The sequence below is a fragment of the Mycolicibacter sp. MU0083 genome (genome assembly GCF_963378075.1).
GTDB classification, from domain to species: domain Bacteria; phylum Actinomycetota; class Actinomycetes; order Mycobacteriales; family Mycobacteriaceae; genus Mycobacterium; species Mycobacterium kokjensenii.
Genome location: NZ_OY726394.1, coordinates 2,744,655 through 2,858,067, shown reverse-complemented (window position 1 = coordinate 2,858,067; position 113,413 = coordinate 2,744,655). Strand labels below are relative to the sequence as shown.

General features: G+C 67.8%; 112 protein-coding genes, 1 tRNA gene and 1 other RNA gene (2 of these 114 only partly in view). 59 read left to right on the top strand and 55 right to left on the bottom strand.

Annotated features, from left to right (window positions below):
• On the bottom strand, positions 1-229 hold the 5' portion of the coding sequence (locus RCP38_RS13365) for an Rv3169 family protein (RefSeq protein WP_308473424.1). Its footprint begins 887 nt before the window's first position; only the first 229 of its 1,116 coding nucleotides appear in the window; its start codon is at positions 227-229; its stop codon lies off the left edge, out of view.
• Entirely contained in the window at positions 229-1,368 is a 1,140-nt protein-coding gene (locus RCP38_RS13360) for a phosphotransferase family protein (RefSeq protein WP_308473423.1), read from the bottom strand. The genes RCP38_RS13365 and RCP38_RS13360 overlap by 1 nt, the downstream gene beginning before the upstream one ends.
• Before the next feature lie 45 nt (positions 1,369-1,413).
• On the opposite strand from RCP38_RS13360, the gene RCP38_RS13355 reads away from it, so the two are divergent.
• Genes RCP38_RS13355 through RCP38_RS13345 form a run of 3 tightly spaced genes read left to right on the top strand, consistent with a single transcriptional unit; the run spans position 1,414 to position 3,720 of the window.
• A complete protein-coding gene (locus RCP38_RS13355) occupies positions 1,414-2,016 on the top strand; it encodes a TetR/AcrR family transcriptional regulator (RefSeq protein ID WP_308473422.1) in 603 nt (200 codons plus the stop codon).
• 10 nt (positions 2,017-2,026) lie between these two features.
• Positions 2,027-2,725 carry a PIG-L deacetylase family protein gene (locus RCP38_RS13350; protein WP_373692359.1) on the top strand — a complete coding sequence of 233 codons (699 nt, stop codon included), beginning with the start codon at positions 2,027-2,029 and terminating at the stop codon, positions 2,723-2,725.
• On the top strand, positions 2,722-3,720 hold the full coding sequence (locus RCP38_RS13345; protein WP_308473420.1) for a Gfo/Idh/MocA family protein: 999 nt from the start codon (positions 2,722-2,724) through the stop codon (positions 3,718-3,720). The genes RCP38_RS13350 and RCP38_RS13345 overlap by 4 nt, the downstream gene beginning before the upstream one ends.
• 29 nt (positions 3,721-3,749) lie before the next feature.
• Here RCP38_RS13345 and RCP38_RS13340 read toward each other — a convergent pair whose 3' ends face one another.
• From RCP38_RS13340 to hisN, 27 genes are all read right to left on the bottom strand, one after another.
• On the bottom strand, positions 3,750-4,553 hold the full coding sequence (locus RCP38_RS13340) for an enoyl-CoA hydratase/isomerase family protein (protein WP_308473419.1): 804 nt from the start codon (positions 4,551-4,553) through the stop codon (positions 3,750-3,752).
• A gap of 20 nt (positions 4,554-4,573) precedes the next feature.
• Positions 4,574-6,178 carry an NADH-quinone oxidoreductase subunit NuoN gene (gene nuoN, locus RCP38_RS13335; protein ID WP_308473418.1) on the bottom strand — a complete coding sequence of 535 codons (1,605 nt, stop codon included), beginning with the start codon at positions 6,176-6,178 and terminating at the stop codon, positions 4,574-4,576.
• A 2-nt stretch (positions 6,179-6,180) separates the two neighbouring features.
• A complete protein-coding gene (locus RCP38_RS13330; RefSeq protein ID WP_308473417.1) occupies positions 6,181-7,758 on the bottom strand; it encodes an NADH-quinone oxidoreductase subunit M in 1,578 nt (525 codons plus the stop codon).
• Positions 7,755-9,695: an NADH-quinone oxidoreductase subunit L gene (gene nuoL / locus RCP38_RS13325; RefSeq protein ID WP_308473416.1), complete on the bottom strand. Its 1,941-nt coding sequence runs from the start codon at positions 9,693-9,695 to the stop codon at positions 7,755-7,757. Before nuoL ends, RCP38_RS13330 begins: the two co-directional genes overlap by 4 nt.
• A gap of 15 nt (positions 9,696-9,710) precedes the next feature.
• Positions 9,711-10,010, bottom strand: coding sequence for an NADH-quinone oxidoreductase subunit NuoK (gene nuoK / locus RCP38_RS13320; RefSeq protein WP_308473415.1), 300 nt, complete (start codon positions 10,008-10,010; stop codon positions 9,711-9,713).
• Positions 10,007-10,813, bottom strand: a complete 807-nt coding sequence (locus tag RCP38_RS13315) for an NADH-quinone oxidoreductase subunit J (RefSeq protein ID WP_308473414.1) — start codon at positions 10,811-10,813, stop codon at positions 10,007-10,009. Before RCP38_RS13315 ends, nuoK begins: the two co-directional genes overlap by 4 nt.
• Complete coding sequence (nuoI, locus tag RCP38_RS13310) at positions 10,813-11,382, bottom strand: NADH-quinone oxidoreductase subunit NuoI (RefSeq protein ID WP_308473413.1); 570 nt, start codon at positions 11,380-11,382, stop codon at positions 10,813-10,815. Before nuoI ends, RCP38_RS13315 begins: the two co-directional genes overlap by 1 nt.
• Positions 11,375-12,604 carry an NADH-quinone oxidoreductase subunit NuoH gene (gene nuoH, locus RCP38_RS13305; protein WP_308473412.1) on the bottom strand — a complete coding sequence of 410 codons (1,230 nt, stop codon included), beginning with the start codon at positions 12,602-12,604 and terminating at the stop codon, positions 11,375-11,377. The genes nuoI and nuoH overlap by 8 nt, the downstream gene beginning before the upstream one ends.
• Entirely contained in the window at positions 12,601-15,000 is a 2,400-nt protein-coding gene (locus RCP38_RS13300) for an NADH-quinone oxidoreductase subunit G (RefSeq protein ID WP_308473411.1), read from the bottom strand. The genes nuoH and RCP38_RS13300 overlap by 4 nt, the downstream gene beginning before the upstream one ends.
• Positions 14,997-16,325 carry an NADH-quinone oxidoreductase subunit NuoF gene (gene nuoF / locus RCP38_RS13295; RefSeq protein WP_308473410.1) on the bottom strand — a complete coding sequence of 443 codons (1,329 nt, stop codon included), beginning with the start codon at positions 16,323-16,325 and terminating at the stop codon, positions 14,997-14,999. Before nuoF ends, RCP38_RS13300 begins: the two co-directional genes overlap by 4 nt.
• A complete protein-coding gene (gene nuoE / locus RCP38_RS13290; protein WP_308477276.1) occupies positions 16,322-17,098 on the bottom strand; it encodes an NADH-quinone oxidoreductase subunit NuoE in 777 nt (258 codons plus the stop codon). Before nuoE ends, nuoF begins: the two co-directional genes overlap by 4 nt.
• A 59-nt stretch (positions 17,099-17,157) precedes the next feature.
• Positions 17,158-18,471: an NADH dehydrogenase (quinone) subunit D gene (gene nuoD / locus RCP38_RS13285; RefSeq protein WP_308473409.1), complete on the bottom strand. Its 1,314-nt coding sequence runs from the start codon at positions 18,469-18,471 to the stop codon at positions 17,158-17,160.
• On the bottom strand, positions 18,471-19,166 hold the full coding sequence (locus RCP38_RS13280) for an NADH-quinone oxidoreductase subunit C (protein WP_308473408.1): 696 nt from the start codon (positions 19,164-19,166) through the stop codon (positions 18,471-18,473). Before RCP38_RS13280 ends, nuoD begins: the two co-directional genes overlap by 1 nt.
• Positions 19,163-19,717 (bottom strand): NuoB/complex I 20 kDa subunit family protein, encoded by a 555-nt coding sequence (locus RCP38_RS13275; protein WP_308473407.1) that lies wholly within the window; start codon positions 19,715-19,717, stop codon positions 19,163-19,165. Before RCP38_RS13275 ends, RCP38_RS13280 begins: the two co-directional genes overlap by 4 nt.
• A gap of 22 nt (positions 19,718-19,739) precedes the next feature.
• Entirely contained in the window at positions 19,740-20,117 is a 378-nt protein-coding gene (locus RCP38_RS13270; RefSeq protein ID WP_308473406.1) for an NADH-quinone oxidoreductase subunit A, read from the bottom strand.
• A gap of 290 nt (positions 20,118-20,407) precedes the next feature.
• Positions 20,408-20,812, bottom strand: a complete 405-nt coding sequence (locus tag RCP38_RS13265; RefSeq protein ID WP_308473405.1) for an Rv3143 family two-component system response regulator — start codon at positions 20,810-20,812, stop codon at positions 20,408-20,410.
• 79 nt (positions 20,813-20,891) lie between these two features.
• A complete protein-coding gene (locus tag RCP38_RS13260) occupies positions 20,892-21,242 on the bottom strand; it encodes a DUF6285 domain-containing protein (RefSeq protein ID WP_308473404.1) in 351 nt (116 codons plus the stop codon).
• Positions 21,239-22,216 (bottom strand): phosphotransferase family protein, encoded by a 978-nt coding sequence (locus RCP38_RS13255; RefSeq protein WP_308473403.1) that lies wholly within the window; start codon positions 22,214-22,216, stop codon positions 21,239-21,241. The genes RCP38_RS13260 and RCP38_RS13255 overlap by 4 nt, the downstream gene beginning before the upstream one ends.
• Positions 22,213-23,454, bottom strand: a complete 1,242-nt coding sequence (locus RCP38_RS13250; RefSeq protein ID WP_308473402.1) for an acyl-CoA dehydrogenase family protein — start codon at positions 23,452-23,454, stop codon at positions 22,213-22,215. The genes RCP38_RS13255 and RCP38_RS13250 overlap by 4 nt, the downstream gene beginning before the upstream one ends.
• Positions 23,455-23,478: 24 nt before the next feature.
• Entirely contained in the window at positions 23,479-24,093 is a 615-nt protein-coding gene (locus RCP38_RS13245; RefSeq protein ID WP_308473401.1) for a TetR/AcrR family transcriptional regulator, read from the bottom strand.
• Positions 24,094-24,100: 7 nt separating this feature from the next.
• Positions 24,101-25,006 carry a hydroxymethylglutaryl-CoA lyase gene (locus RCP38_RS13240; RefSeq protein WP_308473400.1) on the bottom strand — a complete coding sequence of 302 codons (906 nt, stop codon included), beginning with the start codon at positions 25,004-25,006 and terminating at the stop codon, positions 24,101-24,103.
• Positions 25,003-26,205 (bottom strand): CaiB/BaiF CoA transferase family protein, encoded by a 1,203-nt coding sequence (locus RCP38_RS13235; RefSeq protein ID WP_308473399.1) that lies wholly within the window; start codon positions 26,203-26,205, stop codon positions 25,003-25,005. Before RCP38_RS13235 ends, RCP38_RS13240 begins: the two co-directional genes overlap by 4 nt.
• A complete protein-coding gene (locus RCP38_RS13230) occupies positions 26,202-27,386 on the bottom strand; it encodes an alpha/beta hydrolase family protein (RefSeq protein WP_308473398.1) in 1,185 nt (394 codons plus the stop codon). Before RCP38_RS13230 ends, RCP38_RS13235 begins: the two co-directional genes overlap by 4 nt.
• Positions 27,383-28,477: a homogentisate 1,2-dioxygenase gene (locus RCP38_RS13225; RefSeq protein ID WP_308473397.1), complete on the bottom strand. Its 1,095-nt coding sequence runs from the start codon at positions 28,475-28,477 to the stop codon at positions 27,383-27,385. The genes RCP38_RS13230 and RCP38_RS13225 overlap by 4 nt, the downstream gene beginning before the upstream one ends.
• A gap of 347 nt (positions 28,478-28,824) precedes the next feature.
• Positions 28,825-30,033 (bottom strand): acyl-CoA dehydrogenase family protein, encoded by a 1,209-nt coding sequence (locus RCP38_RS13220; RefSeq protein ID WP_308473396.1) that lies wholly within the window; start codon positions 30,031-30,033, stop codon positions 28,825-28,827.
• 50 nt (positions 30,034-30,083) lie between these two features.
• Entirely contained in the window at positions 30,084-31,493 is a 1,410-nt protein-coding gene (locus RCP38_RS13215; protein WP_308473395.1) for an acyl-CoA dehydrogenase family protein, read from the bottom strand.
• 110 nt (positions 31,494-31,603) lie between these two features.
• Positions 31,604-32,416, bottom strand: a complete 813-nt coding sequence (hisN, locus tag RCP38_RS13210; protein ID WP_308473394.1) for a histidinol-phosphatase — start codon at positions 32,414-32,416, stop codon at positions 31,604-31,606.
• Positions 32,417-32,439: 23 nt separating this feature from the next.
• Between hisN and RCP38_RS13205 the strand changes: the two genes are divergently transcribed.
• A complete protein-coding gene (locus tag RCP38_RS13205) occupies positions 32,440-32,760 on the top strand; it encodes a hypothetical protein (protein WP_308473393.1) in 321 nt (106 codons plus the stop codon).
• Between the two features lie 14 nt (positions 32,761-32,774).
• Here RCP38_RS13205 and RCP38_RS13200 read toward each other — a convergent pair whose 3' ends face one another.
• Positions 32,775-34,151: an FAD-dependent oxidoreductase gene (locus RCP38_RS13200; protein WP_308473392.1), complete on the bottom strand. Its 1,377-nt coding sequence runs from the start codon at positions 34,149-34,151 to the stop codon at positions 32,775-32,777.
• Positions 34,152-34,261: 110 nt separating this feature from the next.
• Here RCP38_RS13200 and prfB point away from each other — a divergent pair, with 110 nt between their 5' ends.
• Genes prfB through RCP38_RS13165 form a run of 7 tightly spaced genes read left to right on the top strand, consistent with a single transcriptional unit; the run spans position 34,262 to position 39,792 of the window.
• On the top strand, positions 34,262-35,377 hold the full coding sequence (gene prfB, locus RCP38_RS13195; RefSeq protein ID WP_308473391.1) for a peptide chain release factor 2: 1,116 nt from the start codon (positions 34,262-34,264) through the stop codon (positions 35,375-35,377).
• A 3-nt stretch (positions 35,378-35,380) separates the two neighbouring features.
• The gene (locus RCP38_RS13190) at positions 35,381-36,283 is read left to right on the top strand and encodes a mechanosensitive ion channel family protein (RefSeq protein ID WP_308473390.1); all 903 of its coding nucleotides are present in this window, start codon (positions 35,381-35,383) and stop codon (positions 36,281-36,283) included.
• Positions 36,280-36,849, top strand: coding sequence for a hypothetical protein (locus tag RCP38_RS13185; protein WP_308473389.1), 570 nt, complete (start codon positions 36,280-36,282; stop codon positions 36,847-36,849). The genes RCP38_RS13190 and RCP38_RS13185 overlap by 4 nt, the downstream gene beginning before the upstream one ends.
• A gap of 13 nt (positions 36,850-36,862) precedes the next feature.
• Positions 36,863-37,552, top strand: coding sequence for a cell division ATP-binding protein FtsE (gene ftsE, locus RCP38_RS13180; RefSeq protein WP_308477274.1), 690 nt, complete (start codon positions 36,863-36,865; stop codon positions 37,550-37,552).
• Between the two features lies 1 nt (position 37,553).
• Complete coding sequence (gene ftsX / locus RCP38_RS13175) at positions 37,554-38,447, top strand: permease-like cell division protein FtsX (protein WP_308473388.1); 894 nt, start codon at positions 37,554-37,556, stop codon at positions 38,445-38,447.
• A gap of 2 nt (positions 38,448-38,449) precedes the next feature.
• Positions 38,450-38,950, top strand: coding sequence for an SsrA-binding protein SmpB (gene smpB / locus RCP38_RS13170; RefSeq protein WP_308473387.1), 501 nt, complete (start codon positions 38,450-38,452; stop codon positions 38,948-38,950).
• Positions 38,947-39,792: a DMT family transporter gene (locus tag RCP38_RS13165; protein ID WP_308473386.1), complete on the top strand. Its 846-nt coding sequence runs from the start codon at positions 38,947-38,949 to the stop codon at positions 39,790-39,792. The genes smpB and RCP38_RS13165 overlap by 4 nt, the downstream gene beginning before the upstream one ends.
• Before the next feature lie 3 nt (positions 39,793-39,795).
• Here RCP38_RS13165 and RCP38_RS13160 read toward each other — a convergent pair whose 3' ends face one another.
• Both RCP38_RS13160 and RCP38_RS13155 read right to left on the bottom strand, forming a co-directional pair.
• Positions 39,796-40,545, bottom strand: coding sequence for a response regulator transcription factor (locus tag RCP38_RS13160; RefSeq protein ID WP_308473385.1), 750 nt, complete (start codon positions 40,543-40,545; stop codon positions 39,796-39,798).
• A gap of 103 nt (positions 40,546-40,648) precedes the next feature.
• On the bottom strand, positions 40,649-40,891 hold the full coding sequence (locus RCP38_RS13155; RefSeq protein WP_373692358.1) for a hypothetical protein: 243 nt from the start codon (positions 40,889-40,891) through the stop codon (positions 40,649-40,651).
• Between the two features lie 844 nt (positions 40,892-41,735).
• On the opposite strand from RCP38_RS13155, the gene RCP38_RS13150 reads away from it, so the two are divergent.
• On the top strand, positions 41,736-42,215 hold the full coding sequence (locus tag RCP38_RS13150; RefSeq protein WP_308473384.1) for a hypothetical protein: 480 nt from the start codon (positions 41,736-41,738) through the stop codon (positions 42,213-42,215).
• Between the two features lie 8 nt (positions 42,216-42,223).
• A complete protein-coding gene (locus RCP38_RS13145; RefSeq protein ID WP_308473383.1) occupies positions 42,224-42,808 on the top strand; it encodes a hypothetical protein in 585 nt (194 codons plus the stop codon).
• Between the two features lie 12 nt (positions 42,809-42,820).
• Here the strand turns inward: RCP38_RS13145 and RCP38_RS13140 are convergent, their stop codons facing one another.
• Complete coding sequence (locus RCP38_RS13140) at positions 42,821-43,528, bottom strand: LuxR C-terminal-related transcriptional regulator (RefSeq protein ID WP_308477270.1); 708 nt, start codon at positions 43,526-43,528, stop codon at positions 42,821-42,823.
• Between the two features lie 159 nt (positions 43,529-43,687).
• Between RCP38_RS13140 and RCP38_RS13135 the strand changes: the two genes are divergently transcribed.
• Positions 43,688-44,497: a TetR/AcrR family transcriptional regulator gene (locus RCP38_RS13135; protein WP_308473382.1), complete on the top strand. Its 810-nt coding sequence runs from the start codon at positions 43,688-43,690 to the stop codon at positions 44,495-44,497.
• Positions 44,498-44,607: 110 nt separating this feature from the next.
• Positions 44,608-45,000, top strand: a transfer-messenger RNA (tmRNA) gene (gene ssrA / locus RCP38_RS13130).
• A gap of 80 nt (positions 45,001-45,080) precedes the next feature.
• On the opposite strand, the gene RCP38_RS13125 is transcribed toward ssrA, so the two are convergent.
• Positions 45,081-45,626 (bottom strand): hypothetical protein, encoded by a 546-nt coding sequence (locus RCP38_RS13125; protein ID WP_308473381.1) that lies wholly within the window; start codon positions 45,624-45,626, stop codon positions 45,081-45,083.
• Between the two features lie 75 nt (positions 45,627-45,701).
• Between RCP38_RS13125 and RCP38_RS13120 the strand changes: the two genes are divergently transcribed.
• Both RCP38_RS13120 and RCP38_RS13115 read left to right on the top strand, forming a co-directional pair.
• Positions 45,702-47,225: an aldehyde dehydrogenase family protein gene (locus RCP38_RS13120; RefSeq protein ID WP_308473380.1), complete on the top strand. Its 1,524-nt coding sequence runs from the start codon at positions 45,702-45,704 to the stop codon at positions 47,223-47,225.
• 27 nt (positions 47,226-47,252) lie between these two features.
• On the top strand, positions 47,253-47,621 hold the full coding sequence (locus RCP38_RS13115) for a DUF488 domain-containing protein (protein ID WP_308473379.1): 369 nt from the start codon (positions 47,253-47,255) through the stop codon (positions 47,619-47,621).
• 15 nt (positions 47,622-47,636) lie between these two features.
• Here the strand turns inward: RCP38_RS13115 and RCP38_RS13110 are convergent, their stop codons facing one another.
• Positions 47,637-48,134 carry a hypothetical protein gene (locus tag RCP38_RS13110; protein ID WP_308473378.1) on the bottom strand — a complete coding sequence of 166 codons (498 nt, stop codon included), beginning with the start codon at positions 48,132-48,134 and terminating at the stop codon, positions 47,637-47,639.
• Between the two features lie 49 nt (positions 48,135-48,183).
• On the opposite strand from RCP38_RS13110, the gene RCP38_RS13105 reads away from it, so the two are divergent.
• From RCP38_RS13105 to RCP38_RS13080, 6 genes are all read left to right on the top strand, one after another.
• A complete protein-coding gene (locus RCP38_RS13105) occupies positions 48,184-49,536 on the top strand; it encodes an MFS transporter (RefSeq protein WP_308473377.1) in 1,353 nt (450 codons plus the stop codon).
• The gene (locus tag RCP38_RS13100) at positions 49,418-50,959 is read left to right on the top strand and encodes a PucR family transcriptional regulator (protein WP_308473376.1); all 1,542 of its coding nucleotides are present in this window, start codon (positions 49,418-49,420) and stop codon (positions 50,957-50,959) included. Before RCP38_RS13105 ends, RCP38_RS13100 begins: the two co-directional genes overlap by 119 nt.
• Before the next feature lie 59 nt (positions 50,960-51,018).
• Complete coding sequence (locus tag RCP38_RS13095; protein ID WP_308473375.1) at positions 51,019-52,275, top strand: NAD(P)/FAD-dependent oxidoreductase; 1,257 nt, start codon at positions 51,019-51,021, stop codon at positions 52,273-52,275.
• A gap of 46 nt (positions 52,276-52,321) precedes the next feature.
• The gene (locus tag RCP38_RS13090; RefSeq protein ID WP_308473374.1) at positions 52,322-52,771 is read left to right on the top strand and encodes a GreA/GreB family elongation factor; all 450 of its coding nucleotides are present in this window, start codon (positions 52,322-52,324) and stop codon (positions 52,769-52,771) included.
• A gap of 72 nt (positions 52,772-52,843) precedes the next feature.
• Positions 52,844-52,916: transfer RNA gene (locus RCP38_RS13085), tRNA-Ala, on the top strand.
• Positions 52,917-53,253: 337 nt separating this feature from the next.
• Entirely contained in the window at positions 53,254-53,601 is a 348-nt protein-coding gene (locus tag RCP38_RS13080; protein ID WP_308473373.1) for a hypothetical protein, read from the top strand.
• 159 nt (positions 53,602-53,760) lie between these two features.
• Here the strand turns inward: RCP38_RS13080 and RCP38_RS13075 are convergent, their stop codons facing one another.
• From RCP38_RS13075 to RCP38_RS13060, 4 genes are read right to left on the bottom strand one after another with little or no spacing between them, the layout of a single operon-like run.
• Positions 53,761-54,729, bottom strand: a complete 969-nt coding sequence (locus RCP38_RS13075; RefSeq protein ID WP_308473372.1) for a D-2-hydroxyacid dehydrogenase family protein — start codon at positions 54,727-54,729, stop codon at positions 53,761-53,763.
• Positions 54,730-54,731: 2 nt separating this feature from the next.
• A complete protein-coding gene (locus RCP38_RS13070; protein WP_308473371.1) occupies positions 54,732-56,000 on the bottom strand; it encodes an amidohydrolase family protein in 1,269 nt (422 codons plus the stop codon).
• 5 nt (positions 56,001-56,005) lie between these two features.
• Entirely contained in the window at positions 56,006-56,788 is a 783-nt protein-coding gene (locus tag RCP38_RS13065; protein ID WP_308473370.1) for a class II aldolase/adducin family protein, read from the bottom strand.
• Between the two features lie 52 nt (positions 56,789-56,840).
• On the bottom strand, positions 56,841-57,629 hold the full coding sequence (locus tag RCP38_RS13060; protein ID WP_308473369.1) for a FadR/GntR family transcriptional regulator: 789 nt from the start codon (positions 57,627-57,629) through the stop codon (positions 56,841-56,843).
• A gap of 103 nt (positions 57,630-57,732) precedes the next feature.
• Here RCP38_RS13060 and RCP38_RS13055 point away from each other — a divergent pair, with 103 nt between their 5' ends.
• Positions 57,733-58,572 carry an MBL fold metallo-hydrolase gene (locus RCP38_RS13055; RefSeq protein ID WP_308473368.1) on the top strand — a complete coding sequence of 280 codons (840 nt, stop codon included), beginning with the start codon at positions 57,733-57,735 and terminating at the stop codon, positions 58,570-58,572.
• Entirely contained in the window at positions 58,569-59,825 is a 1,257-nt protein-coding gene (locus RCP38_RS13050; protein ID WP_308473367.1) for a cytochrome P450, read from the top strand. The genes RCP38_RS13055 and RCP38_RS13050 overlap by 4 nt, the downstream gene beginning before the upstream one ends.
• Positions 59,826-59,832: 7 nt before the next feature.
• On the opposite strand, the gene RCP38_RS13045 is transcribed toward RCP38_RS13050, so the two are convergent.
• The 3 genes from RCP38_RS13045 to RCP38_RS13035 all read right to left on the bottom strand — a co-directional run bounded on the left by RCP38_RS13045 (position 59,833) and on the right by RCP38_RS13035 (position 63,205).
• Positions 59,833-60,630: a L,D-transpeptidase gene (locus tag RCP38_RS13045; RefSeq protein WP_308477268.1), complete on the bottom strand. Its 798-nt coding sequence runs from the start codon at positions 60,628-60,630 to the stop codon at positions 59,833-59,835.
• 137 nt (positions 60,631-60,767) lie between these two features.
• The gene (locus tag RCP38_RS13040) at positions 60,768-60,962 is read right to left on the bottom strand and encodes a YbdD/YjiX family protein (RefSeq protein WP_308473366.1); all 195 of its coding nucleotides are present in this window, start codon (positions 60,960-60,962) and stop codon (positions 60,768-60,770) included.
• Positions 60,938-63,205 carry a carbon starvation CstA family protein gene (locus tag RCP38_RS13035; protein WP_308473365.1) on the bottom strand — a complete coding sequence of 756 codons (2,268 nt, stop codon included), beginning with the start codon at positions 63,203-63,205 and terminating at the stop codon, positions 60,938-60,940. Before RCP38_RS13035 ends, RCP38_RS13040 begins: the two co-directional genes overlap by 25 nt.
• Positions 63,206-63,324: 119 nt before the next feature.
• Between RCP38_RS13035 and RCP38_RS13030 the strand changes: the two genes are divergently transcribed.
• The 4 genes from RCP38_RS13030 to RCP38_RS13015 all read left to right on the top strand — a co-directional run bounded on the left by RCP38_RS13030 (position 63,325) and on the right by RCP38_RS13015 (position 68,804).
• On the top strand, positions 63,325-64,083 hold the full coding sequence (locus RCP38_RS13030; RefSeq protein ID WP_308473364.1) for an SDR family NAD(P)-dependent oxidoreductase: 759 nt from the start codon (positions 63,325-63,327) through the stop codon (positions 64,081-64,083).
• Positions 64,084-64,126: 43 nt separating this feature from the next.
• Entirely contained in the window at positions 64,127-66,292 is a 2,166-nt protein-coding gene (locus RCP38_RS13025; RefSeq protein ID WP_308473363.1) for an acyl-CoA dehydrogenase, read from the top strand.
• Positions 66,293-66,411: 119 nt separating this feature from the next.
• Positions 66,412-68,148, top strand: a complete 1,737-nt coding sequence (gene poxB / locus RCP38_RS13020; RefSeq protein WP_308473362.1) for a ubiquinone-dependent pyruvate dehydrogenase — start codon at positions 66,412-66,414, stop codon at positions 68,146-68,148.
• Positions 68,149-68,336: 188 nt separating this feature from the next.
• The gene (locus tag RCP38_RS13015; RefSeq protein ID WP_308473361.1) at positions 68,337-68,804 is read left to right on the top strand and encodes a 2-isopropylmalate synthase; all 468 of its coding nucleotides are present in this window, start codon (positions 68,337-68,339) and stop codon (positions 68,802-68,804) included.
• 2 nt (positions 68,805-68,806) lie between these two features.
• Here RCP38_RS13015 and RCP38_RS13010 read toward each other — a convergent pair whose 3' ends face one another.
• Together RCP38_RS13010 and RCP38_RS13005 are read right to left on the bottom strand one after the other, a co-directional pair.
• A complete protein-coding gene (locus RCP38_RS13010) occupies positions 68,807-70,285 on the bottom strand; it encodes a cytochrome P450 (protein ID WP_308473360.1) in 1,479 nt (492 codons plus the stop codon).
• A 223-nt stretch (positions 70,286-70,508) separates the two neighbouring features.
• Positions 70,509-71,984: a cytochrome P450 gene (locus tag RCP38_RS13005; RefSeq protein ID WP_308473359.1), complete on the bottom strand. Its 1,476-nt coding sequence runs from the start codon at positions 71,982-71,984 to the stop codon at positions 70,509-70,511.
• Between the two features lie 166 nt (positions 71,985-72,150).
• Here RCP38_RS13005 and RCP38_RS13000 point away from each other — a divergent pair, with 166 nt between their 5' ends.
• Positions 72,151-72,753, top strand: a complete 603-nt coding sequence (locus RCP38_RS13000; protein WP_308477266.1) for a TetR/AcrR family transcriptional regulator — start codon at positions 72,151-72,153, stop codon at positions 72,751-72,753.
• A gap of 65 nt (positions 72,754-72,818) precedes the next feature.
• The gene (locus RCP38_RS12995; RefSeq protein ID WP_308473358.1) at positions 72,819-73,694 is read left to right on the top strand and encodes an SDR family oxidoreductase; all 876 of its coding nucleotides are present in this window, start codon (positions 72,819-72,821) and stop codon (positions 73,692-73,694) included.
• 9 nt (positions 73,695-73,703) lie between these two features.
• Here the strand turns inward: RCP38_RS12995 and RCP38_RS12990 are convergent, their stop codons facing one another.
• Positions 73,704-74,882, bottom strand: a complete 1,179-nt coding sequence (locus RCP38_RS12990) for an AAA family ATPase (RefSeq protein ID WP_308473357.1) — start codon at positions 74,880-74,882, stop codon at positions 73,704-73,706.
• 522 nt (positions 74,883-75,404) lie between these two features.
• Between RCP38_RS12990 and RCP38_RS12985 the strand changes: the two genes are divergently transcribed.
• The 3 genes from RCP38_RS12985 to nrdE are packed head-to-tail and all read left to right on the top strand — an operon-like array spanning position 75,405 to position 78,296.
• Positions 75,405-75,644: a redoxin NrdH gene (locus RCP38_RS12985; RefSeq protein ID WP_308473356.1), complete on the top strand. Its 240-nt coding sequence runs from the start codon at positions 75,405-75,407 to the stop codon at positions 75,642-75,644.
• Between the two features lie 55 nt (positions 75,645-75,699).
• Complete coding sequence (gene nrdI, locus RCP38_RS12980; RefSeq protein WP_308473355.1) at positions 75,700-76,158, top strand: class Ib ribonucleoside-diphosphate reductase assembly flavoprotein NrdI; 459 nt, start codon at positions 75,700-75,702, stop codon at positions 76,156-76,158.
• Complete coding sequence (gene nrdE / locus RCP38_RS12975) at positions 76,125-78,296, top strand: class 1b ribonucleoside-diphosphate reductase subunit alpha (RefSeq protein ID WP_308473354.1); 2,172 nt, start codon at positions 76,125-76,127, stop codon at positions 78,294-78,296. The genes nrdI and nrdE overlap by 34 nt, the downstream gene beginning before the upstream one ends.
• A gap of 91 nt (positions 78,297-78,387) precedes the next feature.
• On the opposite strand, the gene RCP38_RS12970 is transcribed toward nrdE, so the two are convergent.
• The 3 genes from RCP38_RS12970 to RCP38_RS12960 all read right to left on the bottom strand — a co-directional run bounded on the left by RCP38_RS12970 (position 78,388) and on the right by RCP38_RS12960 (position 79,745).
• Positions 78,388-78,831, bottom strand: coding sequence for a hypothetical protein (locus RCP38_RS12970; RefSeq protein WP_308473353.1), 444 nt, complete (start codon positions 78,829-78,831; stop codon positions 78,388-78,390).
• Positions 78,832-78,905: 74 nt separating this feature from the next.
• Positions 78,906-79,130, bottom strand: coding sequence for a hypothetical protein (locus RCP38_RS12965; RefSeq protein ID WP_308473352.1), 225 nt, complete (start codon positions 79,128-79,130; stop codon positions 78,906-78,908).
• 39 nt (positions 79,131-79,169) lie between these two features.
• A complete protein-coding gene (locus RCP38_RS12960) occupies positions 79,170-79,745 on the bottom strand; it encodes an HdeD family acid-resistance protein (protein ID WP_308473351.1) in 576 nt (191 codons plus the stop codon).
• Positions 79,746-79,932: 187 nt separating this feature from the next.
• On the opposite strand from RCP38_RS12960, the gene RCP38_RS12955 reads away from it, so the two are divergent.
• The 3 genes from RCP38_RS12955 to RCP38_RS12945 all read left to right on the top strand — a co-directional run bounded on the left by RCP38_RS12955 (position 79,933) and on the right by RCP38_RS12945 (position 83,102).
• Positions 79,933-81,153, top strand: coding sequence for a PucR family transcriptional regulator (locus tag RCP38_RS12955; protein WP_308473350.1), 1,221 nt, complete (start codon positions 79,933-79,935; stop codon positions 81,151-81,153).
• Positions 81,154-81,251: 98 nt separating this feature from the next.
• Entirely contained in the window at positions 81,252-82,298 is a 1,047-nt protein-coding gene (locus RCP38_RS12950; RefSeq protein ID WP_308473349.1) for a linear amide C-N hydrolase, read from the top strand.
• Between the two features lie 90 nt (positions 82,299-82,388).
• Positions 82,389-83,102: a LysR family substrate-binding domain-containing protein gene (locus RCP38_RS12945; RefSeq protein ID WP_308473348.1), complete on the top strand. Its 714-nt coding sequence runs from the start codon at positions 82,389-82,391 to the stop codon at positions 83,100-83,102.
• A gap of 11 nt (positions 83,103-83,113) precedes the next feature.
• On the opposite strand, the gene RCP38_RS12940 is transcribed toward RCP38_RS12945, so the two are convergent.
• Positions 83,114-84,298 carry an NAD(P)/FAD-dependent oxidoreductase gene (locus RCP38_RS12940; protein ID WP_308473347.1) on the bottom strand — a complete coding sequence of 395 codons (1,185 nt, stop codon included), beginning with the start codon at positions 84,296-84,298 and terminating at the stop codon, positions 83,114-83,116.
• Positions 84,299-84,355: 57 nt separating this feature from the next.
• Here RCP38_RS12940 and RCP38_RS12935 point away from each other — a divergent pair, with 57 nt between their 5' ends.
• The gene (locus RCP38_RS12935) at positions 84,356-85,093 is read left to right on the top strand and encodes a TetR/AcrR family transcriptional regulator (RefSeq protein WP_373692356.1); all 738 of its coding nucleotides are present in this window, start codon (positions 84,356-84,358) and stop codon (positions 85,091-85,093) included.
• Between the two features lie 107 nt (positions 85,094-85,200).
• A complete protein-coding gene (gene nrdF / locus RCP38_RS12930; protein WP_308473345.1) occupies positions 85,201-86,175 on the top strand; it encodes a class 1b ribonucleoside-diphosphate reductase subunit beta in 975 nt (324 codons plus the stop codon).
• Here the strand turns inward: nrdF and RCP38_RS12925 are convergent.
• On the bottom strand, positions 86,172-87,095 hold the full coding sequence (locus tag RCP38_RS12925) for an NADP-dependent oxidoreductase (protein WP_308473344.1): 924 nt from the start codon (positions 87,093-87,095) through the stop codon (positions 86,172-86,174). The genes nrdF and RCP38_RS12925 overlap by 4 nt on opposite strands.
• Before the next feature lie 91 nt (positions 87,096-87,186).
• On the opposite strand from RCP38_RS12925, the gene RCP38_RS12920 reads away from it, so the two are divergent.
• Positions 87,187-88,410 carry an MFS transporter gene (locus RCP38_RS12920; RefSeq protein WP_308473343.1) on the top strand — a complete coding sequence of 408 codons (1,224 nt, stop codon included), beginning with the start codon at positions 87,187-87,189 and terminating at the stop codon, positions 88,408-88,410.
• A gap of 12 nt (positions 88,411-88,422) precedes the next feature.
• The gene (locus RCP38_RS12915; protein WP_308473342.1) at positions 88,423-88,824 is read left to right on the top strand and encodes a DoxX family protein; all 402 of its coding nucleotides are present in this window, start codon (positions 88,423-88,425) and stop codon (positions 88,822-88,824) included.
• A gap of 5 nt (positions 88,825-88,829) precedes the next feature.
• Here the strand turns inward: RCP38_RS12915 and RCP38_RS12910 are convergent, their stop codons facing one another.
• Positions 88,830-89,504 carry a FadR/GntR family transcriptional regulator gene (locus RCP38_RS12910; protein WP_308473341.1) on the bottom strand — a complete coding sequence of 225 codons (675 nt, stop codon included), beginning with the start codon at positions 89,502-89,504 and terminating at the stop codon, positions 88,830-88,832.
• 48 nt (positions 89,505-89,552) lie between these two features.
• On the opposite strand from RCP38_RS12910, the gene RCP38_RS12905 reads away from it, so the two are divergent.
• Entirely contained in the window at positions 89,553-90,803 is a 1,251-nt protein-coding gene (locus tag RCP38_RS12905; protein ID WP_308473340.1) for a CynX/NimT family MFS transporter, read from the top strand.
• Between the two features lie 16 nt (positions 90,804-90,819).
• Here RCP38_RS12905 and RCP38_RS12900 read toward each other — a convergent pair whose 3' ends face one another.
• Positions 90,820-91,872: an NAD(P)-dependent alcohol dehydrogenase gene (locus RCP38_RS12900; protein ID WP_308473339.1), complete on the bottom strand. Its 1,053-nt coding sequence runs from the start codon at positions 91,870-91,872 to the stop codon at positions 90,820-90,822.
• A gap of 158 nt (positions 91,873-92,030) precedes the next feature.
• Here RCP38_RS12900 and RCP38_RS12895 point away from each other — a divergent pair, with 158 nt between their 5' ends.
• Positions 92,031-93,902 carry a hypothetical protein gene (locus RCP38_RS12895; RefSeq protein WP_308473338.1) on the top strand — a complete coding sequence of 624 codons (1,872 nt, stop codon included), beginning with the start codon at positions 92,031-92,033 and terminating at the stop codon, positions 93,900-93,902.
• Here the strand turns inward: RCP38_RS12895 and RCP38_RS12890 are convergent.
• Positions 93,895-94,980 carry an iron-siderophore ABC transporter substrate-binding protein gene (locus RCP38_RS12890; protein ID WP_373692355.1) on the bottom strand — a complete coding sequence of 362 codons (1,086 nt, stop codon included), beginning with the start codon at positions 94,978-94,980 and terminating at the stop codon, positions 93,895-93,897. The two genes, RCP38_RS12895 and RCP38_RS12890, sit on opposite strands and share 8 nt — an antisense overlap.
• A gap of 139 nt (positions 94,981-95,119) precedes the next feature.
• Here RCP38_RS12890 and ctaD point away from each other — a divergent pair, with 139 nt between their 5' ends.
• The 11 genes from ctaD (at position 95,120) to RCP38_RS12835 (ending at position 107,214) form a co-directional block, all read left to right on the top strand.
• The gene (gene ctaD, locus RCP38_RS12885) at positions 95,120-96,844 is read left to right on the top strand and encodes an aa3-type cytochrome oxidase subunit I (RefSeq protein WP_308477263.1); all 1,725 of its coding nucleotides are present in this window, start codon (positions 95,120-95,122) and stop codon (positions 96,842-96,844) included.
• A 52-nt stretch (positions 96,845-96,896) separates the two neighbouring features.
• The gene (serB, locus tag RCP38_RS12880) at positions 96,897-98,129 is read left to right on the top strand and encodes a phosphoserine phosphatase SerB (protein WP_308473337.1); all 1,233 of its coding nucleotides are present in this window, start codon (positions 96,897-96,899) and stop codon (positions 98,127-98,129) included.
• Positions 98,130-98,226: 97 nt separating this feature from the next.
• A complete protein-coding gene (locus tag RCP38_RS12875) occupies positions 98,227-99,081 on the top strand; it encodes an ABC transporter ATP-binding protein (RefSeq protein ID WP_308473336.1) in 855 nt (284 codons plus the stop codon).
• On the top strand, positions 99,078-99,896 hold the full coding sequence (locus RCP38_RS12870) for an NUDIX hydrolase (RefSeq protein WP_308473335.1): 819 nt from the start codon (positions 99,078-99,080) through the stop codon (positions 99,894-99,896). Before RCP38_RS12875 ends, RCP38_RS12870 begins: the two co-directional genes overlap by 4 nt.
• Positions 99,893-100,639, top strand: coding sequence for an enoyl-CoA hydratase (locus RCP38_RS12865; RefSeq protein ID WP_308473334.1), 747 nt, complete (start codon positions 99,893-99,895; stop codon positions 100,637-100,639). The genes RCP38_RS12870 and RCP38_RS12865 overlap by 4 nt, the downstream gene beginning before the upstream one ends.
• Positions 100,640-100,748: 109 nt before the next feature.
• The gene (locus tag RCP38_RS12860; protein WP_308473333.1) at positions 100,749-101,777 is read left to right on the top strand and encodes a histidine phosphatase family protein; all 1,029 of its coding nucleotides are present in this window, start codon (positions 100,749-100,751) and stop codon (positions 101,775-101,777) included.
• 128 nt (positions 101,778-101,905) lie between these two features.
• Positions 101,906-102,994 carry a histidine phosphatase family protein gene (locus tag RCP38_RS12855; RefSeq protein WP_308473332.1) on the top strand — a complete coding sequence of 363 codons (1,089 nt, stop codon included), beginning with the start codon at positions 101,906-101,908 and terminating at the stop codon, positions 102,992-102,994.
• A gap of 140 nt (positions 102,995-103,134) precedes the next feature.
• Positions 103,135-104,196 carry a histidine phosphatase family protein gene (locus tag RCP38_RS12850; protein ID WP_308473331.1) on the top strand — a complete coding sequence of 354 codons (1,062 nt, stop codon included), beginning with the start codon at positions 103,135-103,137 and terminating at the stop codon, positions 104,194-104,196.
• A gap of 84 nt (positions 104,197-104,280) precedes the next feature.
• The gene (locus RCP38_RS12845; protein ID WP_308473330.1) at positions 104,281-105,249 is read left to right on the top strand and encodes a class I SAM-dependent methyltransferase; all 969 of its coding nucleotides are present in this window, start codon (positions 104,281-104,283) and stop codon (positions 105,247-105,249) included.
• Entirely contained in the window at positions 105,207-106,439 is a 1,233-nt protein-coding gene (locus RCP38_RS12840; RefSeq protein ID WP_308477262.1) for a THUMP-like domain-containing protein, read from the top strand. The genes RCP38_RS12845 and RCP38_RS12840 overlap by 43 nt, the downstream gene beginning before the upstream one ends.
• 76 nt (positions 106,440-106,515) lie before the next feature.
• The gene (locus RCP38_RS12835; protein ID WP_308473329.1) at positions 106,516-107,214 is read left to right on the top strand and encodes an esterase; all 699 of its coding nucleotides are present in this window, start codon (positions 106,516-106,518) and stop codon (positions 107,212-107,214) included.
• Positions 107,215-107,228: 14 nt separating this feature from the next.
• Here RCP38_RS12835 and RCP38_RS12830 read toward each other — a convergent pair whose 3' ends face one another.
• The gene (locus tag RCP38_RS12830; protein ID WP_308473328.1) at positions 107,229-108,527 is read right to left on the bottom strand and encodes an outer membrane protein assembly factor BamB; all 1,299 of its coding nucleotides are present in this window, start codon (positions 108,525-108,527) and stop codon (positions 107,229-107,231) included.
• Positions 108,528-108,617: 90 nt separating this feature from the next.
• On the opposite strand from RCP38_RS12830, the gene RCP38_RS12825 reads away from it, so the two are divergent.
• The 5 genes from RCP38_RS12825 to RCP38_RS12805 all read left to right on the top strand — a co-directional run bounded on the left by RCP38_RS12825 (position 108,618) and on the right by RCP38_RS12805 (position 112,854).
• A complete protein-coding gene (locus RCP38_RS12825; RefSeq protein ID WP_308473327.1) occupies positions 108,618-109,358 on the top strand; it encodes an acyltransferase in 741 nt (246 codons plus the stop codon).
• Positions 109,359-109,367: 9 nt separating this feature from the next.
• Complete coding sequence (locus RCP38_RS12820; protein ID WP_308473326.1) at positions 109,368-110,510, top strand: FAD-dependent oxidoreductase; 1,143 nt, start codon at positions 109,368-109,370, stop codon at positions 110,508-110,510.
• Entirely contained in the window at positions 110,507-110,893 is a 387-nt protein-coding gene (locus tag RCP38_RS12815; RefSeq protein WP_308473325.1) for a PPOX class F420-dependent oxidoreductase, read from the top strand. Before RCP38_RS12820 ends, RCP38_RS12815 begins: the two co-directional genes overlap by 4 nt.
• A 22-nt stretch (positions 110,894-110,915) precedes the next feature.
• Positions 110,916-112,259, top strand: a complete 1,344-nt coding sequence (locus tag RCP38_RS12810) for a cryptochrome/photolyase family protein (protein WP_308473324.1) — start codon at positions 110,916-110,918, stop codon at positions 112,257-112,259.
• A 106-nt stretch (positions 112,260-112,365) separates the two neighbouring features.
• Entirely contained in the window at positions 112,366-112,854 is a 489-nt protein-coding gene (locus tag RCP38_RS12805) for a TspO/MBR family protein (RefSeq protein WP_308473323.1), read from the top strand.
• Between the two features lie 14 nt (positions 112,855-112,868).
• Here the strand turns inward: RCP38_RS12805 and RCP38_RS12800 are convergent, their stop codons facing one another.
• A protein-coding gene (locus tag RCP38_RS12800) for a glycosyltransferase family 4 protein (RefSeq protein WP_308473322.1) crosses the window boundary here: on the bottom strand, positions 112,869-113,413 show its final stretch. The gene runs 700 nt beyond the window's last position; the window shows 545 of its 1,245 coding nt (coding positions 701-1,245); the start codon falls outside the window, past its right edge; its stop codon occupies positions 112,869-112,871.

Below are 113,413 nucleotides of genomic sequence, written 5' to 3'. Positions count from 1 at the left end.
CGTCGGACAGATGCACCGCGGTCTGGGTGTCGCCGCGGCGGATCAGCACGAAGGCGTCCTTGACCCCGAGGTTGGGGTAGTAGCCGCAGCCGGTGATCAAGAAGATGTCACCGGTGCGGTCGTGGGCGTTCAGATAGCACCGGTCGTAGAAGTTGCGATCCGAGGAACCCGGCCAGGCGATCGGCTGCGGTAGTTGGTGAACCGGGTATTCGTCCATGGGGCCCAACATCAGTTCTGCTCTCCGATCAGTCTCTTCAGCAATCCGGCGTGGTAGAACAACGATTCGGGGTTCTCCGGCTTCTCCATCTCCCCGAAATGCACCCGGCGTGTCCCGGTGCGCATGAACACGATCGCCCACATCACGCCCGCGTAGGCGTAGAACCAACGCAGATCACCGAGTTCGACACCGGTGAGCCGCTGGTAGGTGGCGCGCACGTCCTCTTCGCGCAGCACCTGCGGCAGGCCCGGCAGTCCGGCCAGACCGGACAGCTCCTCGAACACCATGTGCGCGAAGATCACCCACGACACGTCCAACTCACGCGGGCCCAGCGCCACCATCTCCCAGTCCAGCACGGCGACCGGGCGGAAATCGCGGTAGAGGACATTGCCCACCCGCGAGTCGCCCCAGACCAGCACGGTTTCGCCGGCCGCCACGTCGGCAGGCCAGTTCGCCTCCAGCCACGCCCAGGCGCGGTCCAGCAGCGGCGAGCGGCCCATGTCGGGAACCGCGAACTCGTACCACTCCCGGATCCGGTTGAAGTGGCGCCGCAGCGCGGTGTCCCCGTCGTAGCCCTCGTCGAGGAAGCCGAACGTCGCGTCGGCATCGGGGATCGCGTGCAGTTTGGCCAACACCTCGATGGTGGCGTCCTGCAGCGACCGCTGCTGCTCGGCGGTCGCGTCGGAGAACCAGTTGCCGCCGAACGTGTAGGGCATGACGTCGGGGGGGACCTCGCCGTCGACACGGTCCATCAAGAAGAACGGCCGGCCCAGCACCTCGCCGGTGTCGTCGATCCAACGGACCGCGGGCACCGGCACATCGGTGAGTTCGCCGACCCGGCGCATCACGTCGAACTGGTGGTCCAGTCGGTAGTTCGGGAACACCGGTACGTCGTCGGCGCTCGGCGCGACCCGCATCACCCAACGCTGCTCGACCGGGGCTTGATCTGCGGTCCACCGCCCGGTGAGCATGATCGTCTCCGACGACATGCCGTTGGTGTCCACACCGCTTTCCACGGTGATCTCCGGCGCGGTCCCGCCGGGCAACTGCGTGGCAAGCCAGCGAGACACTACCGTGGGCAGTGTGGTGACATCGCGGCTGGAACGTTGTAGCCGTCCGACGTCGGTTTCCACAGTCGGTTGATCGCCCACGGGGTAGTCCTCCGTCAAGATAATTACGATACGACAGGTAGCGGTATGAAATCAGAACCTACACCGGTTGACAAGGGCGTGGGTGCCGGACGGCCCCGTGACCCTCGGATCGACGCTGCCATACTGCGGGCCGCCGCGGAGCTGGTCGTCGAAGTCGGTTATACGAATCTGAGCCTGGCCGCGGTCGCGGAGCGGGCCGGGACCACCAAGACCGCGTTGTACCGCCGGTGGCCGAGCAAGGCCGAACTGGTGCACGAGGCCGTGCTGTCGGTACCGCCGAGCGCGGTCACCTCGGCACCGGGCGACGTCGCCGGGGACCTGCTGGCGATGACGGCCGGTGCGCGGGACGCCTTCACCAACCGGGTGGTGCGCTCGGCACTGCCCGGCCTGATCGCCGACATGGCGACCAACGCCGAGCTGACCGCCCGCGCCCTGGAAAGGTTCGACGGGCTGTTCGAGGTGCTGCGCCGCTGGGTGGCGGACTCGGCGGACCGCGGTGCGGTACGCCCGGGGATCGACCCGGACCGGTTGGCCGAATTGATCGGCGGTGCAGCCCTGTTGGCCATGATGCTGCGACCCGACGACGATCTGGGCGGTGACTGGGTGGAACGGACCGCCGACATCATCACCCGCGGCGTCATCGCCTAGAGCGATGTCCATGCCTCCCGAATCCACCGAACCGCTGCCCTTCCCGGCCGATTGGTCATCGGCGCTGGTGCTGGTACCCCATCCCGACGATCCCGAATACGGGATAGCCGCCGCAGCGGCGAAATGGACCGCATCGGGCAAGACGGTCCGCTACGCGCTGGCCTGCCGAGGCGAGGCGGGTATCGCCGGGATGGCCCCCGAGCAGGCGGGACCGATCCGCGAAGCCGAGCAACGGCGGGCAGCGGCCGCCGTGGGGATCGACCCGGTCACCGGAGTGGATTTCTGGGACTTCCCGGACGGCGAGATCCGCAACACGGCGGAGTTGCGCGCCAAGATCGCATCGGTGATCACCGAGGCCCGCCCCGATGTCGTGGTGGCGGTCTACGGTGCGACCGAATTCGCGCCGGGTATGCCCAACCACCGCGACCACATCGAGTTCGCCGCCGCGGTCAACGACGCCTGGGACGGACTGCACGACAAGCCGCGGTGGCTTTTCCAGGGCGGGCCGGCGCCCACCCATGTGGAGACCGTGGACGGCCACCTCGACGCCGCGGTGGCCTCCCTGGCCGCCCACGAGGTCTACCTGTCGGTGCTCGACCCCGCCACACCGGTGGGCGAGCAGGCCCGCAGGGTGGTGGAGATGACGACGTCCTCCCATGCCGGCTGCCGGGTGGCCGGATTCATTCTGCAAAGGAGTACCGACCGATGAGTGGACCCATGCCGGCGTTGCGGATCGGTGTGCTCGGAGCGGCCCGCATCACCCCCCATGCGCTCATCAAACCGGCACGCGACAACCCCGAAGTGGTGGTGAGCGCGGTGGCGGCCCGCGACATCGGTCGTGCGCGTGCGTTCGCCGCCAAGCACGGCATCGACGGTGTGCACGGCGATTACGCGGCATTGATCGCCGACCCGCAAATCGACGCGATCTACAATCCGTTACCGAACCACTTGCACGGCAAGTGGACTCGCGCCGCGCTGGACGCCGGGAAACACGTGTTGTGCGAGAAGCCGTTCACCGCCAACGCCGACGAAGCCCGCGAGATGGCCGCGGTGTCCGCGGCCGGCGACCGGGTGGTGATGGAGGCATTCCACTACCGCTACCACCCGATGACCCTCCGCATCGAAGAGATCATCGCGTCGGGGGAATTGGGCCGGCTGCGGCACATCGACGCCGCGCTGAGCTTTCCGGTGCCGCGATTCTCCGATATCCGCTACCAGTACGCGCTGGCCGGTGGGGCGCTGATGGACGCCGGCTGCTACACGGTGCACATGGCCCGCACCTTCGGCGGAGCCACCCCGGAAGTCGTTGCCGCGCAGCCGACCCTACGTAGCGAAAACATCGACCGGGCGATGACCGCGCAACTGCGGTTTCCCGCCGGGCACACCGCCACGATCCGCTGCTCGCTGTGGTCGTCGAAACTGCTGCAGGTCAGCGTCCGAGTGGTCGGGGAAGACGGCGAACTGCGGGCGTTCAATCCGTTGATGCCGCAGTACTTCCACCGGTTGCGGGTTCGCTCGGCACGGGGCAGGCGCGTCGAGCGGTTCAGCCACCGGGCCTCCTATGCCTATCAGCTCGACGCCTTCGCCGACGCGGTGTTGCGGGGCGCGCCGGTGCGAACCACCCCGCAGGACGCGATCGAGAACATGAGCGTCATCGACGCGATCTATACCGCCGCCGGCCTGCCGTTGCGCCACCCGGGCTGAACGCAGCCCGGGGTGCGCCGGTTACGCGATTAGAGCGCGTCCCAGATCGGGCTGCGCTTCTCCCGGTGCGCGAGCGCGGCCTCGGTCGGGTTGTTGGTGAAACCACTGAGCACCTGGGTGCGGTTCTCGATCTCCTTGGCATGGCGCAGGCTGGGCGCATCCAGGGCGGCGTTGAGCCCGATCTTGGTCTGCCAGACCCCGTAGGCGTTGTTCTGCGCGATCGAGCGGGCCAGGTCGGTCGCGGCTGCCATCAGGTCATCCGGCGCGACGACCTGGTGCACCAGGTGAATCCGATAGGCCTCCTCGGCGTCGATGATGCGCCCGGTGAGCATGAGTTCGCGGGCCACCCCGGCGCCGACGATCTTGGGCAGCAGATAACTGGTGCCCATGTCCATCGAGGAGAACCCGGCTTTGATGAACACCGACCCGAACCGGGCGGTCTCCGAACCGACGCGGATGTCGCAATGCAGCGCAAACGCCAGCCCACCGCCGACGGCGACGCCGTTGACCGCGGCGATCACCGGTATCGGTAGCTCGTAGAGCCGGGTCAATTGGTCGGCGAGCCGAACCTGATGGTCGTAGGTGACTTTGAAGGCCGGGCTGTCGTTCGGCGGTGTCCACGGCTGCCCGGTGCCGCTGAGGTCGGCTCCGGCACAGAATCCCCGTCCCGCACCGGTGAGAATCGCCACCCGGTACGCGCCGCTGCCGAGTTCATCGAGAGCGGCGTCCATCCCGTCGAGCAGCGCCCCGTCGATGGCGTTCAGCCGTTCCGGCCGATTCAACGTGATGCAACCGATCCGGTCGCCGATCTCTGTGAGCGTCACTGCGGTCATGCAGGTACCTTAGCGACGCCTCAGAGTGCGAATTGTGTTGCGGTGTTCACCAGGTCGAGCAGTGGCTGCGGCAGCACGCCCAGTAGTAGCGTGACCGCCGCGCACAACGCGATCGCCGCCTTGCTCCACACGCTCGGCAGCACCAGCTGTGGTGGGTCGTCGGGGGAATCGGTGAAGAACATCAGCACGATGACCCGGACGTAGAAGTAGGCGGCGACCCCGCTGACGATCACGCCGACCACCACCAGGGGAGCGGCACCGCCTTGCGCCGCCGCCTGGAACACCGCGAACTTGCTGATGAATCCACTGGTCAGCGGGATCCCGGCGAATGCCAGCAAGAACATCGAAAACAGCAGACCCACAATGGGATAACGCCGACCCAAGCCGGCCCAGCGGGCCATGTCGAGTTCCTCTTCACCGCTGGAACGCCGGATCAGGTTCACCACCGCGAAGGCACCCACCGTGGAGAAGCTGTAGGAGACCAGGTAGAACAGTGTCCCCGACACGCCCGCCGGAATGCCGGCGAGCACACCGGTCAACACGAAACCGGCGTGGGCGATCGAGGAGTACGCCAGCATCCGCTTGATGTCGGTCTGGGTGATCGCGGCGATGGTGGCGATCACCATGGTCAGCACCGCGATCAGCCACAGCAGCGGACGCCACTGGTCGTGCAGTGCGGGAAGCGCCACATAGAGGATCCGCAGCATCGCCCCGAATGCGGCGACCTTGGTGCCGGCGGCCATGAATCCGGTGATCGGAGTGGGTGCGCCGACGTAGACGTCGGGAACCCAGGAATGAAACGGCACCGCACCGACTTTGAAGAACAGACCCACCAGCAGCAGGCCGGCGCCGATCAGCGCCAGCGGGTCGCTGCTGTGGGTGAGCAACTGTTCGCCGATCTCCGGCAGTGCCAGAGTTCCGGTTGCGCCGTAGAGCAATGCGGCGCCGAACAGGAACAGTGCCGAGGAGAACGCGCCCAGCAGGAAGTACTTCAGCGCGGCCTCCTGCGACAGCAGACGCCGGTAACGGGCCAGCCCGCACAACAGGTACAGCGGCAGGGACAGCACTTCCAAAGCCACGAACATGGTGACCAGGTCGTTGGCGGCCGGGAACATCATCATTCCACCGACGGCCAGCACGACCAGCGGGAACACCTCGGTCTGGGTGACCCCGGAGCGGGTGGCGTCGTGTTCGGCGGCACTGTCGGGCACCGCCGAGGCCTGCGGAGTGAACGCGTCCAGGCCCGCGCGGCGGGCGTCGACGGCGGGTGCGGCAGCGGCACCGGGGCCCTCGGGCGGTCCCGCGCCGATGTTGCGCTCGGCGATGAACAGCACGGCCATGATTCCGACCAGCACGATGGTGCCCTGCAGCACCAGCGTCGGCCGATCCACCGCGACCGCGCCCAGCACCGCGATCCGACCAGCGGCCGGCGTTTCACGGCCCACCGCCACCACGGCGGCGAAGGTGGCCATCAGGCCGCCGACGGCCAGCAGCACCTGCATCACATAACGGGCCCGGCGGGAGACGAACGCCTCGAACAGCACCCCGGTGACCGCGGTGCCGAAAACGATCAGCAGCGGCAGTATCAGGCTGTATTCGACGGACGGGATTGGCATGCCCGACATGGTCAGTGCGCCCCCTCAGCGGTCAGCGGTGCCGGGTCGGTCTCACCGATCGTGGTCAAGGTGTGCTCGACGCCCGGATTGATGATGTCCAGGGCAGGTTTGGGATAGAAGCCGAGAAACAGCAGCAGTGCGATCAGCGGGGTGACGACCAGCAACTCGCGCGGCACCAGGTCGCGGATCCCCTCGTTGCCCGCTGTGACCGGTCCGGTCATCACCCGCTGGTACAGCCACAGCATGTAGATCGACGACAGCACCAGCGCGGTCGAACCGACCGCCGCCGCCACCCAGTACCGGTTGAACGTGCCCACCAGCACCAGGAATTCGCTGATGAACGGTGCCAGGCCCGGCAGCGACAGGGTGGCCATCCCGGCGACCATGAAGGTGCCCGCCAGCACCGGGGCCACCTTCTGCACGCCGCCGTAGTCGGCGATCGCCCGCGCACCGCCGCGCCGGGCGACCAGGAACCCGGCGATCAGGAACAGTGCCGCGGTGGACAGCCCGTGGTTGAGCATGTACAGCGTCGACCCGCTCTGCCCCTGGCTGGTCATCACGAAGATGCCCAGGATGATGAACCCGAAGTGCGAGATCGAGGTGTAGGCGATCAACCGCATCATGTCGGTCTGGCCGATCGCCACCATGGCGCCGTAGACCACCCCGATGACCGCCAGCACGATGATGGCCGGGCGGAAATACGTCGACGCGTCCGGGAACAGTTGCAGGCAGTACCGCAGCATCCCGAAGGTGCCCACCTTGTCCATCACCGCCATCATCAGCACCGCGGTGGCCGGGGTGGACTCCACGGCCGCGTCGGGCAGCCAGCGGTGCAGTGGCCACAGCGGGGCTTTGACCGCGAAGGCGAACATGAAGCCGGCGAACAGCAGCTTGAGTACACCCGGATCCACGGTGGTGGTGGCGGGGGAGAACATCGAGACCAACTCGCGGAAGTCGAAGGTTCCCCCCGATCCCGCATCGGAGCTCACCACGTACACGCCGATCACCGCGGCCAACATGATCAGGCCGCCGAACAGGTTGTACAGCAGGAACTTCAGGGCCGCTTGCGAGCGTTTGGCGCCGTTGCCGAAGCCGCCGATCATGAAGTACATCGGGATCAGCATCGCCTCGAAGAACACGTAGAACAGCAGCACGTCCAGCGAGACCAGCGAGATCAGCACCATCGCCTCGACGGTCAGCATCAGGGCGGCGAACGCGTGCGGACCGCGGCTGCGCAGGCCGCCGGCGGTGTCACCGTCGTGCCAGCCCGCCAACAGCAGCAGCGGTACCAGGCCGGCGGTCAGCAGGACCAGGATCACCGCGATACCGTCCACGCCCAGGGTGTAGCTTGCGCCGAACGCCGGTATCCAGGCATGGGTTTCGACGAACTGGTAGGGCGCCGACACCGGTGTGGTGTCGAAACCGGCGGTGACCACGACGGCCACCGCCAGCGTCGCCAGACTCGTCAACAGGGCCGCGCACTTCGCCGGCCCCGGCCGCCCGCCGGGCAGCAGGATGACCAGTCCGGCGCCGACCAACGGCACCAGCCACAGCAGGCTCAGCCAGGGCACGCAGGAGTTCGCGTTCACAGCTGCACCGCCAGGACCACCGCGACGACCAGCACGGTGCCGGCCAGCATCGTCAACGCGTAGGAGCGCACGAACCCGGTCTGCAGTTGCCGCAGCAGATACGACCCGAGCGCCACCAGCCCGGCTGCGGTGTTGACCGAACCGTCCACCACCCGGTCGTCGACGCCCACCAGACCTTGCGCCAGCCGGTTACCCGGACGCATGAGCACCCCCTCGTTGAAGGCATCGCCGTAGAGATACTTGCGGGCCGCCACCGTCAGTACCGACACATCGGTGGGCGCGGTGGCCGGTATCGCTCTGCGGCCGTACATGTTGTAGGCCACCGCGACACCCACCAGCACGACCCCCAGCGTGATCGCACCGCTGAGCCAGGCCGGGACGGCGTGTGCATGTGCCTGCTCGGCGGCCGGCGCCACCGAGCGCACCACGGGCTCCAGCCAGTGCTCCAGCCGTCCGCCGATGGCCAGCGCGCCGCCGGCGAACACCGCGCCGAGCGCCAACACGATCATCGGCCAGGTCATCACCCGCGGGGATTCGTGCGGATGCTGCAACGCCCGCTCCGGGCTCACTTCGTTCTCGTCGGCCGCCCAACGGCGTTCGCCGCCGAACGTCATCAACATCACCCGGGTCATGTAGAAGGCGGTGATCCCGGCACCCAGGATGGTGACCGCCCCCAACACCCAGCCACGGGTGCCGCCGGAGGCCAGGGCGGCCTCGATGATGGCGTCCTTGGACCAGTAGCCGGCGAACGGTGGCACCCCGATGATCGCCAGATAACACAACCCGAACGTCACGAACGTCACCGGCATGAAACTGCGCAGCGCGCCGTAGCGGCGCATGTTCTGTTCGTCGTTCATCCCGTGCATCACCGAGCCGGAGCCCAGGAACAATCCGGCCTTGAAGAAGCCGTGGGTCAGCAGGTGCATGATCGCGACCGCGTACCCGGCAGGGCCCAGCCCCGCGGCCAGCACCATGTAGCCGATCTGACTGACCGTCGAGGCCGCCAGGGCCCGTTTGATGTCGTCGTTGGCGCAGCCGATGATCGCCCCGAACAGCAGCGTGATCGCCCCGACGACCACCACCGCCAGCCGGGCATCGGGGGACAGGTCGAACACCGGGCCCGACCGCACGATCAGATACACCCCGGCGGTGACCATGGTGGCGGCGTGGATCAGGGCCGACACCGGGGTGGGGCCCTCCATCGCGTCGAACAACCAGGCCTGCAGCGGCACCTGGGCGGACTTGGCGCACGCCCCCACCAGCAGCAGGATCCCGATGGCCGTGGTCAGCCCGCCGGCCCCGGCGTCGGCGACCGCACCGAACAGCCCTTCATAGGACAGCGTGCCGAATCCGGCGAACATCACGAACATCGCCAACGACAGCCCGATGTCGCCGACCCGGTTGGACACGAACGCCTTCTTACCGGCCGCCGCCGCGACCGGCCGGGCATACCAGAACCCGATCAGCAGGTAGGACGCCAGGCCGACGCCCTCCCAGCCGACGTAGAGGCCCAGGTAGTTGTCGGCGACCACCAGCAGCAGCATCGCCGCGACGAACAGGTTCAGGTAGGCAAAAAACCGTCTACGGTCGGCATCATTTTTCATGTAGCCGGTCGAGTAGATGTGGATCAGCGAACCCACGCCGCTGATCAGCAGTACGAAGCAGATCGACAACTGGTCGATGAGCAGCCCGAAGTCGACCTGCAGGGCTCCGACCGGCACCCAGCTGAACAGGTGGGTGTGTATCACCCGGTCCTCGCCGCCGCGGCCCAGCATCTCGGCCAGCAGCACCAACCCGATCGCGAACGACCCCAGCACCGTGGCGCAGGCCAGCAGATGGCCCCACCGGTCGGTTCGGCGCCCGCCGAGCAACAGGATCAGCGCACCGGCGGCCGGCAGGGCCACCAGCAGAGCGCTCAGCTGGCTCAGATTCGTCATAGAGCTCCCCAACTCCTAGCCGCGCAGTAGGTTCGCGTCGTCGACCGAGGCCGAATGCCGGGCCCGGAAGATCGTCATGATGATGGCCAGGCCGATCACCACCTCGCAGGCGGCGACGACCATCGTGAAGAACGCGACCATCTGACCGTCGAGTTGGGAGTGCAGCCGGGCGAAGGTGACGAACGCCAGGTTGGCGGCGTTGAGCATCAACTCGACGCACATGAACATCACCAGTGCGTTGCGCCGCAACATGACTCCGGTGGCGCCGATGGTGAACAGCATCGCCGCCAGGTAGAGGTAGTTCTCCGGATTCACTGGTCCGTCCCCTCCCCGCTGTCGGCGTGTTCGGCGTTACCGGTGGTACCCACCCAGCGGTGGGTCAAGGTGTCCGACACCGACAGGTCGGAGAAGCTGCCGTCGGGCAGTCGTGCGGCGATATCGACGGCGTTGTGGCGGGCGTAGACGCCGGGCGTGGGCAGCGGGGTGGCCCGCCGGCCGGACTGGAAGCGCAGAATGGACAGCTCCCGCTGGGTGAGTCGCGGCTGGAGCCGTTCGCGGTGCGTGAGCACCATGGCCGCGAGCACCGCGGTGATCAGCAGCGCGCTGGTCAGCTCGAACGCCCACAGGTAGCGGGTGAAGATCAGCGCCGCCAGTCCTTCGACGTTGTTCTGGTTCAGGCCGGGCGACCCGGTGTCGCTGACGGTGGGAGCCCCGATCTGCTGCAGGTGCATGGTGGCGCCGCCGACACCGGCGATCAGCAGCATCCCGAAGGAGATACCGGCGAGCGTGGCGGCGACCCGCTGACCGCGCAGGGTCTCCACCAACGATTCGGCGGAATCGACACCGATCAGCATCATCACGAACAGGAACAGCATCATCACCGCGCCGGTGTAGACGACGATCTGCACCACACCCAGGAACATCGCGTCCTGGACGAAGTAGAACACCGCCAGGATCAGCATCGTCGTCGCCAGAAACAGTGCCGAGTACACCGCCTTGGCGGCGGTCACGACACCGATGGCCCCGGCCAGGGCGACGGCGCCGAGTATCCAGAACGTCACCGCCTCCCCGGTGGAGGTGCGGACGACGAGTTCGGAGGCGAGCAGGGCGGTGTCCATCAGGCCTTGCCCTGCTTCACCCGGTCGAGCATGACGAACAGGTCCGGATCCTCATCGAGGCCGGCCGGGCTGACCCTGCCCAGGTAGTAGTCCTTCTCGGTGGCGCCGGGCGGCATCGCGTGCGGCGGCGCGACCATGCCGGGTTCCAGCGGCGCCAGCAGTTGCTGGCGCTCCCAGATCATGTCGGCGCGGTTGTCGGCGGCCATCTCGTACTCGTTGGTCATGGTCAGCGCGCGGGTGGGACAGGCCTCGATGCACAGTCCGCAGCCGATGCAGCGCAGGTAGTTGATCTGGTAGACGCGCCCGTAACGTTCGCCGGGGGAGAAGCGCTCCTCGTCGGTGTTGTCGGCGGCCTCCACGTAGATGGCATCGGCCGGGCAGGCCCACGCGCACAACTCGCAGCCGATGCACTTCTCCAACCCGTCCGGGTGCCGGTTGAGCTGGTGCCGGCCGTGATAGCGCGGTGCCGTCGGCTTCTTGCGCTCGGGGTAGCCGTCGTTGATCGGCCGTTTGAACATCGTCTTCCAGGTGACGCCGAACCCGGCCAGGGCGTCGCGCAGACTAGCCATTGACGTCCTCCTTGATCCGCGACGGATTGCGTTGCGGCAGCGGTGGTGTCGGGAATGATCCCTCGGTGGTGATGACGGGCGCCGGTGGTGTGGCACCGGACAGACGGGAGTTCATCGCACTGAATCTGCGATGCAACGCCAACAGCAACACGATCGTGGTGACGGTGCTGAGAACGGCCAGTGCCGGTTGCCAGTGCTCGTAGCCGTCGTTTCGCAGGCTGCGCAGCACCGCCGCGAGCATCACCCAGGCCAGCGCCACCGGGATCAGGATCTTCCAGCCCAGCGCCATGAACTGGTCGTAGCGCAACCGCGGCAGGGTGCCCCGCAGCCAGATGTAGACGAAGATGAATCCCCACAGCTTGAGGGTGAACCACAGCAGGGGCCACCAGCCGGTGTTGGCGCCCGCCCACATGTTGATCGGGAACGGTGCGTGCCAACCGCCGAGGAACAGCGTGACGGCCACCGCCGACACGGTGGTCATGTTGATGTATTCGGCGAGGAAGAACAAGGCGAACTTCAGCGATGAGTATTCGGTGTGGAAGCCGCCGACGAGTTCACCCTCCGCCTCGGGCAGGTCGAACGGAGCCCGGTTGGTCTCACCGACCATCGCGGTCAGATAGACCAGGAACGACGGCATCAGCAGGAAGGCGAACCACACCCGGTCCTGGGCCTCCACGATGCCCGAGGTCCCCATCGTTCCCGCGTAGAGGAACACCGAGGCGAACGCCAAACCCATCGCGACCTCGTAGGAGATCACCTGCGCGGTGGAGCGGATGCCACCGAGCAGCGGGTAGGCGGATCCCGACGACCAACCGGCCAGGATGATCCCGTACACCCCGATCGACGACATGGCCAGGACGAACAGCACCGCGATCGGCAGATCGGCCAGCTGCAGGGCGGTGCGCTGGCCGAAGATGCTGACCTCGGGCCCGAGCGGGATCACCGCGAACGCGGTGATGGCCGGCGCCGTCGAGATGACCGGGGCCAGTACGTAGATCACCCGGTCGACGTTGAACGGGGTGATGTCCTCCTTGAGGGCGAGCTTGATCGCATCGGCCAGGCTCTGCAGCCAGCCTTTCGGCCCGACCCGGTTGGGTCCGGGACGCATCTGCATGCGCCCCACGACCTTTCGTTCGATGACGATGGCCAGCACCACCGTCAGGATCAGAAAGACGAAGACGCCCAACGCTTTGACCAGTATCAACCACCAGGGGTCGGTCATGAGTCACGTCCAATCCGTACCGCGGCGCCGGGGGTTACCCCCAGATCCCGGTGCACCGCCGAACCCGGGGAGTTCATCGGAAGCCAGACCACGCCGTCGATCATCTCGGTGACGGCCAGCGGCAGCGTGATGTGACCGTGCTCGGTGCTGACCGTGACCGGATCACCGGACGCCGCACCGATTCCGGCGGCCGTGGTCGCCGACATCCGCGCCACCGGTTGACGGGCGGTGCCGGCCAGGTTCGGTTCCCCGGCCTGCATCAGGCCCGCATCGAGCAACATCCGCCAACCGGCCAGCACGGCCTCGCCCGCGCCGGGCTGCGTCGCCGGGGAGGCGGCCACCTCGGGGGCGGCCACCCGCGCACCGTCCCAGGCGCCCAGGCCGGCCAGTTCGGCTCGGGCCGCCTCCACGGTCGACACGCCCAGCGCGAGCCCCATCTCCTCGGCGATCGCGTCGAGCACCCGATGGTCGGACAGCGTGCCCCGGTCGGCCAACGCGGTTCCGAACTTGCGGTGCCGGCCTTCCCAATTGAGGTAGGTGCCGGATTTCTCGGCTGCGGCCGCGACCGGCAGCACCACGTCGGCGCGGTCGGTGACTTCGCTGTGCCGCAGCTCCAGGCTCACCAGGAAACCGACGGTGTCCAGCGCCGACAGGGCTGCCGCCGGGTCGGTGAGGTCCGCCGGTTCCACCCCGCCGACCAGCAGTGCACCCAACGAGCCGTCGGCGGCGGCCGCCAGGATGGCGTCGGTGTCGCGCCCGGGCTGTCCCGGCAATCCGTCGGGGCCGTCGAGGCCCCAGGCCCGGGCGATCTCGGCCCGTGCGGCCGGGTCGTCGAGCGGCCGGCCGCCGGGCAGCAGTCCGGCCAACGCGCCGGCGTCCAGTGCGCCGCGTTCCCCGGCGCGCCGCGGCACCCAGGCCAGTTGCGCGCCGGTTGCATCGGCCAGCCTGATCGCCGCCGACAGTGCCCCCGGAACGGCCGCCAGCCGTTCGCCGACCAGCACCACCGCGCCCGGCCTGCGCAGCGACGCACCGAGTTCCCCGTCGGCCAGGCCGTCCAGCGCGGCCGCCTCGCCACCGGGAACGACTGCCACCAGGGTGCCGAACATCTTGTCCAGCCCGCGGTCGGCGAACGGTGCCACGCTGTACACCTCGGTGCCGTTCTTGCGGGCCGCCTTGCGCAGTCGCAGGAACACCATCGGTGCTTCTTCTTCGGGTTCCAGCCCGGCGAGCAGCACCACCGGCGCGGCCTGCAGATCGGCGTAGCTGACGTCGATGCCGCGGCCGGCCACCCGCGCGGCCAGGAACGCGGACTCCTCGGCGGAGTGCGCCCGCGCCCGGAAGTCGATGTCGTCGCTGTCCAGCGCCAGCCGGGCGAACTTGGCGTAGCCGTAGGCGTCCTCGGCCGACACCCGGCCGCCGACCAGCACGCCGGTGCGGCCGCGTGCCGCCGCCAGGCCGCGGGCCGCGACCGCGAGCGCGTGCGGCCACGAAGCCGGCACCAGTTCTCCGGTCTCGTCGCGGACCAGCGGCGTGGTGATCCGGTCGGATTGGGTGGCGTAGGTGAAGGCCCAGCGGCCCTTGTCGCAGTTCCATTCCTCGTTGACGTCCGGGTCGTCGCCGGCCATCCGGCGCAGCACCTTGCCGCGCCGGTGATCGGTGCGTTCCGCACAGCCACCGGCGCAGTGCTCGCAGACGGTCGGGGTGGAGACCAGGTCGAACGGGCGCGCCCGGAACCGGTAGGAGGCTCCGGTCAGTGCCCCCACCGGGCAGATCTGCACGGTGTTGCCGGAGAAGTAGGAGTCGAACGGGGTATCGGTGTAGATGCCGACCTGCTGCAGGGCGCCGCGGTCCATCATCTCGATGAACTTGTCCCCGGCGATCTCGTTGGCGAACCGGGTGCAGCGCGCACACAGGATGCAGCGGTCCCGGTCCAGCAGTACCTGCGAGGAGATGTTGATCGGCTTGGGGTAGTGGCGTTTGGCCTCTTCGAAGCGGGTCTCGGTGCGGCCGTGGGTCATGGCCTGGTTCTGCAGCGGGCACTCGCCGCCCTTGTCGCAGGTCGGGCAGTCCAGCGGGTGGTTGATCAGCAGCAGTTCCATCACCAGGTGCTGAGCCCGATCGGCTTCGGCGGAGGTGTGCTGGGTGCGCACCACCATGCCGTCGGCGACGGCCACCGCGCACGACGGCTGTGGCTTGCGCTGTCCCTCCACCTCGACCATGCACTGCCGGCACCAGGCCACCGGATCCAGCAACGGGTGATCACAGAACCGCGGAACCTCGATGCCCAACTGTTCGGCGGCGCGGATGATCAAGGTGCCCTTGGGGACGGTGATCTGCTGGTCGTCGATGGTCAGGGTCACCGACTCCTGACCGCCGGGCTGCGATGTCTCCGTCACGCCACACCGCCGTCTGCCACGTACATGCTCGCTTTCGGGTCGAACGGACAGCCGCCCTCGAGGTGGGCGATGTACTCGTCGCGGAAGTACTGGATCGAGGACTTCACCGGCATCGCCGCACCGTCCCCCAAGGCGCAGAAGGACTTTCCGAACAGGACGTCGGCGATGTCCAGCAGGGTGTCGAGGTCTTCGGGGGTACCGCGACCGGTCTCCAACCGTTCGTAGATCGGCACCAGCCAGTAGGTGCCCTCGCGGCACGGCGTGCACTTGCCGCAGGATTCGTGCTTGTAGAACTCCGACCAGCGCGCGGCCGCACGCACCGCGCAGGTGGTCTCGTCGAAGATCTGCAATGCCTTGGTGCCCAGCATCGATCCGACCGACGCCATGCCCTCGTAGTCCAGCGGGACATCGAGGTGCTCCTCGGTCAGGATCGGGGTCGACGAGCCGCCGGGCGTCCAGAACTTCAACCGGTGTCCGTCGCGGATCCCGCCGGCGTAGCCGAGCAGTTCGCGCAGCGTGATACCCAACGGCGCCTCGTACTGCCCGGGCCGTTTGACGTGCCCGGAGAGCGAATAGAGGGTGAACCCGCGGGACTTCTCGGTACCCATGGACCGGAACCATTCCGGCCCGTTGCGCAGGATCGAGGGCACACTGGCGATCGATTCGACGTTGTTGACCACCGTCGGCGACGCGTACAACCCCGCGACCGCGGGGAACGGCGGGCGCAGCCGGGGCTGGCCCCGGTACCCCTCCAGCGACTCGATGAGTGCGGTCTCCTCGCCGCAGATGTAGGCACCCGCCCCGGCGTGCACGGTGATGTCGAGGTCGAAGCCGGTGCCGCCGATGTCGGTGCCCAACAGGCCGGCGGCGTAAGCCTCGGCGACCGCGGCCTGCAGGCGCCGCACCACCGGCACCACCTCGCCGCGCACGTAGATGAAGGCGTGCCGGGCCCGGATCGCGTAGCTGCACACGATCATGCCCTCGATCAGCACATGCGGCGTCGCCATCAGCAACGGCATGTCCTTACAGGTGCCGGGCTCGGACTCGTCGGCGTTGACCAACAGGTAGTGGGGTTTGGCGCCGGCGCCGTCGGTGCCCTGCGGCACGAACGACCATTTGGTGCCGGTGGAGAACCCGGCGCCGCCGCGCCCGCGCAGCCCGGAGTCCTTGACCAGTTCGATGACCTCGTCGGGCGTCATCGCCAGCGCGCGTTTCATCCCGGTATAGCCGTCGTGGCGACGGTAGGTCTCCAGGGTCCACGACTCGGGTTCGTCCCAGTAGCTGCTCAGCACCGGCGTCAGCGGTGTGCCCTCGGCAAGTGTCATTTCCCGCCCCCACTGGTGCCGCCCGGTTCCGGTGCCGTCATGCCGCGTTCGCGGGCCACCTCCAGACCGGCCAGCGTGGCCGCGCCGGCACCGCCCTGGCCGTCGTCGGCGCGCTCGTCGGGGAAGCCGGCCAGAATCCGTTCGGTCGCGGCGAAGCTGCACAGCGGCATCCCGCGGGTGGGCCGCACCTCGGCGTCGGCGCGCAGCTTGTCGACGAGGTCGCGCGCCGACTCCGGTGTCTGGTTGTCGAAGAACTCCCAGTTGACCATCACCACCGGTGCGTAATCGCACGCGGCGTTGCACTCGATGTGCTGCAGGGTGACCGATCCGTCCTCGGTGGTCTGATCGTCTTCGACACCGAGATGTTCTTTGAGCTCTCGGTAGATGGCGTCACCGCCCATCACCGCACACAGCGTGTTGGTGCAGACACCCACCAGGTGTTTGCCGGTGGGGGTGCGACGGTACATCGAATAGAACGACGCGACGCCGGCGACGTCGGCGGGGGTCATGCCGAGCAGTTCGGAGATGAACGCCAGGCCGGCGGGCGTGATGTAGCTGTCCTGCGACTGCACCAGATGCAGCAGCGGCAGGATCGCCGAACGCGACTGCGGGTAACGGCCGATGATCTCCTTGGCGTCGACCTCCAACCGGGCCCGAACATCGGGTGCGTAGCTGGTCGGAGCATCGGGATGGTTGAACTGATTGGGCTCTTCGGGCTGGCGTCCCAACTGGAGGAACACCCGGGTGCCGTCGGTTCCCGCGGTCGGCGGCATCAGCCGGCCGCGGCCGGTCTTGTTGACTCCGGTCCGGTCGATCTCGCCGCCTGCCGCGCTCATCGGTCCACCCCGCCCATCACCGGGTCGATGCTGGCGACCGCGGCGATCACGTCGGCGATCAGTCCGCCCTCACTCATGGCGGCCACCGCCTGCAGGTTGGTGAAGGACGGATCGCGGTAATGCACCCGGTAGGGCCGGGTTCCGCCATCGCTGACCATGTGCACCCCCAGTTCGCCGCGGGGCGACTCGACCGAGACGAACACCTGCCCCGGCGGCACCCACAGATCTTCGGTGACTCGTTTGAAGTGGTGGATCAGGCCTTCCATGGAGTGGCCCATGATCCAGCCGATGTGCTCGCGGGAGTTGCCCAGTCCGTCCTTCTCGAGCTTGAGGTCCGCCGGCCAGGCGATCTTGCGGTCGGCGACCATCACGGGCTTGCCGTGCAGCTTGGCCAACTTTTCTACGCACTGCTCGACGATCTTCAGGGACTCCTTGATCTCCGCGATGCGGATCAGGTAGCGGCCGTAGGCGTCACAGCCGTCATCGGTGATCACCTCGAATTCGTAGTCCTCGTAGCCGCAATAGGGTTCGGCGCGCCGGACGTCGTAGGGCAGGCCGGTCGAGCGCAGCACCGGTCCGGTGATGCCCAGCGCCATGCACCCGGTCAGATCCAGGTAGCCGACACCCTTGGTGCGGGCCTTCCAGATGTAGTTCTCGGTCAGCAGATCCTCGATGTCCTTGAGCCGCTTGGGCATCAGCTTGAGGAAGTCCCGGATCTGCGGGATCACCTCGTCGGGCAGATCCACCGACACGCCGCCGGGCCGCACATACTGGTGGTTCATCCGCAGGCCGGTGATCGCCTCGAAGATGTCGAGTACCAACTCGCGTTCCCGGAAGCCGAACAGCATCACCGACAGTGCCCCGAGCTCCATGCCGCCGGTCGCCAGCGCCACCAGGTGTGAGGACATCCGGTTGAGTTCCATCATCAGAACCCGGATGACACTGGCGCGCTCGGGAATGTCGTCGGTGATGCCGAGCAGCTTCTCCACGCCCAGGCAGTAGGCGGTCTCATTGAAGAACGGTGACAGGTAGTCCATCCGGGTGACGAAGGTGACGCCCTGGGTCCAGTAGCGGTGCTCCAGGTTCTTCTCGATACCGGTATGCAGATAGCCGATGCCGCAGCGGGCTTCGGTCACCGTCTCACCCTCGAGTTCCAGGATCAGCCGCAGCACGCCGTGCGTCGACGGGTGCTGCGGGCCCATGTTGACCACGATGCGTTCGCCGGGGTCGGCGGACCTGGCGGCATCGACCACCTGATCCCATTCCTGCCCACCGACGTTCAGGACGGTGCGCGGCGTCTCAGTGCCCATTATTTGTAAGCCCTCCGCTGGTCCGGCGGCGGTATCTGCGCGCCCTTGTACTCGACCGGGATGCCGCCCAACGGGTAGTCCTTGCGTTGCGGGTGGCCGTGCCAGTCGTCGGGCATCTCGATGCGTGTCAGCGAGGGGTGGCCGTCGAAGATGATCCCGAAGAAGTCGTAGGTCTCCCGTTCGTGCCAGTCGGTGGTGGGGTAGACCGCGAACAGGGACGGAATGTGTGGATCCGCGTCGGGGGCAGCGACTTCCAGACGGACACGACGATTGTGGGTGATGGAGCGCAGCGGATACACCGCATGCAACTCGCGATCGGTGTCGGCCGGATAGTGCACACCGGAGACGCCGAGGCTCAACTCGAAGCGCAGGTCCGGCTCGTCGCGCAGCAACTGGGCCACCGCCGGGAGCCGGGTGCGCTCGATGTAGAGGGTCAGCTCGTCGCGGTACACCACGACTTTCTCGACGGCCGCGGCGAATTCGATACCGCTGCGCTGCAGGGCCGCGGACAGGGTGTCGACGAGCTCGTCGAAGTATCCGCCGTAGGGTCTCGGCGTCGCGCCGGGCAGTGCCGCCTCGGTGACCAGACGCCCGTACCCGGAGGTGTCTCCGCTGCCGTTCGCGCCGAACAGGCCGCGGCGCACCTTGATCACGTCTTCGGGGCCGGGGGCGCCCGCACCGGTCGCCTCGCTCACCGCAGCAACCCCTTCAACTCCCAGGTGGACGGGGCCGACAGGGCGGCCTGTTCGGTTTCGGTGATGATCTGCTCCCGGTTGGCGCCCAGAGGCATCGCGCGAATCTTCTCGTGCAGCTTGAGGATTGCGTACATCAGCATCTCCGGACGAGGCGGACAACCGGGGAGGTAGATGTCGACCGGTACCACATGGTCCACGCCCTGCACGATCGCGTAGTTGTTGAACATCCCGCCCGACGACGCGCACACGCCCATCGACAGCACCCACTTGGGCTCGACCATCTGGTCGTAGATCTGGCGCAGTACCGGCGCCATCTTCTGACTGACCCGGCCGGCCACGATCATCAGATCGGCCTGGCGCGGTGAGGCCCGGAACACCTCCATCCCGAACCGGGACAGGTCGTAGTCGGGTGCCATCGTCGACATCATCTCGATGGCGCAACAGGCCAGGCCGAACGTCGCCGGCCACAGCGACCCGGTACGGAAGTACCCGGCGAGGTCCTCCACGGTGGACAGCAGGAGCCCGCTGGGAAGTTGTTCTTCTAATCCCATATGTAAGTCCGCCTATTTCCGATCAATCCCAGTTCAGGCCGCCGCGTCGCCAGACATAGGCGTAGGCGACGAACACGATGACGGCGAACAGCGCCATTTCGATGAGGGCGAAGAGTCCGAGCCCGTCGAAGGCGACCGCCCACGGGTAGAGAAATACGATCTCGATGTCGAAGACGATGAACAGCATCGCGGTCAGGTAGTACTTCACCGGGAACCGCTGCCCGGGCGGGGCGTGCGGCCCGCTGACCGGCTGATCGGTGGGCTCGATACCGCATTCGTAGGCTTCCAGCTTCGCGCGGTTGTAGCGCTTCGGACCCACGAACGCCGTGACGACCACGGAGAATACGGCGAAACCGGCGGCGAGCGCGGCGAGGACCAGGATCGGCAGGTAGAGGTTCATGCTCAGTGACGTAGTTCCCTTCCGGGCGTCGATGTGAGTTCAAGCACAGCCTAGCCCGCGGCAATCGGGCGGTTGGGAAGAATCCGAAATTGTCGGCAACTGTGACGGGCATCACCCGTAGCGGTAACGGCGACAGGGGAATTCGCCCCTGAGGCTGCCCTAACTCCCGGGTCGGCGAGGCTCGGCGCAGGGGGCCGCAGCTGGGACCGGTGTGTCAGCTGGGACGGGTGTAGGAACGCACTGGTTCGGTGCGGATCGGGTGCGGTAGCGGTGCGGCGGGAGTCGCCGGGTCAACCGTGTGCCGGGGCACGCAACAGCCCCAGCACCGCATGACCGAGCGTCATGGGGTCCACCGGGTGCGACACCGCGGCGTCGGCGCGCGACCACTTGGCCAGCCAGGCGTCGTCGGCGCGGCCGGTCAAGACCACGATCGGCGGGCACGGCGTGATCTCGTCCTTGAGTTGCTTGCAGACGCCCATCCCGCCGGCCGGGTTCGCCTCGCCGTCCAGGATGGCCAGGTCGATCCCCCCGGCGTCCATCTGCCGGATCACCACGGGCTCGGTGGCGACCTCGACATAGCTCAGCGGCGGCAGATCCGGGTGCAGTCGCTTGCCCAACGCGGTGACGACCTGTGCGCGGGTCGCGGCGTCGTCACTGTAGACAAGGATTCGCAGCGCGGCATTGGAGTCGGACACGCTGGGAATGCTACTGCTCGGCCGAGGTGGATACGTCGGGTTTGGCCCAGGTCATCGAAGTGGTTGCCGCGCAGGCAGTCTAGTAGTTGTAGCCGGGGTGGTCGATGGATAGCCGATGCTCCACCAGGGCGTAGAGGCACGCGGTGAGCTCCTCGGAGCGCTCGTCGAGCTCACCGGCCCGAATCGCCGCGGCCAGCGCGGCCTCGTCGGTGAAACCGAGGTCCGCCAAGGCTCTGGCAGGTGCATCGGCTGCGGTGTCGCGCAGTTCCCGTTCGACGATGCGCAGCGCGTTGGCCGCGACCCGGGCGTGGAATCTGACCTGACCGCCGACGGCGTCCGGGCCGTCGGCACGGACCAGCGCGGTGTCGAGGAACTCCGTGACCGCGGCGACGAGTTCGGCGGCGGTGGGCCGGCGGCCCCCGGCGGTCACGGCCGGACCCCGTCGAGCAGGCGCAACAGATCCCATTCGGTCTCCGAGACACGACGGCCGATGGTGGCGAGCTCCACCGAACGGCTCCGGCCGCTCAGGTGCCGTTCCGCCTGGTAGCGGCAGATGATGCCCCACCGCAGAGTGCTCAACAGCAACCACCAGTCGAACCGGTCCGGGTCGACCCGGCAGCCGGTGGCCCGCTCGTAGCAGCCCAGGAACGCGTCGACGTCGCCCAGCCCCCCGGCGGCACGCTCCGGCGGCGCACCGAATCGCCAGGCCCGCAGGCAGAACCAGGCGAGGTCCTCACAGCCGTCGCCGAGGTGAACCAGTTCCCAGTCCAACACCGCTGCCAGGTCGCCGTCGCCGGACACCATGAGATTGCCCATCCGGAAATCACCGTGCACCAGCTGCGCGGGCACCGGTGCGGGCCGCTTGGCGGCCAACCGGCGCAACGCCCATTCGAACGGTGCGGTGGTGTCGGGCATGGTGTCCAACTGTGCACGACACGCGGTGAGCTGGTCTTCGGCGCTCAGGGCGACGCCCGCCGGGTCGGCCCGGTGGATGGCGCCGAGCGCCTTCGCGCACTGGTCCAGGAGTTGCGCCCGGCCGGCCTCGTCGAGTTGGCGTTCGATACGCCGGACCACGGTCTCACCGTCGATCAGATCGCAGATCAGATACGGATTCCCGAGTGCGGCAGGGGAATTGTCGGCCAATAGCACGTTCGGCACCGGTGCGCCGGCGGATCCCGCGGCACGCTGCGCGTCGGCCTCCAGCTCCATGGTGGCGTAGAGCTCCTCCAGCGGACCGGTGCGCAGGATCAGGGGCCGCCGCTCCCCGGCCGCGGTGACCGCATCGAAAGACCAGGTGACACGGCTTGCCCCGCCGGTCAGGGCGCGCAACCCCTCGACCGTGACCGGGCCCAGAACCGGAGTCAGGACGCCGCAGAGCCGGCCGGCGAGTTCGTCGGTGGTCATCGCCGGCGGTCGAATCCGAACAGGCGCTGGGCGACCCGGCGGATCTGGATCTCCTCGGCCCCCTCGGTGATCCGGTAGCGGCGATGGTGCCGGTAGATGTGTTCGAACTGCTCGTGGCGGGTGTAGCCGATACCACCGTGGATCTGGATGGCCCGATCGGCGGCCTCGCACACCAGGCGGTTGGCCCGATAGTTGGCCATCGACACCTTGTCGGAGACCTCCAGATGGTGGTCACGGTCCAGGTGCCAGGCCGCATAGTTGACCAGCAGGCGCACCATCTGGGCCTCGGTCTGCAATTCCGCCAGCGGCCACTGCACCGCCTGGTTGACCGACAGCGGCTTGCCGAACACCACCCGCTCGCGGGCGTACTCGGCGGCCCGGTCGATGCAGTACTGCGCCGCACCCAGGCTGGACGCGGCCTGACGGATCCGGTTCTCGTGCAGGAACGTCTGGGCCACCTCCAGGCCGCCGTCGACTTCACCCAAGACCGCGTCGGCGGGAACACGCACGTCGCGCAGTTCGACCTCACCGTGATCGGTGGGCATGTTGAAGGTCCACCAGTAGAACGGGACGGTGAATCCCGGGGTGTCGGTGGGCACCAGGAAAGCGGTGATGCCGCGTGCCGAGCCGTCCTCGCCGGAGGTACGCGCGAAGACCAGGTCGTGGGTGGCCCGGTGCACGCCGGTGTTGAAACGTTTGGCGCCGTTGATCACCCAGGTGTCACCGTCGAGTACGGCGCGGGTCTCCATCCAGGTCGCGTCCGAACCGTGGTCCGGTTCGGTCAGCCCGAACGCCATCGAACGCTCACCGGTGATCATGGCCTGCGAGAACTCGCGGCGCTGCGCGTCGGTGCCGAACCGTTCCATCATGATGACCTGCGGGAAGTTACCGACGATCGAAGACTCGTCCTGCAGATCGTTGTGCAGTCCGAGTCCCTTGTGCGCCAAGTGCTCCCGGATCACGGCCATGTCGACGTTGGAGCCGTCGCGGCCGCCCAACGACGCCGGCAGGCCGTAGCGCAGCCAGCCGGCGGCGTCGGCGCGGCGCCGCATCTCGTCGAGCAACTCCTCCCATTCCCGGCGCGGGACGCCGCCCCGTTCCACGTCGGTGCGGGCGAACTCCCGGCGGTGGTCGAAGTACTGCATGTGGTCGGCCTGCAGCGGGGCGATCTCACGCTCGATGAAGTCGTCCATCTCGGCGAGCACACCGGGAAGGTGTTCGGGCAGGGTGAAATCCATGACTATTCCTTCGGTTGTGAGTGGTCAACGGCCGTACAGGGTCTTGCGCCAGATGGTCGACAGTGTCGTCACGGCGTCGCTGTCACTGATGCGCCAGCCCACCCCCGACGGGCCGACGAAGACGACGGTGAAGTTCTCGAACAGCAGCGCGATGGCGGCGGCGGTGTGATCGGGGTTGAGGTCGAGCCCGTGGCCCTGCTGCTGTGCACGTCGTACCGAGGCGGCGACGATCTCCATGCCGAACCGGCGGAACTCGTTCTGCAGGGTGGCGAACCGTTCGCTGGTCGCGGCCAACTGCGCGACCGCGATCATCACGCCGATGTTCGGCTTGAACATCTCCCAGTAGGCACCGGCCACCGACGTGAAGAACTCGGTGTCGTCCGGGGACTCCGGCAACCGCATCTTGAGTCCCGACGGCTCCACCACCTCGGTGAGAAACGACTCCGCCAAGGCCGCCAGCAGCTCTTCCTTGTCGCCGAAATACCGGTAGAGCACGGCGGTCGACTTGCCGGCCCGAGACGTGATGTCGGCGAGCGTCGTCCCGTGAAAACCGCGTTCGGCGAACAACTCCCGGGCGGCCTGCTCGATCGCACCGCGGGTCTGGCGGCCCTTCGAACTGAGCTCACGCTGGGTGGACATCGAGGGTTCAGTCCCGTTTCCGGTCTCCGGCGGCCAACAGGGCGCTGGGCAGGCCGTGCCCGACCACCGAACTGGCCACCCCGGCCGCGGTGATGGCGGCCGCCAGGTCGATGCCGGTGTCGATCCCGCAGTCACCGAGCAGGTAGACCAGGTCTTCGGTGGCGATGTTGCCGGTGGCACCGGGCGCGAACGGGCAGCCGCCCAGACCGCCCGCCGAGGCGTCGAGTCGGGTGATGCCCGCCTGCACCGCGGCGTAGGCGCAGGCCAGCCCGGCACCACGGGTGTTGTGGAAGTGCGCGCCCAGCGGGACATCGCCGATCACCGGGCGGACCGCCGCGATCAGGTCGGTGACCCGGCGCGGGGTCGCGGTGCCGATGGTGTCGGCGATCGCCAGCCGATCGACCCCCAGCGATGTCGCCGAGGCCGCGATGTCCACCACGCGTGAAGGTGCCGTCGGGCCCTCGAACGGGCAGTCCCACGCGGTGGCGATGATGACCTCGACCGAAGCGCCGGCGTCATGGGCGATACCGGCGATCTCGGCGATGGCCGCGACCGCCTGCGCGGTGGGGCGGCCGACGTTGGCGGTGCTGAACTCATCCGAGGCGCACACCACGTACTCGATCGACGTCAAACCCGCCGCGACCGCCCGGGAGGCGCCGCCGGGGCTGGCGACCAGGGCGGAGAACTCCAGCTCCGGGTAGCGCCACAACTCCGCGGCCAGTTCGGCGGCATCGGCGAGCGCGGGAACCTTGGTGGGGGAGACGAACGAGGTCACCTCCACTTCGCGGACCCCGGTGGCGGCGATGGCGGCGAGCAGTTCGAGCTTGGCGCTCAACGGAATCGGATCTTCGATCTGCAGGCCGTCGCGCAGCGCGACCTCGCGGATCGACACCTGGGCCGGGGATGTACTCACAGCACCCCCTCGGCCCGCAGAGCCCGCAGCTCGTCGGCGGTCTTGTGCAGCAGCCCGGTGTAGATCTCGTCGTTGTGCTGGCCGGGCCGTGCCGATCCGGCGTTACGGATGGTGCCCGGGCTCTCCGAGAGCACCGGGATGACGCCGGGCCCCAGTACGGTGCGCTCGGACGCCTCGTCCCAGTGTTCGGCGATCATCCCGCGCGCTCGCAGTTGCGGGTCGGTGACCACCTCGGCCACGGTGTTGATGGGGCCGGAGATCACCCCGGCGTCGCTGAGGGTGGCGATGATGTCCGCGGGTTTGCGTTGCGCGGCCCACTCGCCGATGATCGCGTCCAGTTCGTCCTGGTTGCGCCCGCGGGCGACGTGATCGGCGAATCGCGGATCGGCCGCCAACTCCGGGGCGCCCATGGCCTGACACAGTCTTGCGAACACGCTGTCCTGGTTGGCGGCGATCACCACCCAACTGCCGTCGGCCGACTGGTAGATGTTCGACGGCGCGATGCCCTCCAGCCGGGTGCCGGACGGGCCGCGTACCACGCCGCCGACGTCGTAGTCGGGGATCGTCGATTCCTGGATGGCCAAACAGGATTCGGTCAGGGCGACGTCGACCACCTGGCCCTCGCCGGTGACCGTGCGCCGGTACAGCGCGGCCAGCGCGCCCTGAGCGGCGAACATGCCGGCCAGGCTGTCGCCGAGCGACAGGGCCAGGCGGGGCGGCGGCCCACCGGGGAAGCCGTTCATGTGCCGCAGACCGCTGGCCGCTTCGGCGACCGAGGCGTACCCGGCCTTGTGGGCGTCCGGCCCGGTCTGTCCGTAGCCGGATACCCGCACCAGGATGATGCCCTTGTTGCGTTGCCGCAGGACGTCGAAGCCCAGGCCCCACCGCTCGAGGGTGCCGGGGCGGAAGTTCTCCACCACGATGTCGGACTGCTCGATGAGGTCGAGGAACAGCTCACGGCCCCGGTCGGTGCGCAGATCCAGGGTGACGGCCTTCTTGTTGCGGGCGTGCACGGTCCAGAAGAAGTGATGCCCGTCGACTTCGGCCTGGCCCCAGGTGCGCAGCGGGTCGGGTTTGCCGGGCAGTTCGATCTTGACGACCTCGGCGCCCATGTCCCCGAGTAGCCGTCCGGCGAACGGGCCGGAGATCAGCGTGCCGAGCTCGATGACCCGGATTCCGTCGAGTGCGCCGGCTGTCATAGCGACGAGCCTACGAAATCCCGCTGGGTCAGCCAATCGGTGACGATCTGCACCGCCTGTCGCAGCGCGTCGCGCTGGTCCAGGCCGGCGTAATAGTGGTTGGCGCCCGGGATTTCGTGCATCTCCTTATCTCCGGCCGCAATCGCCTCGTAGAGCCGACGGGTGTGGCTGGGGGTGCACGCGTCGTCAGCCATGTTGCCGATCACCAGGGTGGGCACGGTGATGTCTGCTCCGCAGTCCACCCCGTCGCCGTTGGCGTCGTCGTAGCTCCACTGCGACAGCCAGCTGCGCAGCGTGCAGAACCGGGCCAGTCCGACCGGGCTCATGTTCACCACCGCCGGTTCGCCCAGATAGCAGCTACCCGGGGTGCGTTCGTTGGGGTCGACCGTCGGGTCCAGCCAGCGCGGGTCGGCCATGGTGCCGTGCACGACGAACGCGAACTCATCATCGGGACGACCGCTGTCCTTCAGTTCGGCCAGTTTCGCCTTGACCCACGCGGTGATCCGGCGATTCCGGGCGATCTGCGCGGCCCGGTAGCGGTCCAGGAACTCCGCGCTGTAGGGCGGCTGGTTGGGGTTATCCGGGTTGTAGAGGTCCAGTTCCGGATCGCGCTTGGTCGGATCGGACTCATCGAGGATGGAGGCGTCCAGCCACTCGGTCAGGGTGCCGTGCCGGCTGATGTGTGCGGCCAGCAGCATCACGCCGTCGGCGGGGATCAGCCCCAGCTTGGTCAGGTCCGGCCCGTCGCCGGACGGGCTGGCCGTCACCGTCGGATGCTGTGCCTGCTGTTGGTAGAACAGCGACAGTGAACCGCCGCCGCTCCACCCGGCCAGCACCACCTTCGTGTAGCCGAGCCGGTTCTTGGCGTCTTTGATGCACTCGCCGAGGTCTTCGACCACCTTCTCCATCAGCAGCGCGGAGTCGGTGCCCCGGAATCGGCTGTTGCAGTAGATGACGTGGTGTCCGGCGCGGGCCAGGGCGTTGACCATCGGCAGGTAGGCGCCGCCGCCGATCGGATGCATGAACACCAGCACCGTATCGCTGGGGTTGTCTTTGGGGCGCAGCAGATAACTCTCCAGCACCACCAGTTCGGCGACCCCGCCGTACACGTCACGCACGGCCGAATTGTTCTGGTAGGCGATCAGATAGGGGATTCGTTCGTAGTCGTGCTTGGGGCTCATGCGTGCTGTCCTAGGTCGGCGGCGAGAACTTCGGGGGAGGGCTTGAGACGACGGCGGGTGTCGACGGCGATGACCTGCCAGTCCACCCGCTGATAGTCGTCGAACTTGCGGCGGGCGTGTTCGCGGGCCTTCTCCGGTGCACCGTGATGCACGCCCTGCGGGGCGTGGCTGATCAGGCCGGGTGGCATCGGGATGCCGTAGAGGGATCCACCGTGGAAGAACGCGACCTCGTCGTAGTCGACGTTGCGGTGATACCACGGGGTGCGTTCGGTGCCCGCGACGCCTTCGGCCGGCCGGGGCAGGAAGTTCATCACGTACACCCCGGTGGCCTGCATGAACATGTGGACCGTCGGCGGCAGGTGCATGCTGTCGGAGGCCACCACGTTGTAGTCGGCGATGTTGAAGGTGAACGCGAAATTGTCGCCGCGCCAGCCTTCGACGTCGATCGGATGGTGTCGGTAGTGCAATATCGTCGGGCCGCCGTCGTGGATGAGCCGGACCTCGTAGTCGTCGCGTCCGTCGTCGTCGATGGGGGCGGGGTCGGGGATGACGGCCTGGGCCGGGTCGAACGGGAAGTGCCGGCCCAACGGCCCGGGCGGGGGAACCCGGAACTCGTCGGTGGCCTCGATCATGAGCAGTGTCGTTTCGGCCGTGGGCAGTTGGCGCCAGGTGGTCGCCTTCGGCAGGTACAGCCAGTCGCCCTCGCGGTAGTCCAGCGGGCCGAATTCGGTCTCCAGCCGCCCGGAGCCGGCATGTACGAAGCACAGCAGGTCGCCGTCGACGTGGCGCACGTGGAACGGCATCTCGGCGCTCCGCCGCGACAGCGAGATCCGGCAGTCGTCGTTGCTGAACAGCAGCAGTGGGCTGCCGGCGGGGTCGGCGGCATCGGTCGGCTGCAGCTGCGCGGCCAACACGTCGACCGGGCGCAGGGGACCGTCGGCCCGATACGCGGTCGGGTCGTTGCGCCGGTACATGTTCGCGGTGCGCCCGGTGAAGCCCCCGCGGCCCAGCTCGTCGTCCTTGAGCCCGTCGAGGTCGGCGTGCACGCGGCGCGGAGTGGTGCCTTTGCGCAGGTGGACGAAGGATTCCATCGGCGACTCCCGGAGATCGGCGTAAAAAGTAAAACCGACATTACTTTTTGTTCCGGGATGAGGCAATAGGTGTTGGGCCGCAAAGTGCCCCCACTGGCCGCGAGCGGGCGTGTTTGTACGGCAAAGCGCGGCGTGTCGCGTACAACTGCGCACCTTGACCGTCGCGGGTGGGCGCTTCGGTTCTGGACGTGCTGCGCATCATGCGGCGGATAACGGCGAACGCAGGTCCCGCACGACGATGGCGCGCGCCGTTTTGCGCAGCTACATGCCGCGCGAGGGTGCGTGCTTGTACGTCAAGCACGGCGTGTTGCCGGACAAACACGCACGCTCGCGCAGGAGGGGAGGGGCTACTTCAGCTCGGCGGAGCTCAGCCCCAGTAGCCGGCGGGCCACCACCAGCAACTGGATCTGCTGGGTGCCCTCGAAGATGTCGAGAATCTTCGAGTCGCGGCTCCACTTCTCCAGCAGCAGCTGCTCGGAATAGCCCAGGGTGCCGGCCATTTCGACGGCCTTGAGGGTGATATCGGTGGCGACCCGGCCGGCCTTGGCCTTACCCATCGACGCCTCTTTGGAGTTGGGGATGCTGTTGTCGGCCTGCCATGCCGAGCGCAGTGCCAGCAGGTTGGCCGACTCCCAGTCCGCCTCCATGCGCAGGAACTCCGCGGCCGGCGCGCTCTGGGCATGTGCGGGCTTGTCGTAGGAAATCTCGATACCGGCCTCGGTGAGCATCTTGCGCAGTTCCTCGAGTGCGGCACGGGCGACGCCGACGGCCATCGCCGCCACGATCGGCCGGGTGCTGTCGAAGGTCTCCATGACCCCGGAGAAGCTCTTCTCGGTGTTGATCTCCGGGCTGCCCAGCAGGTTGTCCTTGGGGATCCGGGCGTTGTCGAACCGGATCACCGCGGTGTCGGAGGCCTTGATGCCCAGCTTGTGCTCCAGGCGTTCGACGATCACGCCGGGGTGCTCGCGCGGCACGACGAACGACTTGATCGCCGCCCGCCCGAGCGAGCGGTCCAGCGTCGCCCACACCACGATGTGGGTGCAGCGTGATCCGGCGGTGACGAAGATCTTCTCGCCGTTGATCACGTACTCGTCGCCGTCGAGGGTGGCGGTGGTGGTCACCGCGGCGGAGTCCGACCCGAAGCTCGGCTCGGTGATCGCCATGGCGGCCCACACCTTGCCAAGCCGGGCCAACTGCTCATCGGTGGCCACCCCGGAGATGGCCGCGTTACCCAGGCCCTGGTAGGGCACCGAGAGCAGCAAAGCGACGTCGCCCCAGCTCATCTCGAGCACCTGCAGCAGGGCCGCCATGTTGGCGGCATTGCGGTTGCCGGTGTTCTCGCCGGCGTCGCGGAAGGCCTCGGCGCCGGCCATGGCGCTGCCGCCGGCCCCGGAGACCCCGTCGAACAGGGTTTCCAGGGTGTCGAGCTCGACCGGGTAGGCGTGTTCACGCTCGTCGTACTTACGCGAGATGGGGCGCAGCATCTCGGCGGCCCCGGCGTGGGTCATCTCGATGACTTCCTGCAGCTTGCGGGGCAGTTCCAGATTGATTGCCATGATCAGACTTTCGTGTTCGCAGCGGAGTTTGCTTGATGTCTTTCGGCGGCTCAGACGACCAGGACGCCCTCGGCGACCCCGAGCGCCCGCAGGTCTCGATACCAGCGCTCGACCGGGTGCTCCTTGGTGTAGCCGTGACCGCCCAGCAGCTGCACTCCGTCCAAACCGATCTGCATGCCCTTGTCCGCGGCGATCCGCTTGGCCAGTGCGGCTTCCCGGATGAACGGCAGACCCTGGTCGCACCGCGAGGCGCCGCGCCAGGTCACCAGCCGCAGGCCGTCGAGCTCGATGGCGATGTTGGCGCACATGAAGGCCACCGACTGACGGTGGGCGATCGGCTCGCCGAACGCCTCACGTTCCTTGATGTAGGGCATCACGTGGTCGAGCACCGCATGGCTGGTCCCGACCGCGAGCGCCGCCCAGCCCAACCGGGACAGGGCGATCGCCTGCGAGTAGTCGGCGTCCGACGCCGCGTCCTCGCCCAGGCGGGCGGCCAGCGGCACCGAGACCTTGTTCAGCTCGACCCGGCCGAGCGCGGCACCGCGCAGGCCCATGCTCGGGTCGGCCTTGACGGTCAGTCCCGCGGCGGAGGACTCGACGATGAACAGCGCCGGCCTGCCGTTGAGCTGGGCGCCGACGATGAACAGTTCGGCGTCGGCTGCGGCCGGGACCAGGGACTTCACCCCGTCGAGCCGGTAGCCGCTGGGCGTGCGCACCGCGGTCGTCTTGAGGTCGGTGGGGTCGAACAGCGGCTGCGGCTCGACGATCGCCACGCACGCCTGCGGCACGTTCTCGCCGGCGAACTCGGGCAGGTAGGTGGCCTGCTGGTCGGCGCTGCCCCAGTGGGTCAGCGCCGAAGCGACCCCACCGGGGGCCAGCAGCGGCAGGGCCAGGCTCATGTCGCCGTAACCGAGCGCCTCGGCGACCAGCACGTTGGTGACCGCGGACCGGTGGGCGGCGATCCCGTCGAAGTCCTCCGGGATGTTGATCGCGGTGATCCCCAGTTCGGCGGCCTTGCCGAGCAGTTCGCGCGGGTAGGTCAGTGCCTCGTCGGCGTCGTGGGCCGCGGGCCGCAACAACTCCGCTGCGAACTCCTCGACGGTATCGACGATCATCTGCTGGTCGTCATCGGGGGTGAGGTCGAAGTAGTCGGCGTTCTTGGCGCCGGCCGTCGCCTGGGTGCCCAACCGGGTGGGTGCCTTGGCCAGACCCTGGACCTTCTTGAACTGGCGGGTGGAGGCGCCGGCGACGGAGAAGACCGTCTTCACGCCGTAGTTCAGGCCCTTGTTGAGTGGCTCGCGCAGGCCGTAGCGGTCCAGGAATTCGCGGCTGACCAGCGGTGTGACCAGCGCCAACGCGGTCGCGATGGGGTTGCGCTTGTGCGGTTGCGACCCGACGCCGGTGGCTCGGCTGTTCAGTCGAACCTTCGAGCCGTTGGTGGCGGGGACGGTATCAGTCATCTCAGAGCCTCACTCGATGGACGGAATCGATGAGGACACCTTACTCCGAAGTAAGATAACTCCAAAGTAAGGTGTGACGAAGCCCGCAGGACACCCCGCCGACCGAGGGACTATTGCACGGTCAGCGCGGCCAGAACCTGCTGGTGCAGGGCGGGGTTGGCCGCCACCGCACAGTTCCCGTGCGGCCCCGGGTTACCGGCCAGGTCGGTGAAGACTCCACCGGCCTCACGCACCAGGATGTCGACGGCCGCCAGATCCCACACCGACACCACCGGTTCCACCGCGGCGTCCACCGCACCCTCGGCGACCAGGCAGTACGCCCAGAAATCGCCGTAGGAACGTGCTCGCCAGACCGACCCGGCCAGGTCCAGGAACTGCTCGCGCAGACCGCGCGCCGCCCAATAGTTCAGCCCGGCGAAGGTCAGGCTCGACGAGCCGACCTCGGTCACCGAGGACACCGACAGTCGCCGCGCCGCGGCACCGGCGACCGACCCGAAGGCGCCCTGTCCGTTCGACGCCCACCAGCGCCGGTGCAATGCCGGAGCGCTGATGACTCCGAGGATCGGCACGCCGTCGTCGAGCAATGCGATCAGGGTGGCCCAGATCGGTACCCCGCGGACGAAGTTCTTGGTGCCGTCGATCGGGTCGATGATCCACTGGCGTCCGGTGAAGGCGGCGGTTCCGCCGAACTCCTCACCGAGGATCTGGTCGTCGGGCCGTTCGGCGGCCAGCACCGCTCGCAGGGCGGTCTCGACGGCCTGGTCGGCGTCGGTCACCGGGGTGAGGTCCGGCTTGGTGTCGACCCGCAGATCGAGTGCACCGAACCGCGCCAGGGTGATCGCATCCGCACGGTCGGCCAGTGCCAGAGCGAGGTCGAGGTCTTCGTGAAGCCGGGAGTCGGGATTGTCGTTGATCTGCGCCATGGCGAAAGTCCTACCATGGCCGGATGTGGGAGATCGGGGCGCTGCTGTTACTGCTGGCGATTCTGGCGGGATTCCTGGCGCCGCGACTCATCCGGGGCGGACCGGGCGCCGGGGCCGAAGAGGGCACCCTGCTGGTCACCGGCGTCAGCCCGCGGCCCGACGCCGACGGCGCCCAATACGTCACCATCACCGGGGTCCTGCACGGGCCGTCCGTGCACGAGCACGAGGTGTATCAGCGCTACGCCGTCGACGTCGACGCGTGGCCGAGCATCGGTGAGCTGGTGCCGGTGCGCTACTCGCCCCGCAACCCGGACAACTGGCGCCGGGTCGAGCCGCCGGCCTGAGCCGGCGGGCCCGCTCAGCCCTGGCCGACCCGCAACATGTCGGCGACGTTGGCCAGCTTGACCCGCGGACGGCCGTGCGGTTCACCCGACGACCGCTCATGGGCGTCGATCCGATTCCAGTGCTCGGCGGTGATCAGCTCCGGCTGGCGCGAGAGCAGCCACCGGTGCAGCTCTTGCTCGTAATCGGTTCCGACATCGGACAATCCGCCGGCGGCCGCGGCGGCGGCCAGATCGGCGGCCAGCGTGTCGACGGTGGCCTGCGAGTCGCTCTTGTTGGAACCGATCACACCCGACGGCCCGCGCTTGATCCAGCCGACGACGTACTGGTTCGTGGTGCCCTCGATGCGTCCCTCGGTGTGGGGGATGGTGCAGCTGCGCTCGTCGAACGGCAGCCCCGGCATCGGCACGCCGCGATAGCCGACCGAGCGCACCACCAGTTGGGCGGCCATGACCTCACGCTCGCCGGTGTCACGCGCACTGACCCGGCCGTTGTCATCGGTGACCAGTTCGTTGCGGCCCAACACGATCTCCTCGACCCGGCCGTCGCCGCGGATCTCGATCGGGGACGTGCAGAACCGGAACACGATCCGGCGGTGGTCGGGGCGCATCTCGCGTCCGACATAGCCGCGCAGCACCTTGGCGTTCTGCTTGGGGTGCTTGGCGGCCGCCTCGATGTCCTCGTCGGTGAGGTGGGCGAACTCGCTCGCGTCGATCACCACGTCGACGTCGTCGAGGCCCTTGAGGTCGCCGAGTTCGCGTAGTTCCGGGCTGGTGAAGGTGGCTTCCAACGGGCCGCGCCGGCCGATGATCACCACCTCTTCGACGCCGCGCCGGTCGAGCAGATCCAGGGCGTGGTCGGCGATGTCGGTGCGCCGCAGTTCATCGGGCTGGCTGACCAGGATGCGCGCCACATCCAAGGCCACGTTGCCGTTGCCGACCACGATGGCGCGTTTGCAGCTCAGATCCGGGGCGTGGTCGGCGAAGTGCGGATGCGCGTTGTACCAGCCGACGAAATCCACCGCGGCGACGCTGCCGGGAAGATCCTCCCCGGGGATCCCCAACTGCCGATTCGACTGGGCGCCGATCGCGTAGATCACCGCGTCGTAGCGTTCGGCCAGCTCCTCGGGCATGACGTGCTCACCGACGGTGACGTTGCCGTAGAACCGGAATCGCGGATCGGCCGCGGTCTTCTCGAACTGCGCGCTGATCGACTTGATCTTCGGGTGATCGGGGGCGACGCCCGAACGCACCAGCCCCCACGGGGTCGGCAGCATCTCGAGCATGTCGACGCGGACGTCGGTCTCGCCGCCGGCCGCCAGTTTGAGGAGGGAAGCCGCGGCAAAGTACCCGGAGGGGCCGGAACCGACGATCGCGACATGGTAGGGACGCATCCTCACCAGCTTTCTGTACGGGGGCTGTCCCGTGATGCTAAACGCAGAAACCGGGCGGGGGTATCGGTCTGGTGCCAACCCGATTCGGCGCGCCGGTAACGTTGATATGCGTGGAACCCGACCGTCAGCCTGAGATCACTGCACTCGCCGCCACCTTGACCACGGTGGAGCGGGTGGTAGATGTCGACGGACTGCGCAGCCGCATCGAAAAACTCGAGCACGAGGCGTCTGATCCGAATCTCTGGGACGACCAGGCCCGAGCCCAACGCGTGACGAGCGAGTTGTCGCACGCGCAGGGGGAGTTGCGTCGGATCGAAGACCTGCGGCGCCGTCTCGACGATCTGCCGGTGCTCTACGAGATGGCCGCGGAGGAAGAGGGCGCCGCCGCCGCCGACGCCTATGCCGAGGCCGACGCCGAGCTCGCTTCGCTGCGCACCGACGTCGAGACCATGGAGGTCCGCACCCTGCTGTCGGGTGAGTACGACGAGCGCGAGGCACTGGTCACGATCCGCTCGGGTGCCGGCGGCGTGGACGCCGCGGATTGGGCGGAGATGTTGATGCGGATGTACATCCGCTGGGCCGAACAGCACAACTATGGCGTGGAGGTGTTCGACACCTCCTACGCCGAAGAGGCCGGGATCAAGAGTGCGACGTTCGCGGTGCATGCACCGTTCGCCTACGGCACCCTGTCGGTGGAGCAGGGCACCCACCGGCTGGTGCGGATCAGTCCCTTCGACAACCAGGGGCGCCGGCAGACGTCGTTCGCCGAGGTCGAGGTGCTGCCCGTGGTGGAGACCACCGACCACATCGACATCCCCGAGGGCGACGTCCGAGTCGACGTCTACCGCTCCAGCGGGCCGGGCGGTCAGTCGGTGAACACCACCGACTCCGCGGTCCGACTGACCCACATCCCCACCGGGATCGTCGTCACCTGCCAGAACGAGAAGTCGCAGCTGCAGAACAAGGTTTCGGCAATGCGGGTGCTGCAGGCCAAGCTGATGGAACGCAAGCGCCAGGAGGAGCGCGCCGAGATGGACGCGCTCAAGGGCGACGGTGGCAGTTCATGGGGCAACCAGATGCGTTCCTACGTGTTGCACCCGTACCAGATGGTCAAGGACCTGCGCACCGAGTTCGAAGTCGGCAACCCGGCCGCGGTGCTCGACGGGGACATCGACGGGTTCCTGGAGGCCGGCATCCGCTGGCGCAACAGGCCGGAAGGCGACTAGCCGATGGTTCTGGCCTTCTCCCCGGGACAGCGCTGGCACGACCTGTGGCGCGGTCAGATCGGCGAGTGGGTCATCACCAAGGGCCTGCGGATCGTCCTGCTGCTGATCGGAGCGGTACTGGCATCCCGGTTCATCAGCTGGTCGGCGCGGCGGGTCACCCGACGGCTGGAACACGGCTTCGCCGCCAGCGATGCCCTGGTGCGGTCGGAAGCCTCCAAGCATCGCCAGGCGGTCGCCTCGGTGATCTCCTGGGTGGCGGTGGTGTTGCTGTGCGTGGTGGTCGCCGTCCAGATCACCAGCATCCTCGACATCCCGGTCGGATCCCTGGTCGGGCCGGCCGCGGTGCTGGGTGGCGCCCTGGGCTTCGGCGCACAGAAACTGGTGCAGGACCTACTGAGCGGGTTCTTCATCATCACCGAGAAGCAGTACGGCTTCGGTGACCTGGTGCAGTTGTCGATGACCGGGGCGCTGACCGAAGCACTCGGGACCGTCGAGGAGGTGACGTTGCGGGTGACGAAACTGCGTACACCCAACGGCGAGGTGTTCACCGTCCCCAACGGCAATATCGTCCGGTCGCTGAATCTGTCCAAGGACTGGGCCCGTGCCGTCGTCGACATCCCGGTGCCCACCAGTGCCGACCTGACCCGGGTCAACGAAGTGTTGCACCAGGTCTGTGAGAACGCCCGTGAGGCCGACGCCCCGCTGCGCGACCTGCTGTTGGACCAGCCCTCGATGATGGGCGTGGAGAGCCTCGAAGTGGGGGTCGTCAACCTGCGGATGGTGGCGCGCACCCTGCCGGGCAAGCAGTTCGAGGTGGGACGCCGGTTGCGGGTCCAGGTGGTGCGCGCGCTGGCCTCGGTCGGTGTCGTCACCGCCGGAGAGGTCAAGCCGGTGGAGACCCCATGAGACTGCGGGTGGGCAAGCCCGAGGACCGGCCGGAGCGCCCGGGCCGGAAGCGCTGGCAATGGCCCGGTCAACTGTTCGGCGGACGCATCCGCACCTCCACGGTGGTGCTGATCATCGCGTTCTTCGCGGTGTGGTGGGTGTACGACACCTACCGCGAGGAGGTGACGCCGCCGCCGGCCCCGCAGGTGGTGCCACCCGGATTCATCCCCGACCCGGCCTACACGTGGGTGCCGCGCACCAGACTGCAGCAACCGCCGGCGACCGTCACCGAGACCGTCACGCCCACCCCGACGACGCCCGAGGAACCCATTCCGGCGGAACCGCCGCCCGGCGAACCGACGACGCCGACACCGATACCGGGCTGGCCGTTCTGCCCGCCGATTTGTCCGCCGCCGCCCCCGCCGGAGGTGCCCGGACCGCCCGCACCGGAGGTACCCGGATCGACTCAGCCGACGCCCGGGGCACCCCCGTCGTCACCCCCGCATGTCGCGCCGGCACCGACCCCGGCGTACCCCGGCGCGCCGACGCCATCGGCTCCGCCCGGCCCGGAAGTTTCGCACGGCTAAACTTCGAGCCGTGATGATCACGCTCGACCATGTCACCAAGCAGTACAAATCGTCGGCCCGTCCGGCGCTCGACGACATCAACGTCAAGATCGACAAGGGCGAGTTCGTCTTCCTGATCGGGCCGTCGGGTTCGGGCAAGTCCACCTTCATGCGGCTGCTGCTGGCCGAGGAGACGCCGACGTCGGGAGACATCCAGGTCTCGAAGTTCCACGTCAACAAGCTGGCGGGTCGTCATATCCCGAGCCTGCGCCAGGTGTTGGGCTGCGTGTTCCAGGACTTCCGGCTGCTGCAGCAGAAGACCGTGTCGGAGAACGTGGCGTTCGCGCTCGAAGTCATCGGCAAGAAACCCGCGATGATCAACCGGGTCGTCCCCGAGGTGCTGGAGATGGTCGGCCTGTCCGGCAAAGCCAACCGGTTGCCCGGCGAACTCTCCGGCGGCGAGCAGCAACGGGTGGCGATCGCCCGGGCCTTCGTCAACCGGCCGCTGGTGCTGCTGGCCGACGAGCCGACCGGCAATCTCGACCCGGAGACAAGCGAGGACATCATGGATCTGCTGGAGCGGATCAACCGCACCGGAACCACCGTGCTGATGGCGACGCACGATCATCACATCGTCGACTCGATGCGCCAGCGCGTCGTGGAGCTGTCGTTGGGGCGGTTGGTCCGCGACGAACAGCGCGGCGTCTACGGAATGGATCGCTGACGTGCGCTTTGGGTTTCTCTTCAACGAGGTCGTTACCGGGCTGCGCCGCAACGTCACCATGACGGTGGCGATGGTACTGACCACGGCCATCTCGATCGGACTGTTCGGCGGCGGGCTGTTGGTGGTGCGCCTGGCCGACCAGTCCCGCAACATCTATCTGGACCGGGTGGAGTCGCAGGTCTTCCTGGACACCGAAGTCGCCGCCGAGGACCCGAACTGCGAGGCACCGGCGTGCAAGAACCTGCGGGAGCAGATCGAGAAGCGCGACGACGTGAAGTCGGTGCGCTACCTCAACACCGACGACGCCTATGCCGATGCCATCCGCAAATTCCCCGAGTTCAAGGACGTCGCCGACAAGGACAGCTTCCCGCCGTCGTTCATCGTCAAACTGGAGAATCCCGAGCAGAGCGCCGATTTCGACAGTGCGATGCAGGGCGAGCCGGGTGTCCGGTACGTGCTCAACCAGAAGAAGCTCATCGACCGCCTGTTCGCCGTGCTCGACGGGCTCAGCCGTGCGGCGTTCGCCATCGCCCTGGTGCAGGCGATCGGGGCGGTGTTGTTGATCGCCAACATGGTTCAGGTGGCCGCATACACCCGGCGCACGGAGGTCTCCATCATGCGCCTGGTGGGCGCCAGCCGCTGGTATACCCAGTTGCCGTTCCTGGTGGAGGCGGTGCTGGCCGCGACGGTGGGTGTCATCATCGCGATCGCCGGGCTGATGGTGGTGCGCGCCCTGTTCCTCGACAATGCGCTCAGTCAGTTCTATCAAGCGCGGCTGATCGCCCGGATCGACTACGCCGACATCCTCTACATCTCGCCGATCCTGCTGCTGCTCGGTGTCGCTATGGCCGCGGCGACGGGCTACGTGACACTGCGCTTGTACGTCCGGCGGTAGCGGTGGCCAAGAAGTCGGCGGACAAAAACGCCAAGAAGCAGAACGCCAAGCAGATCGTTGCGTCGAATCGTAAGGCCCGGCACAACTATTCGATTCTCGACGTGTACGAGTGCGGCGTGGTGCTGGTGGGCACCGAGGTGAAGAGCCTGCGGGCCGGCCAGGCGTCGTTGGTGGACGCGTTCGCCACCGTCGACGACGGCGAGGTGTGGCTGCGCAACATGCATATCCCCGAGTACCACCACGGCACCTGGACCAACCACGACCCGCGACGCACCCGCAAGCTGCTGCTGCACCGACGTCAGATCGACATGCTGATCGGCAAGATCCGGGACGGCAATCTGACTCTGGTGCCGCTGTCGGTCTACTTCACCGAAGGCAAGGTGAAGGTGGAACTGGCCCTGGCCCGCGGCAAGCAGGCGCACGACAAGCGCCAGGATCTCGCCCGCCGCGACGCCCAACGTGAAGTCACCCGGGCGCTGGGCCGGCGCGCCAAGGGCATGTGACCGGCGCGCTGCTGGCGCTGCTGTCGGCGGCCGGATTCGGGGTCAGCGACTTCGCCGGCGGGCTGGCGGCCCGGCGCGTACCGGCGCTGCGCGTCGTGCTGGTGTCCTATCCGGTCGCACTGGTGTTGCTGGGCACGCTGGCGATTATCGTCGGCGGCCCGATTCCGTTGGGCGCCATCGGCTGGGGCCTGGCCTCCGGTGTGGCACTCGGACTGGGTGGCTGGTGGTTCTACGCGGCGCTGGGTGCCGGTCCGATCTCGGTGGTCTCGCCGGTGTCGGCGGTACTGACCGCCGGGGTGCCGGTGCTGGTCGGCCTGCTCCTGGGGGAGCGGCCCGGGTTCGTGGCCGCCGGCGGTATCGCGCTGGCGCTGGTGGCCGTTGCGCTGGTGAGTCGCGGCGCAACCGACGAGGACACCCGACCGCACCGGTTCACCCGCAAGGTGGCCTGGTTGACCGTGGGGGCCGGGGTGACGTTCGGGTTGGACTTCGTGTTCATCCACGCCGCGCCGGCGGACTCGGGACTGTGGCCGTTGGCGTTTGCCCGAGTCGCTGCGGCGGTATTGGTGTTCAGTGCAGCGGCCGGAGCCGGGGAATTGCGGTTGACCACCGGCGTGCCGCTGCGGTTGGCGCTGCTGGCCGGGCTGTCGGACACGGCGGCCAACATCGCGATGCTGCTGGCGCTGCGGGGCTCCGACCTGTCGTTGGCCAGCGTGCTGATCTCGTTGTTCCCCGCGGTCACGGTGGTGTTGGCCATCGTGGTGCTGCGGGAGCGGGTACAGCGGTTGCAGGTGGTCGGCATGCTGGCGGCGGGCGTCGCGGTCGTGATGATCACCGCCGGATAGCGGTCAGGCGGACAACATGTTGTCGACAGTCTCGTCGAGCCGGTCGAAATCCAGACTGTCCAGACTCAGCAGCCCATCTTCGATCGCCCGCGCGAGCAGGGCGGATTTGGTGGGCGCGCGACGGCCCACCGCTTCGTATTTTTCCCGGATGCGCTGCAGGTGGGTGCGCACCGTCGCCGGTGCGATTCCGAACCGCTTCGCGACGACTTCCTTGCTCTCGGTCTGCAGCCAGCTGACCAGCACCTCCTTTTCGCGGACCGAGAGGTTGGTGCGGCCGATGGTGCGGGCCTTGAGTAATGCGGTAGCCATCTGGGGCCCCACGTAGGGGACCGGCGCCCGCACCGACTGCACCGCGGCGATCAGGTGTTCCTTGCCGGCAGCCTTGACCACGTAGGACACCGCACCCAGATCCAGACTGGTCAGGATGACCTCGTCACCGCTTAGCCGGGAGTAGACGATGACCCGACAGCCCGATTGGCGCAGGCGGCTCAAGATGTCGAATCGTGGTGGCCCGTCGTCGAATTGCGGGTCGAACACCACGACATCGCCGTTGGTGAAGGTGTGGCCGCCGGGACCGAAGACCGCCTGGTGACTCGCAATCTCGGCGACGATCTTGATCGGTGGGTCGGCGGCATCGCACCATGCTTCGATCCCGGCTCGAACCGCATCGTGACCGTCGATGAGCACAACGGAGATCGGCCGGGGGCGCCAGCCGCTCGATTCGCGGGCAATAGTTCCCTCTACCGGAAACATGTCACATTCTTGTGACAACATGGCACGAACTTAAACTAAGTTCACCTTGCGTTCAAGATGTGTTGCTAATGAGGCGAGTGGGACGGAGCGGTTGGCGGGGGCTTTAACGCGGGGGGTAGACCCGGTAGCAGTTGGTGCCGCCGAAGCCCAGCACGTTGACCCGGTCGCACTGGTCGTAGCTGCCGTCGGCGTACGGCAACGAGGTGCAACGCATGCCGAAGCCCGGCCAACCGCCGCCGCCGGCGCAGTTACCGGGATTTGCGGATGCCGCGGGGGCCAGTGTCAGTGCCAGGGCGACGAAGCCGGGTGCGGCGATCATCGCGACTGTCTTTTTCAGTACGTTCACCGGATATCCTTTCTTTGATGATGCCGTGTTTCGGGAATGATGCGGCATCGAATTACGTAGACCGGGAACTGTCGAACGTTATTTGCAAGCTTTCCGGCCTTCTCGGACAACGTCAGAATAACGGCCCGTTGATCAAACCGTTATCGGCCGAACGGGTGAATATGACGACCCGCGGGAATGGGCAGGGCTAACCATTAATACGTTCGGAGTACGGCGCCCGTAGTCCGAACGTTTTAGCAGGTAATAGACCGTTTCGCGGCGACCGTGGGCGGGTGTGGTGCACCGCTTTGCCGCGGAAATGGAAAACTGTATTTCCGATCGGAATAGTGGGTCATGGCGTTCGGCGGTGAAAGTAGCCATTTCTATCCGGTGCCGTCGGCGGTTATATAGGCGAGTGGCCTATTCGGCCGATATCGCCGTCGCAGATCTCGGGATAGGGACGTTCGTCGGATGCGGGGCGCCGGGTGGTGACGGGTATCGGCAGTAGTTCCCCGGAATGGCGGAAAGCCGGGTGTCGCGTGCCCTGATGACGGTCTGATGGCGGTGATGCGGGGCTGAGATTCATACGTTTGGGTGACGGGTCGGCGGGATTCGGATTGTTAGCGTCAGGTCAGCGATCGCCGGCGACGGCGACGGCGACAGCGGCAGCAGGAAGCGGTCAATTCAGAGGAGTCGTATGTCCGACCTCATCGGCGCCGAAGCCCATCGGCTGCGCGCGTTGAACAGAGGTTTCGCTGCCGCGACGGGCCGGTTGCGCGCTGTGGTGGGTGAGACCGCCGGTCGGCTGCGCGCCCGAGGCCGGCCCGAGTCCCGAGGCTTCCGGAATCCGACAGCCCACGTCGATGTGGCCGGACTGTTCGGGGCGGATTCCGTTCGACCCGAATGGAGCTGGCGGGGCGATATCGGGACGACCCCGTGGTTCTCGCGACTCGGCGTCGGTGGCCCCGCGCCGAAGACCGCTCCTCCGGCGGGCCGGCGCCGCAGTGGCGCCGGGCCACGGTGGAGCTTCAGTAATCCGTTCGACGACTACCGGAAATCAGCCGGTCCGAGCCCGCTCTGGCCGATCGGGGCCGGAACCGCGACCAGCGTGCCTGCGGCGATCGACGTGGGCGAGCCCGCGCGGTACCTCACGGAGGGATCGGCCGAACAATGGGATGACGTCGTCGGAAGATTTGCCGTTGCAACGTTCGGGGAAGCCGTGGTTCCGGGCGCGGTTACGTTCGTCGCCGCCGCTCCCGCCGGCGCATTCGAAGCGGTCCGGGGTGCGACTCCGGCCTATCTGTCCGCGCTGATCTCGAACTTCGCCGCCAATCCGGTCGGGTGATGATGCGGATGGCACAGGGGATTCTGCTGACCGACGACGAGATCGTCGCCCTCGCCGCGATGCTGGGACGGCCTTGGCCGATCGGGCTGGCGACGGCTGCGCCGACCGCCGGGGAACTCACCCGGGCCGGAGCCCGGGGGGTCCGTTCGTTGGTCATCCGCGGAATCGTCACCGTCGGCGCAGACTCCGGTTATACGCCGCATCCGGGAATCGCCGCGATCGTCGAGACCTTCATCCGCGCGCCGCGTCGCGTCGGTGCCTACATCGCTCCCGCGGCGGCGGTCGACACGATGGCCGGTGCGTCGATCACCGCGGTACCGGTCGCCGGCATCTGGTGGGTTGATTCGGCGACCGCGCAGGGAATACACGGATTCCGGCAGGCCGATCGCGACGAGGTCGTCGGAGCGATCGCCGACCTGGCTGATCAGACCTGCGACGGAACGCTGTTGGCCGGAGTCGACGACCCGTCGGCGTACGTATGCGTGGTCGTCCACGGAGACGACTCCGCGAAGCGGACGGTGGTGACCAACGATTCAGCGGGGGCGGGGAGCCGGGAGTCGTTATCTGAGGCCCTCGACGAAGCGGTCGCCTGAAGCGTCGACCGGTTACAGGTCGCTCAGGCTGAGAATGCCGTCCTCGATGGCGCGGGCGAGCAATGCGGCTTTGGTCGGTGCGGGCCGACCGACCGCTGCATACTTCGCGCGGGCTCGTTGCAGATGGGTTCGGACCGTTGTCGGGGCGATGTAGAGCCGGCTGCCGACGAGTTCCTTGCTCTCGGTCTGGAACCAGGTGATGAGCACCTCCTTCTCCCGATCGGAGAGATTGGTGCGGCCCGACGCCCGATCGTTCGCCAGGGCTTTGGCCATCTGCGGCCCCACATAGCGCTGGTGGGCGTGCGCGGCCAGGATCGCGCCGATCAGGTGCTGCCGCCCCTCGGTTTTCGCCACGTAAGCGACCGCCCCCAGGTCCAGGCAGGTCAGGATTACTTCATCGGTCGACAGTTGGGAATAGACGATCACGCGCTGGCCCGTTTGACACATGACGCGCAGCGCCTCGAAGGACGGCCGGTCGCCGTCGGCATACACGTCGAAGATCACCACATCCAGCTCGTTCGGGATGTCGGGATAGCGAGCCAACAACTCCCGGGGACTGTGGAAGCGCCCCAGCACACGCACCGACGGCTTGGCCTGAGCGCACCAGGCCTCGATGCCCGCATGCACGACGTCGTGCTCATCGATAACGGCAACCGTGATGGCTGATGGGGCAGCGTTACCGGATATCGAGCCCGCTGCATCCGCCGCAAGTTCCTCGATCAAGCCTGTTGGATTCCTCTGGTTCCAAGTCCCAGCACGGAGGCGGGTCATTACTGCAATTCAGTGGACTCGACTCCGCGTTACGAATCCTGAGTCCGAGAATAGCGCTCAAGATTCCATTCCGACAAGTGATGAGACTCTCAGTCTAAAATCCACGTTGTGGCTGACGAGGCGAAACCGACCCCCCGTGAACAGGCGTGGGTGGCCGGCAGTGGTTGGCGCCCGCGTCGGCTGAGTGAGGCTGATCTGCGCGAGCGCATTCTCGGCACGGCGGTGACGATGCTGACCGAAAGCGGTGGACTCTCCGTGAGCATGGCGCATCTGAACATGGAAGAGCTGATCCGGATCGCCGATGTGCCGCGGAGTTCGGTGTACCGGGCCTGGGGCAGCAAAGAGGCGTTCTACGTGGACCTGATGGAACGGATGGTGGAGCCCGGCCCCGAAGGCAGCTATGCCGACGAGGTCGCCGCCGCCGCTCAGGACGTGCTGGAACAGCATCGCGATCGGCTGGTGACGCCGGCCGATCGCCGGGCGGTGTTCTGCGAGGTCGTGCGTTGTGCGGTCACCCGAAGCTTTCACGGTGTGGCGAGATCTCTGGCGTGGCGGTCCTTCACGGCGCTTGCGGTGGCGGCGCCGACCCTGGGCGCTGAAGACCGGGAACGCATCCTCGCGGCGCTGGACCGATCGCACAGCCGGATCATTGCTCGGGTATCCGATGTCTACACCGAGGTGTTGTCGAGAGTCGGCATGCGCATGAGGGACGGTTTCGACATTCGGACCTTCATGCTGACCGGTTCTTCGGCGATGGACGGTCTCATCAGGCTGGGCATCACCGACCCGCATACCGTGGCGTCCCGGACGGTCCGGCCCGGTCTGGACGGTGAACCGGTGGAGTGGGAGCTACCCGCGACCGCGTTCCTGGCGATCGCGGACGCCATGGTCGAACTCGACCCGGAATTCCGCCAGTAGCCCCGAACGGTGGTGTCCGGGTCCGGGATGAAAAAGTCGGGGCCTGTCGTTGCAGACCGGTACGATGGGGTGTCTCGCCGATACGGCGAGGTACACAGAGATGAGGACAGGGGGCTGAAAGGTTTCGACTGCGTGTGTCGAATCAAGGGAAGCGTGCCGGTGCAGGCAGGAGACCACCGTTAAGCGTCGCTGTAACCAAGTAAGCGCCAAGGTTGCACTTACTCCGGCTAAGGTCGCTCTTCAGAGCGACTTCGCTCTCGCTGCCTAAGCGATAGCGGGCCTGTCAGACCGGGACCTCCCTCGGCCCGGACCCTGGCATCGACTAGAGGGATCCACCGATACGTCCGGTCGCGGGATTTATCGGGACACCAACAGCGACTGGGATCGTCATCTCGGCTTGTTCACGTGACCGGGAGATCCAAGTAGAGGCACAGTGAACTGCGCACGGAGAAGTCTTGAGGGAATGCCGTAGGACCCGGGTTCGATTCCCGGCAGCTCCACAACCGAGGGAAGGCCGCAGAATCTGCGGCCTTCCTTTTGTCTGTGACGGCCGTGGCGATCGCCGGCCGCAGACCCGGCCGGTTCACCACAGTGGTTTCTCGACCAGTGCCCGGTGACTGCGCGGATCGGCCCGGCGCAGCGCTGCACCGAATCTGCGCGCGAACAGTTTGTATTCGCCGTACCCCACAATCGTTGTGGTGGCGAGCGGTGGGAACGGACACGTTGACCGGGCGGTCGTGAACTCTTCGATCCGGGTATTGACCGCCGAACCGGAACCGTCGGCGGTGATGTGGACGTAGAACGACGTCAGTTCGATGTGGCCGGTCGCATCGCGCACCGCGAAGATCAGCCTTCCCGCCTCGTTCCCCTCGAAACGAACGAACGGCCCACTGGGTGCAGCACTGTCGAACGACGCGGCCACATCCTTGGCCAAGCGCGCCACCCGATCGGGTCTGATCGAGGTCCTGGCCTGAAAAGTCGAGTGTTGATGTTTGTGCCGTACTGCCAACGCGGATCCATTTCCATAGTGCCGCAGCAGGTTTGGCGCGGCCACTTCCGCTATCGAGCCTAGGTGTCGCGATACGCCGCGTCTGTACTCCGATTGTCCGACATCGGTGGACCTTGACATCCTTTGCGGGGTTAACACACCATCGCTGAGGGCCAGATCACCTTCTGTCCGCCGGCTCTGGAACGGGGGAGCATCATGACTGCAGTGCAATCGAGGGCCGAGTCGGTGATCACCGTCCGGAACCCCGCAACCGGGGCCGTGTCGGGAACGGTCCCGATCGACGACGACGCCGCCGTCGCGGCCAAAGCGGCCAAGCTCCGCTCCGCGCAACCGGAGTGGGAGGCGCTCGGCCCGCAGGGCCGCAAACGCTGGATGCAGAAGTGGCAGGACTGGATCCTCGACAACGCCGACCACATCACCGAGGTGTTGATCTCCGAGACCGGTAAGTCCCACGTCGACGCCAGCTTGGAACCGGTCGCCACCGCAGACGCCGTCGGCTACTGGGCGGGACACGCCAAGGAATTCCTCGCCGACCGCCACCCCAAGGCGCACAGCCCCATCTACCGGGTCAAGCGGTTCACCACCGCATACCGGCCGTATCCGTTGGTCGGAGTCATCACGCCGTGGAACTTCCCGTTCGCGATGCCCGGACTCGATGTCCCGCCGGCCCTGGCGGCCGGAGCCGCCGTGCTGCTCAAGCCGTCCGAGGTGACACCGCTGTCCGCGGTGGAATTCGCCCGCGGCTGGGCCGAGATCGGTGCACCGGCGGTGCTCGATGTGACGACCGGCTACGGCGAGACCGGCCAGGCCGTGATCGAGCACGCAGACTTCCTGCAGTTCACCGGCTCCACCGCGACCGGTCGCAAGGTCGCGGTGGCCTGCGCGCAACGACTCATTCCCTACGGCCTCGAACTCGGCGGAAAAGACCCGGCGATAGTGCTGGCCGACGCCGACCTCGACCGTGCCGCGAACGGTATCGCCTGGGGAGGACTGTTCAACTCGGGGCAGGTATGCGTCTCGGTGGAGCGCGTGTACGTCGAAGCTCCGGTCTACGACGAATTCGTCGCGAAACTCAGCGCCCGGGTCGGCGGGGTGCAACAGGGCCACGACGGCGACACCGGCGCGATGGCCACCGAGGCGCAACGCGACATCGTCTCGCGGCATGTCGGCGAGGCGACCACCGCGGGAGCTCGGGTCGTCACCGGCGGCGAACCCACCGGGGTGGGGACCTACTTCACGCCGACGGTCCTCGCCGACGTGGACCAGTCGATGTCCTGCATCACCGAGGAGACCTTCGGGCCGACCCTGCCGGTGATCAAGGTGGCCGACGAGAACGAGGCCGTTCGGCTGGCCAACGATTCACCGTATGGGCTGTCGGCCACCGTGTGGACGGCCGATGCGCGTCGCGGCGAGCGGCTCGCACGCCGACTCGAGGCGGGCGCGGTCAACGTCAACGATGCGCTGGTGAATGTGTTCTGCCCCGGGCTGCCGATGGGTGGCTGGAAGCAGTCCGGTATCGGCTACCGGGCCGGTGGTCCCGCCGGAATCATCAAATACTGCCGCCAGCAGGCGATCACCGCTCCGCGATTGCCCACCCAGAAATCCGAGTTGCTCTGGTATCCGGCGTCGAAGCGCCGGATGGCGATGACGCTGGCCGTCATGCGGGCCTTCTCGGCACGCGGACGGCGGCGTTTCGGTTCGCGGTCGCGCAACGGCTGACGGCCGAAAACAGCGCTACCCTGGGGTATGAGCTCCAAAACCACGTTTCGGGTCGCTCGCGTCTACGACGAGACCCGAGCAGAAGACGGTGAACGGATCCTCGTCGACCGGGTCTGGCCCCGGGGGTTCCGCAAGGACGATCCTCGAATAGGGCACTGGTACAAAGCCGCGGCGCCATCGGGTGAACTGCGCAGTTGGTACAACCACCAGCCGGAGCGTTTCGCCGAATTCGTCAGCCGCTACGAAGACGAGTTGGCGACCCCCGAGGGCAAGACCGCCCTGGCCGGCCTGCGCGATCTGGCCCGCGGCCACGACATCGTCACCCTGGTGACCGCGAGCCGTGACGTCGACGGCAGCCAGGCGGCGGTATTGGCCAAGCTACTGAGCCACCGGTGATGCAGCAGATGTGGTCTACAGCCGGCTGGCGGTGGTGACCGCCATCCCGATCGGGATGCTCACCACCAACGCGACCAGGAGCAATCGGTAGGCCACCGGTGCCCAGCCCGATCGCGGACTGCGGCGGACGTCGATCAGCAGTCGGGCCAGCACCGCGAACAGCAGTGCCGAACCCGTATAGAACACCGCGAGATGGTCGGTGACCACGCCCAGCACGATTGCGGCACCGGAGACGTTGAACGCCGCGGCGCGCAACCTTGCCGCACCCGACGACGGCGGCGAGCCGGGAAGCAGGGTCTGGCCGGCGCCGATCACCAGTTGACCGACACCGAGTACGAGCACCAGGTAGGCGACCGCCCAGACACCGTGACGGGTCGGCATCGGCGCGGCGATGGCGGCGGCCAGGACGCCACCGCCTACGATCGCAGCCGAACCGGCTACCGCGAACGGTGTGAACGCCGAGCGCCGCTCCCACAGTCGCAGCACCGCCGGCGAAGGGACTGCATCGTTCATGATCAAGCCTCCCGAATCAGAGATTACCGAGGTTGTCTAAAGTTATCGGGTGACCTCCGACTCTCCCGCCGCCCGACCACGGTTGCAGCGGGAGATCTGGATACTGCTCGTCGCGAACGTGTTGATCGCGCTCGGCTACGGCCTGGTGTCGCCGGTGTTGCCGGTCTACGCCCGTCATTTCGGTGTGAGCATCTCCGCGACGACCTTTCTGATCACCGCGTTCGCACTGACCCGTCTGCTCTTCGCCCCGGTGAGCGGCCTGCTCATCCAACGGCTGGGGGAGCGCTGGGTGTATGTGACCGGCCTGTTGATCGTCTCGGTGTCGACCACCGCGTGCGCCTTCGTCCAGACGTACGGACAACTACTGTTCTTCCGCGCCCTCGGTGGCGTCGGCTCGACGATGTTCTTCATCGCCGCGGTGGGCCTGATGATCCGGATCAGTCCCGAGGACGCGCGCGGCCGGGTCGCCGGCCTGTTCGCCACCGCGTTCCTGCTGGGCACGGTGGGCGGGCCGGTACTGGGCAGCGTCACCGCACGCTTCGGCCTGAGCGCGCCCTTCCTGATCTACGGCTCCGTACTGCTGGTCACGGCCACCGGCGTGTTCGTCAGTCTGCGGCACTCGCACCTGGCCGAGGCGGCCGACTCGACGGGCCCCACCGTGTCGGTGCGGTCGGCACTGGGCAACCGTGCGTACCGGTCGGCACTGCTGTCCAATTTCGCGACCGGTTGGTCGGTGTTCGGTCTGCGGGTCGCGCTGGTGCCGTTGTTCGTCACCGAAGTCCTGGGTCGCGGCCCCTCCTTCGCCGGCTTGACGCTGGCGATGGTCGGCATCGGCAACGTCTGTGCGGTGCTGCCCAGCGGCCAGTTGTCCGACCGGATAGGTCGCAAAGGGCTGTTGATCGTCGGGCTGGTGGCCTCGGGCGTCACGACCATGTTGCTGGGCGCGAGCGCCTCCCTGGTGGTGTTCCTGGCGGTGGCGTACCTGACCGGGGTCGCTTCGGGCATCTACGGATCGCCGCAACAGGCCGTCATCTCCGACCTCGTCGGCAATCAGGCCCGCGCCGGAACGGCGGTGGCGACCTATCAGATGATGGCCGATTTCGGGTCCATCGTCGGATCGGTCGCGGTGGGCCTGATCGCCGAGCGGATGTCCTTCCAATGGGGTTTTGCGGTCAGCGGCGTGGTGCTGCTGGCGGCCGCGATGACCTGGTTCTGGGCGCCGGAGACGCGGGCCTGCGAACCAATAGGCGGGGCCGACGGCGCGACCTGGCTAGGCTCGGCTGATGGTGACGCTGGACCGGCTGGTCAACGTGGTGGGCAGCTACGGGGTTCGGCTGAGGTTCTGCTCCATTCCGAGGACGACGCAGCTGAGCAGCGTCGTGATGCACGAGGTGACCGGTGAGCGTCCCGTCGTCGGCGACGTGTTGCTGGCCGTCGGGGCCCGCTCGGTAAAAGAAGCCGTGCGCTGGGCGGTGGCCGCCAAGGCCGCCGCCGTACTGGTGCGCGACGCCGAGGACAAGACGGCGTTCGTCGGCGAGGGGGAGTCGCTGGCCGTGCTGGTGGTGGACGCGGCGGTGTCCTGGAGTGAGCTGGCCGCCGTCGTCTACGGTCTGGTGCTCGAAGGCCGGGAGACCGAATCGGGTCGGGGACCGACCGATCTCTTCGCGGTGGCCGATCACCTGGCCGAGGCGGTTTGCGGAGCGGTCACCATCGAGGACCAACTGGGGCGGTTGCTGGCCTACTCCCGAGGGCAGCGGCACGCCGATCCGGCGCGTTCGGCGACGATCCTGAACCGCCAGGAGTCCGCCGCCGTGCGGAGGGTGTTCGAACAGCGCGGCGTCCTGGCGCACTTGGAGCTGCGTGACGAGCCGCTGTTCGTGGACCCCGACCCCGACCACGGTCTGACCGGTCGGATGGTGGTGGCGGTGCGGGCCGGACGGGAGTTGCTGGGTGCGGTGTGGGTGGCCTGTCCGGCTCCGCTCGACGGTGATCGGTTGACCGCGCTCGCCGACGGCGCCCGCACCGTCGCACTGCACCTACTACGGTCACGTGCCAGTGCCGATCTGGAGCGTCAAGTCGAATCCGACTGGGTGACCAAGCTTTTGGACGGTGATCCCGATGCCGAGGCACTGATCGCCAGGTTGGGGCTACCGCTGGCGCCGTTGCGGGTCATCGCCGTACACACCCGAATCGGCACACAGGACCACGCCGGACTGCTGCTGGCCTTCGAGGCCGTCACCACCGGGTTCGGCTGGTCCAGGCCCGGGCGCAGCGCGCTGGCCGCCAGCACCGTCTACACGGTGCTGCCGGCCGAGGACGTCGGTGTGGCACGCCTGTGGGTGAACGGGCTGGTCGCCGCGCTGCCGCCGGAAGCACGGGTGTTGGCCGGCATCAGTGCGGTTGCCACGGCCGCCGAGCTGCCCGCGGCGCGGCGGGAGGCCGAGGAGTGCCTGGCGCTGCACGAAGCCGGGCGGGCCGCCGGACCACCGCCGGCCTACGACGAGTCCTGGGACGAGGTGGTGTTGCGCCGGTTGCGCATTGCGGCGCGCGCCGGCCGGATTCCGGTCCGCGGGCCGGTCGCGACGCTGCGCCACCACGACGCGGCACACAACACGCCGTATGCGACGACCCTGCGGGCGTGGCTCGACGCCCAGGGCGATCTGGCGCGGGCCGCCGAACAACTCGGGGTGCATGAGAACACGGTGCGCTATCGGCTGCGCAAAATGGCCGAGGTCACCCCGCTCGGGCTCGAGAATCCCCGCACCCGGCTGGCGGCGATGATCGAGTTGGCGGCCGGCGAGCTGTCGGGATTCGACAAACCCTGACGTCGCAGTTGTGTGGATCGGTTAAACCGGCGGTACCGCGACGGCCGCATCATGGAGTGATGGGGGCGACCAACCGGATCGACGGCGCGCCACGATCGGTGATCGTGGTGGGTGCCGGCATCGTCGGGTTGTCCACGGCCTGGTTCCTGCAGGAGCGTGGTGTCGAGGTCTCGGTGGTCGACCGGGTGGGCGTGGCGGCCGGTTCTTCGTGGGGCAACGCCGGATGGATCTCCCCGGCGCTGGCGATCCCGCTCAACGAGCCCGCCAACCTGCGTTTCGGATTGCGGTCGCTGCTGAGCCGGACCGCGCCCCTGCAGGTTCCGTTGAACGCCGGACCGACGTTGTGGGCGTTCCTGGCGCGCTTCGCGGCCAACAGCCGTCCCGCAGCCTGGCGTCGGGCGGTACGGGCGAATGCGCCGCTGAGCGCGGAATGCATTGAGGCATACGACGTTCTGGTGGCCAACGGGGTGGACGCGCCGGTCACCGAGGCGCCGATCACGGCCATCTTCCGTAGCTGCGCCGACGCCGAACGACTGCTCGACGAACTGCGCCGGTTCTCCGACGCCGGCAGCCCGGTATTCGGAACCGAACTGACCGGCGCCGCACTGCGGGAGCGGGTACCGCTGGCGTCGTCGGCGGTCGGCGCGGCGGTGCAGATCGACGGCCAGCGGTTCCTCGACCCCGGTCGCTTCGTGACCGCATTGGGGCGTGCCGTGGTGCGGCGCGGCGCGGTGATGCACACCGGTGACGTCATCGACGTGGCGCCGGGAGACGCGGGGGCGACGGTAACCTGCCGCGACGGTTCCACGCTGAGCGCGGACGCGGTGGTGATCGCCAACGGTGCCTGGCTGTCCCGCCTGACGCAGCGGTGGACCCGGGTGCCGGTACGGGCCGGGCGCGGCTACTCCTTCACGGTTCCGGTCGAGGGTCCGGTTCCCGGACCCGTCTACCTGCCCGATGCGCGGGTGGCCTGCACACCGCTGAACGGCATGCTCCGGGTCGCCGGAACCATGGAATTCGGCGATCCGGACGCCCCGATAGTCCCCGCCCGCGTCGAAGCGATCGTCGCCGCGACTAGGCCCCTGCTCGACGGCGTGCGCTGGGATGAGCGCACCGACGAGTGGGTGGGGCCACGTCCGGTCAGTCCCGACGGACGCCCCCTGGTGGGGGAGGTGTCCCCACACACCGTCTACGTTGCAGGCGGGCACGGCATGTGGGGTATGACGCACGGCCCGGTGACGGGCCGAGTGCTGGCCGAGCAGATCACCACGGGCAAACAGTCCGCCGTGCTGCGCGACCTCGATCCCTTGCGCTGAACCCGTCAGCGCCCAACCCGATGCTGTTTGTAAAGGAGAATTGTCGATGACTGATACGCAAGGTGTCTGGATGACCCAGCAGACCAAGGACCGACTGCTGGCGGAGCTAGCGGAATTGTCTGCACCGCAAGAAGGTTCAGGAAGTCTGGACTACGACGAGCAGCAGAATCGCCAGGCGCGTATCCACCAGATCCACGATCTGCTCGCGGTGGCGGTGGTCGGGGAGGACCCGCCGGACGACGGTGTCGCAGAGCCCGGCATGGTGCTCACCGTCCGCTACGGCGACGGCGACACCGAGACCTTCCTGCTCGGCGTACGCGACGACGGCCAGAGCGGCCTGGAGGTCTACTCGCCGCAGTCGCCGTTGGGGACGGCGATCACCGGGGCGCGCCCGGGTGAACAGCGCAGCTATCAGGTGCCCAGCGGGGCCGAGATCACCGTGACCCTGCTCGCGGCGGTGCCCTACGGGCTGCATCAGACCGAGCATCCGGCCTGAAAACATGCCGACTGACTAGCTGTTTTGAACCTTTGCGTAGGCGTGGTGTAACTTCGATGAGCACGACAACGCGGGGCTATGGCGCAGCTGGTAGCGCACCACACTGGCAGTGTGGGGGTCAGGGGTTCGAGTCCCCTTAGCTCCACTCACTTCGATGAGTACTCCGCTCACAATTCCGCCGCTCGTGCGGAATTGTGAGCGGGTCGCTCGGCCGGAACACCGTCAGTGTGGATTATCGGCATCGGATCGGTAACGAATCAAATTGTCCATCCAGCTACTTACAAGCGTGTGATACGGTTTCTTTGCAGTCGTCAGATTGCGTGTCCGGGGGGGCTGGATACTAATCATCGGAGTTCACGTTGAAAAGCCTCGGGAGAACCGGTAAAGCGTTAATCGCCGGTATTGGCTTGTACGCAAGTGCGTTGATTGTCGGCGGTGAGGCGGGTGCTGCACCTTTTGCGCCGCCGCCACTGGGAGGGCCGGTGTGCGGTGGGGTCGTCGCCCTGACCGCCGGCGAGGGCGCTGCGGTCGGCGCGGCGCCGGTGCCGGGCGCCGCATTGGTCGATGCGACGGCCGCGGCCCCGGGTGCAGCGGCGGCCTGTGGGCCCGCTGCGGCCGATCTGACCACGCTTGCGGGGCCGGTGCCGATGGGACTGCCCGGGCCGGTGCCGCCGATTCCGATCGCCCCGATCCCGGTGGTGCCCGGACTGCCTCCGCCCGTGCCGCTGGTGGCGCCGGGGCCGGCCGGCGCAGCCGCGGCGAGCCCGATCGCGGGCCTGATGACCGATGCCATCAGCGCCCCGATCGGATTGGCCGGCGGCACAAAATAGCACGTAGCAGAAAAGGCCCGCGAACATCTGTTCGCGGGCCTTTTCCCGTCTGGGTTCGATATGTGCGGCGCCGGGCCGGATAGTTTTGTCGAACTGTTATTGCCGCGCCATTTAAGCGTGACATAAATCTGCTTCTGAAAACCGACGAACAGCAGCTGATCAAATTGTTACAAGACGTCGGGGAGTTCCGGCGCAATAATGCGCAATATCATCGACGATATCGCGGTAGAACACGCTCATGCAGCGTTGTGTCACGTAGCCCAGGTGGGGCGTCAAGACCGTGTTCGTCAGCGCGGCCAGCGGATGGCCCGCGGGCAGCGGCTCCTGGCCGTAGACGTCGAGTCCGGCGCCGCGGATCCGGCGGGCGCGCAGCGCCTCGATCAGGGCGGGCTCATCGATCAGGCCACCGCGTGAGGTGTTGACCAGTACCGCGGTCGGTTTCATCGCGGCCAGTTCCGCACGGCCGACCAACCCGCGGGTGGACTCGGCGAGTGCCATGTGGATAGACACCACGTCGGCGGTCTCGAACAGGCCGCGCCGATCACACAACTCGACTTGCTCCTCGGCGGCACGCTCGGCGGTCAGATGTGGACTCCACGCCGTCACCCGCATGCCGTAGGCACGGCCCACCGCGGCGACCAGGCGACCGATCCGGCCCAGGCCCACCAGCCCGAGCGTGGCCCCGGCGAGATCGAAACCGACGGTCTGCTGCCATCGGCCATCGCGTACCGCAGCATCCTCGACGAGCAGATTGCGTTGCAGTGCATGGATCAACGCCCAGGTCAGTTCGACCGTCGGTGTGATCGCCCCGCCGGTACCGCACACCGTGATCCCGAGTCGGTGGGCGGCGGCGACGTCGATCGCGGCGTTGAACGGTCCCGTGGTGACCAGCAACTTCAACGATGGCAACCGGCTCAGCAGGTCGGCGTCGATCGGGGTGCGCTCGCGCATCGCCACCACGACCTCGCGATCGGCCAATCGGGCGACGAGTTCGTCGGCGGGATCGAGATGCTCGCGGATGGCCAGCAGGTCGATCGGGCGGGGCACCGGCGACCAGTCCACGGTTTCTGCGATGCCCTGGTAGTCGTCGAGCACCGCGATCTTTAGGTTCTGCGCGCCGGTGGTCATCTTTAGAAGGCGTCCGGATTCTGCTGGACCTCGTCGGGGACCGGATGCTGGTAGAGACGAGATGCGTTCTCCCAAGTTATTTTTCGGATCACCTCGGGCGGCAGATCGCCGATCTCCTGATGGATGACCCGCTGGGTGTCGGGCCAGGTGGAGTCGCAGTGCGGGTAGTCGGCCTCCAGCATGATGTGGTCGGTCCCGATCCGTTCGTGCTGGCAGAACGACGACTGGTCTTCGACCGCGCAGAACCAGAAGTTGCGTTGCAGCACCTCGGCGGGGGAGAGCGTCTCGCCGAGGGCCTTCCAGGTTCCGTACATCTGGTGATAGCTCAGCATGTGGTCGAGGCGGTCCAACAGCCCGGCGACCCAACCGATCCCGCCCTCGGAGAGGCAGATCTTCAGGTCGGGGAACCGGCTGGGCAGCCCGGAGTACAACCAGTCCACGGCGGCCGAGATGGCATAGGCGAAGAACAGCACGCCCGTGACGTCGGGTGGGGCGTCGGCGGTGGTGGACGGCGAGGTGCCCGACGATCCGATGTGCAGGTTGACCACCGTGCCGGTCTCCGCGCAGGCGGCGATCAGCGGATCCCAATGCCCGGAGTGGATGGTGGGCAGCCCCAACAGGGCCGGATTCTCGCTGAAGGTGACGGCCCGGAAACCGCGTTCGGCGTTCTCGTAGATCATCTTCGCGCCCAGTTCGGGATCCAGCAGCCACGGTAACTGGCAGCCGATGATGCGGTCGGGATAGGACCCGGCCCAGACCTCGTGGTGCCAGTCGTTCCAGGCCCGGACCGACGCCAGCGCCAGCTCGCGGTCGGATGTCGCCTGCTGCAGGCGCTGTCCGGCGAATCCGGGCAGGAACGACGGGAAGTTCAGCGAGGCGTACACCCCGTTGAGGTCCATGTCCCGGATCCGCGCGTGGATGTCCCAGGCGCCGGGCCGCATCTCGTCGAATCGGGTGGGTTCGAAACCGTACTCCGAGACCGGGCGGCCCACCACCGCGTTGAATCCGACATTGGGCAGCGATTGCCCGTCGTAGATCCAGGTCTGCCCGCCGGTGGCGGTCTCGACCACCTTGGGCGCCCGATCGGCGAACCTGCGGGGGACCCGGCCGGCGAAGGTGTCCGGTGGTTCCACGATGTGGTCGTCCACCGAGATCACCGTGTAGCGGCGTTGTGCCCGTGGTGGTTCCGGAAGAAACGTCACGGTGCGTTCGGCGCCGGCCTTGGCGGTGGTGAAGTTCAGGTCGGAGCTGAGTTCGTCGATCGACTTCATGGGTGCTACTCCAGTACGCGGCGGTCGGCCTTGATGGTCATGCGTGCCGCGCCCGCCCAGTACACGTCGGCGGCGCGTTCGATCAGCGATGCCTGCATCCCGGCCATGTCGGAACGCTTCATCGGGGCGGGGGTCCGGCCGGTCAGCAGCACGTGATAGGCCATCTTGCAGACCCGTTCGATGGTCGCCGATCGGTAGACCGCCTCGGCCAGGGTGCGCCCGGTGGCGATCACCCCGTGCGAGGCCAGGATGGCCAGATTCGCGCCACCGATGCGCTCGGCGAGTTCGCGGGCCCGTGCCGCTGAGTCGATCTCGCCGTCGTAGGTGTCGACCAGGCACAGGTCGTCGAGGAACAGTGCCCCGGTCTGGTGTACCAGCTCGGGCAGGAGCTGCAGGGACGCCAACAGGCTCACGTAGTAGGGGTGGTTGTGGACCACGACGCGGGCGTCGGGACGGGCGCGGTGCAGTTCGGTGTGGATGTGAATCGCCGGGGTGACGTCCCAGCGGCCGCGGACGACCCGGGCGTCGGCGTCGACGGTGCAGATGTCGGAGGCGGTCAATTCGGCCCACCACAGACCCCACGGGTTGACCAGCATCTCGGTCTGTCCGTCGGCCTGCCAGGTGATGTGGCCGGCCATGTTCTCGGCGAAACCGATATCGGCGAGGTGGCGGAAGGCGATCGCCAGGGCCTGGGTGTCGGTCAGCTCGACGCCGATCGGCGGAACCACCGAGGGCGACCAGACCGCCGAGCCGCCCGGGCGGCTCGGCACCTGAACAGGCTCCGTCATAAACAAATCATATGGAAATAAGAAGCGGCGTCAACGGTGCCGTCCGGGACGCTCAGTCGCCGCCGTGCCCGGTCGGCGGATGTCCGCTCGGCCGGATCATCGCCGGATCGACGGTCCCGGACCGGCCCGGATAGTGCTGGGCGTGCACCAGGTGCGCCGCGGCCAGGTCACGCGCGCGCTGGGCGTCGCCGACGTCGATCGCGTCGATGACCTGGCGGTGGTCTTCCAACACGGCGCGCCGTTCGGACACCGGCACCGTGGAGTGGTCGGTCACCTGGCTGGACCAGCTTTGCTCGTGGGCGGACCACAGGGCCTCGAGCGCACCCGCCATCACGAGCATCGTGGTATTGCCGCAGTGCGTCACGAGTGCTTCGTGATAGCGGCGACTGGCCGACGTCGCGGCCGGGAGGTCATCGATGGCGGCCAATGATTCCTCGTGCAACCGGCGCAGAATGGGCACCACGGTGCTCTTCCGGTCCGGCCGTTGCGCGCACAGTGCCGCGCAGGCCGGCTCGACCTGCAGCAGTGCGGTTCCGACGTCGGCGAGGCTGACCTGTTGGGATCCCAGCACCAGTCCCATGGTGTAGGCGACGTTTGCCGGGGTGGGGCGATGGATCACCGCTCCGCCCCGTTTGCCGCGCCGCACCGTGAGCAGGCCCTCGGCCTCCAGGATCCGCATGGCTTCGCGTAACGAGGGCTTGCTGATCGCGAACTCGACCAGCAGTTCGTCCTCCTTGGGCAGCACATGATCGTCGGTGAGCTGACCGGAGAGGATGCGTCGGCGGAGTTCGTCGGCGACCTGTTCGGCCAGCCGGCGAAAGCGGACGGTGGGTGCTGCCACGGGTCGAGTGTGCCAGACAGCCGGCGTTGAGCCGGTTCGTCGAATCAACGAATTCCAAATGATTTGTGTCATACGATCGGCCCACGGGAAGGGGACCATAGGCGTGCAGACCTGGACTGTCGGCGACGTGCGTATTCACGCGATCACGCAGGCGGTCATCCCGATTCCGCCGTCGCGCATGTTCGTCGATCCACCCGCGCCGTTTCCGGGCCCGCCGGACTATGCCGACGCGGCCGGCAACATCTTGATGGCCATCCAGTCCTATCTGATCGCATCGGCGGCAGCGTGCGTGCTGGTCGACACCTGCTTCGCGGCGAGTTTCCTGAGCGCGCGAAATATGCCGGATCGCTTTGAAGAATCACTGGCGGCCACGGGGTTTCGCCCCGAGGACGTCGATGCGGTGGTGTGTACCCATCTGCACCGCGATCATGCCGGCCGCAACACCGTCGAGCGCGCCGGCCGGTGGGTGCCGACGTTCCCCAACGCCGACTACCTGATGACCGCGGCCGAGCATGCTCATTGGGGCCGGTGCACCGGTGAGGACCGGGTGGCGCCGGAATGCGTTGCGCCACTCGAACAACACGGCCGACTGCGGCTGGTCGCCCCGGATCATCGGGTGACCGACCAGATCCGGCTGGTCCCCACCGCCGGACACACCTCCGGCCACGTGTCGGTGCGCATCGAGTCCGCCGGCGCCGTCGCCTATATCAGCGGCGACGTCGTGCATCACCCGGCGCAGATCGCCGCGCCCGAGATCGGTGCGCTGCCCGACGCCGATCCGGGCGCAGCCCGCGCCAGCCGGACGGAGTTGCTGCGCCGGGTCAGCACGGAGCGGGCGCTGCTGCTCGGATCACACTTCGCCGCCCCGTCGGGCGGCTATATCGACGACGCCGGTGAAGGCGCGGAATGGCAACCGCTGGTAGAGCGAAAGGGAGCACGATGACCGAGACACAGCACCTGCTGCCGGAGGGGTTCGACTTCACCGACCCCGCACTCATCGGGGAGCGCATTCCACACGAGGAGTTCGCGCTGCTGCGCAAGACCGAACCGATCTGGTGGAACGCCCAGCCGTTCGGCGTCTCCGGCTACCCGGACGAGGGGTACTGGGTGGTGACCAGGCACGCCGACGTGCGGGAGGTGTCACTGCATGACGAGGTGTTCTCCTCGCACGAGAACACCTCGCTGATCCGGACGAACACCACCGACAACCAGGAGTTGCACGACGCCAGCCGGGACAACATCATGCTGTTCCTCGACGGGCCCAAGCACGCGAAGCTACGCCGGATCGTCTCGCGCGGATTCACGCCCCGTGTCGTCGCCGGCATGCGGGATTCCCTGGACCGGCAAGCCCGCGAGATCGTCGCGGCGGCCGCGGAACGCGACAGCGGCGACTTCGTCACCGAGGTGGCATCGCAGTTGCCGCTGGCGACCATCTGCGAACTGATCGGGGTGCCGGCAGACGAGCGCCAGCAGGTGTTCGACTGGAGCAACAGGCTGGTGGGCGGCGGCAACGGTGACCCGGAGGCCGGAGCCGACGGGTTGCAGGCATCGGCAGAGCTACTGGGTTACGCCTACCAGATGGCCGAAGACCGAAAGGCCCATCCGCGGGACGACATCGCGACGGCACTGGTGACCGCGACCATCGACGGGGAAGAACTCACCGCGATGGAGTTCGGTTACTACGTGATGATGCTGATGGTCGCCGGCAACGAGACCACCCGCAACGCCACCTCGCAGGGGATGGCGGCGTTCTTCGACCACCCGGAACAGTGGCGGCTCTACGTCGATCAACGCCCCACCACCACCGCCGACGAGGTGGTTCGCTGGGCCACGCCGGTGATCTCCTTCCAGCGCACCGCGTTGCGCGACGTCGAGCTCGGGGGAGTGCAGATCCGCAAGGGGCAGCGGGTGGGGATGTTCTACGGGTCGGCGAACTACGACGAAGAGGTGTTCGACGATCCGTTCACGTTCGATATCTGCCGAAGCCCCAACCCGCACTTGGGTTTCGGGGCCCCGGGAGCGCACTACTGTATCGGCGCGAACCTCGCCCGCATGCAGATGAACCTGATCTTCGGGGCGCTGGCCGACATCATTCCCGACATCCACCAGCTGGACCGGCCGGCGCGGTCGGTGTTGCCGTGGATCAACGGGATCGACTCCATGCCGGTGGAATTCCGCCAGGCATCGGCCTCCTGAGGCGCGATCACTTCTCGATGATCACCGGGTCACCGATGTTGACCCGGTCGAAGTACCATTCCGCGTCGGTGGGGCTCAGACCGATGCAGCCGTGACTGACGTTCTCGATGCCCAGTGAGCGAAGCGCCCACGGTGCCGAGTGAACGTAGAGTCCGCGGCGGGTGATGCGCACGGCCTGCTCGACCTCGAACCGGTACCCCTCGGGGTCGTCGATGGGAATTCCGACACTGCTGGAATCCATCACGACCTTGCGGTCTTTGCCCAGCACGCTGTAGCGACCCACCGGCGTCTCGTATTCGGTCTTGCCCAGCGTGGCCGGCAGCACGCCGTCCTCACCCCAGTGCGGACGGTGGTGCGGCGCCGGCAGGGGGCCGGCGTCCTCGCCGTCCACGGTCACGGTGAAGGTGTGTGCCGAAATGCTGGCCACCCCGACCACCCGCGCGCCGGTGCTGAAATCGACGGACCTCTTGCCCACCGACAACGCCACGGTGCTGTGCGCCGGCCAGTAGCGGTCGGGAACCCAATGCACCTCGTCGTTCTCGACCCAGTCAAAAGTTCCGGACATCGGCGGGTCGGTTCGCACCGCGATGGTGCGCTCGGCGGCCGGACGGTCGAGTACCGGCGCGTTGAACGTCACCACGACCGGGTGCGCAACGCCGACGACGGCACCCGATTCCGGCTGGATCGAGGCGATACCGGCACCCGGTGGCAGGTTCGCCGCGGCAGAGCTGACTCCAGGCGGCGTCACGAGCGTTGTGACCGCGACCCCGATCACCACCATTGCTGAACGCACCGCTGTCCACATCGTCGGCATGCCTTCCGGATCGTATTGCTGGAGATATCGCCGTTGATGGTAGGGAGATTCACCCCGTGAAGCCCCGCGCACATGCCCACGAAGCGGTCAAGGCTTCATCAAGGTTTGGACACGGCGAACTCCGCGATTCAACAGCAGCGTGCGCCGGGGTCGGAATCGTGGCGGCGGCGCCAGTAGTCGCGCTCGGAGAGCACCGGCTCACCGGGATGTGCGCGGCGTCGATACTCCAGGTAGCAGCGGTAGTCGTTGTCGCCCATCAGGGTCGTCCAATACCAGCCGATGTGCCGCAGGGCCCGGGCTAATCCGGTGAACGGGCGTCCCATTGCGCCTGCACCTTCCGCTCGGCCGCGGACGGAATCAATCCGGCGGGAGCGAACCGCCGCGAGGGCACCGCCGGCGATTCGGTCGTGGGTGTCCCGTCACGAATCGCCCGCCAGGAGGCCACGATTCCGGCGAGCACCACCACGATCACCACGGCGGCGAACACGATCGACAGACTGCCCTGGATGAAGGTGTTGCGCACGACTTCGTGCAACTGCGCCGGGTCGGCCGCCGACCCGAACGAGGCTTCGCCCGCACGCTCGGCAGCCCGGTAGGCGAAGTGCTGCGTCCAATAGCCGACCCGCGGATCGCCGGAGAAGATCTTCTGCCACGACGCCGTCATGGTGACGACCAGGTCCCACAGCAGCGGAATCCCCGGAATCAAAGCCCATTTCAGCCCGGACCGATCTCGGCTGCGTTTGATCACGATCACGGTCACCACGGTCAGGGCGATCGCGGCCAGGAGTTGGTTGGCGATCCCGAACAGTGGGAACAAGGTGTTGATCCCGCCCAGCGGGTCGGTGATCCCCATCAACAGGATCGACCCCCACCCGGCGACGATGGCCAGGCTGCACACCCACGCGCCGATCCGCCAACTCGGGTCGGCAAACCTGCGCAGCGGGCCGCCCAGGTTGCTCAGCGCGTCGCCGAACATGAACCGCGCCACCCGGGTTCCGGCGTCAAGGGTGGTCAGGATGAACAGCGCCTCGAACATGATCGCGAAGTGATACCAGAACGCCTTGAGGCCCGGGCCGCCGAACACCTGACCCAGGACGTCGGCCATCCCCACCGCCAGGGTCGGTGCGCCACCGGTGCGCGACACGATCGACTGTTCGCCGACCGCCGCGGCGGCCGCGTCGATCTGCTCGGCGGTCACCGGCGACCCTCCCAGCCCCAGACCGTTGACGTAGGCCGCCGCGGTTTCGGCGGTGCCGCCGGTGGCGGCCACCGGCGCGTTGAGGGTGAAGAACAGGTGCTGATCCAGGATCGACGCGGTGATCAGCGCCATCACCGCCACAAACGATTCGGTGAGCATGCCGCCGTAGCCGATCAACCGCATCTGGCGCTCTTTTTCCAGCAGTTTCGGGGTGGTGCCCGATGCGATCAGGGAGTGAAATCCCGACAGTGCGCCACAGGCGATCGTGATGAACAGGAACGGGAACAGCGAACCGGCGAACACCGGTCCCTCGCCGGAGTGGGCGAACGACGACACCGCGGGCGCGGACATCAGCGGTCGGGCGATCAGAATGCCGATCGCCAGCAGCGCGATGGTGCCGACCTTCATGAACGTCGACAGGTAGTCCCGCGGCGCCAGCAGCAACCACACCGGCAGCACCGAGGCGGCGAAGCCGTAACCGATGATGCACCAGCACAGCGTCACCGGGGAAAGGGTGAACCATGCCGCGCCCCAGGATGTTTCGGCCACCCACCGGCCGGATGCCACCGCCCCCAGCAAGGCGATGATCCCGATCAGCGACACTTCGGACACCCGACCGGGCCGCACGAACCGCAGGTAGATCCCCATGAACAGTGCGATCGGGATGGTCATCGCGATGGAGAACACGCCCCACGGGCTGACCGCCAGCGCCCGCACCACGATCAGTGCCAGCACCGCGATCAGGATCACCATGATGGCCAGTACCCCGATGATCGCGGCGGCCCCGCCGATCGGCCCGAGTTCCTCACGGGCCATCTGCCCCAGCGAACGGCCCCGGCGCCGGACCGAGCACCACAGCACCAGGTAGTCCTGGACGCAGCCGGCGACCACCGCGCCGATCACGATCCAGATGGTGCCGGGCAGATACCCCATCTGAGTGGCCAGTACCGGCCCGACCAGCGGACCGGCGCCGGCGATGGCCGCGAAATGGTGGCCGAAGAGGACCCGGCGGTCGGTCGGCAGGTAGTCGGTACCGTCCTCGAGCAACTCCGCCGGCGTCGCGTGCTCGTCGCGTGGCTGGACGATCTTGCGCTCGACAAGCCTTGCGTAGAAACGGAATCCGATGATGTAGGTGCACAGTGCGGCGACGACGAACCACACGGCGTTCACCGATTCGCCGCGATCGAACGCGATCAGTGACCAGGCCACCGCGCCCGCGACGGCGAGTGCGGCGAACACCGACTTGTGTCGCGCGGAGATCGGGGAGCGGTCGAGGACCGAGACCGGGGGCAGATCGGGATCGGTGTGCAGGTAGGTCACCGGGCCGTCGTGTCGCTCGAGGACATCCGGGGTGCTCGGTGCGGCCACGACTACCTCCTGGGGGCCTGTCCGGGTGCCCGAGGGGCAGCGGTTTCCGAGCGGAACGATAGCTTGTCCTAGATTCTCAACTACTAGATTCTCCGGCAACGGCATGTAAGGAGTAGTGCATGGACATCAACGGCAAGAAGGTCATCATCGTCGGCGGCGCTTCCGGGATGGGCCGCGCCTCGGCGGAGCTGCTGGCCGCGGGGGGAGCGGACGTCGCGGTGCTCGACCGGGAGGGCTCGGAGGGCAAAGAGGTGGCCGCCGGCTTCGGCGGGGCCTTCTACCCGGTGGACATCACCGACTTCGAGGCCACCGAGAAGACCCTCGCCGCAGCGGTCGAGGCCCTCGGCGGTCTGCACGTCATCGTCACCACCGCCGGCGGCGGCATCGCCAAGCGGACGCTGTCGAAGTCCGGCCCGCACGACCTGGAGTCCTTCCGGGCGGTGGTGGACCTCAACCTGGTCGCCACCTTCAACATCAGCCGGCTGGCCGCCGCACACATGAGCACCAACGAGCCCGAGGACGAGGAGCGCGGCGTCATCATCAACACCGCGTCGATCGCGGCGTTCGAGGGCCAGATCGGGCAGGTCGCCTACACCGCGGCCAAGGCCGGTGTCGCCGGCATGGCCCTGACCATGGCCCGCGACCTGGGATCGGTGGGCATCCGGGTGCTCGCGATCGCGCCGAGCCTGTTCGCCACCGGACTGACCAAGGGCATCCCGGAGGAGTTCGCCAGCGCCCTGACCAAGGACGCGGCGTTCCCGAAGCGGCTCGGTCGCCCCGAGGAGTTCGCCAAGCTGGTCGCCGCCGTCGTCGACAACCCGATGCTCAACGGCCAGTGCCTGCGACTCGACGCCGGGCAGCGATTCGCACCCAAGTAGCGTCCAAGCAGACCGCAGCCGGACGAAAGCCAGGAGGAATCCCATGGGCATCGGAGTCACCGACGACCACCGCGAACTCGCCGAGGTGGCCCGCGGCTTTCTGACCGCACAGAACGCCCGCTCAGCGGCCCGTGCGCTGTTGGACGCGGCCGAGGAGACCCGGCCACCGTTCTGGGGCGAACTGGCCGCATTGGGCTGGCTGGGCCTGCATATCGACGAGCAGTACGGCGGCTCGGGCTTCGGGCTGCCGGAGCTGGTGGTGGTCACCGAGGAACTGGGCCGGGCGGTGGCGCCCGGGCCGTTCGTACCCACCGTCATCGCCTCGGCGGTGATCGCCGCCGCCGGCAGCCCGGAGCAGCAGGCCCGCCTGCTGCCCGGGCTGATCGACGGCTCGGTCACCGCCGGAGTGGGGCTGGCCGGTGACGTCGCCCTCGACGGCGGCGTGGCCTCCGGTGCCGCCGGAATCGTGCTGGGCGCGGGCCTGGCCGACGTCCTACTGGTGGCTGCCGGCGAGGACGTGTTGGTGATCGAGCGGGATCGGGCCGGCGTCGACGTCGACGTACCGGCCAACCTCGATCCGACCCGGCGGTCCGGGCGGGTGACGCTGACCGGTGTCGGCATCAGTGCCGACGACATCCTGGCGGGTGCCCGCGAGTCGGCCCTGGCTCGCGCCCGGGTGGTGCTGGCCGCCGAAGCGGTCGGCGGCGCGGCGGACTGCACCGATACCGCGGTCGAGTACGCGAAGGTCCGCGAACAGTTCGGCCGGACCATCGCCACGTTCCAGGCGATCAAGCACCACTGCGCGAACATGCTGGTGGCGGCCGAATCGGCCACCGCTGCGGTCTGGGATGCCGCCCGCGCCGACGGCGAAGACGAGTTCGCCTTCCGGCTGGCAGCCGCGGTGGCCGCCACCCTGGCCTTCCCCGCCCATGTGCGCAACGCCGAGCTCAACATCCAGGTGCACGGCGGTATCGGCTACACCTGGGAGCACGACGCCCACCTGCAACTGCGTCGGGCCCTGACCGTGCAGGCGCTGTTCGGCGGCGACGCGCCGGCGCTGTCGGTCTACGAGAGCGCCGCGGCCGGCATCACCCGCGCCAACAGCCTGGACCTACCGCCCGAGGCCGAGGAGCTGCGGAAGACCATTCACGCCGATGCGGCCGAGATCGCGGCGCTGTCCGGTGGTGACCAGCTCGACCGGCTGATCGCCACCGGGTATGTGATGCCGCACTGGCCCAAACCGTGGGGCCGAGCCGCCGACGCGGTGGAGCAGTTGGTGATCGAGCAGGAGTTCAGCGCCGCCGGAGTCCAGCGGCCTGACTACTCGATCACCGGCTGGGTGATCCTGACCCTGATTCAGCAGGGCACCGACTGGCAGATCGAGCGGTTCGTGGAGAAGGCACTGCGCCAGGAGGAGATCTGGTGCCAGCTGTTCTCCGAGCCCGGCGCGGGCTCCGATGCCGCCGCGGTCAAGACCAGGGCCACCCGGGTCGACGGCGGCTGGAAGATCGACGGGCAGAAGGTGTGGACCTCGGGTGCACACCTGTGCCGGCGCGGTCTGGCCACGGTGCGCACCGACTTCGACGTGCCCAAGCACGCCGGCATCACGATGGTGATCATCGACATGGAGGCCCCCGGGGTCGAGGTGCGGCCGCTGCGTCAGATCACCGGCGGATCGGAGTTCAACGAGGTGTTCTTCAACGACGTCTTCGTGCCCGATGAGGACGTCGTCGGCGAGATCAACGAAGGCTGGAAGGTGGCCCGGGCGACGCTGGGCAACGAGCGGGTCAGCATCGGCGGCGGGGGCTCCTTCACCGCCGGGGTGGACCAGCAGTTGATCGCGCTGGCCCAGCAGGGCCGCCACGGCGTGGCCGACGCCTCGGCGCGGATCGGCCGCTTCGTCGCCGACGAGCACGCGTTGCGGCTGCTGAACCTGCGCCGGGTGGCACGCAGCATCGCCGGCGCCGGTCCCGGGCCGGAGGGCAACGTCACCAAGCTCAAGCTCGCCGAGCACATGGGCGACGGCGCGGCCATCGGTGCCGCCCTGCTGGGCCCCGATGTCGCCCTGGACGACGGGCCGGGCGCGCTGGCCGGCCGGATGGTGATGGGCGCGCGCGGCATCGCGATCGCCGGGGGCACCTCCGAGGTCACCCGCAACCAGATCGCCGAGCGGATTCTGGGGATGCCGCGCGATCCGCTGATCAAGTAGCCGCGCACGGGGCGCGCGTAACCTTGCGCGAGGGTGCGTGTTTGCCCGGCGACACCCCGGCCGCAACGGCATTCCGCGCACGCTCGCGCGTGGTGAGCCCGTGGTGAGGAGGACGCGAAATGACCACCGTCGCCGACCATGTCATCGCCAGCCTCAAGCGCAGCGGTGTGGATCGCATGTTCGGAATACCCGGTGACAGCCTCAACGGGTTGACCGACGCGATCCGGCGGGCCGGCGACTTCGGTTGGGAACAGGTGCGCCACGAGGAGACCGCGGCATTTGCCGCGGCTGCGGAGGCGGCTCTGACCGGTCGCCTGGCGGTGTGCGCGGGAAGCTGCGGGCCGGGCAATCTGCACCTGATCAACGGGTTGTTCGACGCGCAGCGCAGCCGGGTGCCGGTGCTGGCCATCGCCGCCCACATCCCACTGGCGGAGATCGGTTCGGATTACTTCCAGGAGACCCATCCGCAGAATCTGTTTTGCGAGTGCAGCGTCTACTGCGAGTTGGTCAGCACGCCGGAGCAGGCGCCGCGCATCCTGGAGATAGCGATGCGGGCCGCGGTGGAAGACAACGGTGTCGCCGTCGTGGTCGTGCCCGGTGAGATCTTCGGACACCGGCTCGACGACACCGGCTGGGGCCGGCGGCCGATCCTGCCCACCGCCTCGGTGTGCCACCCCGCCGGGCATGCGCTGCGGGCGGCTGCGGACATCCTCAACGCCGGCACCAGGATCACCATCCTGGCCGGCGCGGGGGTGGCCGGTGCCCACGACCGGGTCATCGACGTGGCGCGCACGCTGCAAGCCCCGATCGTGCACGCGTTGCGCGGCAAAGAACACATCGAGTACGACAACCCCTACGACGTGGGTATGACGGGGCTGCTCGGCTTCGCCTCGGGTTACAAGGCGATCGGGGAAGCCGACGTGCTGCTGATGCTCGGCACCGATTTCCCCTACCAGCAGTTCTATCCCGAGCACGCGCGGATCATCCAGGTCGACATCCGTGGCGCGAACCTGGGCCGGCGCACGCCGATCGATGTCGGCCTGCGGGGCACGGTCGCCGACACCGTCGCCGCCCTGGCACCCCTGCTGACGCGCAAGAACGACAGCTCTCACCTGGAACGGTCGTTGAAGCACTACCGCAAGACCCGCAAACGCCTGGATACGCTGGCGACCAATGATCGGGACCGGACTCCGATTCGTCCCGAATACGTTGCGGCGATGGCTGATCGGTTGGCCGCTGACGACGCGGTGTTCACCGTCGACGTGGGGTCTCCGGTGGTGTGGGCGGCACGTTACCTCAGCATGAACGGACGACGACGGCTGATCGGATCGTTCAACCACGGCACGATGGCATGCGCTCTGCCGCACGCGATCGGCGCCCAGAGCGCCGACCGGGACAGGCAGGTGATCGCGTTCGCCGGTGACGGGGGATTGGCGATGCTGTTCGGCGAGCTGCTCACGCTGACGCAGAACCGCCTGCCGGTCAAGGTGATCGTGTTCAACAATTCCTCGCTGAACTTCGTCGAACTGGAGATGAAGGCCGCCGGGATCGTCAACTTCGGCACCGAGCTGGCCAACCCCGACTTCGGCGCCGTGGCCACGGCCCTGGGCATCTTCGGGCGCCGGGTGGAACGGCCCGGCGACCTGGAAGCCGCGCTGAGCGATGCGTTGGCCTACGACGGTCCGGCCGTCGTCGATGTCGTCACCGCCCGCCAGGAACTCTCGATCCCGCCGGCGATCACCGCCGAGCAGGCCAAGGGGTTCTCGCTCTACGCGATCCGGACGATCCTCGCCGGCCGTGGTGACGAACTGCTCGACCTGGTCAGTACCAACGTGGCCCGCCGTATCTTGAGTTGATCTCGATCGCGACGCCGATCCATAAATGCCTTGCGCGCCCGCCGGAGTCGCCGCTAGCGTTGACGGCATCATGTTCCATCTGCTCGTAGTAGCCATCAGCCGCAGCGGGGTCTGAACCGGACCGACCTCCCGCTGCGGTGCCACCTACTACCCGTCGGTCGTTCAGTTCGAGCAGAAGAGACCGCACCATGGCTCCCACATCGTTTTCCGACCGGTTCGACACCCGACTCCCGCGCGAACTCCGCGATCTGGCCGCCCAGCTCACCTGGGAGGGCTTCGTGGCCACCTACGGACGCTCGGCGGGGCCGTTGAGCGTCGGGCGGTGGTGTTGCCTGGACGCCGACCGACCCGCGACGCAGCTGGGGCTACGGGGCCGGACCTACCAGGCGACCATCGCCATCGGTGACCGGTCCGGAACTTGCACCGCGGCGGCGCACGGCCCGTTGGCCGCGCTCACCGACATGCTGTACGAGCGTGGAATCCCATTGGAGATCCTGGGATTTCACCAGCTCGGCTGCGGTAACGAGACGGCGACGTTCATTCACGGATCCGACGGCCGCACCGCCGCCTGGGCGGTGGGCTTCGCGCCCGATGCCGGGCGATCGGCGGTGGAGGCCGTCGTCACCTGTGTCAACCGGCTGCTGACCTCGGGGTGAGATCACAGCGGGCGTAGCACGATCGGCATCCCGTCCATCGGGATGGGCATGCCGCCGTAGTCCCAGCGGGTCTGATAGCCCGGGTGCGGCAATTCCAGCCGATACCGGCGCAGCAGCCGGTGCAGGATCGCCTTGACCTCGAGGCGGCCGAACGTCATGCCGATGCACTTGTGCGCGCCGCCGCCGAACGGATTGAACGCGTAGCGGTGCTGCTTGTGTTCGTTGCGTGGTTCGGTGAACCGGTCGGGGTCGAATTTCATCGGATCGGTCCACAGTTCGGGTAGCCGGTGGTTCACCCCGGGGTAGGCGATGACGTTGGTGCCCTTGGGGATGTAATAGCCCAGCAGATCGGTGTCGCGCACGGTCTGGCGCATCGCCCACTGCACCGGCGTCACCAGGCGGATCGACTCGTCCATCACCAGATCGAGCGACTCCAGCTTCTCCAGCGATTCGATGTCGAGGGGCCCGTCGCCCAGCCGATCCGATTCGTCGCGGCAGCGCTGTTGCCAGTCCGGGTTGCCGGCGAGGTTGTAGACCATCGACGTGGCCGTCGACGTCGACGTGTCGTGGGCGGCCATCATCAAGAAGATCATGTGGTTGACGATGTCGGTGTCGGAGAAGCTGTTGCCGTCCTCGTCCTGGGCGTAGCACAGGGCGGTGAGCAGGTCGTTGCCCTGCTTGCCGCGGTGCTCGCGGACCCGGGCGGTGAAGTAGTTCTCCAGCAGCTCGCGTGCCTTGAGGCCGCGCCACCAGGTGAAGGGCGGCACACTGGTGCGGATCAGAGCGTTGCCGGCCCGGGTCGTGGTGGTGAACGCCTTGTTGACCTTGGTGACCAGCTCGTGATCGGTACCGGGTTCATGCCCCATGAACACCAGTGCGGCGATGTCGAGGGTCAGCTCCTTCATCGCGGGGTAGAGCAGGAACCGCGGGTCGTCGGTCACCCAGTCGTCGGCGACCACCTGGGAGGCGACCCGGTCGATCTGCTCGACGTAGCCGACCAGGCGGGGCCGGACGAACGCCTCCTGCATGATCCGCCGATGGAACATGTGTTCCTCGAAGTCCAGCAGCATTAGACCGCGGTGGAAGAACGGCCCGATCACCGGGACCCAACCCTGCTGCGAGTAGTCCTTGTTGCGGTTGGCGTAGATGATCTGGGTGGCGTCGGGACCCAGCGCCGCGACGGCGGGCAGCACGGGCGAATCACCGAACAGCACCGGCCCCTGGGTGTGGTACATGTGCATCAGGTAGTCCGGCCCGCCGCGCATCATCTCGATCATGTGCCCCAGGATCGGCAGCCCCGCGTCGCCGAGGACCGGCTTGAGGCCACTGCCCGGAGGCGGATCGGCGAGCTTCTTCTCGGGAAACTCCATGTTCAACAGGCGCTTCTCCAGCGCCGCCATTCCGGGGAAGTTGTTGAACGACGGGGTGAACCGGCGTTTGGCCTGGTCCATCAGATAACGCGGGGTGCTGATCGTTGTCACAGGCGCTCCTTAGGCGACCCGGGCGGATGTGGTGCCCGTCACTTGATGACCAATCCTTGGACCAAGTTTGACAACTGTCAAGTTTTTACCCGGTGTGGCGTGGCGGACGGCGTCGTCGCCGAGTCGCCGGGTGCGGTCCCCGGGCACGAGCAGGCAGAGAATCGCACGCCGGACAGCCGGATCGGGCGATTCTCTGTCTGCTCGCCGGAAGGGATACGGGGGGCTAGAGCCGGCGCAGGGTGATGGGCATGCCGTCCATCGGGATCGGCATGCCGGCGTAGTCCCAGCGCGGCTGGTAGCCGGGGTGTGCCAGTTCGATCCGGTACTGGCGCAGCAGTCGGTGCAGCACGGTCTTGATCTCCAGGCGGCCGAACACCATCCCGATGCACTTGTGCGCGCCGCCGCCGAACGGCGCCCAGGCGTAGCGGTGCTGCTTGTGCTCGGAGCGCGGCTCGAGGAATCGTTCCGGGTCGAACTGCCGCGGGTTGGTGTAGAGCTCGGGCAGCCAGTGGTTCATCCCCGGCCAGGTGACGATGTTGGTGCCCGCCGGCACGAAATGGCCCAGCAGGTCGGTGTCGCGCACGGCCTGACGCATGTTGAACGGCAGCGGGGTCACCAGTCGCAGCGACTCGTCCATCACCAGGTCGAGCGTCTCGAGCTTCTCCAGCGACTCGATGTCCAGCAGTCCGTCGCCGAGCCGTTCGGACTCCTCGCGGGCCCGCTCCTGCCACTCCGGGTGGGCGGCCAGGTGGTAGATCATCGTGGTCACCGTCGACGTGGTGGTGTCGTGGGCGGCCATCATCAAGAAGATCATGTGGTTGACGATGTCTTCGTCGGTGAAGGTGTTGCCGTCCTCGTCGGAGGTGTGGCACAGCACGGTCAGGATGTCGGTGCCGTCGGCCTGACGGCGCTCCTTGACCCGCTCGACGAAGTACTCCTCGAGCACCTTGCGGCCCTGCAGGCCCTGCCACCACTTGAACGGCGGCACCGCGGTCCGGATGATCGCGCCGCCGGCCCGGGTGGTCTGCTCGAAGGCGCGGTTGACCTTGGTGACCAGGGCGTGGTCACTGCCCGGCTGGTGGCCCATGAACACCACCGAGGCGACGTCGAGAGTCAGCTCCTTCATCGCCGGATGCACCAGGAAGCGGCCGTCGTCGGTGGGCCAGTCGGCCACGATCGCCGACGCCACCCGGTCGATGTCCTCGACGTAGCTGGCCAGCCGCGGCCGGGTGAACGCGGACTGCATGATCCGCCGGTGCGCCATGTGCTCGTCGAACTCCAGCATCATCAGGCCGCGGTTGAAGAACGGCCCGATCACCGGGAGCCAGCCCTTCTGGGAGAAGTCCTTGTTCTTGTTGGTGAAGATCGTCTGGGTGGCGTCGGGGCCCAGGGCGACGATCGACGGCAGGATCGGGGCCTCGGCGAAGGTGACCGGACCGCGGGTGTTGTACAGGTGCAGCGCGAAGTCCGGGCCCTGGCGGAACATCTCGACGATGTGCCCCAACAGCGGCAGGCCGGAGTCGCCCATGACGGGTTTGAGGTCGCTGCCCGCCGGCGGGATCGCCAGGGGCTTCGTCGGCCAGTCGACGCTCATCAGGCGCTTTTCCAGCAGGCCCATCCCGGGGATGGTGTTCAAGGTCGGAGTGAACCGGCGTTTGGCCTGGTCGAGCAGGTAACGCGGGGTGCTGATGGTGGTCACAAACGCTCCTTTAACGGCCCGGACAGGTTGTGGTAACCCTCACTCGGCCTCTCATCCTTGGATCTAATTTGACGCCTGTCAAGTTTGAATCCGGCCCGCTGTGGTGCAAGGTGCAAGGGTGACAACCGAGGACGGCGCCGCGGGCCGGCCGGCCGACGATCTGCCGATGCGGCGAGGCGACAAGCAGCGCCAGGCGATTGTGCAGGCCGTACGCGAACTGCTGGAGGAAAAACCGTTCGCCGAACTGTCGGTCAGCACCATCAGCGACCGGGCCGGGGTGGCGCGCTCGGGGTTCTACTTCTACTTCGACTCCAAATACGCGGTGCTGGCGCACATCTTGGCCGAGGCGAGTCAGGAACTCGAAGAGCTCACCCATTTCTTCGCGGCGCGCGGCGTCGACGAATCCCCGGCAGCCTTCGCGCAGCGCATGGTCGGTAGCGCGGCCGCCGTCTACGCCCACAACGACCCGGTGATGTCGGCCTGCAACCTGGCCCGCAACAGCGACGCCGAGATCCGGGAGCTGCTCGACGCCCAGATCGACGCCGTGATCGACCAGATCGTCGGCGTGGTCAACGACGAGATCGAAGCGGGCACGGCACACCCCATCAGCGACGACATCCCGGCGCTGGTGCGGACGCTGGCCGCCACCACCGCCTACATGCTCTCCGGGGACAGCGCCTACCTGGGCTCCGACGGCGACGTGGGCCGCGGAGTGGATGTCCTCGAGGCGCTGTGGCTGACCGCGCTGTGGGGCGGCAAGGCCCGCTAGCGGCGATCGCGCCCGCGGCGGCGCGGGCTCGTCGGCAGCCGATACCGCCGGTATCGTCGGCACACATGACACGCCACGCGCAGTACTACCGCGGCAAGCGGTGCTTCATCACCGGTGCGGCCAGCGGAATCGGCCGGGCCACGGCGTTACGGCTCGCCGAGCACGGTGCCGAGCTGTACCTGACCGACCGTAACGCCGAGGGGCTGGCCGAAACCGTCGCCGACGCCCGGGCCCTCGGCGCCCTGGTGCCCGAGTCGCGGGCCGTCGACATCGCCGACTACGACGACGTCGCGGCATTCGCCGCCGACATCCATGCCCGTCACGACGCGATGGACGTGGTGATGAACATCGCCGGGGTGTCGGCATGGGGGACCGTCGACCGGTTGACCCATGAGCAGTGGAACAAGATGGTCTCGATCAACCTGATGGGGCCGATCCACGTCATCGAGTCGTTCCTGCCGCAGATGGTGGCCGCCGGCCGGGGCGGGCATCTGGTCAACGTGTCCTCGGCGGCCGGAATCGTCGCACTGCCCTGGCATGCGGCCTACTCCGCCAGCAAGTACGGCTTGCGCGGAGTGTCGGAGGTGCTGCGGTTCGACTTGGCCCGGCATCGCATCGGGGTATCGGTGGTGGTGCCCGGCGCGGTCAAGACCCCCCTGGTCAATACCGTCGAGATCGCCGGGGTGGACCGCGACGATCCCCAGGTGGAGCGCTGGGTAGGCCGGTTCGCGGGCCACGCGGTGACACCGGAGAAGGCGGCGGACAAGATCCTGTCGGGGGTGGCCCGCAACCGCTACCTGGTCTACACCTCCGGTGACATCCGGGCGCTGTACGCGTTCAAGCGGCTGGCATGGCTGCCCTACAGCGTGGCCATGCGTCAGGTCAACGTGTTGTTCAGCCGCGCCCTGCGGCCGTCGCGGGAGTCGCTGCGCGGTTCCTGACCCGTGGCGTCACCGGCCGCCCCAGTCCCACGCCGGGGTGTTGAGCAGTCCCAGCCCGGTGACCCGCGTCTCGCCGAAGTCCTTGTAGACCTCGATCTCGGCGGTGTCGTGGCGGTCGGCTTCGGCGACGGGCACCGCCCCGAGAAGCTCCGGCATGGTGCGCACGTGGGTCACCACCACGACTTGAGTCCGGGCGGCGGCTGCCCGGATCAGCTCGGCCAGCGGCGTCACCAGGTCGGGATGCAGGGAGGTCTCCGGTTCGTTGAGCACCATCAGCGACGGCGGCTGCGGGCTCAGCAGGGCTGCCGCCCACAGTAGGAAACGCAGTGTGCCATCGGATAATTCGGCGGTGCGCAACGGGCGCAACATGCCACGCTGGTGCAGCTGCAGATCGAACATCCCGTCGTCGACGCCGACCGACAACGTCGCGCCGTCGAACGCGCCCGCGACCGCCCGGTCCAGTTCGCCGTCACCGGACTCGATGATGGTCTGCACCGCCGCGGCCAGGTCGACCCCGTCGGCCGCCAGCACCGGTGTGCGGGTGCCCACCTGCGGCCGACGCACCGGTGCTGCGGCGTCCACCCGGAATCCGTCGTAGAAACGCCAGTCCCGCAACCGATCCCGCACCGCGGCCAGCTCCGGATGCATGCCGGGGTGGGCGAACTCGGCGAGCACGCTGCGGTGGGTGGGCAGCGACCGGGACAGTTCCTCGACACCGGAGTCGGTGTGGGCCTCGGCGTGAGCCCGGGTGCGGCTGACCAACGTGGCCCCGCGGCGCGGCACCGGTCCGGCGAACACGGCTTCCCGCTTGATCTCCGGATCGTGGGCGAACGCCGAGTTCACGCCCGGGGACTGCGGCAGGCCCAGATCGACGCAATAGCCGAAGTCATCGGAGGCGAAACCCAACTCCAGGGAGACCGGCCGCGTCCTGCGGGTGCCCTGTTCGGTTCCGCCGCGGCGGGCCGCACCGAGTTGCTCGGGACCGGCCCACAGCACCGACTCCAGGCCGCCCTCGCGGGCCAGCGAACCGACCACCTCACCCCGGCCGCAGTCCGCGAGCAGTCGCAGCGACCGGTACAGCGAGGTCTTGCCGGTCCCGTTCGCGCCGGTGATGACGGTGAGCGGGTGCAGTGGCAGGACCACCTCGCGAAGCGAGCGGTATCCGCGTACCGCCAGCGTCGAGAGCATGACGGCACGCTATCGGGTGCCGGCGGCCGGCCGAAGTCGGGCCTCCGCTGCGTCGGCGTGGCGAGCGGCCACGCCCACGGGCGCAGCGACGCCGATGGGGGTGGGTCGACGGCCGGTGAGTTGCTGTCCGAGCGGCTTTGCTGGTCAACGGCTGATGAACGTGTGCCCGGGGGTGCTTGTCGGTACCGGGTGATAGACCTGCGGCTATGACGAGCCGACAGTTCTACTGTGAGATGCGACACGCCGAGCGGGGTGGTGTCGCAAGCTTACGACCAGCGAATTTCAACAATGTCGTTCAGAACATCTAGTATTCACACCAAGGGATGACCACTAGGTGTAGTGTTCGGGGGACCGACAGGCCCGGGATCTTCCAGGTATCCGGGCCGCGGCAACCGGCACCTATCAGGTGCCCCTGCCACGGCTGGGGACGCTGGAGAGACGAAGTCCTGGCGGCCCGCTGAAACGTAGTACCTGACCCGTCATCCGGTTGTTGTCGAGGATTCGCTGAGGAGCCTGTCGCCCATGAGTATCACCGTCTACACCAAGCCCGCGTGCGTGCAGTGCAACGCCACCTACAAGGCGTTGGACAAGCAGGGCATCTCCTACGAGGTGGTCGACATCTCGCTGGACTCCGACGCCCGCGATTACGTGATGGCGCTGGGCTACCTGCAGGCTCCCGTCGTGGTCGCCGGGGACCAGCACTGGTCCGGTTTCCGGCCGGACCGGATCAAGGCGCTGGCGCAGACCGCGCTGAGCGCATAACCGGGTCACCGGGTCGGTACGGGCGGAGTCTGACTGAGAGCTGAAGGAGGTCGCCATGTCTGTGAATTCCGAAGGCAGGCTGGTGTACTTCTCCTCGGTGTCGGAGAACACCCACCGCTTCGTGCAGAAGCTGCGCCTGCCCGCCATCCGGATCCCGTTGCACGGTCGCATCGAGGTGGACCACCCCTATGTGCTCGTGCTGCCGACCTACGGCGGCGGACGTCAGCAGCCCGATACGAACGAGGGCGGCTATGTGCCCAAGCAGGTCATCGCTTTTTTGAACAACGAACACAACCGGTCGCTGCTGCGCGGCGTGATCGCCGCCGGCAACACCAACTTCGGTGCCGAGTTCTGCTACGCGGGCAACGTGATCGCCCGTAAGTGCGGGGTGCCGTATCTGTACCGATTCGAATTGATGGGAACCGACGAGGACGTGGAAGCCGTCCGCGCGGGCTTGGCCGATTTCTGGAAGGACGAGGCATGCCACCAACCGCTGCAACTGCAGAGCAGGTAAGCACGACCACCCGCAGTGTGCCGGTGGGTGAGCTGGACTACCACGCGCTCAACGCGATGCTCAACCTCTACGACGGCGACGGCAAGATCCAGTTCGAGATGGACGTGCTGGCCGCCCGCCAGTACTTCTTGGAGCACGTCAACCAGAACACGGTCTTCTTCCACAATCAGGACGAGAAGCTCGACTACCTGATCCAGAAGGAGTACTACGAGCGCGAGGTGCTCGACCAATACTCGCGTAACTTCGTCAAGTCGCTGTTGGATCGGGCCTACGCCAAGAAGTTTCGGTTCCCGACGTTTTTGGGTGCGTTCAAGTACTACACCTCCTACACCCTGAAGACCTTCGACGGCAAGCGTTACCTGGAGCGGTTCGAGGACCGGGTCTGCATGGTGGCGCTGACACTGGCCGCCGGTGACACCAAGCTGGCCGAGCAGCTCGTCGAGGAGATCATCGACGGCCGGTTCCAGCCGGCCACGCCGACGTTTCTGAACTCCGGCAAGAAGCAGCGCGGCGAGGCCGTCAGCTGCTTTCTGCTGCGCATCGAAGACAACATGGAGTCGATCGGCCGCTCCATCAACTCCGCCCTGCAGCTGTCCAAGCGGGGCGGGGGAGTGGCGTTGCTGCTGAGCAACATTCGTGAGCACGGCGCCCCGATCAAGAACATCGAGAACCAGTCTTCCGGGGTCATCCCGATCATGAAGCTGCTCGAGGACTCGTTCTCCTACGCCAACCAGCTCGGAGCCCGTCAGGGTGCCGGCGCGGTGTACCTGCACGCCCACCACCCCGACATCTACCGCTTCCTGGACACCAAGCGGGAGAACGCCGACGAGAAGATCCGGATCAAGACGCTGAGCCTGGGCGTGGTGATCCCCGACATCACCTTCGAGCTGGCCAGGAAGAACGAGGACATGTACCTGTTCTCGCCCTATGACGTCGAGCGGGTCTACGGCGTGCCGTTCGCCGACGTCTCGATCAGCGAGAAGTACTACGAGATGGTCGACAACTCGGCGATCCGCAAGACCAAGATCAAGGCGCGCGAATTCTTCCAGACCCTGGCCGAGCTGCAGTTCGAGTCCGGCTACCCCTACATCATGTTCGAGGACACGGTGAACCGGGCCAACCCGATCGCCGGCAAGATCACCCACTCGAACCTGTGCTCGGAGATCCTGCAGGTCTCCACCCCGTCAGTGTTCAACGAAGACCTGTCCTACGCCAAGGTCGGCAAAGACATCTCCTGCAACCTGGGTTCGCTCAACATCGCCAAGGCGATGGACTCGCCGGACTTCGGCCAGACCATCGAGGTCGCGATCCGGGCGTTGACCGCGGTGTCGGATCAGACCCACATCTGGTCGGTGCCGTCGATCGAGCAGGGCAACAACTCCTCGCACGCCATCGGGCTGGGCCAGATGAACCTGCACGGATACCTCGCCCGGGAGCGCATCCACTACGGCTCCGAAGAGGGCATCGACTTCACCAACATCTACTTCTACACCGTGCTGTATCACGCACTGCGGGCGTCGAATCGTCTTGCGTTGGAGCGCGGTCAGGCGTTTGCCGGCTTCGAGCAGTCCAAGTACGCCAGCGGCGAGTTCTTCGACAAGTACACCGACCAGGTCTGGGAGCCCAAGACCGCGCGGGTGCGTGAGCTGTTCGCCGAGGCGGGCATCCGGATTCCGGAGCAGAGCGACTGGCAGCGGCTGAAGGAGTCCGTGCAAGCCCACGGGATCTACAACCAGAACCTGCAGGCGGTGCCGCCGACCGGCTCGATCTCCTACATCAACCACTCGACGTCGTCGATCCACCCGATCGTGGCCCGCGTCGAGATCCGCAAGGAAGGCAAGATCGGCCGGGTCTACTACCCGGCGCCGTACATGACCAACGACAACCTGGAGTACTACCAGGACGCGTACGAGATCGGCTACGAGAAGATCATCGACACCTACGCCGCGGCCACCCAGCACGTGGACCAGGGGTTGAGCCTGACGCTGTTCTTCAAGGACACCGCAAGCACCCGCGATGTGAACAAGGCGCAGATCTACGCCTGGCGCAAGGGGATCAAGACGCTGTACTACATCCGGCTGCGGCAGATGGCGCTGGAGGGCACCGAGGTCGAGGGCTGCGTGTCCTGCATGCTCTAGAAGTCGTCGTCCGCGCCGGCATCGTCCGGACCAAGCCGGATAAGCGAAAAGTCCCCGCCACGGCGGGGACTTTTCCTTGGGGGAGTCGCACTCACTCCGCGTTTTTGAGCTCCGCGTTGAGTTCTGCGTCATCGGCGTCGAGACGGGCCTGCGCGGCGACCAGCACGTAGTACTCGGCCTGCTCCAACGCGTAGACGGCGAAGGCGACCGCGTCCTCGGCGTCGATCAGCGCGTTATCCGCAGCCCGATCGGCGCGGCGGGCTTGGTGCCGGGCGTGCCGTTTGCCGGCCGACTCCCGCAGCGAAGCGAAGTCGTCGGATACCGAACTGTGCAGTTTGTGCCAACCCGCGGCGATCTCGTCGGCGTCGGCGCGGGCGTCGGCGGCAACCTCGGCGCGGGCCTGTTCCAGGGCAGCCTTCACTTCACTCTCGCGCTGGGAGAGCCATTCCTTGCCTCGTTGTTCGGCCGCGGTCGCGGAATCCTCCAGCGACTTCGCCTGCACGCTGAGCTTGGCGAGTTGGTCGGAGAGCGCCATGTCATTACCTTTCGTTGTGGTGGTGAAACTCAATCGCCGTCGACCCCGCGAATTGGTTCGGGGTCGAGTCGAGGTCAGTCGTGAAGCCGGCTCTTGACCTGCTCCGCCGTATCCGCGCCGAGGCGGGCGACCACCGCTGCACGGGTCACCGGGTCCAGCGCGGTGATGGAGTCCTCGATCTGCGCCACGGTGAGATCGGCGAGTGTCCGCTTACGGTTCAGTACCGTCCCGACTATCGCGAGCGCGGCCACCGCGACTACTGCGGGCACCACTTGTCGCACCCAGTCAAATCTCGCCATGGTGGTATGCCCTTCCGTCGTGGATTCGCTGTGCACGGCTCATTCGCGGCCGGCCAACTCACTTGCCGCCGTACGGATTCCGCGACGCAATTGGAACGCCTTGACCACCTGCAGCAAGCCGATGGCGAAGAGGAATGCACCCGACACCTGGGCCAGACTCACGGTGGATTCGATGGGCCAGGACAGCATGACAAGGCCGGCCAGTACGGCAAGTGCCCCGGAGAGGAACTGCCAACCGCGCGCCGGCAGCCGTCGGTCACCGGCCGCCAGCGCGATCTCCGAGACCCCCTGGAACACGAAGCCGATGCCGACCCAGATTCCCAGCAGCCAAACGCCGTAGCCCTGATCGAAGTATCGGAAAGCCAGTACCGCGAGCACAACCGACAGTGCACCACTGATGAAGAGCAGAATCCGGCTGCCCGCGGTGACCTCCAGGCCGAACGCCGAAGCAACTTGCGCTACACCGGATATCAACAGGTAAATGCCGAACAGAACCGCGGAGACCAGGACCGTGATTCCCGGCCAGAACAGCATGAGTACGCCCAGGGCCATCGCAAGCGCACCCCAGGAAACTGACGCCCGCCATAACATTTGGGCTGATTCACGCACGGTCATCCTGCAAACTCCTCGTGGATATCGGTGAACGGTGCCGGTCGCCTCACCACGCCGACCGGACCCAGAATATCGGCGGTACGCCGCCAACGAAATGGAATCTATCACAGGCGATTTGGGCATTCGTTGTTATGGAGAACAGCGTTACCGGGGATCCTCGCGACGGTAGCGCTCGTCTAAACTCGCGTGCATGACCGACCTGAGCGCCGCATCACCGCTCGCCGAAATCGGAGCAATTCTGGAATCGCGGATGGACGAGCTGAGCCATTTCGTGCTGGCTCGGATCCATTCCGCGGTGCCCTTCTACCGGGACAGCGACGTGGTCTCCGATGCCGAACTACTGCAGTCGGCCACCGACCACTTCAGATTCGTCGTACGCGCTCTGGCGGACAGTTCGTCGTTCGATACCTCTCCGGCCGCGGCGACCGGCAGAGCACGGGCGACGGCGGGCGTCCCGCGGTCGGCGGTGATGGACGCCTACCGGGTGGGCAGTCACTGTGCCTGGGAACAGATGATGGCGCTGTCGGTCGACCAACCCGGCCTGGACCGGGACAGCCTGCTGGCCGCGACCGCGAGGTTCTGGGAAGCGCAGGACCGCTACACCGACGCGATGACGACCGCCTACCACGAGGCCGCGACCCATCTCGTGGTCGAGAACGCCGCCGAGCACGCGGCGCTCACCGAGGCGTTGCTGCAGGGGCGCCCGCTCGGCGAGTACAGCCGGTGGGAAGTCGCGGCGCTGCTGCAACTACCCGTCAACGGTCCCTATGCCATCGTTGCCACGCAACCGTCCAGAGTCGGGCAACAACCGCTGCCGGGGATCGGCCCGATGCTGCGCAGTCTGGATGTCTTCTCCGCCTGGCGTCTGCTCCCGGACATCTTGATCGGCATCATCCACCTGCCGTCGGAATCGGTGTTGGACTCGGTCGTGGCGCTACTGGAACGGGCGACGACCACCGCCGTGGGAATCAGCCCGCTCTTCGGCGACCTCGCGAATACCGCAGTCAATCTGCGTTACGCGCGGATAGCCATGGCGGCCCGAGAGCCGAAGGATTCGCGGGTCCGGCTGTTCGGGGACTCGGTGCTGGCCGTCGCCGTCGTCAGCGCCCCGGAAGTGATCCGCAAGATCACCGAGGTCACGCTCGGGGCGTTCCTTGCGCTGCCGCCGGCCGAGCGTCTGGCACTGACCGAGACGTTCAACGCCTGGATCGACCATGACGGATCGGTTTCAAAGGCTGCGGAATCGTTGTTCTGCCACGCCAACACGGTGCGAAATCGGTTGCGTCGTGTCGAGGAATGCACCGGCAAGACGCTGGCCGTGCCGCGTGACCTCGCCGAGCTGTGCTTGGCCTTCGAGGCCATCGCGCACCTGCCCGATCCGGCGGGCGCTGCTGCAGTTTCGGAAAACTGATACAACGACGTTGTGGTGCGCTGTAATTAAACAACCTACGTGGCAACGGATTTCGATGCTGCGATCTGGACAACGAAAAATCGAAGAAAGCAGAATACATGTGCACACGAGTCCTGTGGCCGGACACCGGCGATAAGTCGGGAAATGCCGTTCTGGTCGGCCGGAACATGGACTTCCACGCGGACCTGTTGACCAACTTATGGAAACAGCCACGCGGTGTGCAGCGCGACGACGGGGTCGCCGGAAAACTGACGTGGACCTCGAAGTACGGCAGTGTGGTGGCCACGGCCTACGACATCACCTCCACCGACGGGATGAACGAGGCGGGCCTGGCCGGCCATATCCTGTGGCTGGCCGAATCCAGCTACGGCGATCCCGACGAATCCCGCACTCAACTGGGCCAGGCGATCTGGCTGCAGTTCTTCCTGGACAACTTCGCGACGGTGGCCGAGGCCACCGCCTGGATCGCCGAGACCGACGTCCAGGTGGTGCAGATGGACGACCCCACCGGCGGTAAGCGGCCCGGACTGCACCTGGCGCTCGACGACGCCACCGGCGATTCGGCCATCGTCGAGTACGTCGACGGCCACGCGCGGGTCTATCACGGCAAGGACCACAAGGTGATGACGAATTCCCCGACGTTCGACCAGCAGTTGGAGCTGGTCAAGGCATACACCGGCCTCGGCGGTGACAAGCCGCTGCCCGGCGGCACCGATGCCAGGGACCGTTTCGCCCGGGCCAGTTACTACATCGAGCGGGTTCCCGACCCGCACTCCCAGGTGGAGGCCATTGCGGCGATGTTCTCGGTGATCCGCAACGCCGCGCAACCTTTCCGGGTTCCGGACCCGGGTAAGCCGGATGCCTCCCAGACCATCTGGCAGGCGGTACTGGACCTGACCAACAAGCGCTACGTCTACGAGTCGACCACCCGACCCAACATCGTCTGGGTGGACCTTGACGATCTGGACTTCTCGGAGGGCAGCCCGCAACTGAAGCTGGATCTGATCGGCGAACTCGCGGTTCAGGGCGGGATCGCCGGCAATGTGGCCGACAAGTTCGAGGACAAGGGGCCGATGACGTTCCTGTCGATGACGATCATGCGGGAGATGGAGGCTGCCGCGGCGAAGGCCAAGGCCGCACGCTGACGAATCCGGTAACGGTGGCTCGATCCGCTAGGTCGGCCACACACCGTTTGCGGCCCGCTCATCGCGTCGGCCTATCGGTAGCCTGAGACGGTGAACGCGCCTTCCCTGACGCTCGGCTACGTCCCCGGTGCGACGCCGGCGAAGTGGGCCCGCATCTGGGCGGAGCGCCACCCCGATGTCCCGTTGCACCTGCACACCGTCGAGGCGGCTGAGGCGGTGGACGCGCTGCGAGCGGGCACCGTCGATGTGGCACTGCTGCGTCCGATCACCGACACCTCCGGGCTGTCGGTCATCGGGCTCTACGACGAGACGACGGTGGCCGTGGTGCCGAAGGACCACGTCTTCAACGCCGTCGACGCCATCAACGCCGCCGACCTCGACGGCGAGCCGAGGTTGCTCCCGATCGACGACGTCGTCGGCTGGGCGGACGCCCCCGGCTCACCGGTCGACTATCGGCCCGAAACCACCGGGGAAGCAATAGAACTCGTCGCCGCCGGGATGGGAACACTGATCGTTCCGCAATCCCTGGCACGGCTGTATCACCGCAAAGACCTCACCTACCGGCCCATCGTTGACGCGCCCGTCTGCCCCGTTGCGATCGCCTTCCGGCAGGGGGAGCAGTCGGAGTGGGTGGAGGAGTTCGTCGGCATCGTGCGGGGCCGCAAGGCCGGCTCGTCACGGGGCCGGGTGCAACCGGCGCCCAAACGCACCGCCCGGGAGAAGACCCTGGCCAAGCAGGCCGCGCGGGCCGCCGCGGGCAAGGTCGCCCGCAAGCCCGGACGTGCCACGCGCGGCCGCCGCTGACCTCGGTCGACCTAGTAGCGGTGATCCGGGCGCCCGGCGGAACCCCGGTACAGCGTGGCGAGCATCAGGTCGCGGAAGCGACCGTTGTCGAGCAGCCTGATCCCGGCGTTGGCCAGCCGCGGCATACCCGCGAGCTTGTGAAACATCCTGCCGCGCCGGTATTCCCGACCCCACGCCGCTTCCATCCGCTGGGCGTAGTTGGTGAAATCGTCCGGTCCGCCGTTGGTCAGCGCCGCGACCGCGCACTCGCCGGCGGTGAGCCCCGATTCGAGCGCCTTGGAGATGCCGGCTCCCGATGTCGGCCGGCCCGCTCCCAGTGAGTCCCCGGCGAACAGCACCCCGGGCCGCCACGGCGGCCAGGCGGTGAAGCCCATCGGCAGCCGCCACGCGCGTACCGTCTTGGACTGCTTGAGTTCGGTGATCGACGGCAGTTCCCACTCCCGCGGCAGCGTCTCGAGGAATTCGCCCAGGAAATGCGTGGCGTTGATGGACTGCCAGTTCTTGTAACTGTTGACGTAGCCCAACCCGATGTTGACCCGTCCGTCGCCCAGCGGGAACACCCAGCCGTAGCCGGGCAACTGGTCGCCCTCGAAGACCAGCTTCATGTAGATGTCGAGGGAATCGACGTCCGGGCGCACGGCGGGCATCTCGGCGCGGATCGCGATCGCGGAGTAGCCGTTGTAGGCCGAATCGAGCTTCAACGCCCGCTTGATCGGGGAGTAGGCGCCGTCGGCGGCGATCACCGCATCCGCCATGACCTTCTCGCCGCCCTTGAGCAGCACGCCGATCACCCGGCCGGTGTCGTCGAGCACCGGACCGGTGGCCTCGGCGGACTGCCGCACCTCCGCGCCGGCCGCCTCGGCGTGCTTGAGCAGCAGCGTGTCCAGCTCCGGGCGTCGTGCCACGTAACCGTGATCGGGCATGCCGGGGCGGCGCGGAAACGACAGTTCCCATTCGCTGGGGCTGAACACCTTGACCCGATTGACCCGATGGAACCTGGCGACCTCCTCGGCCAGCCCCATCTTCTGCAGATAGCTGACCGCACGCGCGGTCAAACCGTCACCGCAGGGCTTGTCCCGCGGGAAGTCCGCCTTGTCCAGGACGACGACGCTCGCACCGGCCTGCCTGGCCTGCCAGGCGGCCGCCGACCCTGCTGGACCTCCGCCGACAACTGCAAGGTCGAATCGCTGCACCACAGCGGCGATGGTAGCCGACCGCCGGTCTGCCCAGGTCAGCGGCGGCAACGCTGTAAGGTGCTTGACGTGCGCGGAACCACGAGAAGCAAGCCGACCGAAACCGGTGGGCCCAAGGTCGATGCGCGCAGCGAACGGTGGCGTGAACACCGCAAGAAGGTCCGCCGCGAGATCGTCGACGCCGCCTTCCGCTCCATCGACCGACTGGGGCCGGATGTCAGCGTGCGCGAGATCGCCGAAGAGGCCGGCACCGCAAAACCCAAGATCTACCGGCATTTCGCCGACAAGGACGACCTGTTCGAGGCGGTCGGGGCCCGCCTGCGCGATGACCTGTGGACGGCGATCTTCGCCTCCATCGACGTCGCCACCAACTCGCTGCGCGACATCGTCCGGCGCAGCGTCGAGGAGTACGTGACGCTGGTCGACGAGCACCCCAACGTGCTGCGGTTCTTCATCCAGGGCCGGGTGCGGGCCAAGTCGGCGACGGCAGCCCGCGCGCTCAACGAAGGCCGGACCATCACGCTGGCGATAGCCGAGATGTTCAGCAACGAACTGCAGGATCTGGACCTCGACCGGGGCGCGATCGAACTGGCGGCGTTCGCGGCGTTCGGCACCGCGACCTCGGCCACCGACTGGTGGCTGGGACCGGAACTCGACAGCCCGCGTCGGATGCCCCACGACACGTTCGTGGACTACCTGACGACGATCATGGTCAGCGTGGTCAGCGGCACCGCCGAGAACCTCGGTATCGTGATGAACCCGGATCAGCCGCTGCACGCGGTCGTATCCACGGCCTGAACGAAGCCCAGACGACACGCCACCACAAGACCTTGTGTTGGCGGCGGTTTCGGGGCCCCAGGGGTAGTGTCTAAGGCCTAGCTTCCGGCGGGTGAAAAGGGGTTCTGGTGAGCGAAAAAGTGAAGCTGATCGACCGGACCTCGGCGATCAACTGGAACCGGGTCCAAGACGACAAGGACGCCGAGGTCTGGGACCGGTTGACCGGCAACTTCTGGCTGCCGGAGAAGGTGCCGGTCTCCAACGACATCCCCTCCTGGGGGACGTTGACCGACGACGAGAAGCAGCTCACGATGCGGGTCTTCACCGGCCTGACGCTGCTGGACACCATCCAGGGCACCGTCGGTGCGGTCAGCCTGATCCCCGACGCGCTGACCCCGCACGAGCAGGCGGTCTACACCAACATCGCGTTCATGGAGTCGGTGCACGCCAAGAGTTACAGCCAGATCTTCTCCACGCTGTGTTCGACCTCCGAGATCGACGAGGCGTTCCGCTGGTCGGAGGAGAACGTCAACCTGCAGCGCAAAGCCGCGATCGTCATGCAGTACTACCGCGGCGACGAGCCGCTCAAGCGCAAGGTCGCCTCCACCCTGCTGGAGAGCTTCCTGTTCTACTCCGGCTTCTACCTGCCGATGTACTGGTCGAGCCGGGGCAAGCTCACCAACACCGCCGACGTGATCCGGCTGATCATCCGTGACGAGGCCGTGCACGGTTACTACATCGGCTACAAGTTCCAGCGCGGACTGGCCGCCCACGACGAGGCGGTGCGCCAAGAGCTCAAGGACTACACCTACGAGCTGCTCTTCGAGCTCTACGACAACGAGGTCGAATACACCCAGGACCTCTACGACGGGGTGGGCCTGACCGAGGACGTCAAGAAGTTCTTGCGCTACAACGCCAACAAGGCGTTGATGAACCTCGGCTACGAGGCGCTGTTCCCGCGCGACGAGACCGACGTCAACCCGGCGATCCTGTCGGCGTTGAGCCCCAACGGCGACGAGAACCACGACTTCTTCTCCGGGTCGGGATCGTCGTACGTGATCGGCAAAGCCGTCATCACCGAAGACGAGGACTGGGACTTCTAAGCCCCGTCGGCGACGGTCACGATCGTCTTCCCGGGGCGACGGTGCCCGGGGGCCAAGACCGTGGGCACCTCGGCCAGGGCGCAGGTCGCTGCGACGAGTGGGCGCAGGCGGCCGTCGTGAAGGCGCTCTGCCAGGGTCGCTAGGCCCGACCGGTCGGGTTCGACGACGAAGAACACGGCACGGCCCCGCTCGGGCCGAAACCGCGGCGGCTCGGCGATGGTCACCAGCGTCCCACCGGGGCACACCAGGGCGGCCGAATCGTCGAGCAGTGCGCCGCCGATCACGTCGAACACCACGTCCACCGGCCCGACGTCGGCCAGCCGATCCTGCTGCAGATCCACAAATCGGTCGGCCGCCAGGTCCATGACGGTATCGCGGTGTGCGGTTCGGCCACTGCCGATGACGTGGGCACCCGCCTCGTGGGCCAGTTGCACGGCCAGCGAACCGACCGCGCCGGCGGCCCCGTGGATCAACACGGTCTGACCGGCGACCAGCCCCGCGTGATCGAACAGCCCCTGCCAGGCGCTGAGCCCGGATATCGGCACCGCCGCGGCCACCGTGTGATCGACACCCGCCGGCAGCGGTACCAGGTTGCGGGCCTCCACCGCGACGTATTCGGCCAGCGAACCGTTCCGAGCCCAATCGGTGATCCCGAAGACGGGCTGGCCGGGTGTCAAACCGGTTGTGCCGTAACCCAAATCGGCGACGACATCGGAGACGTCATGGCCGGGAACACTGGGTGTCCGGTCGCGTCCCGCGCGGTCGGTCCAGGTCGCCGGCCAGTCGAGCTCATCCGGGGTGAAACCGGCGGCGTGGACTTCGACGACGACGTCGTTCTCCGCGGCGTGCGGGTAGGGGAGCTCGGCCAGGGAAAGCCCGCCGGGGCCGGCATCGCGGTCCGTCGCAACGATCGCCTGCACAGGCTCTACCGTCGCATGTTCGTCGGCCGGGTGGCGGGACATCTCGCGCATTCGGTGCTGCGCCCGCCCGGGAACGTGCTTACATTGCCGCATGACCGCCGCGGTCGCGCAGCAAGGCAGGACCTATCAGGGCGTACAACTGGCCCTGGCCACCTGGGTCTCGATCATCTGCTTCTGGGCGTGGAACCTGGTCGGCCCGCTCTCGACGCAGTACGCCGCCCGGATGTCGCTGAGCTCCAACCAGCAGGCGCTGATGGTGGCGACTCCGATCCTGGTGGGCGCGCTGGGCCGAATCGTCACCGGGCCGATGACCGACCGATTCGGCGGGCGCACCATGTTCATCGGGGTCTCACTGGCCTCGATCCTGCCCGTTCTGCTGGTGGGCTACGCGGCGACGATCGGCTCCTATGCGTTGCTGGTCGCCGCCGGGTTCTTCCTCGGTATCGCGGGCACCGTGTTCGCGATCGGAATCCCGTTCGCCAACAACTGGTTCGCCCCCGAGCGCCGCGGGTTCGCCACCGGGGTCTTCGGGATGGGGATGGTCGGCACCGCCGTCTCGGCGTTCTTCACCCCGCGGTTCGTGAAATGGTTCGGTCTGATGGCCACGCACGCGATCGTGGCGGCGGCGCTGGCGGTGACCGCCGCGGTGTGCCTGGCGGTGCTGCACAACGGTCCGCAATTCGTGCCGAACACAACCCGCGTACTGCCGAAACTGATGGCCGCCGCGAAACTGCGGGTCACCTGGGAGATGTCGGTGCTCTACGCGCTGGTGTTCGGCGGGTTCGTGGCGTTCTGCAACTACCTGCCCATCTACACCAAGACCATCTACGACTTCACGCAGGTCGGGGCGGGGGAACGCACCGCGGCGTTCGCGCTGGCGGCGGTGCTGGCCCGATTGCTCGGCGGCATATTGGCCGATCACATCCTGCCGAAGTACGTGGTGTTGGCCGCACTGGCGGGCGTGGCCGTGCAGACGCTCATCGCGGTGTTCAACCCGCCTGCCGACCTGTGGACCGCGCTGACGTTCATTCCGCTGGCGGTGGCGCTCGGTATCGGCACCGGCGGGGTTTTCGCGTGGGTGTCGCGGCGGGCACCGGCGGGATCCATCGGTTCGGTCACCGGGATCGTCGCGGCGGTCGGGGGACTGGGCGGATATTTCCCACCGCTGGTGATGGGGGCCACCTACGATCCGGTGCACAACAATTACACGGTGGCACTGTTGATGTTGGTGGCGACGGCGGTGCTGCTGTTCGGCTACACCGCCGTGTTTCTGCGGGCGCGTGAGCCCGGCACCGCACCATCACCGCCGAATTGAGGGAGGACCACGATGCAACGCGAGACCGGCGGGCGGTCCCGATCCTGGATCGTCGGGGCCGCGATCACCGTCTTAGTGGACCTGTTCTTCGCCGTCGACGCCGTCCCGAAGATCCTCGGGATGACGTTCGCGCGGGAAGGCATTGAGGGGCTGGGCTTCTCGCCGGACAAGACCGCGGTCATCGGCTGGGTCCTGCTGGCGTGTCTGGTGGTCTTCGCGATCCCGCGCACCGCCGTGCTGGGGGCGCTGGGACTGACCGCCTACCTGGGCGGCGCGGCGACCATCAACCTGCATGGTGACGCGGCGTCGGTCGGCCCGCTGTCGTTCGCGGTCTGCGTCGGCCTGCTGTTGTGGACCGGGCTCATTCTGCGCCGTCCGGAACTGCTACGGGTATTGGGAATTCGGCGCGACTGAGCGGTTCATCGGGACGGCAGCCGGTCCAGCAGTTCGTCGAGGAACCCGCCGGCCTCCCGACCGGCTTCCGGCACGTCGCCGGCGGCGATCGCCTCCAGTAGGCCCCGGTGCCGGATCTGATCGACCTCCGGCGGCGTGGCGCTGGTGGCCGCAACACTGGCCATCACCACTTCGGTGAGCCCGCAGTACAACTCGGTCAGCACCGGATTGTGTGACGCGCGGACCACCGCGAGGTGGAACTCGGTGTCGGTGCGGACGAAGTCGGCATGCCGCCCCTGCCGTTGGTGGTCATCACGACGTGCCAGCAGATCGCGCATCTCGGCCAGATCCGCGTCGGTGCGGGCGACGGCCGCCAAGCGCGCGCCCTCGACCTCCAGGCAGCGTCGCACCTGCAGGACGTCGCGCAGCTGCGTCCCGCACAGCCGGCGCAGGGCGCCGGACACCTCGCTGGTCGCGCGCACGTAGGTCCCGTCGCCCTGGCGGACTTCAAGGATGCCGCTGTGCGCGAGCGCCCGTACCGCCTCACGCACGGTGTTGCGGCCTACCCCCAGTGATTCCGCGAGTTCGGGCTCGGTCGGAATCCGCGAATCGACCGGCCATTCCCCGCTGGTCACCGACGCGCGGAGCTGCTCGATCACCTGATCTACCAGGCCGGTGCGGCGGGTGGTGACCAACGGCACAGCGTCCTCCGTTCATCCAATCATCCGATGTATGCGATCCTACTTCAGGTGACCCGCCCAGCCCGTGCCGAAACGCTGCGCGAATACGAGCACGACTTGGAACGCGAACTCGACGGGGTCACCGAGATCCGGCCCGCGGTCATGGCCGCCGGCGGCGCACTGCTGACCGTCGCGGTGATCTTGACCGCGTTGAACCTGCGCCCGGCGATCACCAGCGTGGGGCCGCTGCTCCCGGAGATGCGCGCGGCGCTGGGTACCTCCGACACCTGGGCGGGCGTGCTGACCACTCTGCCCGGCCTGTGTTTCGCCGCGGCGGGACTGGCCGCGCCGTGGCTGTCCCGACGGATCGGCGTGGGCCGCACCGTCTCAGCGGCGTTGCTGACTCTCATTGCGGGACTGGTGATCCGGGTGTGCGACGGGCCCATGGTGGTGCTCGGCGGAACGCTGGTGGCGACCGCGGGAATCGCGTTGATCAACGTGTTGATCCCGGTCGTCATCCGGGGCTCCTTCCCGGCGCGGGTCGGGTTGATGACCGGTGTCTACACCGCGGCGCTGCAAGGGGGCGGGGCGCTGGGTTCCGCGGTCACCCCGGTGCTCGACGACGCCCTCGGCGGCTGGCGATCGGCATTGGGCACCTGGAGCGTGCTGGCGTCGGTGGCACTGGTCGCCTGGATGGTGGGCGCCCGTGGCCTCGGCCGGGCCCACACCGCAGCCCCCGCGGCGGCGAAGGGCCGTTCGCTGCTGCGTAGCAGGCTGGCGTGGACCGTCACATTGTTCTTCGGCACCCAGGCGTTTCTGGCCTACATCATCATGGGCTGGCTGCCCGTGGTGCTGATCGACAACGGGATGAGCGATGCCCGCGCCGGATTGCTGCTCGGGCTGATCTCCCTGATCGCGGTTCCGATCAGCCTGGTCCTCTCGCCGCTGGCCGCCCGCAGCGGCTCGCAGAGCGGATGGATCATCGCCTTGGGAGCACTCGGTATCAGCGGCATCCTCGGCCTGCTGATCGCCCCGGCGGCGGCGCCGCTGCTCTGGACGGTGTTGGTGGGCCTCGGGATGAGCGTTTTCTCGTTGGCGCTCACCGTGATAGCGCTACGGGCCCGCGATGCCGAAGACACCGTGCGGCTGTCGGGGATGGCACAGGGCTTCGGCTACCTGTTGGCCGGCATCGGCCCGTTCCTGTTCGGCCTGCTGCGTCACCAGACCGGGGACTGGACGGTGCCGTGGCTGATGGTGCTGGCGGTGTATCTGGTCCAGACCCTGACCGGCGCACTCGCCGGGCGCAACCGTTACGTCTGATCCGGCCGGGCCGGGATCAGTTGCTGCGCAACGACTCGGTGTCGATGACGAACCGGTAGCGCACGTCGGAGGCCAGCACCCGGTCATAGGCGGTGTTGATGTAGTCCGGTTCGATGACCTCGATCTCAGGACGCACACCGTGCTCGGCGCAGAAGTCCAGCATCTCCTGCGTCTCGGCGATGCCGCCGATCAGGGAACCGGTGACGCTGCGGCGCATCCGTACCAGCGGGCTCGGCGGCACCGTCAGGGCGTGTTCGGGCATGCCCAACTCGACCAGGGTGCCGTCGAGGGTGAGCAGGTTCAGGTACGCGCCCAGGTCCAGGCTCGCCGAGACGGTGTTGAGGATGACGTCGAAGTTGTTGCGCAGATCCTTGAAGGTCTGGCGTTCGCTGGTGGCGTAGTAATGCGAGGCGCCCAGGCGCAGGCCGTCCTCCATCTTCTTCAGGGACTGCGACAGGACCGTCACCTCGGCTCCCATCGCGGCCCCGAGCTTGACGGCCATGTGGCCCAGCCCGCCCAAGCCGATGACCGCGATCTTCTTGCCGGGACCGACGTCCCAGTGCCGCAGCGGCGAATAGGTGGTGACTCCGGCGCACAGCAGTGGCGCGGCGGCATCCAGCGCGATCTCGTCGGGGATGCGCAGCACGTAGTTCTCGTCGACGACGATCGCGCCGCTGTAGCCGCCCTGGGTGGGCTGCCCGTCGCGACCGACACCGGCATAGGTCCCGATCATCCCGCCGCCGGTGCAGTACTGCTCGACGCCGGCCCGGCAGTTGGCGCACTCGCGGCAGGAGTCCACGAAGCAGCCGACGCCGACCCGGTCGCCCACCTTGAACTTCGTCACCTCGGCACCGACGGCCGTCACCACGCCGGCGATCTCGTGGCCGGGGACCAGGGGGTACTGCGGACGGCCCCACTCGGCTTTGACGGTGTGGATGTCGGAGTGGCAGATACCGGCGAAGGCGATGTCGAACGCGACGTCGTGCGGACCGGGGTCGCGGCGGGTGATGGTGGTCTTGCCCAGCGGAGCGTCCGGGGCGGTGGCGGCATAAGCGGAAACGGTGCTCATCGGTGGAGATTCCTCTTCAGATATCAGTCGAAACGTAAAAAGATAGCTTAGCAAAGTTGTTTGCCGGGGTCGTCGTCGAAAGCGGTGAGTTCGGTCACCGGTCAGATGTTCGTCGCGAAGCCCCGGCGGTGTCGGGGGTCCCGATTAGTGTCGCGGATATGAGCCGAAGTCCCAAAGTCGACCAACTCGTTCTGTACAAGCACGGCATGGCATTCGTCGGCCGCCGTGGCCCGGTCGACGGCGACTTCACCCTGACGTTCCGTCGCGACGACATGAAAGACGTCCTCAAGTCCCTGACCGTCGACACCGCCGGGGGAGCCTCCGTCGGTGTGGTGTCGTTCGATACCCCCGCCGACCCGCGCGCCGAACTCGCCGATCGCAGCCTGCTGCTCGAGCCGGGCGCGGCGCTGGCGGATCTGCTCGAGGCACTGCGGGGCCGCGCCGTCGCGGTGCGGGCAGGTGAGCTGACGCATCGCGGGGAGGTGATCGGTCTCGACGACAGTGCCGACCCCGCAGGTCGGCGACTGCTGGTGCTGCGCACCGATTCCGGTGCGGTCGACCTGGTCGATCTCGCCGCGGCGCAGGGATTCGACGTCTTGGACCCCGTATCGAAAGACGACCTGGACTACCTGATCGACCGGTCGCGCGCCGCCACGTCGGGACGAAACTGCGACATCGGTGTGCAGATCACCGGTGCCGGTGCCGACGTGCGGGTGTCCTACGTCGTCGCCGCGCCGATGTGGCGGGTGTCCTACCGGGTGATACGGGACGGTGATTCGGTCACGCTCGTGGCGACGGCGATCATCCACAATCCACTCGATGAGGATCTGGCCGATGTCGAGGTGACTTTGACTACCGGCCAACCGATCTCGTTCGATATCGACCTCTATCACAGTCGGCGGGTCGAGCGGGTGGTCGTACAGGAGAGCACGCGCACCGCGGGCCCGCGGCGTGGCAGCAAAATGATCGAGGCGGCGACGCCGATGCTCGACGCCATGCCGATGGGTGCCGGCTACGACTCCGCGGTCGAGGACGTCGAAACCTCCGACCGCGGCGAATATTTCGAATACCGGATAACGACTCCGGTGTCGCTGAAGCGCGGCGGTGCCGCCATGATCCCGATCGCGGCGGCGCCGGTCGACGCAGTGCGCAGGGAATTGCTGTGGCGTGACGACCGCGGACCCGCCCCCGACGTGGTGCTGGCGTTCGCCAACACCAGCGGTGTCGTGCTCGAGGAGGGGCCGGCGGTCGTCTACGAGGACGGCGGATATGCCGGAGAAGCGATGCTGGACTTCACTTCTCGCGGTGCCGATGTACGACTGCCCTTCGCCAAGGACCTCGCGGTGCGCTGCCGCAGTGCCATGACGACCCGGACGGTCACCACCCGGATCGCGTTGACCGCCGACGTGCTCGTCGAAGAGCAGCGCACCGAGCGACGCCACGTCCTGCATGCCGAGAACGACCACGACCATCCGGTCGAGGTGATCTTCGAGCTGCCCGCGTACCACGGACATACCGTCGTCGCCGAGGACGGCGCCGGTGACGCCGGCCGTGACGGCATGTGGGCCCGGTTCGCGGTCACCGTCCCTGCCCGCCAGATCGCCGAGGCGACGGTCCTGGAGACCTGGCCGGTCGAGTCCGAGATCTCCTACGACGACCTCGAGCCGGGCCGGCTGGAGGAGTGGCTGGCCGGGCGCACCCTGGATGAGACGACGGTGCGCGCCCTCTCCGAGGTGCTGCGGCACCGCAACACCGCTCGACGCCTGGCGGCGCAGTGCGCGCAGGTCGGCGACCGACGCGAAGAGGTCTACGCCGCGCAGAGCCGCATCGCCGACCAATTGGGGGTGCTGGGCACCGAGGGCGCCGAAGGCGAGCTGCGGGCCCGGCAGGTGCGCGAACTGGGCGTCCTGCAGGACCGCGTCTCGGAACTGGACGCCGAAGTGCGCCGGCTGCGCGAGCAAGCCGACACCGAGCAGCGGCTCGCAGCCGACGAACTGGGCCGACTGATCGGCGCGGACCGACTCAGTTGATCGGCGCGTTCACCCAGCGCAGATCCTCGACGACGCCGCGCGCGGCGACCGGGCCCTGCCCGCTCTGCCAGATCTCGTTGTTGACCACGAACACCCGGCTGTCCCGGTTGGCGCTCAGGCGACGCCAGGCCACACTGTCGAACACCGTCGCCGCCCGGTCCCTGGCCGCCGGCGAATCAAACGACACGTACACGATGTCGCCGTCGGCCGCCGAGAAGTCGGCCCGGCCGGCCAGGTCGGCGTCGCTAGCGGCGATCTCCAGGTAGGGCTGATCGGTGAACCGCTGTAGCGGCGGCCGGTCCACGCCGACGGCCCGCAGCACGGCGGCGGCGAATCCGGACGCCCCGTAGACCCGTACCGCGTTATCGGTGAACTGCACCACCGACACCTGGAAGTGCGTGGCATCACTGGTCTGGCCGGACTCGGCGGCCTCGGCCCGGAAGTTCTCCAGCAGCGCCTCGGCCGCATCGTCCCGGGCGGTCGCGGCACCGACGGCGCGTGCGTTGTCCTGCCATGCCGCGCCCGGCACGCCGCTGAACACCGTCGGGGCGATCGCCGCCAACTCCGAATATCCCGGCGTCAGGCCGTCCGCCCCCAGGATGAGATCCGGGTGCAGTTCGGCGATGGCGTCCCGGTCGGGGTTGCTGCGCGAGCCCACCGCCGGCACCCCGTGCAGGACGGCACCCAGGTACCAGGGCTGATTCGGTGACCCGTCGGGCAGCGCGGCGCCCACCACCCGGTCCTGCAGGCCCAGCGCGCACAGCATGTCGAGCTGGTCGCCGGAGAGCACCACGATGCGCTCCGGTTCCTCGGGCACCTCGACGGTGGCCGGCTCCACGCCGACCGCATTGTGTGCCCACCGCGTCGGCGGACCGGGATCGGGATGCGCCGGCTCCGGCGCACAGGCCTCGTCGGGCCGCCGGTCGTTGCCGAGCACACCGGCTCCGGCGACCATCGTCGTACTGGTGGACATCGACGTCGCGGCGGTTTCGGCACCCTCGCCGGCGCATCCGGCTGCCGTGAGCACGGTCGCCGCAAGTGCTGTCACCGACACCGTCCACCGGCCCGCCCTCGTCACGCGGTGACGTTAACACCCACCGGGAACACGCCCTGCGAGCAGACGAATACGACAGTTTGTAGGAGGCCTATACCGATGCCGGGGGAGTCGGGGTTAGGATTCGACATAGTTTCCAGGGATGCCCATGTTTGGAGGAATCTTGACCGCCGAAGCACCCCCGCGCGCAGAGCTCGAGGCCAGTCGGCCCTTCCCTGCGCTGATGGGCCCCAAGGGCAGCCTGCTCTACAAGATGATCACCACCACCGATCACAAGCTGATCGGCATCATGTACTGCGTAGCCTGCATGGCCTTCTTCATGATCGGTGGCCTGCTCGCGCTGCTCATGCGCACCGAACTCGCGGTGCCGGGCCTGCAGTTCCTGTCCAACGAGCAGTTCAACCAGCTGTTCACCATGCACGGCACGGTGATGCTGCTGTTCTACGCGACCCCGATCGTGTTCGGATTCGCCAACCTGGTGCTGCCGCTGCAGATCGGCGCCCCGGACGTGGCCTTCCCGCGCCTGAACGCCTTCTCCTTCTGGCTGTTCCTGTTCGGCGCGACCATCGCACTGGCCGGCTTCATCACCCCCGGCGGCGCCGCCGACTTCGGCTGGACCGGCTACACCCCGCTGAGCGACGCGGTGCACTCGCCGGGCGCCGGTGGTGACCTGTGGATCGTCGGCCTGGCCGTCGGTGGTCTGGGCACCATCCTGGGTGCGGTGAACATGATCACCACCGTGGCCTGCATGCGTGCGCCCGGTATGACCATGTTCCGGATGCCGATCTTCACCTGGAACATCCTGGTGACGTCGATCCTGGTGCTGATCGTCTTCCCGCTGCTGACCGCCGCACTGTTGGGCCTGGCCGTCGACCGCCACCTGGGCGGGCACATCTACGACTCCGCCAACGGTGGCGTGCTGCTGTGGCAGCACCTGTTCTGGTTCTTCGGTCACCCCGAGGTGTACATCATCGCGCTGCCGTTCTTCGGCATCGTCAGCGAAGTGTTCCCGGTGTTCTCGCGCAAGCCGATCTTCGGCTACGTCACGCTGGTGTACGCGACGCTGAGCATCGCCGCACTGTCGACCGCGGTGTGGGCGCACCACATGTTCGCCACCGGTGCGGTGCTGCTGCCGTTCTTCTCGCTGCTGACCCTGATGATCGCGATCCCGACCGGTCTGAAGTTCTTCAACTGGATCGGCACCATGTGGCGGGGACAGCTCACCTTCGAGACCCCGATGCTGTTCGCGATCGGCTTCATCGTGACGTTCCTGGCCGGCGGCCTGACCGGCGTCATGCTCGCCAGCCCGCCGCTGGACTTCCACGTCAGCGACAGCTACTTCCTGATCGCGCACTTCCACTACGTGCTGTTCGGCACCATCGTGTTCGCCACCTTCTCCGGGATCTACTTCTGGTTCCCGAAGATGACCGGCCGACTGCTGGACGAACGTCTCGGCAAGCTGCACTTCTGGCTGACGTTCATCGGCTTCCACACCACGTTCCTGATCCAGCACTGGGTGGGCAACATGGGTATGCCGCGTCGCTACGCCGACTACCTGGACACCGACAACTTCACCTCGTACAACATCGTCTCCACCGTCGGTGCCTTCATCCTCGGCTCGTCGATGATCGCCTTCACCTGGAACGTCTTCAAGAGCTGGCGGTACGGCGAGGTCGTCACCGTCGACGACCCGTGGGGTTACGGCAACTCGCTGGAGTGGGCCACCAGCTGCCCGCCGCCGCGGCACAACTTCACCGAGCTGCCCCGGATCCGTTCGGAGCGCCCGGCGTTCGAGCTGCACTACCCGCACATGATCGATCGGCTGCGCGCCGAGGCACACGTCGGCCGTCACCCCGGTGACGAGCTGTACGAACCCGCAAACGCTTGATGAGCCCGTCGAGGGAGAGGCGGCGCCCGGTGCAACCGGGCGCCCGCCGGAGGTGAGTGCAGCCAAGGTGCCGGTGCTGGTCACCGTCACCGGTGTCGATCAACCGGGCGTGACGTCGGCGCTGTTCGAAGTGCTGGCACGGCACCGGGTCGAGTTGCTCAACGTCGAACAGGTCGTCGTCCGTGGACGCCTGACACTGGGCGTGCTGATCTCGGTGGACTCCGAGGTGGCCGACGGGACCGGCCTCGGCGACGAGGTCACCGCGGCGATCGAGGCGGTGGGCCTGGACGTCACGATCGAGCGCGGCGACGGTGCCCCGATCATCGCCGAGCCCTCCACCCACCGGATCGTGGTGTTGGGCCGACCGGTGGCCGCGACCGCACTCGGGGCGCTGGCCGGCGAGATCGCCGACATCGACGCCAACATCGACATGATCCGCGGGGTATCGGACTACCCGGTGACCGGGCTGGAACTGCGGGTGACCGTGCCCGCCGGTGCGGCCGGACGGTTGCAGTCCGCGCTGAGCAGGGTCGCCGCGCAGCAGCAGGTCGACGTGGCGTTCCAGGACGCCAGCCTGTCGCGCCGCACCAAGCGCCTGATCGTGTTCGACGTCGACTCCACCTTGATCCAGGGTGAGGTCATCGAGATGCTCGCCGAGCGTGCCGGCGCCGGTGACGCCGTCGCCGCGATCACCGAGGCGGCGATGCGCGGCGAACTGGACTTCGCCGAGTCGCTGCACCAGCGGGTGTCCACGCTGGCCGGCCTGCCCGCGAGTGTCGTCGACGAGGTGGCCGCCGAGATCGAGCTGACTCCCGGTGCGCGCACGACGGTTCGCACGCTGCGCCGCCTGGGGTTCAAGTGCGGCGTGGTGTCCGGTGGCTTCCAGCAGGTGATCGCGCCGCTGGCCGAGGATCTGCAGCTGGATTTCGTGGCGGCCAACGAGCTGGAGATCGTCGACGGAAAACTCACCGGCCGGGTGCGCGGTCCGGTGGTGGACCGGCCGGGCAAGGCGGAGGCGCTGCGGGAGTTCGCCGCCCGGGCCGGCGTGCCGTTGGAGCAGACCGTGGCGGTCGGCGACGGCGCCAACGATATCGACATGCTCTCCGCGGCGGGGCTGGGCGTGGCGTTCAACGCCAAGCCGGCGCTGCGTGAAGTGGCGGACGCCTCCCTGAGCCATCCCTACCTGGACACCGTGCTGTTCCTGCTCGGTGTCACGCGTGCCGAGATCGAGGCCGCCGACGCCCACGACGGGGTGTTGCGCCGGGTCGAGATACCGCCGGCCTAGGGCCGGATCGGCGTCGCGCCGGGGCGGCCGACGCACACGGTGCGATCAACGGCACCCGGCGGCCCGCCGCCGGGCCGCGGTACGGCACGATAGGGCAGTGCCCGATATCGGATGTCTCGCCTCTGCACCGGGGGCCGACCAGGATCTGCTGATCCAATTCGAGGGCGTGTCGCTGTCTCGCGGCGGACGCTGTCTGGTCGGCCCGTTGGACTGGTCGGTGGAACTCGACGAACGCTGGGTGATCATCGGCCCCAACGGCGCCGGCAAGACGTCGTTGCTGCGGATCGCCGCGGCGACCGAGCACCCGTCGTCGGGGGTGGCCTACGTACTCGGCGAGCGGCTGGGCCGGGTCGACACCACCGAACTGCGCTCCCGCATCGGGCTGAGCTCGTCGTCGCTGGCACAGCGGATACCGAGCGACGAGACCGTCAGCGACCTGGTGATCTCGGCCGGCTACGCCGTACTGGGCCGGTGGCGGGAGACCTACGACGCCGTCGACCGCGATCGCGCCCTCGACATGCTCGAGAGCCTGGGCGCCGAGCACCTGGCCGACCGCACCTACGGCACCCTGTCCGAAGGTGAGCGCAAACGGGTGCTGATCGCACGTGCGCTGATGACCGATCCGGAATTGCTGCTGCTCGACGAGCCGGCGGCCGGTCTGGACCTGGGCGGCCGGGAGGAACTGGTGGCCCGGCTCGGGGAACTGGCCGCCGACCCGGATGCGCCGGCGCTGGTGCTGGTCACCCACCATGTGGAGGAGATCCCGATCGGCTTCACCCACTGCTTGCTGTTGTCCGAGGGGCGTACCGTGGCCGCCGGCCTGCTCGGCGACGTGCTGACCGCGGAGAACCTGTCGGCCGCATTCGGCCAATCCATCGCATTGGACGTCATCGACGGGCGGTACTTCGCCCGCCGGACCCGTAGTCGAGCAGCCCACCGGAGGCGCGTATGAGCGACCCGCAGCTACCACCGCTGCCCACTCGACCCGCCGCGACGGTGATGTTGGTGCGCGAGAGCAGCGCCGCCGGCGACGGGCTCGACGTGTTCCTGATGCGCCGCCACGCCGCCATGGAATTCGCCGCCGGCGTGATGGTGTTCCCCGGCGGTGGCGTGGACGACCGCGACCGCAGCACCGAGATCGACTGGCACGGCCCGGACCCGGCCTGGTGGGCGCAGCGCTTCGGGGTCGACGTCGACCTGGCCGCGGCCTTGGTGTGCGCCGCCGCGCGGGAGACGTTCGAGGAGTCCGGGGTGCTGTTCGCCGGCCCCGCCGACGACGCGGAGCGGGTCGTCGGCGATGCATCGGTGTACGCCGACGCCCGGCGTGCGCTGACCGCCGGTGAGCTGTCCTTCGCGGACTTCCTGCGCACCGAGAAGCTGACCATGCATGCCGAATTGCTGCGTCCCTGGGCGAACTGGGTGACGCCGGAGGCGGAGCGGACCCGGCGCTATGACACCTACTTCTTCGTCGGCGCCCTGCCGGCCGGGCAGCGCGCGGACGGCGAGAACACCGAATCCGACCGGGCCGGGTGGCAGACGCCCGAAGCCGCGATCGAGGAGTTCGCGGCCGGACACACCTTCTTGCTGCCGCCGACCTGGACACAACTGGACTCGCTCACCGGCCGCAGTGTGGACGCGGTGATGGCCGTCGAACGCCAGATCGTGGTGGTGCAACCCGATCTGGCTCGACGCGGCGACAACTGGGAGATCGAGTTCTTCAACTCCGATCGTTACAACGCAGCACGGGGAAAGCGGTGGCCGGGATGAGCGAATTCGTAACGGTTGAGACCTCGCCCGACGAGCCCGGGATCGCCACCCTGCTGGTGTCGCGGGCGCCCACCAACACGCTGACCCGACAGGTCTACCGGGAGATCGCCGCGGCCGCGGCCGACGTCTCCGCCCGCGACGACGTGGCCGTCGTGGTGCTCTACGGCGGTCATGCGATCTTCAGCGCCGGCGACGACGCACCCGAACTGGGCACCCTGATCGCCGCCGAGGCCGAGGTGTTCGCCCGGGTTCGGCACGAGGCGGTGCAGGCGGTGGCGGCCATCGCGAAGCCGACGGTGGCCGCGATCACCGGTTACGCGCTGGGCAGCGGGTTGACGCTGGCGACGGCCGCGGACTGGCGCGTCAGCGGAGACAACGTCAAATTCGGCGCCACCGAGATCCTGTCCGGCCGGGCGGCCGACGGAGGCGGGCTGGCCAGGCTGGCCCGGACGATCGGTGCCGGTCGCGCGAAGGAGCTGGCCTACAGCGGGCGGTTCTTCGACGCCGAGGAGGCGCTCGCCCTGGGTGTGATCGACGAGATGGTGGCACCCGACGGCGTCTACGACGCGGCCCTGACCTGGGCGCGCCGCTTCGTCGGCGTGCCGGTGCCGGCGATGGCCGCGGCCAAGGCCTCGATCGACGCTGTCGAGACGCTGTCGCCGGCTGAGCGTGCGTTTGCTGACCACCGCCGCTACGGCGGGTTGTTCCCGGCCGGTGCCGGACCGGCGGAGGCTAGGAGCTAGCCGCCACGCCGAGGCGACTTGGCGACGTATCGGTTTGTTTTCACGGTTTTATCAGCTAACGTCCAGTCACCGGCGAAAGCCGTCACGATCTCGGCGTTAGGAAGATCCCATGCATTCATTTGCTATGCGTCCCTGGACCACCGCGGCCGTCGCGCTCCTGGGTGCGGGTGCGGTAGCGGCTTCCCCGGTCGTGCTGCCGATGCCCGGCGCCGTGGCGATCGACTACATGCTCGCCGCCGAGAACATCACCCTCGACCTGATCCGCCACGGCCAGTCGGCGGACAACGCCGAAGGTGTGCTGGGCACGCTTCCGCCGGGTGCTCCACTCACCGAACTCGGGGCGGAGCAGGCGGCGTTCCTGGCCGATCCCGACAACCCGCAGCACCTTGCCGACCCCGGCTTCTACGACGGCATCTACGCCTCGGAGCTGATCCGTTCGCAGCTGACCGCAGCGGGGTGGCTCGGTGGCACCGACGCGCCGGACAGCCATGTGGAGATTCTGGCCGGGCTCAACGAGATCAACGCCGGGTGGTTCGAGGGGAAGGACCTCGACACCCTGACCGAGATCGCCTACGCGCTGCCGACGTTCCTGTGGGCGATGGGTCTGTACTGGGTGCCGATGCTCGGATCGGACATCGACCCCAACGGGGTGGCCTTCAACGACCGGGTCACCGAGGCGATCGATGTGATCTACAACCACAGCATCGCCGACGAGGACAACTCGCTGAGCAACGTGGCGTTCGCGCACGCCGGAACGATCGCGATCTGGACCCTGATGAACGTCAAGAACCCCGACTTCGGACTGGTCCTGGAAAACCTGCTGGACACCCACAACCCGCTGGTGAACACCGGCCAGGTCATCATCGAGGGCAACCCCACCGACGGCTGGACGCTGGTGAGCTGGGCCGGTCAAGAGGTGGCCGAGACCCCGGATCTGCTGACCGGCCTGTTCGTGGATTGGCGGGACCTGAACACCGCGCCGCAGATCGCGGCATGGCACATCCTGGAGGCCCTGCAGGGCGGTGACCCGGACGAGTTCGCCGCGGCGCTGGAGACCGGGTTCAACCAGGTCGTCGACGCGTTCGCCGCGTTCCCGCAGGCGGTCATCGACACCATCACCGGGGCGCTGGGCGACTGACGTCCATAAGTGAACTTTTGGTGCGTTAAGCATTGACGTAGGTAATACGCGGGGTTACTTTCAGCGAGTTAATACGTTACGCAACGGAGCGTAGCGGAACGATGGAGCTCGCCGAAGGAGTCAAGGACATGCACCAAACCCGCCCCTGGGTCACCGCCGGAGTCGCGCTCGTCGGCGCCGGTGTCCTCGCGGCCACCCCGGTGGCCCCGATCGCTGCGCCGCTACCGGCGCCGGTCCTGCCCGGCATCCAGTTGACCGCCGTCGACATGGTCCTCGACCTGGTGCGACACGGACAATCCGAGGACAACGTGTCCGGCATCATCGGGACGACCCCGCCGGGCGCACCGCTGACCGACCTCGGCTGGGAACAGGCCGCCGCACTCGCCGACCCCGACAACCCCCAGCACCTGCAAGACCCCGACTTCTACAACGGGATCTATGCCTCGGGGTTCATCCGGCCCCAGGAGACCGCCGAGGGCTGGCTGACCGCCGCGGGCGCCCCCGACACCCCGGTCACGGTCCTGCCGGGCCTCAACGAGGTCAATGCCGGCATCCTCGAGGGCACCAACCAGTCGGACCAGATGACCGCGTTGATGTACCTGGTGGCGCCGCTGGCGTGGATGTTCGGCCAGTACTGGGTGCCGCAGTTGGGCTCGACGATCGACCCGAACGGGATGGCGTTCCAAGACCGGTTCGGCGGTGCGGTCGACCAGATCTACGCCAACGGCGGCGACGTCGGCGAGGACGGGGATCTGCACAACGTGGCGTTCGCGCACGCGCTGTCGATCGCCACCTGGGTGATGATGAACGTCAAGAACCCCGATTTCGGGCTGTTCTTCTCCTCGCTCACCGCGGGCATCCTGCCCAACACCGGGCAGGTCGTGATCGAGGGCAATCCCACCGACGGCTGGACGCTGGTCAGCTGGAACGGGGAAGAGGTGTCGGAGACCCCGAGCCTGCTCAGCGGACTGATCGTCGACTTCCGCGATCTGATCACCGCGCCGCAGATGGCCGGCTGGCACATCATGACGGCCCTGCAGGGCGGTGATCTCGACGAGATCGGCGCCGCGCTGCAGGCCGGCTTCACCGACGTGTTCAACGCGATCGCCGCGTTCCCGCAGGCGGTCATCGACACCATCACCGGTTCGATGGGCGATCTGGCCGGTGGGGATGCGGGCGACGCGATGGGGGACCTGCTGGCGATCCTGGCCGGCTGAGCCGCAGGGGGCCGGGCGTGGCGCGTCCCCGCCGCGCCCGGCGTCACCCGGCGTTCGTCGTCGGGGTGGGTATTGCCCCGCCGGCGACCCCCGCCTAGAGTGTGATAACGGTCACATCTGCTCTGTCTGGGGGGATAGACATGCAGCGAGCCGTCAACCGTGCGCGGGCAGCCGTCGGTATCGCACTGATCGGATGCGGCCTCGGCGCCGCCGCGCCGGTGGCGGCTACGGCCGCCGCAGGATCGGCCTGGGCGGTCCGGCTCACCGCCGGTGCCGAGCAGATCACGCTGGACCTGGTGCGGCACGGCCAGTCGACCGACGACCTCAACGACATCCTCGGCACACTCCCGCCCGGCGCACCGCTGTCGGATGCCGGCGTCCAGCAGGCGAACACCGTCGCGGCCGCCATCCAGGACGAGTTCCCCGGCGGCCTCGCCGGCATCTACGCCTCCGATCTCATCCGCACCCAGCAGACGGCAGCTCCGCTGGCCGCGGCACTGGGGATGGACGTCGGGCTGTTGAGCGGGCTCAACGAGGTCGGCGCCGGCATCTTCGAGGGCCAGCCCCGCGACCTGGTGACCGAGATCGGCTATTTCGCGCCGATGGCGGCGTGGGTGCTCGGATTTCCCCTGGTCTCGGAGTTCGGGTCCATCAACGGTGTGCAGTTCGACGATCAGGTCGGCGGTGCCGTGGACGCCATCTACCACGACACCGTCGACGCCGGCGGGCCGTTGGCCGACGTGGCGTACACCAGCGGCGGGGTGATCGCGATCTGGACGCTGATGAATGTCAAGAACCCGCCGATCGCGCTGCTGGTGCAGCAACTGCTCGAAACGCTCGGACCGCCCCCCAACGCGGGCCAGGCGATCCTGCAGGGCAACCCCACCGACGGCTGGACGATGGTCAGCTGGGACGGGACGGCCGTTCCGCAGACCCCGGACCTGCTCACCGGCTTGTTCGTCGACGTGCGAGACCTGATCTCCGCGCCGCAGGTGGCCGCCTGGCATATCTGGGAGGCACTGCAGGCCGGCGACCCGGACGGTATCGGCACCGCGCTGCAGACCGGCTTCACCGACGTGTTCAACGCGATCGCCGCGTTCCCGCAGGCGGTCATCGACACCATCACCGGCTCGATGGCCGACTCCGCCGGCGGGGATGCGGGCGATGCGCTGGGAGACCTGCTCGGAGCACTGGGGATCTGAGTCGGGCGGGGCCGCCGGGCGTGGTGTTTCCCCGCGCTACGCCCGGCTTCGCCGTAGCGGCGCGAACCGTTAGGCTGACCCACCATGACCAGTACGGACCCGACGCCGAACCCGCACGCCACCGCCGAACAGGTGGAAGCGGCTCGGCACGACAGCAAGCTCGCCCAGGTGCTCTATCACGACTGGGAGGCCGAACAGTACGACGAGAAGTGGTCGATCTCCTACGACGAGCGCTGTATCAACTACGCGCGCGGCCGCTTCGACGTGATCGTGCCCGAAGCCGAGCGGGCCGGCCTGCCCTATGACCGGGCGCTGGAGCTGGGCTGCGGAACCGGGTTCTTCCTGCTCAACCTGATGCAATCCGGGGTCGCTCAGCGCGGCTCGGTCACCGACCTGTCGCCGGGCATGGTCAAGGTCGCCACCCGCAACGGCAAGAACCTGGGCTTGGACGTCGACGGCCGGGTCGCCGACGCCGAGGGGATCCCCTACGAGGACAACACCTTCGACCTGGTGGTCGGGCACGCGGTGCTGCACCACATCCCGGACGTCGAGTTGTCGCTGCGCGAAGTGATGCGGGTCCTCAAGCCCGGTGGCCGGTTCGTGTTCGCCGGTGAGCCCACCACGGTCGGCAACTTCTACGCCCGCCGGCTGGCCGACCTGACCTGGAAGACCACCGTCGCCGCGATGAAGCTGCCCGGGATGGGTTCCTGGCGACGGCCGCAGGAGGAACTCGACGAGAACTCGCGTGCGGCGGCCCTGGAATGGATCGTCGACCTGCACACCTTCGAGCCCAGTGACCTGGAACGGATGGCGACCAACGCCGGCGCGATCGAGGTGCGTACCGCCAGCGAAGAGTTCACCGCCGCCATGCTCGGCTGGCCGGTGCGTACCTTCGAGTCCACGGTGCCCCCGGGCAAGCTCGGCTGGAAGTGGGCGAAGTTCGCCTTCGGCGGCTGGACCACCCTGAGCTGGCTGGACGCCAACGTGCTCAGCCGAGTGGTCCCCAAGGGCTGGTTCTACAACGTGATGATCACCGGGGTCAAACCGTCCTAGAGTTCAGCCCCGACGACGTCGGCTACCTGCGTTCGGCAGGCGGCGTCGCCGCACTGGCCGAGGCCGCCGGATTCGCCTTGACCGAGGCCACCCGGGTCGCCGACGTCGCCGAACTGCGCGGTCGTTTCGGGCAGCGGGCACCTGCCCTGGTCGAGACCGTGCTGCTGCGCCGACGCGCGACGGCGAAGCTGACCGAACTGCCGGAGACGGCGCAGTGGCTGTTCACCGACGAGGCGCTGCAACAGGCCAGCGCGGCGCCGGTGGCACGGCACCGGGCCCGACGATTGGTCGCGGCCGCGTCGGGCGCCGCCGTCCACGACGTGACCTGCTCGATCGGCACCGAACTGGCGGTGCTGTCGGAGCTGACCGACCGCATCCTCGGCAGCGATCTCGACCCGGTGCGGTTGGCGATGGCGCGCCACAACCTGCCCGGGACGGCCGTGCTGCGCGCCGATGCCCTGGCGCCGGTCAGTCGGGGAACCGTGGTGCTGGCCGACCCGGGCCGGCGAAGCGGCGGGCGGCGGCGCTTCGACCCGGCTGACTACCAGCCCGCACTGGATCGGCTGTTCGAGGTGTACTCCGACCGTGATTTCGCCGTAAAAGCCGCTCCCGGAATCGATTTCGACAAGATCGAGATGCTCGGTTTCCGCGGCGAGATCGAGATCGTCTCCTGGCGTGCCTCGGTGCGCGAGGCCTGCCTGTGGTCACCCGGGTTGGCCGGACCCGGGGTGCGCCGCCGGGCCACGATCCTCGACCGTGACGAGCAGATCACCGACGCCGACCCCGACGACTGCGAGGTGCGTCCGGCGGGTCGCTGGATCGTCGACCCGGACGGAGCGGTGGTGCGGGCCGGTCTGGTCCGCCACTACGGTGCGCGGCACGGATTGTGGCAGCTCGACCCCGACATCGCCTACCTCTCCGGCGACGAATTGCCGGACGGTGTCCGCGGATTCGAGGTACTGGAGACGCTGGCCTACAGCGAGAAGCGTCTTCGTCAGGCGTTGACGGCCCACGACTGCGGGGCACTGGAGATCCTGGTGCGCGGCGTGCGCGATGTGCAGGCCGATCCGGACGGACTGCGCCGCCGGTTGCGGCTACGCGGATCGGTGCCCCTGTCGGTCGTGATCACCCGGATCGGGACGGGGCCGGCGGCGCGCGCGATTGCGTTCGTCTGTCGTCCGTCGCGCTGAGCGGCCCGGTAGGCTATCGGCTTCCGGCCCATTCCTCTTGCTGCGGCAAGGCGAGACAAAGCGAGACGAACCGACGATGCGCATTCTGGTGGCCGCCCTGCTGACGGGTGGGGTAGTGGGCAGTTGGTTGGGTGTGACGGGTGCGCCCTCGGCGGGTGCGACCTCGCCCTGCGCCGAACTGGGCGGCTCGATCGAATCCGGCCAGTGCCACGTGCATGCCTCGAACGCCAGCTACACCCTCGACATGAGATTCCCGGTCGACTATCCCGACCAGCAGACCCTCACCGACTACCTGGTGCAGAACCGCGACGGGTTCTTGACCGTGGCCAAGTCGCCGGGGTCGCGGGACATGCCCTACGAAATGGACGCCACCTCCGAGCAGCACCGCTCCGGTCAAGCCCCCAAGGGCACCCAGAGCGTCGTGCTGAAGATCTTCCAGGATCTCGGCGGGCCGCAACCGTCCACCTGGTATCAGTCGTTCAACTACGACCTGGCGACCCGCAAGCCGATCACCTTCGAGACACTGTTCGCGCCCAACAGCAAGCCGCTGGAGGCGATCTTTCCGCTCGTGCAGCGCGACCTGGAGCGCCAGACCGGAGTGCCGGCGTTCCTGATCTCGTCGGGCTCGGGCATGGATCCGACGCACTACCAGAACTTCGCCATCACCAACGAGGACGTGATCTTCTACTTCGCCCCCGGTGAACTGCTGCCGATGAGCTCCGGCGCCACCTCGGTGAAGGTGCCGCGCGCCGCGATCCCGCCGCTGGCCGTCTAGATCCGGTCGCCAGGTCAGGCCGGGGCGAAGCTGAACACCTGGCCCGCGCTGGTGGCGACCACCACCCGCCGGTCGTTGCCGACCGACACCCCGAGCGGGAAACCGCGGGCCTCGGGCAACGGGTAGCTGTTGACGGTGCGGCCGTCGGCCGGGTCGAACACCATCAGCGACAGGCCGGCCGGGCCCAGGCTGGTGCCCGACACGACCGTGTAGCCGACCTTGCCCGCCAGACTCGACGCGGACAACGGCGCGGTGTCCTCACGCCGCCATACCTCTTCGGCGGCGTCGCCCCGATCGCGGAACGCGACCAGCTCGGTGTCGGGGCCGCCACCGGAGACGATCAATCCGTCGGGCGTCACCGCGGGCGGGGTCTGGGCCAGGAACTTCAACGGCACCGACCATTTCGCGCTGCCGTCGGAGGCATCGAGCGCCCACAGGCGCTGGTCGCGCCCGTTGACGTAGACCGTCGACCCATCGGCGGACAACACCGGGCTGGCCAGCACACCGGCCGCGACGGCGTCGCTGGCCCATTCCTGGGTGAGCAGCGGTGTGCCCCCCGGGTGGTATCTGAGTCCCACCAGGCCGGATTCCTTGGCTCCCGGCTGCCACAGGCTCACCACCACGGTGTTACTCGCCGCGGAGAACGCGGGCGCAGAGGCCACCGGGCAGTCCGGGCGGGCCGGTGCGCAGTCGGACAGTCCGCGCTGGAAGTCGGTCGGATCGACGCCGTCCACCAGATCCAACGGGGTGCCGGTGACGGTGCCGCGGTGGGCGTCGAAGATCAGCACCTGCCCCAGATGGGTGACCACCAGCAGCAGGCCGTCGCCGAGGATCCGGGGAGTCGACGGCATTCCGATCACCGGTGCCCGCCACCGGATCCACTGCGTCGGCGGGAACGACAGCATCGCACCGGGCTGCCCGACGTAGACGTTGTCGAAACCGTCGATGAGCGGTCCGAAGAACTCGCCGCCCTGATGCAGGCGGGTGCACCAGCGCTGCCGGCCACGGTCGGCGTTCTCCCACTGCATCAGCGAGCAGCCGTCGTCCGTCGCGGCGTTGAGCACCATCCAGCCGTGCACACCCAGGGCGGGCTGCGCCCCCAACTCGCCCTTGACCGAGCGAATCCAGTCCAATTGCAGGTCGGTGGCGCCGGAGGTCGCGGTGTGACTGCTGTTGGCGGCGTCGGCGTACTGGGCGGGCCAGCCCGGCGCCGGGGCGGCATCGACGCACGAGTCGGTGTTGGCGCAGCCGCCCAGCAGCACGGCCGTCACCGCCAGTGCGAGTCCGGCCAGGGCACCACGTCGCCGCAACACAGTGGCAATCCCCAATCCTCGGCCGGGTGTGTGAACAATCCAGGTGAGGGTAGCGCGTGCCCGGAGACCGCTCGCGTAGGCTTTCCGGCCATGACGACGATGTGGGGTGCTCCGATCCACAAACGCTGGCGGGGTTCGCGGCTGCGCGACCCGCGCCAGGCCAAGTTCCTCACGCTGGCCTCGCTGCGATGGGTGCTGGCCAATAAGGCCTACACCCCGTGGTACCTGGTGCGCTACTGGCGACTGCTGAAGTTCAAACTGGCCAACCCGCACATCGTCACCCGCGGCATGGTGTTCCTGGGCAAGGACGTGGAGATCCAGGCCACCCCGGAGATGTCCTACATGGAGATCGGCCGCTGGGTGCACATCGGCGACAAGAACACCATCCGGGCGCACGAGGGATCACTGCGGTTCGGCGACAAGGTGGTGCTGGGGCGCGACAACGTCATCAACACCTACCTCGACATCGAACTCGGCGATTCGGTGCTGATGGCCGACTGGTGCTACGTCTGCGACTTCGACCACAAGATGGACGACATCACCTATCCGATCAAAGACCAGGGCATCATCAAGAGCCCGGTCCGGATCGGACCCGACACCTGGGTCGCGACCAAGGTCACCATCCTGCGCGACACCAGCATCGGCCGCGGCTGCGTCCTGGGCGCCCACGCGGTGGTCAAGGGCGTCATCCCCGACTATTCGATCGCGGTCGGTGCACCGGCGAAGGTGGTCAAGAACCGCAAACTGGCCTGGGAGACCACCGCCGCCGAGCGGGCCGAATTGGCGGCCGCGCTGGCCGATATCGAGCGCAAGAAGGCCGCTCAGGGCTGAGTGGTGTCGGTGACGCGGCCGCGCGTGGTCATCGCAGGCCTGGGCGACAGCGGCGTACTGACCGCCATCCGGTTGGCCGGGCACGCCGAGGTGGTCGGAATCTCGGTCAAACCCGCGCTGGTCAGCGGCCAAGAACTCGGGCTGCGGTTGTCTCGCCCCGAACGGTGGGCCAGGGAGTACTGGCTGCCGTTCGACCGCCTCGGCCGCCTGGACGGGGTGCGCACCGTGCACGGCGCGGTATCCGGGGTCGATTTCGAGGCCCGCGAGGTCTCGGTCGTGTGCGCCGACGGCTCCCGTCGGGTGGAGCCCTACGACGCGCTGGTGATCGCGACCGGGGTCAGCAACGGGTTCTGGCGTCGTGCCACCACCCAGTCGGCCGGTGACGTGGCCGCCGAACTGACCGACGCGCACGCCCGGCTGCAATCGGCGGAATCGGTGTGCATCATCGGCGGCGGCGCCGCCGCGGTCAGCAGTGCGGCCAACATCGCCCGCACCTGGCCCGGCAAGCCCGTCAACCTGTACTTTCCCGGGCAGCGGGCGCTGCGCGAACACCACCGGCGGGTCTGGGACACCGTCGCCCGCCGGCTGACCGACGCCGGAGTGGTGCTGCACCCCGAACACCGCGCGGTGATCCCCGCCGGCTTCGACTGCGACCGCATCACCGCCGGGCCGGTGCACTGGAGCACCGGACAACCACCGGCGTCGGCGGATGCGGTGCTGTGGGCGATCGGCCGGGTGCGGCCCAATACCGGCTGGTTGCCGGCCGGGCTGCTCGACGACGACGGATTCGTGCGGGTGCAGCCGGACCTGCGGGTGCCGGGGCACCCACGGGTGTTCGCCATCGGTGACGTCGCGGCAACCGATCCGCTGCGCAGCTCGGCCCGTAACCGCGCCGACGGTTTGCTCGCGCGTAACGTGCGCGCCGCGCTGAACGGCCGGCCGTTGCGCCACTACCGGCCGCACACCCGACGCTGGGGTTCGGTGCTGGGACCGCAGCCCGAGGGCCTGGAGGTGTTCGCCCCGTCGGGGCGGGCGTTCCGCTTCCCGGCGTGGTCCGTCGACCGGGTGCTGTATCCGTGGATCGTGCGGCGCGGCATCTATCGCGGCGTTCGTCGCAACGATCCGCTGGGAGCTGTCAGACTCGAGTCATGACGCCGACATTCTCGGACGTGTACCGCGAGAAGTATCTGCTGCTGACCACCTTCACCAAGGACGGCAGGCCCAAACCGACCCCGGTCTGGGGGGTGCCCGTCGACGGCCGGCTGCTCATCATCACCGATGACGGATCGTGGAAGACCAAGCGGATCAACAACACTCCGCGAGTCACCATCGGAAAATGCGGCGTACTGGGCAAACCCAAGGGTGAACCCGTCGAGGCCGTGGCCCGAGTACTGCCCAAATCCGAGACCCGGCGTGTCTACGACGCCGTCGTCAAGCGGTACTGGTGGCACGCCTGGTGGTTCGTCCCGCATTCGCTCGTGCGCGGCGGTATCGACAAGGTCCACATCGGTCTGGAGATCACCCCCGCCGGTTGAGGCGGACGGGCAGACTGGGCAGATGCCCTCGGTGCTGTGGTTCCGCCGCGATCTGCGCCTGCGCGACCTGCCGACGGTGCCGGCCGCCGCCGACGGCGGTGAGGTGCTGGCCTGCTTCGTGCTGGATCCGCGGCTGGAAGCGTCCGCGGGCCCGCGCAGGATGGCGTATCTGAGTGCGGCACTGCGGGAACTGCACGACCGCCTCGACGGACGGCTGCTGGTGACCCGCGGACGCCCCGAGGAGCGCATCCCGCAGCTCGTGGCCCACATCGGCGCCTCGGCGGTACACGTCAGCGAAGACTTCGCCCCGTTCGGACGCCGACGGGATGCCCGCGTGGCGACCGCGCTGGGCGAGGTGCCGCTGCTGGCCGCCGGATCGCCGTACCTGGTCTCACCCGGCCGGGTCAGGAAGGACGACGGCACCTTCTATCGAGTGTTCACCCCGTTCTATCGCCGCTGGCGCGACACGGGTTGGCGATCGCCGGCCCCGTCGCGGCCGGACGCGGTGCGCTGGGTCGATCCCCGGGGGTTCCCCGACCGGGTGGCGATCCCCAACCCGCCGATCGAACCGGGGTTCGCCGCGGGCGAGACGGCGGCGACCCGCAGCTGGACGCAGTTCGTCGACGGCGGTCTCGACGACTATGCGCGTAACCGCGACCGCCCGGATCTCGACGGTGGCTCCAAAATGTCGGCGCATCTGAAGTTCGGGACCATCCATCCCCGCACCATGGCCGCCGATCTCGATCTGCGCCGCGAGGGACACCAGGCGTATCTGCGCGAGCTGGCATTCCGGGACTTCTACGCCGCCGTGCTGCATCACTGGCCGCGCAGTGCCTGGCAGAACTGGAACGGCGTCTTCGACGGCATCGAGACCGACCGCGACGAGGACGCATGCCGCCGGTTCGCGGCCTGGCAGCAGGGCCGTACCGGCTACCCGATGGTGGATGCGGGCATGCGCCAACTGCTGCACACCGGATTCATGCACAACCGGGTCCGGATGTTGGCGGCCTCGTTTCTGGTCAAAGACCTGCACCTGCCCTGGCAGTGGGGCGCCCGGTGGTTCCTCGAGCAACTGGTCGACGCGGACCTGGCCAGCAATCAGCACGGGTGGCAGTGGTGCGCCGGCAGTGGCACCGACGCCGCACCCTATTTTCGGGTGTTCAACCCGAGCACCCAGGGCAAGAAGTTCGATCCCGACGGTGCATACGTCCGCCGTTGGGTTCCGGAACTGGCCGATACCGACGATGCCCACCTGGTGAAAGGGCCGCGGCCCGGCGGCTATCCCGCGCCGATCGTCGACCACGCCCGGGAACGGCTCGAAGCGCTTCGGCGTTACCGCATGATCAGCGCGGCCCCGGCGGGGTGAGCAACCGTGACGCCGATCATGCGGTGAACCGCGCCGAAACGGGTATACGGCGGTATCGGATGTGCACCGCGCCCGTTCCCAACCCGACGTCGAAAGGCCACCCACCATGCGGATCTCCACGCTGCTCACCACGCTCGCCTCGGTTGCCGCGACGTCGGCCGTCGGTGGCCTGGCGACCGGACCGGCGGTGCAATCCGATTGGTATGCCCGACTGCGCAAGCCCGCCTACCAACCCCCGGCCCGGGTCTTTCCCATCGTCTGGCCGGCGCTGTACGCCGACATCGCGGTGGTCTCCGCGTCCGCAATCGACGGGCTGAATGAGGCCGGTGCAGCGGACCAGCGGCGGGCCTACCAACGTGCGCTGGCGGTCAACCTGGTGCTCAACGCCGGTTGGTCGTGGCTGTTCTTCAACCAGCGTCGGTTCGGCGCGGCGACGGTGCTCAGTGCCGTGTTGACGGCCAGCGGAGCCGACTTGGTCCGGCGCGCCACCCGAGCGCGCGGTCCCCGGGCGGCGGCACTGGCGCCGTATCCGCTGTGGTGTGCCTTCGCCACGGTCCTATCGGGCCATATCGCGGTGCTGAACCGTCGCGGCTGAGCTCGCCGTAGCGGCTAGCGGTCCGGCAGCGCGTGTTCGACGATGGGTCGGCGCGGCTGGGGCTCGCGGAGCCGACGCTTGGCCGCGAGATAGACCTGGGCGGTCTCGTCGGCGACGGTGTGCCAGTCGAAGTCGGAGCTGAGCCGTTCGCGGGCGGCCTCGGCGCGACGCTGGGCGGCCGCCGGATCCTGGAGAACGTCGCAGACCGCGGTGGCCAGCGCGGGCACATCGCGCGGCGGGCAGGACATACCGGTCTCACCGTTGATCACCGCTTCGCCGAGCCCACCGACGTTGGAGACCACCAGGGGGGTGCCGGCAGCGGCCGCCTCCAGGGCCGCCAGGCCGAACGGTTCGTAGTGGCTGGGCAGCACCGCCGCGTCGGCCCGGTGCAGCAGAGCCAACAGTTCGTCGTGATCGACCCGGCCGATGAACCGGGTCGCCTTGAGCACCTTGCTCTTTCGGGCGCACTCGAGAAGCCAGTCCTGCTGGGTTCCGTCGCCGGCGACGGTCAGCGTGGTCCCGGGGTGGGCGCGCCGGATCTTCGGCAGAGCGGCGATGA

Excerpts from the sequence above, each read along its gene's own strand:
- RCP38_RS13225 (WP_308473397.1), bottom strand. The coding sequence starts at position 28,477 with ATGGAATCCTTCGTCCACCTGCGCAAAGGCACCACTCCGCGCCGCGTG.
- RCP38_RS12870 (WP_308473335.1), top strand. The coding sequence starts at position 99,078 with ATGAGCGACCCGCAGCTACCACCGCTGCCCACTCGACCCGCCGCGACG.
- RCP38_RS12855 (WP_308473332.1), top strand. The coding sequence starts at position 101,906 with ATGCACCAAACCCGCCCCTGGGTCACCGCCGGAGTCGCGCTCGTCGGC.
- RCP38_RS13025 (WP_308473363.1), top strand. The coding sequence starts at position 64,127 with ATGGGCATCGGAGTCACCGACGACCACCGCGAACTCGCCGAGGTGGCC.
- RCP38_RS13205 (WP_308473393.1), top strand. The coding sequence starts at position 32,440 with ATGTGGGAGATCGGGGCGCTGCTGTTACTGCTGGCGATTCTGGCGGGA.
- RCP38_RS13070 (WP_308473371.1), bottom strand. The coding sequence starts at position 56,000 with ATGAAGTCGATCGACGAACTCAGCTCCGACCTGAACTTCACCACCGCC.
- RCP38_RS13185 (WP_308473389.1), top strand. The coding sequence starts at position 36,280 with ATGAGACTGCGGGTGGGCAAGCCCGAGGACCGGCCGGAGCGCCCGGGC.
- RCP38_RS12995 (WP_308473358.1), top strand. The coding sequence starts at position 72,819 with ATGACACGCCACGCGCAGTACTACCGCGGCAAGCGGTGCTTCATCACC.
- RCP38_RS13050 (WP_308473367.1), top strand. The coding sequence starts at position 58,569 with ATGACCGAGACACAGCACCTGCTGCCGGAGGGGTTCGACTTCACCGAC.
- RCP38_RS12920 (WP_308473343.1), top strand. The coding sequence starts at position 87,187 with ATGACCGCCGCGGTCGCGCAGCAAGGCAGGACCTATCAGGGCGTACAA.
- RCP38_RS13115 (WP_308473379.1), top strand. The coding sequence starts at position 47,253 with ATGAGCTCCAAAACCACGTTTCGGGTCGCTCGCGTCTACGACGAGACC.
- RCP38_RS13095 (WP_308473375.1), top strand. The coding sequence starts at position 51,019 with ATGGGGGCGACCAACCGGATCGACGGCGCGCCACGATCGGTGATCGTG.
- RCP38_RS13015 (WP_308473361.1), top strand. The coding sequence starts at position 68,337 with ATGGCTCCCACATCGTTTTCCGACCGGTTCGACACCCGACTCCCGCGC.
- RCP38_RS12845 (WP_308473330.1), top strand. The coding sequence starts at position 104,281 with ATGACCAGTACGGACCCGACGCCGAACCCGCACGCCACCGCCGAACAG.
- RCP38_RS13355 (WP_308473422.1), top strand. The coding sequence starts at position 1,414 with ATGAAATCAGAACCTACACCGGTTGACAAGGGCGTGGGTGCCGGACGG.
- RCP38_RS12850 (WP_308473331.1), top strand. The coding sequence starts at position 103,135 with ATGCAGCGAGCCGTCAACCGTGCGCGGGCAGCCGTCGGTATCGCACTG.
- RCP38_RS12900 (WP_308473339.1), bottom strand. The coding sequence starts at position 91,872 with ATGAGCACCGTTTCCGCTTATGCCGCCACCGCCCCGGACGCTCCGCTG.
- RCP38_RS13315 (WP_308473414.1), bottom strand. The coding sequence starts at position 10,813 with ATGGACACCGCCCTGCTCGCCTCCGAACTCGTCGTCCGCACCTCCACC.
- hisN (WP_308473394.1), bottom strand. The coding sequence starts at position 32,416 with ATGGCGCAGATCAACGACAATCCCGACTCCCGGCTTCACGAAGACCTC.
- RCP38_RS13190 (WP_308473390.1), top strand. The coding sequence starts at position 35,381 with ATGGTTCTGGCCTTCTCCCCGGGACAGCGCTGGCACGACCTGTGGCGC.
- RCP38_RS13215 (WP_308473395.1), bottom strand. The coding sequence starts at position 31,493 with ATGACTGATACCGTCCCCGCCACCAACGGCTCGAAGGTTCGACTGAAC.
- RCP38_RS12915 (WP_308473342.1), top strand. The coding sequence starts at position 88,423 with ATGCAACGCGAGACCGGCGGGCGGTCCCGATCCTGGATCGTCGGGGCC.
- RCP38_RS13275 (WP_308473407.1), bottom strand. The coding sequence starts at position 19,717 with ATGGGATTAGAAGAACAACTTCCCAGCGGGCTCCTGCTGTCCACCGTG.
- nrdE (WP_308473354.1), top strand. The coding sequence starts at position 76,125 with ATGCCACCAACCGCTGCAACTGCAGAGCAGGTAAGCACGACCACCCGC.
- nrdI (WP_308473355.1), top strand. The coding sequence starts at position 75,700 with ATGTCTGTGAATTCCGAAGGCAGGCTGGTGTACTTCTCCTCGGTGTCG.
- RCP38_RS12865 (WP_308473334.1), top strand. The coding sequence starts at position 99,893 with ATGAGCGAATTCGTAACGGTTGAGACCTCGCCCGACGAGCCCGGGATC.
- nuoE (WP_308477276.1), bottom strand. The coding sequence starts at position 17,098 with ATGCCGCCGACCGCGGGAACCGACGGCACCCGGGTGTTCCTCCAGTTG.
- ftsE (WP_308477274.1), top strand. The coding sequence starts at position 36,863 with ATGATCACGCTCGACCATGTCACCAAGCAGTACAAATCGTCGGCCCGT.
- RCP38_RS12825 (WP_308473327.1), top strand. The coding sequence starts at position 108,618 with ATGACGACGATGTGGGGTGCTCCGATCCACAAACGCTGGCGGGGTTCG.
- RCP38_RS12895 (WP_308473338.1), top strand. The coding sequence starts at position 92,031 with ATGAGCCGAAGTCCCAAAGTCGACCAACTCGTTCTGTACAAGCACGGC.
- RCP38_RS13045 (WP_308477268.1), bottom strand. The coding sequence starts at position 60,630 with ATGTGGACAGCGGTGCGTTCAGCAATGGTGGTGATCGGGGTCGCGGTC.
- RCP38_RS12990 (WP_308473357.1), bottom strand. The coding sequence starts at position 74,882 with ATGCTCTCGACGCTGGCGGTACGCGGATACCGCTCGCTTCGCGAGGTG.
- RCP38_RS13110 (WP_308473378.1), bottom strand. The coding sequence starts at position 48,134 with ATGAACGATGCAGTCCCTTCGCCGGCGGTGCTGCGACTGTGGGAGCGG.
- poxB (WP_308473362.1), top strand. The coding sequence starts at position 66,412 with ATGACCACCGTCGCCGACCATGTCATCGCCAGCCTCAAGCGCAGCGGT.
- RCP38_RS13340 (WP_308473419.1), bottom strand. The coding sequence starts at position 4,553 with ATGACCGCAGTGACGCTCACAGAGATCGGCGACCGGATCGGTTGCATC.
- RCP38_RS12835 (WP_308473329.1), top strand. The coding sequence starts at position 106,516 with ATGCGCATTCTGGTGGCCGCCCTGCTGACGGGTGGGGTAGTGGGCAGT.
- nuoI (WP_308473413.1), bottom strand. The coding sequence starts at position 11,382 with ATGGCTAGTCTGCGCGACGCCCTGGCCGGGTTCGGCGTCACCTGGAAG.
- RCP38_RS13125 (WP_308473381.1), bottom strand. The coding sequence starts at position 45,626 with ATGTCAAGGTCCACCGATGTCGGACAATCGGAGTACAGACGCGGCGTA.
- RCP38_RS13065 (WP_308473370.1), bottom strand. The coding sequence starts at position 56,788 with ATGACGGAGCCTGTTCAGGTGCCGAGCCGCCCGGGCGGCTCGGCGGTC.
- RCP38_RS13255 (WP_308473403.1), bottom strand. The coding sequence starts at position 22,216 with ATGACCACCGACGAACTCGCCGGCCGGCTCTGCGGCGTCCTGACTCCG.
- RCP38_RS12955 (WP_308473350.1), top strand. The coding sequence starts at position 79,933 with ATGACCGACCTGAGCGCCGCATCACCGCTCGCCGAAATCGGAGCAATT.
- RCP38_RS13270 (WP_308473406.1), bottom strand. The coding sequence starts at position 20,117 with ATGAACCTCTACCTGCCGATCCTGGTCCTCGCCGCGCTCGCCGCCGGT.
- RCP38_RS13090 (WP_308473374.1), top strand. The coding sequence starts at position 52,322 with ATGACTGATACGCAAGGTGTCTGGATGACCCAGCAGACCAAGGACCGA.
- RCP38_RS13120 (WP_308473380.1), top strand. The coding sequence starts at position 45,702 with ATGACTGCAGTGCAATCGAGGGCCGAGTCGGTGATCACCGTCCGGAAC.
- RCP38_RS12985 (WP_308473356.1), top strand. The coding sequence starts at position 75,405 with ATGAGTATCACCGTCTACACCAAGCCCGCGTGCGTGCAGTGCAACGCC.
- RCP38_RS12810 (WP_308473324.1), top strand. The coding sequence starts at position 110,916 with ATGCCCTCGGTGCTGTGGTTCCGCCGCGATCTGCGCCTGCGCGACCTG.
- RCP38_RS13030 (WP_308473364.1), top strand. The coding sequence starts at position 63,325 with ATGGACATCAACGGCAAGAAGGTCATCATCGTCGGCGGCGCTTCCGGG.
- RCP38_RS13075 (WP_308473372.1), bottom strand. The coding sequence starts at position 54,729 with ATGACCACCGGCGCGCAGAACCTAAAGATCGCGGTGCTCGACGACTAC.
- RCP38_RS12965 (WP_308473352.1), bottom strand. The coding sequence starts at position 79,130 with ATGGCGAGATTTGACTGGGTGCGACAAGTGGTGCCCGCAGTAGTCGCG.
- nuoD (WP_308473409.1), bottom strand. The coding sequence starts at position 18,471 with ATGGGCACTGAGACGCCGCGCACCGTCCTGAACGTCGGTGGGCAGGAA.
- nuoN (WP_308473418.1), bottom strand. The coding sequence starts at position 6,178 with ATGTCGGGCATGCCAATCCCGTCCGTCGAATACAGCCTGATACTGCCG.
- RCP38_RS12950 (WP_308473349.1), top strand. The coding sequence starts at position 81,252 with ATGTGCACACGAGTCCTGTGGCCGGACACCGGCGATAAGTCGGGAAAT.
- RCP38_RS13200 (WP_308473392.1), bottom strand. The coding sequence starts at position 34,151 with ATGCGTCCCTACCATGTCGCGATCGTCGGTTCCGGCCCCTCCGGGTAC.
- RCP38_RS13220 (WP_308473396.1), bottom strand. The coding sequence starts at position 30,033 with ATGGCAATCAATCTGGAACTGCCCCGCAAGCTGCAGGAAGTCATCGAG.
- RCP38_RS13040 (WP_308473366.1), bottom strand. The coding sequence starts at position 60,962 with ATGGGACGCCCGTTCACCGGATTAGCCCGGGCCCTGCGGCACATCGGC.
- RCP38_RS12805 (WP_308473323.1), top strand. The coding sequence starts at position 112,366 with ATGCGGATCTCCACGCTGCTCACCACGCTCGCCTCGGTTGCCGCGACG.
- RCP38_RS13350 (WP_373692359.1), top strand. The coding sequence starts at position 2,027 with ATGCCTCCCGAATCCACCGAACCGCTGCCCTTCCCGGCCGATTGGTCA.
- RCP38_RS13000 (WP_308477266.1), top strand. The coding sequence starts at position 72,151 with ATGCGGCGAGGCGACAAGCAGCGCCAGGCGATTGTGCAGGCCGTACGC.
- RCP38_RS13100 (WP_308473376.1), top strand. The coding sequence starts at position 49,418 with ATGGTGACGCTGGACCGGCTGGTCAACGTGGTGGGCAGCTACGGGGTT.
- nuoL (WP_308473416.1), bottom strand. The coding sequence starts at position 9,695 with ATGACGAATCTGAGCCAGCTGAGCGCTCTGCTGGTGGCCCTGCCGGCC.
- RCP38_RS13160 (WP_308473385.1), bottom strand. The coding sequence starts at position 40,545 with ATGTTTCCGGTAGAGGGAACTATTGCCCGCGAATCGAGCGGCTGGCGC.
- RCP38_RS12860 (WP_308473333.1), top strand. The coding sequence starts at position 100,749 with ATGCATTCATTTGCTATGCGTCCCTGGACCACCGCGGCCGTCGCGCTC.
- nuoF (WP_308473410.1), bottom strand. The coding sequence starts at position 16,325 with ATGACACTTGCCGAGGGCACACCGCTGACGCCGGTGCTGAGCAGCTAC.
- RCP38_RS13230 (WP_308473398.1), bottom strand. The coding sequence starts at position 27,386 with ATGAGCCCCAAGCACGACTACGAACGAATCCCCTATCTGATCGCCTAC.
- RCP38_RS13145 (WP_308473383.1), top strand. The coding sequence starts at position 42,224 with ATGGCACAGGGGATTCTGCTGACCGACGACGAGATCGTCGCCCTCGCC.
- nuoH (WP_308473412.1), bottom strand. The coding sequence starts at position 12,604 with ATGACCGACCCCTGGTGGTTGATACTGGTCAAAGCGTTGGGCGTCTTC.
- RCP38_RS13345 (WP_308473420.1), top strand. The coding sequence starts at position 2,722 with ATGAGTGGACCCATGCCGGCGTTGCGGATCGGTGTGCTCGGAGCGGCC.
- RCP38_RS12960 (WP_308473351.1), bottom strand. The coding sequence starts at position 79,745 with ATGACCGTGCGTGAATCAGCCCAAATGTTATGGCGGGCGTCAGTTTCC.
- RCP38_RS13245 (WP_308473401.1), bottom strand. The coding sequence starts at position 24,093 with ATGTCCACCCAGCGTGAGCTCAGTTCGAAGGGCCGCCAGACCCGCGGT.
- RCP38_RS13235 (WP_308473399.1), bottom strand. The coding sequence starts at position 26,205 with ATGACAGCCGGCGCACTCGACGGAATCCGGGTCATCGAGCTCGGCACG.
- RCP38_RS12815 (WP_308473325.1), top strand. The coding sequence starts at position 110,507 with ATGACGCCGACATTCTCGGACGTGTACCGCGAGAAGTATCTGCTGCTG.
- RCP38_RS12970 (WP_308473353.1), bottom strand. The coding sequence starts at position 78,831 with ATGGCGCTCTCCGACCAACTCGCCAAGCTCAGCGTGCAGGCGAAGTCG.
- RCP38_RS13250 (WP_308473402.1), bottom strand. The coding sequence starts at position 23,454 with ATGGATTTCACCCTGCCCGAACACCTTCCCGGTGTGCTCGCCGAGATG.